Genomic DNA, 112,469 nt, shown 5'->3' on the forward strand with positions numbered 1-112,469 from the left:
GATGAGCTGGCATCAGCAGCCAAGGCTGCGGGTGGCAACGATGAGCCTGGGTCGCCTGCGCGACCGGCTCGCAGAGTTGCTACGCGGTGCACGGGTCGCAAGATGGCAAATACCATCGAGCGGATAAACCCTGTATTACGAGGCTGGGCGGGTTACTTCAAGCTCAGCCAGAGCAAACGGCCACTTGAGGAACTGGATGGCTGGGTCAGGCACAAACTCCGCTGTGCCATCTGGCGCCAATGGAAGCAGCCCTCTACGAGGGCGCGCAACCTGATGCGTCTGGGCTTAAGCGAAGAGCGTGCCTGTAAATCGGCCTATAACGGCCGAGGCCCGTGGTGGAACTCGGGGGGTTGGCGAAGCTTTGTTCTGCCAGCTTCTGTGCGATGTACTCTGGAAGGTGCATAGCCATGAAAGCGTTTCTCTCTTGAAGTGATGCATGGATCATGACTGTGTTTGTTTGGGTTGGAAATGTTCACCGTACTGCACTGAGTGTGAGGATTTTTCTAAAGGTTTGTAGGAAAATTCTTGCTCTAATTAGGGTGCCCCGCCGAAGCGGGGGTATATGGTTTAGTTATCCTTGAATCCGGGCTTTCCGTTAGCTGCACGCCAAGTTTTGATAATGTTCAGGACCGCTTCAGGCTCACCTTGCTCATCATTCTCGGGCCAGTAAATCAGGTCGGTTCCGCTAGGATGCTCGGTTATTGCAGAAAAGTGCTCCAGCAAAGGATCTAATACGTCATCCGGCTCCTCGGTATTGGCCCGGTATATTTCCTTTAGGAATTCAATGAATTCCAGCTCTGTATAGTCGTGGTAGTTGGTCTTAAGGCTCATGGTTTGTCTCCATAATGAATCCTATGATGAGCTGCTGGTGTCACAACCCTTAAGTTGTCAATGTCGTAGACCGCACCCCCTTCGCTGATGGGTACTACATGGTGTAGTTCAAAACTCTTCTTTTTCCCGTAAGCATCAGAGTAACGTGACCTAGGTGCGTTCCCTCTTTCCCGCATGCGGCTAAGGTTCTGTTTGGAAAATTGCTTTGAAAGCTCGGGATCATTTGCAACGATTTTCCAGAGTTTTTCTCGAAAAGCATCGTAGCTCGGAAATTCAATACCTCTAAGCTGATCGGCAATATGTGCCGGTATCGGCGCGCCTCCTTCACGGGCGGCCTCACCAAGCCAGATCCCTGTTACTTGTGCACCGACGCCTGTGACGGTACCTGGCTCATACCTTGGACTCTTGAAAACCACCAGAATAGGCGGCAATCCCGAGTCGATCGGGAAGGTGATGATCAGCCGTTCCTGATCGAGCAGATCCAGTGCCGGATAACCTTCCGTTTCATTACTTACAGGATTCAGGCTACTGCCAGTGTAAACAATCGTGCCCGGTGGAGCGGGTGGCAGGCTGGTGGAGCTACCTTCACCACCTCCGGGCGGGCTGGCGGGGGTCCAGGTCAGGATGCGCTGCGGGTTTTCAAGTACAAGGCTGTAAACCTGCCGTTCTGTATCAAACGTGGCCGCTCTTACGGCCACTGCTTTCCCACCGGGCACCACGTATAGGCCGATGTCATTCCCTTCTTCACTGCCAGCCAGTAAGTAAGGAACGTCTACGCTGGCTGACGAAAGTGCAAGGGCTGCCAGGTCAGGCCCGCCCGGCGGAGAAAGGCTGGAAAGAGGAGTGCTGATCAGGTAGCGCCTTTCAGCGTTACCGAGCGTCGAAGGCCATGCTGCCGAAAGAATGGCTACAGCCAAGGTGGCCGAAGGGGCAGCCAATCGACTTACTGCAGCGACGATCGTAGCGCGAAGGGCAACTGACGCGACCTCGACAGCGAAGCTCGCTGCCCCAATCGGAATGACGGTAGTCGCAGATGCAACAGAATGGGTGTCGTTGATATAGCTGATGCTTCTGCGTGCTACTTCCTGCCTGTGGCGTTCAGCCTCGGCAGCCAGTCGCTTCGCCTCGGCCGCTTGTCGTGCAGCTTCCTCTGCCGCCAGGCGTTCAGCTTCCGCCTTCTGACGTTCCACCTCTAGCTGACTGGCATGCTGGGCGCGTAATTGTTCAACTTCATTGGCGCGACGAACCAGATTCTGCGTACTGCTGGAGTACGCGCCGAGAAACCTGATCGACTCGCTCAGTGCCAGGGCTTGGTGATACTCCTTCCAGCGTGGACCGGCTCGTCTTAAACGTTGTTCGTCGACAAGATGCAAAAGTGCTTCAAGCTGAGGCTTTGACAGGGGGGCGTTGATCTGCGGGTTTTTTTGTTTAAATGTCGGGATCTGAGATTGCTTGGCTTGCACCATGCGTGTGGCGGTTGCCAAATAAGCATTGAGTGTTTGGGCTAGCGTCCATGAGCTGTCGATAGTGGTCTGCTGGCTCAATTCATGCTGCAGAACATTGGGTAAGCAATTGAAGTAAATCTGCCGTTCGGCAATGATTTGCGTTGTTCTACGCTCGGCAGCCTTGATGAGGTCAACCGGAGGGTGGCTCAGTTCCGCTCCATCCACTTGCGCTGCCACGGCACTGAGGTCGTCAGCCAACGCTTGGTGCTTGTGGGCTTCGATGTGTAATTTATAGGCACCCTCCCAGGATCGCTGTAATCGCGAAGAAAACGCCCTTGCGAACGCTTCATCCCTTTCAGTGAATACTCCAGGCTCCAGCAGCCTGCTCATCATCGAGTCGGCGCGCTTATAAAACGCTAGGGCGCCGTAATATGCGTTGGCATTTGGCACAATTTGCAGGTAGCCATCGCGGATTTGAGTGATGCGCGAGGTTAAAATTTTCTGTTGTGCTATCGCTTGGGAAAGTGGGTCAGGGGAGTTGGAAGCTTCAGTTGAAATTTGGAGCTTTAAGGCTCCCACTGTTTCTGGAAGTTTACTTAATTGCGGGGCATATTGCTCTTCGTAGTCTTTTTCAATAATTTGATATTCTTCGCTTAAGACCCTGCGCGCGGATATGATCCTTGAAATGTCTGACCGACTGGGGCTGGTTCCTCTTGGGGTTCCTTGGTTGAGCCCCCAGCCGCCGTAGCCTGGTCCCCCGCCGCCGGACAAAGGAGGGAGCGGTGCTCGGTCTGGGGCCTCCTCGTTCATCCAGAGCCCCTCATTCAGATTCAGCGCATTGCGGGAATCACGGAAGGGTTCACCAAATTTGATAGTGTCATCTTGAGCCATGTAGTCATCCTCCTGATCGCTACATGGCAAGCGTGCTACGGCTGGTTTTTCGTGTATGTCAGGCGCGGCTTGTCAATCGGTAGGAGACTTCCCACCGACTTGAAAGATCTGATTCAAATGTGTACTTCAGATACAGGAATTACCCGTTTTTCCTTAACGGCCTTGTAGGAAAAGCTCGAATAGATCTCTTTCACCCCCGGCAACCGCTGCAGCACTTCCCGGGTAAATTCCCCAAACGATTCCAGGTCCCGCGCCAGTATCTCCAGCAGAAAGTCATACCGCCCAGAGATGTTGTGGCAAGCCACAATCTCGGGAATCTCCATCAGCCTTTGCTCGAACGCCAGAGCCATCTCCTTGGTATGCGAATCCATCATGATGCTGACAAACGCCGTCACCCCAAACCCCAGCGACTTGGGCGACAAGATGGCCTGGTAACCGGTGATATAACCGTTGTCTTCCAGCAACTTGACCCGTCGCCAGCAAGGCGAGGTCGTCAGCGCGACCTGGTCGGCGAGTTCGGAGATGGTAAGGCGGGCATTGTCCTGCAAGGCCGCGAGCAGAGCGCGGTCGGTACGGTCGAGGCTTGAAGGCATGATTTGCCCTCCTGGTGTTGTATTTGTTGTTTTCTTTCCAAAACAGGCGCGAATGTGTGGGCAATTTTGGAAAATTTCAGGCAGCTCGGTGGCATAAGCTTATAACAAACCACCAGAGGCTGTTGCCATGCGCGACTCCCATAACAACACCGGTTTTTCCACCCGCGCCATCCACCATGGCTACGACCCGCTTTCCCACAACGGTGCCTTGGTGCCACCGGTTTACCAGACTTCAACCTATGCCTTCCCCAGCGTTGAATACGGCGCGGCGTGCTTTGCCGGGGAGGAGGGTGGGCATTTCTACAGCCGTATTTCCAACCCGACCCTGGCCTTGCTGGAGCAGCGCATGGCTTCACTGGAGGGGGGCGAGGCGGGCCTGGCGCTGGCGTCGGGCATGGGGGCCATCACCTCGACGCTATGGACCCTGTTGCGCCCCGGTGACGAGCTGCTTGTCGGGCGCACGGTGTATGGCTGCACCTTTGCCTATATGCACCATGGCATCGGCGAGTTCGGGGTAAAGGTCCGCCATGTCGACCTCAATGACGCCAAGGCGCTGAAGGCCGCGATCACCCCTAAAACCCGGGTGATCTATTTCGAAACGCCGGCCAACCCGAACATGCAACTGGTCGATATTGCGGCAGTGGCTGAAGCGGCGCGGGGGCATGACTTGCATATCGTGGTCGACAACACCTATTGCACGCCGTACCTGCAGCGGCCATTGGAGTTGGGCGCCGATCTGGTGGTGCATTCGGCGACCAAGTACCTCAGTGGCCACGGTGATATCACGGCCGGGCTGGTGATAGGGCGCAAGGCACTGGTGGATCGGATTCGCCTTGAAGGCCTCAAGGACATGACCGGTGCGGTGTTGTCGCCGCACGATGCCTCATTGCTGATGCGCGGCATCAAGACCCTGGCGCTGCGCATGGATCGTCACTGCGCCAATGCCCAGCAAGTAGCCGAATTTCTCGCGCGCCAGCCCCAGGTGGAGCTGATCCAGTATCCAGGGCTGCCATCGTTTGCCCAATACGAGCTGGCGCAGCGGCAGATGCGCTTGCCGGGCGGGATGATTGCTTTCGAACTCAAGGGCGGGATCGAGGCTGGGCGGCGCTTCATGAATGCGCTGCAACTCTTTGCCAGGGCGGTGAGCCTGGGCGATGCCGAGTCGCTGGCGCAGCATCCGGCGAGCATGACCCATTCCAGCTATACGCCCGAAGAGCGGGCGCATCATGGCATCTCAGAGGGGCTGGTGCGGTTGTCGGTGGGGTTGGAAGATGTGGAGGACTTGCTGGCAGATATCGAGCATGCGCTTAAGGCCAGCCACCAGGCTGGCTGAACTGGCCTTTCGCGGATAAAACCGTATACCTGCACTGCGCAGTCGCTATAACGTGCGTGGCCTCAGATTTCGTCTGGGTCATTGAGATAAGCGGCGTTTCTTTCAAGGATGTTCAGGCGTAACTCAAGAGGTTGCTGACCCTGCTTGCAGATGTAGGTAAACGGCACCCCATTGAAAGTACGCAGCATAAGAGGGGTTCGTCTTCCAGCAGGTGCCAGGCGCACGATTGCTTGGTCGGCGAGGTCTTCGAAGGGAATTGGCGTATCGTCGCAGTCGAGTAAGTCGAACAGCGTTGGGTAGGCACCCTTCAGTGGCGAGCGGAAAGCACCCACGCAGTCCTCGTCATGTATGTACAGCGCATGCCCGTGACGCACTTCTGAACGGACAAACAGCCGGTAGCCGTTATCTACCCGGCGGAAGTAAAGTTTCAAAGGCGGACAACTGACTGTGTCCGATACGTGGCCGAGGTAATGTGACTCGTCTCGTTTGACTGGTTGTTCAATTTTCTTTGGCTCATCTTTTCGGCGCGCTTCATTTTGTCCGGCTCGGCGAAGGGCTCTGCGAAATGTTCGACTGGCAAATCCGGCCGTCGCCAGGCCGCCCGCAGTCAGGCTGCCAGGGGGGCTCGTTGAAGTTTTTTCCAGTTCGGCGGGCCCACTGTGCAGTACGTCGAGGAAGTGCGACGTGCCATCCACGACTTCGACGGTGGCAATGAAAGAGCGTTGTCGATTAGTCAGCATAGGTCTACTCCGGTTGAGGGACTTATGCAGGATCCTGAAGTGCTTGATTGGCCGGCAGTAGGAAATGCGGCCTGAGGCGGGGTGAAGAAGGCTGAACCTTTGCGGCAGGTTTGTCTGGAGGGGTGAAGCAGGAGGAGCGGCTAGCCACTCCTCCCTGGCAATCGATCAGCGCTTGAGCCCGTAGCTCTCGTCGAGCATGCCCGGCGAGTTCGGCGACTTCGGTGCATAGTCGCGTGGCACTTCAGCAGTGTCCTTCGGCGGGGTCAGGCGGTCACGTGGACCTTGGGTGCCTTCAGAGTGCAGGGCAGCCAGCAGGCGCTGACGGGTGACATCGTCAAGGGCCAGGTTGTTGGCGCCTTCGGCAAGGTGATCCTGCACGTCCTGGTAGCTCTGGGTCAGTTTCTTGACCAGCATGGCGGTGCTGTTGAAGTGGGTGACCACTTCGTTCTGGTAACTGTCGAAACGCTTCTGGATGTCATCCAGTTGGCGCTGGGTATTGCTGGGCGCCGCATTGGGCAACAGGCGGGCCACGATGAAACCGACCGCCACACCGATGACCAGGGCCAGGGTTGGCAACAACCAAACAAGGAGCGAGAGTTCCACGAGTCCTTCCTCTATAAACGGCTTTGCTTTACGTTAACGGCTCAGACCTGCGCTGTATACCGCGAGCGATCGCAAATCAGAACAGAATTCCTCACCTAGACGAATCGACCCTCTTCGAGGTCACGGAGTAGTGCCTTGCTTGTCCGCGAAACCCCCTTGTTCATCGATGGCCCGATCGGCCAGCTGGAAGCCTTGTACCTGGACGTGGCCGATGCCCGCGGCGCGGTGTTGATCTGCCACCCCAACCCGGTCCAGGGCGGCACCATGCTCAACAAGGTGGTCTCGACCCTGCAGCGCACCGCCCGCGACGCCGGCTACGTGACCCTGCGCTTCAACTATCGCGGCGTCGGCCAGAGTGCCGGCAGCCATGACATGGGCGCCGGTGAGGTGGCCGATGCCGAGGCGGCGGCGGCCTGGTTGCGTGCCAAGCACCCCGAGCTGCCGTTGGTATTGATGGGCTTCTCGTTCGGCGGCTTTGTCGCCACCAGCCTGGCCGGTCGCCTGGAAGCCCAGGGTGTGACGCTGCAGCAGCTGTTCATGATCGCCCCGGCGGTGATGCGCCTGACCGCAGAGTTCCCGCTGCCGCAGCGCTGCCCGATTGCCGTGGTGCAGCCTGACGCCGACGAAGTCGTCGATCCGCAACTGGTTTACGAATGGTCCGACGCACTGGGGCGCCCCCATGAGCTGCTGAAAGTGGCAGAATGCGGACACTTCTTCCATGGCAAGCTGACCGATCTGAAGGATCTGCTGCTGCCGCGCCTTTCGAACTGAGCCAAGCCTGAATAAGCGAACACCCATGACCACGCGCATCCTCACCGGTATCACCACCACCGGCACCCCGCACCTGGGCAACTACGCCGGCGCCATCCGCCCGGCGATCGTCGCCAGCCAGCAGCCGGGTGTCGACTCGTTCTATTTCCTAGCCGACTACCACGCCCTGATCAAGTGCGACGACCCGTTGCGCATCCAGCGCTCGCGCCTGGAAATCGCCGCCACCTGGCTGGCCGGTGGCCTGGACCCGGCCAAGGTGACTTTCTACCGTCAGTCCGATATCCCCGAGATCCCCGAGCTGACCTGGCTGCTGACCTGCGTCGCCGCCAAGGGCCTGCTCAACCGTGCCCACGCCTACAAAGCCTCGGTGGACAAGAATCTGGAAACCGGCGAAGACCCGGATGCTGGCGTGACCATGGGCCTGTACAGCTACCCGGTGCTGATGGCTGCAGACATTCTGATGTTCAACGCCAACAAGGTGCCGGTCGGCCGTGACCAGATCCAGCACGTGGAAATGGCCCGCGACATCGGCCAGCGCTTCAACCACCTGTTCGGCCAGGGCAACGACTTCTTCGCCCTGCCCGAAGCGGTGATCGAGGAGAGCGTGGCGACCCTGCCGGGCCTGGACGGTCGCAAGATGTCCAAGAGCTACGACAACACCATCCCGCTGTTCACCAGCGCCAAGGACATGAAAGACGCCATCTCGCGCATCGTCACCGATTCGCGCGCACCTGGCGAAGCCAAGGATCCGGACAATTCGCACCTGTTCACCCTGTTCCAGGCCTTCTCGACGCCGTCGCAGTGCGCCGAGTTCCGCGAAGAGCTGCTGCAGGGTCTGGGCTGGGGCGAAGCGAAGCAACGCCTGTTCCAGCTGCTCGACGGCCAGCTGGCCGAGAAGCGCGAGCACTACCACCAGCTGATCTCGCGCCCGGCAGACCTGGAGGACATCCTCCTCGCCGGTGCCGCCAAGGCCCGCAAGATCGCCACCCCGTTCCTCGAGCAACTGCGTGAGGCCGTAGGCCTGCGTTCGTTCCGCAGCAGCGTGCAGGCCAGCACCGAAGTGAAGAAGAAAGCCGCCAAGAGCGCGCGCTTCGTCAGCTTCCGTGACGAAGACGGTAGCTTCCGTTTCCGCCTGCTGGCAGCCGATGGCGAGCAACTGCTGCTGTCGCGCAGCTTCGCCGACGGCAAGAGCGCCGGTGCCGTGAGCAAGCAGCTGCAGCAGGGCGGTGAAGCCGACGTGCGTGTTGACGGCCTCGGCTTCAGCCTGTGGCTGAACGACGAGCAGGTTGCCGACGGGCCGCAGTTCGACACAGCTGAAGCCCGTGATTCGGCCATCGAAAGTCTGCGTGTAGCGCTTCAGCCGCAACAAGACTGAGGCATATTGCCTGTAGGAGCGGGCTTGCCCGCGATCACCGGCGAAGCCGGTGCCATACAGCGTAAAAGTGCCTTGAATGAGGCATATTGACGCAAGTCGCATTGCCATTAAGCGGGCCTGTCGCTACAGTGACGGCCCGTTTTTTGTTGCCTCGCTAACGAAATCATGACGCCCCTAGAACGATATCAAGCAGATCTGAAACGTCCCGACTTCTTCCATGACGCGGCGCAGGAAACTGCGGTACGTCACCTGCAGCGTCTGTACGACGATCTCGTGCACGCGCAGAACAACAAGCCGGGCATGTTCGGCAAGCTGTTCGGCAAGAAGGAGCAGACGCCAGTCAAAGGCCTGTACTTCTGGGGTGGAGTAGGGCGCGGCAAGACCTATCTGGTCGACACCTTCTACGAAGCGCTGCCGTTCAAGCAGAAGATGCGCACGCACTTCCACCGCTTCATGAAGCGCGTCCACGAGGAAATGAAGACCCTCAAGGGCGAGAAGAATCCGTTGACCCTCATCGCCAAGCGCTTCAGCGAAGAAGCCAAGGTGATCTGCTTCGACGAATTCTTCGTCTCCGACATCACCGATGCCATGATCCTCGGCACCCTGATGGAAGAGCTGTTCAAGAACGGCGTCTCGCTGGTGGCGACCTCCAACATCGTCCCTGACGGCCTGTACAAGGACGGCCTGCAGCGCGCACGCTTCTTGCCGGCCATCGCCATGATCAAGCAGTACACCGATGTGGTGAACGTCGACAGCGGCGTCGACTACCGCCTGCGCCACCTGGAGCAGGCCGAACTCTTCCACTTCCCGCTCAATGATGCGGCGCACCAGAGCATGCGCGCCAGCTTCAAGGCGCTGACGCCCGAGTGCACCCAGGCCGTCGAAAACGACGTGCTGATGATCGAAAATCGCCCGATCAATGCCCTGCGCACCTGCGACGACGTCGCCTGGTTCGACTTCCGCGCACTGTGCGACGGGCCGCGTAGCCAGAACGACTACATCGAATTGGGCAAGATCTTCCATGCCGTGTTGCTGAGCAACGTGGAGCAGATGGGGGTCACCACCGACGACATCGCCCGCCGCTTCATCAACATGGTGGACGAGTTCTACGACCGTAACGTCAAGCTGATCATCTCGGCCGAGGTGGAGCTGAAGGACCTGTACACCGGCGGGCGCCTGAGCTTCGAGTTCCAGCGGACCCTGAGCCGTTTGCTGGAAATGCAGTCGCACGAATTCCTGTCTCGCGCTCACAAGCCATAAGATCTTGGGGCCGCTTTGCGGCCCTTTCGCGACACAAGGCCGCTCCTACAGGAGATCGCATAACCCTTGTAGGAGCGGCCTTGTGTCGCGATGGGCTGCAAAGCAGCCCCATGGGCCTCAAGCCTCTTGCATGAACTGCTGCCGATATTGATTCGGCGACAACTCCGTGTGCTGGCGGAACAACCGCGCAAAGAAACTCGCATCGTCATAGCCGACCTCATAACTGATGGTCTTGATGCTCTTGCGCGTGCTCGACAGCAGCCCCTTGGCTGTCTCGATGCGTAACCGCTGCAGGTAGTGCAGCGGCTTGTCACCGGTCGCCCCCTGGAAGCGGCGCATGAAGTTGCGGATGCTCATGCCATGGTTGCGGGCCACGTCCTCGAAGCGGAACTTGTCGGCGAAGTGCTCCTCCAGCCAGTGCTGGATCTGCAGGATGATCAGGTCCTGGTGCAGCTTCTGGCCACCGAAGCCCATGCGCCCTGGCGTGTAGTTGCGCTGCACTTCGTAGAGAATGTCGCGGGCCACGGCGCGCGCCACATTGGCCCCGCAGAAGCGCTCGATCAGGTAGATGTAAAGGTCACAGGCTGAAGTAGTGCCGCCGGCGCAGTACAGGTTGTCGGCGTCGGTCAGGTGCTTGTCCTGATTCAGGCGGATCTTCGGGTAGCGCTCGGCAAAGCTGTTGAAGAAGCGCCAGTAGGTGGTCGCCTCCTTGCCATCGAGCAGGCCGGATTCGGCCAGCCAGAACACACCGCTGGCTTCGGCACACAACACGGCGCCACGGGCGTGCTGCTCGCGCAGCCATGGCAGCACCTGTGGGTAACGTTGCTGGAGGTTGTCGAAATCTTCCCAGAAGGCCGGGAGGATGATCACGTCGGCATCATCGAGGCCGCCATCGACCGGCAACTGCACATTGCTGAAGCTGTCCACCGGCTTGCCATCGGGGCTCACCAGGTGAATCTCGAACATGGGCTGCAAGCCCAGGCCCAGTTGCTTGCTGTAGCGCAGGCTGGCGAGATGGAAGAAATCCTTGGCTTGCATCAGGGTCGAAGCGAACACCTTGTCAATGGCCAGGATGCTGACGCGCCGCAGCGACGCGGAGGGTTGGGTAAACATCATTGTCATTGTTCTTATAGGGTAGAGTGGTCAATCACCGGCTGGATCGTCTTATGTTTTTTGTCGAGCTGCAAGCTTCGAGCTGCAAGCGGCAAGAAAAAAGCAGCGAGTGCAACACTCACTCTGACTTGCAGCTTGCAGCTTCGCTCAAGGCGCGGGGTTCGGCTGCTCCTGATGAATCGCTTCGATCGCCGCCAGTAGCTCATCGCTCAGGTTCAGCTCCAGGCTGTTGAGGTTGCTCTGAAGTTGCACCAGGTCAGTGGCACCGATGATGTTGCTGGTCACGAAGGGCTGGCGGGTGACGAATGCCAGGGCCATCTGCGCCGGGTCCAGCCCGTGTGCCTGGGCCAGTTGCACATAACGGCTGCAGGCCGCCACTGTCTGTGGGTTGGAGTAACGGGCGAAGCGGCTGAACAGGGTCAGGCGACCATTTTCTGGTCGGGCGCCGTTTTCGTATTTGCCCGACAGCATGCCGAAGGCCAGCGGCGAGTAGGCCAGCAGGCCGCACTGCTCGCGGATGGCCACTTCCGCCAGGCCCACCTCGAAGCTGCGGTTGAGCAGGTTGTACGGGTTCTGTATCGACACCGCCCGAGGCCAGCCGCGGGTTTCGGCCAGGTGCAGGAACTTCATGGTGCCCCACGGCGTTTCGTTGGATAGGCCAATGTGGCGGATCTTGCCTGCCCGCACCTGCTCGTCGAGCACCTCGAGGGTTTCTTCCAGCGGGGTGAACAGGTCATGCGCCAGGTGCTGGTAACCCAGCTTGCCGAAGAAATTGGTGCTGCGCTCCGGCCAGTGCAGCTGATACAGGTCGATACGGTCGGTCTGCAGCCGCTCAAGGCTTGCATCCAGCGCCGCGACGATATGCTGGCGGTTGTGCTTGAGCTGGCCGTCGCGGATATGGCTGATACCGTTGCCGGGGCCTGCGACCTTGCTGGCGAGAATCCAGTCATCGCGGTCGCCGTGCTGGCGGAACCAGTTGCCGATGATGCGCTCGGTGGCGGCATAGGTCTCCGGGCGCGGCGGCACGGGGTACATTTCTGCGGTGTCGATGAAGTTGACCCCGCTGGTTTTGGCCAGCTTGATCTGGGCGAAGGCCTCGGCCTCGTCGTTCTGCTCGCCCCAGGTCATGGTGCCCAGGCACAGGGCGCTGACATCGAGATCGGTACGGCCAAGCTTGCGGTATTCCATCGGGAAAACACTCCTAGGCAAAGACACCCATAAAAGCAGGTTGAAATTTTTCGCGCAATCTGGATAATTCGGCGCCTCTCCGTGTGGCGGAAGTGATGCACCACCACGCAGGAAGAACCCCGTCGAACATTGGCGTGCCCGACCCGAGCCCCCAAAAGCGTCTGTGTTCGGCTGCGCGTTTGCCCTTGGCAAGCTGTGCACTATCCAGTAAGATTCGCCGTCTATTTTTCGCTGGGCGGCCTCTGAGGCTTTAGAGAATGAAAACTTTTACTGCTAAACCGGAAACAGTAAAGCGCGAGTGGTTCGTAGTCGACGCCGCTGGCCAGACCCTGGGTCGTCTGGCTACCGAAATCGCTAGCCGTCTGCGTGGCAAGCACAAACCAGAATACACCCCTCACGTTGACACCGGCGACTACATCGTCGTTATCAACGCCGAGCAAATCCGTGTAACTGGCGCCAAGTCTTCCGACAAGATGTACTACTCCCACTCCGGCTTCCCGGGCGGTATCAAGGAAATCAACTTCGAGAAGTTGATCGCCAAGGCCCCTGAGCGTGTTATCGAAACCGCGGTCAAAGGCATGCTGCCGAAGAACCCGCTGGGTCGCGACATGTACCGTAAGCTGAAAGTGTACGCGGGTGCTGCTCACCCACACACTGCTCAGCAGCCTCAAGAACTGAAGATCTAACGGGATAGTTCATTATGTCGGCGACTCAAAATTACGGCACTGGCCGTCGCAAGACCGCAACCGCTCGCGTTTTCCTGCGTCCGGGTACTGGTAACATCTCCATCAACAACCGTCCTCTGGACACCTTCTTCGGCCGCGAAACCGCTCGTATGGTTGTTCGCCAGCCGCTGGAGCTGACCGAGAGCACCGAGAAGTTCGACATCTACGTCACCGTTGCCGGTGGTGGTGTCAGCGGTCAAGCCGGTGCGATCCGTCACGGTATCACCCGCGCTCTGATGGAATACGACGAAACCCTGCGTGGCGCTCTGCGTCGTGCTGGCTACGTCACCCGCGACGCTCGTGAAGTCGAGCGTAAGAAAGTGGGTCTGCGTAAAGCGCGTAAGCGTCCTCAGTACTCCAAGCGTTAATACCGCTTCGGCAGTCGAAAAAAGCCCGGTTCCTTGGAACCGGGCTTTTTTTATGTCTTGAACTAACCTGTCAGCATGCCCGTGGTGTCCTGCCGCATAGACGCAGATCAAGCAAAGCGAGGGTTGTAGCCCATACCGGGGTTAATCACCTTGTCACTGTGTGGATTTGTTTCTTACCATGGCGGCCAATTTTGGGTGCCACAGACATTACCTAAGTACAGGCCTGATTCAACAGGCCAAGCAAGCTGATGGGAGAGGACTGAATGAGCAATGACGGCGTCAACGCAGGCCGGCGCCGCTTCCTCGTAGCCGCGACATCCGTGGTCGGGGCAGCGGGGGCAGTGGGGGCTGCGGTACCGTTCGTAGGGTCATGGTTTCCCAGTGCCAAGGCGAAGGCGGCTGGTGCACCGGTGAAGGTCAACATCGCCAAGGTTGAACCTGGGCAGCAGATGGTGGCGGAGTGGCGCGGTCAGCCAGTGTTCATCGTGCGGCGAACGGACGAGATCCTGGGGAACCTCAAGAAGGTCACGGCCGAGCTCGCCGACCCTGAATCGAAGGCCTCGGTGCAGCCGGAGTACGTGGATCCCCAGGTGCGCTCGATCAAGCCGGAAATCCTCATTCTCGTAGGCCTGTGCACCCACCTTGGCTGCTCGCCGACCTTCCGCCCGGAAGTCGCGCCCGCCGACCTTGGGCCGAAATGGGTGGGGGGCTACTTCTGCCCCTGCCACGGTTCCCACTACGACTTGGCCGGGCGTGTCTACAAATCGCAGCCAGCACCTCTCAACCTGCCAGTGCCACCGCACTCTTACGAGTCGGATGACATCGTCGTCATCGGCGTCGACCAGGAGAAAGCATGATGAGCAAGTTCATGGACTGGATTGATGCTCGCTTCCCCGCCACCAAGATGTGGGAAGATCACCTGAGCAAGTATTACGCGCCCAAGAACTTCAATTTCCTGTATTTCTTCGGCTCGCTGGCCCTGTTGGTGCTGGTCAACCAGATCGTCACCGGTGTATGGCTGACCATGAGTTTCACGCCCTCGGCGGAAGAGGCCTTCGCGTCCGTCGAGTACATCATGCGGGACGTGGAATACGGCTGGATCTTGCGCTATTTGCACTCCACCGGCGCTTCGGCGTTCTTCGTGGTGGTCTACCTGCACATGTTCCGTGGCCTGCTCTATGGCTCCTACCAAAAGCCACGGGAGCTGGTCTGGCTGTTCGGTATGCTGATCTACCTGGCGCTGATGGCCGAGGCCTTCATGGGCTATCTGCTGCCTTGGGGGCAGATGTCGTACTGGGGAGCCCAGGTGATCATCTCGCTGTTCGGTGCAATCCCGGTGATCGGCGACGACCTCACCCAGTGGATCCGCGGTGACTACCTGATTTCTGGCATCACCCTCAACCGCTTCTTTGCGCTGCACGTAGTAGCCCTGCCGATCGTCATTCTCGGGCTGGTCGTGTTGCACATCCTCGCCTTGCACGAGGTGGGCTCGAACAACCCGGACGGGGTCGATATCAAGAAGAAAAAGGACGAAAACGGTATCCCGCTGGATGGTATTCCGTTCCACCCGTACTACACCGTCAAAGACATCGTCGGCGTGGTGGTGTTCCTGTTCGTCTTCTGTGCGGTAGTGTTCTTCTTCCCAGAAATGGGCGGCTACTTCCTGGAAAAACCCAACTTCGAACAGGCCAATGCGTTCAAGACGCCCGAGCATATCGCGCCGGTCTGGTACTTCACGCCGTTCTACGCGATTTTGCGTGCGGTGCCCGACAAGCTCATGGGCGTAATCGCCATGGGGGCCGCGATCGCCGTGCTGTTCGTGTTGCCTTGGCTCGACCGGAGCCCGGTACGCTCAATGCGCTACAAGGGCTGGATCAGCAAGGTCTTCCTGCTGGTGTTCTGCATTTCCTTCGTCATCCTCGGCATTTTGGGGGTGCTGGCACCTACCCCAGGCCGCACGCTGCTGTCGCAGGTGTGCACCGTGCTGTACTTCGCCTACTTCCTGTTGATGCCGTTCTACACAAGGCTTGAGAAGACCAAACCGGTTCCGGAAAGGGTGACTGGCTGATGAAAAAGTTGATTGCAGTATTTTTGCTGGCAGTGATGCCTGCCTTTACCTTTGCTGCCGGACCGGGGCTGGAGCTGGACAAAGTCGATATCGACCTGACGGACAAGGCTGCGATGCAGGATGGTGCGCGCACTTTCGCCAACTATTGCATGGGTTGCCACAGCGCCAAGTTCCAGCGTTACGAGCGCGTAGCCGATGACTTGGGAATACCCCATGAGCTGATGCTCGAGAAACTGGTGTTCACCGGGGCCAAGATCGGCGACCACATGAACATCGGCATGAAGCCCGATGATGCCAAGACCTGGTTCGGTGCTGCGCCGCCTGACCTGACCCTGGTTGCCCGGGTGCGGGGTACCGATTGGCTGTACACCTACCTGCGCAGCTTCTATGAGGACAAATCGCGGCCTTATGGGGTCAACAACAAGGTATTCCCGAATGTCGGCATGCCCAATGTGCTGGTCGGGCTGCAGGGTAACCAGGTGATCGGGTGCAAGCAGGTGCAGAGGGTGGTCGATGGCAAGAAGCAATTCGACCCCTTGACCGGCAGCCCTTTGACCCATGAAGCGTGTGACCAGCTGACCATCACGCCGAATTCCGGTACCCTGACGCCTGAGCAGTTCGACGAGAAGGTCAAGAACCTGGTGACCTTCCTGGCCTATTCGGCCAACCCGGTCAAACTGGAAAGCCAGCGCATCGGCACCTATGTGTTGCTGTACCTGGCCTTCTTCTTCGTGTTCGCCTACTTGCTCAAGCGCGAATACTGGAAGGACGTGCACTGATCACGCAGTAGTTTCTGGTAGTTGAACGCGCCCTGGGCGCCCCCTCGTCTAAGCGAAGGGGCCTCCAGGGCGCGTTTGCATTTGCAGTTTCACAAGCATCCCCATGCGAGGAGGCGCTACATGGGCGCGACCATCAGGTTAGCCTGCTATTCCGACCCCGCTGATCATTATTCTCATCGGGTACGCCTGGTTCTCGCCGAGAAAGGTGTCAGCGTGCAGATCATCGACGTCGATCCCGGTCGTCTGCCACCCAAGCTGGGTGAAGTGAACCCTTACGGCAGCGTGCCGACCCTGGTCGATCGCGACCTGGCGTTGTATGAATCGACCGTGGTGATGGAGTACCTCGAGGAGCGTTATCCGCATCCGCCGCTGATGCCGGTGTATCCGGTGGCGCGTGGTAACAGCCGCTTGTTGATGCATCGCATTCAGCGTGATTGGTGCGTGCTGGCCGATACCGTGCTCGACTCGCGCAGCAGTGATGCCGCCCGTGCCGAGGCGCGCAAGGCGCTGCGTGAGAGCCTGACGGGCGTCTCGCCCTTGTTCAATGAGTTCGCTTGCTTCATGAGCGATGAGCAAAGCCTGGTCGATTGTTGTCTATTGCCCATACTCTGGCGTTTGCCGGTACTGGGTATCGAATTGCCGCGGCAAGCAAAGCCGCTGCTGGATTACATGGAGCGACAGTTCGCCCGCGAGCCTTTCCTGGCGAGCCTGTCTTCCGTTGAACGTGAAATGCGCAAGCTTTAAGGAGCCGTTGATGAACTCCAGTCGCCCCTATCTGGTTCGAGCACTGTACGAGTGGATCGTCGACAACGATTGCACGCCCCATATGCTGGTCAATGCCGAATACCCGGCAGTCCAGGTGCCGCAAGGTTTCGCCAGTGACGGCCAGATCGTCCTGAACATCTCCCCAAGTGCCGTGCGCAGCCTGCACATGGACAACGATGCGGTGAGCTTCGAAGGGCGCTTCGGTGGTGTTGCCCACTCGTTGTTCGTGCCGGTCGGCGCAATTTTGGGCATATATGCCCGCGAGAACGGCCAAGGCATGGTCTTCGAGCTGGAGCCTCCGTTGATGGACGGTGAAGAGCCGGAAGATGAGGGTGTCGAGCCGGACGACGACGGCCCGCCGGAAGGGGGTGGCCAGCCGCCGCGTCCGACTGGTCGGCCGAGCCTGAAGGTGGTCAAGTAACGAAAAAAGGCGATCCGTCAGGGTCGCCTTTTTCTTTGCTGCGCGGTGACGGTTACAGGTCGCTGATGGTGCGGATCTGGTCACGGTTAACGCGGGTCTGTTTACCGTCGAGCTGCTGGAATTCGTAGAAGCCGGACTCCTGATCGAACGTCGGCTCGTCAACGGTCTGGAACTCGCGACCGTCGTTCAGGGTAATCAGGCTAGGGGTGGAGCAGCCGGCCAGGGTGGCGAAGGCGCCGATCAGTAGGGCGGGCAGCAGAAGCTTTTTCATACGGTGTTTCCTGAAGTTGCGAAGGTAGAGCGATCAGGTTGCCTGTACCAGTGCCCAAGGGCCGGTGCAGGCAAGGGTGTCAGTCGATGTACTCGAACAGCTTGACGATCTTTTGCACGCCCGACACGCCCTGTACCACAGCGGTGGCTGCGTTTGCTTCCTGTTGAGTAACCAGGCCGAGCAGGTAGACGATACCGTTCTCGGTGATCACTTTGATGCGCGAGCTGGGCACGGCATTGTCGGTGAGCATCTGGGTCTTGATCTTGGTGGTCAGCCAGGCGTCGTTATTGCGTGCAAGGATCGAGGAGGGTTGCATTACCTGCAGCTCGTTATGCACCCGCTTGACCCGCTGCACCTGGCTGGCGGTCTGCTCGGCCAGGCTCTTGAGGTCGGCGCGCGGGGTTTGGCCGGCGAGCAGGACAATGCCGTTGTAGCTGCTGACGACGATGTGTGAGCCTTCGTCCAGATCAGGGCTGGCTTTCGCGATGTTTACCGAGGCCTTGGTTTCGATCAGCGAGTCATCGATCTTGCTGCCGATGGTGCGAGTGCCGCGATCATCCTCGATAGGCGAATTGCGGGTCGAGGTCAGTACCGAGCTGCAGCCGGTGAGGCTCAGGCACAGGGTCAGGGCCATCAGGCCGAGGCGCTTGGGGATCATTCTTCACTCCCGAACAGTTGGCTGTCGATCAGATCACACAGGCAGTGGATCGCCAGCAGGTGGACTTCCTGGATGCGTGCAGTGACCGTCGAGGGTACGCGGATCTCCACGTCCTCGGGCAACAGCAGCGAAGCCATGCCGCCACCGTCACGCCCGGTCAATGCTACGACAATCATTTCGCGATCATGTGCCGCCTGGATCGCTTGAATCACGTTTGCCGAGTTGCCGCTGGTCGAAATCGCCAGCAGCACGTCGCCGGGCTGGCCGAGGGCGCGAATCTGCTTGGAGAAGATTTCGTTGTAGCTGTAGTCGTTGGCAATCGAGGTCAGTGTCGAGCTGTCGGTGGTCAGGGCGATCGCCGGCAGGCTCGGACGCTCACGCTCAAAGCGGTTGAGGAGTTCCGACGAAAAATGCTGGGCGTCGCCGGCCGAGCCGCCGTTGCCGCAGGCGAGCATCTTGCCCTCGTTGAGCAGCGCATTGACCATGACCAGGCTGGCCTGCTCGATGTGCGGTGCCAGGATGTCCATTGCCTGTTGCTTGGTATCGATGCTGGCCTGGAACAGCCGGCGAATTCGGGATTGCATGTCCATCTGGTGACCTTAAGTGGGGCGGTGGCCTTTGCTACACGCAACAGGGACCAGCCCGCGAAACATAGAGCAATAAAAGGGGAGTGGGTTCAGCATTCGAAGGCGTTTTTCAGCCATTGAAGCGGCCTGCCTGCGTGGTGGCTACCCTGCAAGGCGACAACATCGAAGCGGCACGGGTGGTTGGCCCAGCAAGACTCCTTCAGCAGAAAAAGGCTGGCGGCATGCACCAGTCGCTTCTGCTTGCGCCCGTCGATACTGCCGAGGGCGCCACCGAAGCCCGCGTGCAACCGATAGCGGACTTCGACGAATACTACTGTATCGGTGTCGAGCATGACCAGATCAAGCTCGCCACCTTTGCATCGCCAATTACGCGTCAGCAGTTGCAGGCCTTGCCCTTGAAGAAATTCAAGGGCTTGGTTTTCTGCGGCATGGCCGGCGCTGGTTGGCGATGCTTGGGGCATCAGCGGAGGGTATCGGGCAGGCGCTTGACCTGGCCGCCCGAGAATTCAGCCCACGGCAGCTGGCGCTCGATACGCTGGCTGGCGTTCATGCTCAGGCTGCCCGACAGGCCCTGTACACGGTTATCCGGCAGCGCTTTGAGCTGGCCCAGGCGGGGCGCCAGGCTATAGGCGTCTACACCCATGGCATACAGACGGCCCAGGCTGCCAGCGGCTTGTGGCCACTGCTGGATCACCTGCTGACGCAGGCTGTTGGTGGTGTCGAGCAGCCACGGGGTTTCGCAGAAACGGATGCCGTTCATGTCCTTGTACTGGTTGACGTCACCGCTGGCGCTGTACAGGTTCGAGGTGGCATAGACCGGAACGTCGCCAGCGTACTGGAAGTTCAGGGTTGGCTTGATCTGCTGCGCCTGTTGCGGGGTCGAGGCGAGGAAGATGAAGTCGATGTCCTGGCGGCGCGAGGGTTGCGCAGCAATGGTGCCGCCCACCGTGCTCTGCAGGCTCTGTGCGCGGCCTTCGCTCTGGCGCAGTTGGAACAGATTGGCGATCTGTTGGGCCAGGGCAACTGGCTGGGCGATGCGTTCGGCGGCGAGGATGGTGCCGCCATTGCCTTCCCAATCCTGGCGGAACGCGGCAAGCACGCGGTCGCCCCATTCACCGCTCGGCACCAGGGCCACCGCGCGAACCATGCCATCGGCGCGGGCGCGGCGCGACACTTCGCGGGCTTCGTCCTCAGCAGCCAGGCCGAACTGGAAAAGTTGTGGCGGGGCGGTCTGGCCGGCGTCAGCGTAATTCAGGGCGAGGGTGGTGATGGGCAGCTGGGCGTTGGCGGCCAGTTTCTTGACCAGTGCTTTTTCCAGCGGGCCGACTACCAGTTGCACGCCATCGGCCTGGGCCTGGCGATAGAAGTCATCCAGCGAGCCGATGCGTGAGCTGTCATACACCTGTACGGCCGGCGCTTGCTGGCCCGCCTGCTGGGCCTGGAAGTGCGCGGCCATGAAGCCGTCACGCAGGGCGCGGGCGACACCGGCAAGCGGGCCTTCCTGGGGTAGCAGCAGGCCGATCTTGGTCAGCGGCTGGCTTGCCAGCTCCTTGAGCTTGACCAAGGCCGATGGCAGCTGCAGTGCCGCGGGATGGTCTGGGTGTTGCTGGCGCCAGGTCTCGATCGCGGCCTGCTGCTGCTCCAGCGTGCCTGCGCTTTTCACGGCCAGGGCCAGGCGGGTCCAACCGGCCAGGGTCTGGTCGCCAGCGGGCTGCTGCAGTTGCTCTGCCGGCAGCGAGGCGACCAAGGACCAGATCGCGTCATTGTTGGCGGCGGCAGCCTGGCCGCTGAGCAGTGGGGCCAGCATCACGCGCTGTTGCGCAGCGGCCAGGGCTTGACCGTCGGCTTCCAGGGCGGCGGCGTGGACGCTATACGTGCGCACCTGCTGCTCTGCCGGCAATTGGCCGAGGTGCTGCAGGCTGGGGTGCGACAAGGCGCTGAGGGCGGCTTTGGGCTGGTTGCGGCTCATGGCCAGTTCGGCGCCCAGTGTGGCGGCGAAGATCTGCTGGGCAGGCTTGAGCGTATCCATGGGGACCTGCTCGAGAATGCGTGCCGCGCGCGGGTAGTCCTTCTGCTTGTATGCCAGGTCGGCAGCGCTCAGGCGCAGCAGGGCGGCATCTTCGGCAGACGTGCTGGCCGCCGCTTTTTCGAGCAGTTGCTCGATGCTGGCGTCCGGCGTGCGTGGCAGCTCTCCGAGGCTGGATGAGGGCGAGCTGGCGCAGGCTGCCAGCAAGGCAGCGAGGCAGAGGGCTGTGAGCAGCCGCAGGCAAGCGATCATGTAAAGGTCCTGTTACTCGATCAAGTTGGCCGGCAATTGTACCCAAGCGTTGGCCGGGGCGCGATGTTGCTGAACGCGAACCTTCACTATAGGTGTGCCTGAGGTGGCTGCTGGTGAAGTTCTTTGCGCCCTGTTACCGGCGCTCGGGCTACAATGGCGCCTTTGATCCGAAAGGCAGGTGTGCGCAGTGACTGATGTGGCAGGGGCTTCGAAATCCACCGTGGGGACGCTGTACGTGGTCGCGACCCCCATTGGCAACCTCGACGACATGAGCGCCAGGGCGTTGAAGGTGTTGGCTAACGTCGCCCTGATCGCCGCCGAGGACACCCGGCACTCGATCCGCCTGCTGCAGCATTTCGGCATCGATACGCCGCTGGCAGCCTGTCACGAGCACAATGAACGGGACGAAGGCGGGCGTTTCATCACCAAGCTTCTGGCCGGTGAAGATGTGGCGCTGGTTTCCGATGCCGGTACGCCATTGATTTCCGACCCTGGTTACCACCTGGTGCGCCAGGCGCGAGCCGCCGGCGTCGATGTGGTGCCTGTGCCTGGCGCCTGTGCGCTGATTGCCGCGCTTTCGGCGGCCGGGCTGCCCTCTGATCGGTTCATTTTCGAAGGCTTCCTCCCCGCCAAAAGCGCAGGCCGCCGTGCCCGGCTCGAACAGGTGAAGGAAGAGCCGCGTACCTTGATTTTCTACGAGGCGCCCCATCGCATTCTCGAGTGTCTGGAGGACATGGCGCTGGTGTTCGGTGCCGAGCGCCCGGCGTTGCTCGCGCGTGAGCTGACCAAAACCTTCGAGACCCTCAAAGGCTTGCCGCTCGGGGAACTGCGCGAGTTCGTGGCGGGTGACAGTAACCAGCAGCGCGGCGAGTGCGTGGTGTTGGTCGGTGGCTGGAGTGCGCCGGAGGGTGAGGCGGCGATCAGCGTCCAGGCGCAGCGTGTACTGGACCTGCTTTTGGCCGAATTGCCGCTCAAGCGTGCGGCGGCCCTGGCGGCGGAGATAACCGGCGTGCGCAAGAACCTGTTGTATCAGGCGGCACTGGAAAAGCAGAAAGCGCAGTAGTGGCGCTTTGATATAATTGCGGTATTGCTTGTTCTTGAGCGCAGCTGCCGTTAACCTTGGCGCCGGAGAGTCGATCGGACAGTCGCTGCCCGCTTTGGTTCCGCAACTTTTGTTGCGTAACGGCGGGGGGAGGAAAGTCCGGGCTCCATAGGGCAGAGTGCCAGGTAACGCCTGGGAGGCGCGAGCCTACGGAAAGTGCCACAGAAAATAACCGCCTAAGCACTTCGGTGCCGGTAAGGGTGAAAAGGTGCGGTAAGAGCGCACCGCACGTCTGGCAACAGTTCGTGGCTAGGTAAACCCCACTCGGAGCAAGACCAAATAGGGTTCCATCAGGCGTGGCCCGCGTCGGAACCGGGTAGGTTGCTAGAGGCGTCCAGTGATGGCCGTCGTAGAGGAATGACTGTCCTCGACAAAACCCGGCTTACAGATCGACTCTCCACCTCTCCTCCCTTCTGCTTGATCGATGGCAGAGCGTGTTTGTAATACCGAAAAGATCTTACTCTTCATAAATCACTTTAAGTTCAAACGGTATCCGTTTGAGTGGGTTTGATTTTTCACGCTTTTTTTTACCCTCTGTAGTCCTTCCTCCTTCCTTTATTGAGCTAAATCTCGGTCCTGTAAGGGTTTTCCGTATGAACGCGCCTTGACGGTGCAGCGGACGGATTCCTATAGTGTGCGCAAGTGGCAGAAAGTGGGATGAAGTGGGTTTTCTGGCACAAAAAAGCTACCATTGTGGGGAATCGCAGCCGTGTTCCGCGGAGCCAACGCCGTCAGCCTCGATGCCAAGGGCCGTCTCGCCATGCCGAGCCGGTACCGTGACGAGCTCGATTCGCGTTGCAATGGTCAGCTGATCGTGACCATCGACGCCGTCGACCCCTGCTTGTGCGTTTACCCCCTCGATGAGTGGGAACAGATTGAAGCCAAGTTGCGTGCCTTGCCGTCGTTGCGTGAGGAAAACCGCCGCCTGCAGCGTTTGCTGATCGGTAATGCGGTTGACCTGGAGCTCGACGGCAGTGGCCGTTTCCTGGTGCCGCCCCGCCTGCGGGAGTACGCCAAGCTGGACAAGAAGGCGATGCTGGTGGGGCAGCTGAACAAATTCCAGCTGTGGGATGAGGATGCCTGGAACGCAGTTTCGGCAGCCGACCTTGCAGCTATCCAACAACCGGGCGCCATGCCCGACGATTTACGTGACCTGATCCTGTGACCATAGATAGCGGCTTCAACCACATCACCGTCCTGCTCGACGAAGCTGTCGAGGCATTGGCCCTGCGCGCCGACGGTTGCTATCTCGACGGCACCTTCGGCCGCGGCGGGCACAGCCGTCTGATCCTCAGCAAGCTCGGGCCGGATGGTCGGCTGCTGGGCTTCGACAAAGATCCTCAAGCGATTGCCACGGGGCAAGCGCTGGCGGCCGAAGACGGCCGCTTTGTCATTGTGCAGCGCAGTTTTGCCGAACTGGGCGCTGAAGTGGCCGAGCGAGGCCTGGCTGGCAAGGTCAGCGGTATCCTGCTCGATCTGGGCGTGTCCTCGCCCCAGCTGGACGACCCCGAGCGGGGCTTCAGTTTCCTCAATGACGGCCCGCTGGATATGCGCATGAACCCCGACCAGGGCATCAGCGCTGCCGAGTTCATCGCCACCGCGCCGGTCGAGGAAATTGCCCGCGTTTTCAAAGAGTATGGCGAGGAGCGTTTTGCCGGCCGCATGGCGCGCGCCGTGGTAGAGCGCCGCGAAAAGCAGCCGTTCACCCGGACTGCGGACCTGGCCGAAGTGCTCAAGGTCGCCAACCCTGCCTGGGAAAAGGGCAAGAACCCGGCAACCCGTGCCTTCCAGGGCCTGCGCATTCACGTCAACAACGAACTGGGCGATCTTGAGGCCGGCCTTGAGGCTGCACTCGATGCGCTGGAAGTCGGCGGCCGTCTGGCGGTGATCAGCTTCCATTCGCTGGAAGACCGTATCGTCAAGCTGTTCATGCGCAAACTGGTCAAGGGTGAAGCGGACAACCTGCCGCGCAACCTGCCGGTTCAGCACAAGGCCTTCGAGCCGAAAATCCGTCTGATCGGCAAGGCTCAGTTTGCTTCCGAAGCCGAGCTCAAGGCCAACCCGCGGTCGCGCAGCGCCGTGATGCGGGTGGCGGAGAAGCTTCGGTGAGCCGGCTATTTGCCAAGCCTTTGCCAGGCGGAAGCTTCCTGATGCTTCTGTTGTTCGTTGGCGTGCTTGTTTCGGCCATTGCCGTGTCGTACAGCGCCCATTGGAATCGCCAGTTGCTCAACACCCTGTACGGCGAGTTGAATGAGCGCGACAAGGCCCAGGCCGAGTGGGGCCGGTTGATCCTCGAACAAAGCACCTGGACCGCTGCCAGCCGCATCGAGAACCTGGCTTCCGAGCAACTGAAGATGCACGTGCCTGCCGCCGACGAAGTACGGATGGTGGCGCCATGATGAAGCTCGAAGGTGCACTCTACCCCTGGCGCTTCCGCGTGGTGATCGGCCTGCTGGCGTTGATGGTCGGCGCCATCTGCTGGCGCATCATCGACTTGCAGGTGGTCGACCGTGACTTCCTCAAGGGCCAGGGCGATGCCCGCAGCCTGCGTCATATTCCTATTCCGGCACACCGAGGTCTGATTACCGACCGTAATGGTGAGCCCTTGGCCGTCAGTACGCCTGTCACCACCTTGTGGGCCAACCCCAAGGAAATGCAAGCGTCCAAGGACCGCTGGCCGCAACTGGCCGCCGCATTGGGGCAGAACGCCCAGCAGCTGAGCGAGCGCCTGACCCAGCAGGCCAGCAAAGAATTCATCTACCTGGTCCGCGGCCTGACCCCGGAGCAGGGGCAGCATGTGCTCGACCTGAAAGTGCCGGGTGTATACGGCCTCGAAGAATTCCGCCGCTTCTATCCCGCCGGTGATGTCACCGCTCACATGGTCGGTTTCACTGACCTGGATGACCATGGCCGCGAAGGGGTAGAGCTGGCCTACGATGAGTGGCTGGCCGGGGTGCCCGGCAAGCGGCAAGTGATCAAGGACCGGCGTGGCCGCTTGATCAAGGACATTCAGGTAACCAAGAACGCCAAGGCCGGCAAGACCTTGGCGTTGTCCATCGACCTGCGCCTGCAATACCTGGCCACGCGCGAGCTGCGTAACGCAATCGCCGAGCAGGATGCCAAGGCCGGCAGCCTGGTGATCATGGACGTCAAGACCGGTGAGGTCCTGGCGATGGTCAATCAGCCGACCTACAACCCCAACAACCGCCGCACCATGTTCCCGTCGGCGATGCGTAACCGGGCGATCATTGACGTGTTCGAGCCAGGCTCCACGGTCAAGCCGATCTCCATGAGCGCCGCATTGGAGAGTGGGCGCTGGAAGCCCACCGACAAGGTCGAAGTCTACCCGGGCAGCCTGCAGATCGGCCGCTACACCATCAGGGACGTGTCCAGGAGCGAGGGTCCGATCCTCGACCTGACCGGCATCCTGATCAACTCCAGTAACGTGGGCATGAGCAAGATCGCCTTCGATATCGGCGGCGAAGCCATCTACCGGGTCATGTCCCAGGTCGGCCTTGGCCAGTACACCGGCCTTGGGTTCCCGGGCGAGCGGGTTGGCAACCTGCCCAACCATCGTGAGTGGCGCAAGGCCGAAACCGCGACCTTGTCCTATGGCTACGGCGTCTCGGTTACCGCCTTGCAGCTGGTGCATGCCTATGCGGCGCTGGCCAACGACGGGAAGATGGTGCCGCTGTCGATCCTCAAGGTCGACAAGGTCCCGGAGGCAGTCCAGGCCATTCCAAAGGACACCGCCAAAACCGTGCAAGGCATGTTGCAGCAAGTGATCGAGGCGCCGCGTGGGGTGTTCCGCGCCCAGGTGCCGTTCTATCACGTGGGCGGCAAGTCTGGTACCGCGCGGAAAGCCACAGTGGGCTCCAAGGGCTACACCGAAAACGCCTACCGCTCGCTGTTCGCCGGCTTCGGTCCGATGAGCGACCCGCGTTACGCCATTGTCGTGGTCATCGACGAGCCGAGGAAAGGCGGTTATTTCGGTGGCCTGGTATCGGCGCCGGTATTCAGCAATGTCATGTCGGGCACCCTGCGGCTGATGAACGTGCCGCCAGACAACCTGCCACCGCCTGCCGACCCGCAACAAGTCAATGCAGCACCCGCCAAGGGAGGGCGTGGATGATGACAATGCCACTGAGCAAGCTTTTCGCCCACGCCAGTCGCGACCCGCTGATCCGTGAGCTGACCCTGGACAGCCGTGCTGTGCGCGCAGGTGACCTGTTCCTGGCCGTGCCGGGCGCCAAGGTCGATGGCCGTGACCATATCAGCGACGCGCTGGCCCGCGGTGCCGCTGCGGTCGCCTACGAACAGCAGGGCACCCATGTGCTGCCGATCACCGATGTGCCGCTGATCCCGGTCAAAGGCCTGATCGCCCAGCTGTCGGATATTGCCGGCCGCTTCTACGGCGAGCCGAGCCGTCAGCTGAACCTGGTCGGGGTTACCGGTACCAACGGCAAGACCAGCGTCACTCAACTGGTGGCCCAGGCGCTAGATGCGCTTGGCCAACGGTGCGGCCTGATCGGTACCCTGGGTACCGGATTTTATGGTGAGTTGCAGAGCGGCCGGCTGACCACGCCAGATCCGATTGCGGTGCAGTCGACGCTGTACGACCTGAAAAAGGCCGGGGCCAAGGCCGTGGCGATGGAAGTATCCTCGCATGCCCTGGAACAGGGGCGTGTCGCCGCGCTGGAATTCGATATCGCGGTGATGACCAACCTGTCCCGTGATCATCTGGACTATCACGGCAGCATGGAGGCCTACGAGGCCGCGAAGGCCAAGCTTTTCGCCTGGCCTAGCCTGCGTTGCCAGGTGGTCAACCTGGATGACGGTTTCGGCCGTCGTCTGGCGGCTGATTTTGCCCGTCGTCCGAGTGTCGACCATATCGAGACCCGTCTGCTCAGCTACAGCCTGGAAAACCCCGACGCTTCTTTGTATTGCCGTGAAGCCAGGTTCGATGACGATGGCGTACGGGCCATCATCGTCACCGCCCAGGGTGAGCGTACCTTGCGCAGCCAGCTGCTGGGCCGTTTCAACCTGAGCAACATGCTCGGGGCCGTGGCGACCTTGCTCGCTCTGGATTATTCGCTGGACGAAATCCTCAAGGTCACCGCGCAGTTGAAAGGCCCGGTGGGGCGCATGCAGCGTCTTGGCGGCGGTCAGAAGCCGTTGGTGGTGGTCGATTACGCGCACACCCCTGACGCCCTGGAGCAGGTACTCCAAGCCCTGCGCCCGCACGCCCACGGCCAGTTGCTGTGCCTGTTCGGTTGTGGTGGCGATCGCGATCGTGGCAAGCGTCCGCTGATGGCCGAAGTGGCCGAGCGCCTGGCTGATCGTGTACTGGTCACTGACGATAACCCTCGTACCGAAGACCCACAGGCGATCTTCAACGACATTCGCCCCGGTTTTGTCCGCCCCGCCGACGTCGAGTTCGTCGCGGGCCGCAGCGAGGCCATCGCACACCTGATCGCTTCTGCTGCCGCTTCGGACGTCATCGTCCTGGCAGGCAAGGGGCATGAGGATTACCAGGAGATCAATGGCCAACGCCATGATTTCTCTGACTTGGTCGAAGCCGAAAAGGCACTTGCAGCCTGGGAGGCTCCACATGCTTAAGCCCATGACACTCAGCCAGCTGACCGCAGCGCTGAGCGCTCGCCTGGTCGGCGCCGACGCCAGCTTCAGCGGTGTCAGCATCGACAGCCGCAGCGTCGGCGCCGGGCAGTTGTTCGTCGCCCTGGTGGGGCCGCGTTTCGACGGCCACGACTACTTGGCCGATGTGCAGGCCAAGGGCGCCGTGGCAGCGCTGGTGGAGCGTGAAGTGACCGATGTCGACTTGCCGCAGCTGGTGGTCGCCGACTGCCGTCTGGCCCTTGGCCAGCTCGGTGCGCTGAACCGTGCCAGCTACGACAAGCCGGTGGTCGCCATCACCGGCTCCAGTGGCAAGACCACGGTCAAAGAGATGCTTGCCTGCATCCTGCGTACCCGTGGCCCTGTTCATGCCACCCGTGGCAACCTGAACAACGACCTGGGTGCACCGCTGACCCTGCTGGAAATTGCTCCCCAACACAGCGCCGCCGTCATCGAGCTGGGCGCTTCGCGCATTGGCGAGATCCGCTACACCGTGGGCCTCACCCAGCCACAGGTAGTCATCATCAACAATGCCGGTACAGCCCACGTCGGCGAGTTCGGCGGGCCAGAGAAGATCGTTGAAGCCAAGGGCGAGATTCTCGAAGGGCTGGGCGAGGGCGGCACTGCCATCCTCAATCTGGACGACAAGGCCTTTGCCATCTGGAAGGCGCGCGCGGGTGCCCACAAGGTTATCAGTTTTGCCCGCAGCGACGCCCGCGCCGACTTCCATGCCACCGACATCGGTCGCGACGCGCGGGGTTGCCCGTCGTTCACACTGCACGGCGCCGGTGCATCGGTGGCCGTGCAGCTCAATGTGCTCGGTGAGCATAACGTCAGCAACGCCCTGGCCGCTGCCGCCGCCGCGCATGCCGTTGGTCTGACCCTGAGCGGCATTGCCGCGGGCCTTAACGCCATGCAGCCGGTCAAGGGCCGTACCGTGGCGCAAATCGCCCCCAGTGGCGTGCGCGTGATCGATGACAGTTACAACGCAAATCCCACCTCGATGTGCGCGGCCATTGATATACTCGCCGGCTTTTCCGGGCGCACCGTTCTGGTGCTGGGGGATATCGGCGAGCTGGGGCAGTGGGCGCAAGAAGGTCACCATCAGGTGGGCGATTACGCTCGCGGCAAGGTCGATGCCCTGTATGCAGTGGGTACCAACATGACACATGCGGTCAAGGCGTTCGGCGCCAATGGCCGTCATTTCGCAACGCAAGCTGAGCTGATCGAGGCCGTTCGCGCCGAAACTGCCAGCAATACCACTATCTTGATCAAGGGCTCGCGCAGCGCTGCGATGGAAAACGTCGTGGCTGCACTGTGCGGTGCCAGCGGGGAGAAACATTAATGCTGCTGCTGTTGGCTGAGTATCTGCAACAGTTCCACAAAGGCTTCGCGGTCTTCCAGTACCTGTCCCTGCGCGGGATCCTTGGCGTACTGACCGCGCTGTCGCTGGCGCTGTGGCTGGGCCCGTGGATGATCCGTACCCTGCAGATCCGCCAGATCGGTCAGGCCGTCCGTAATGACGGCCCGCAATCGCACTTGTCCAAATCCGGCACGCCAACCATGGGTGGTGCCTTGATCCTGTCTGCCATTGGCATCAGCACCCTGCTGTGGGCCGACCTGTCCAATCGCTATGTGTGGACGGTACTGATCGTCACACTGCTGTTCGGCGCCATCGGCTGGGTCGACGACTACCGCAAGGTGATCGAAAAGAACTCGCGCGGCCTGCCTAGCCGCTGGAAGTACTTCTGGCAGTCGGTGTTCGGCCTGACGGCGGCGATCTTCCTGTACCAGACGGCTCCCACCACTGTCGAAACCACCCTGATCGTGCCATTCCTCAAGGATGTCACCATCCCGCTGGGCATCGGCTTCGTCATCCTGACCTACTTCGTCATCGTCGGCTCCAGCAATGCGGTCAACCTGACCGATGGCCTCGATGGCCTGGCGATCATGCCGACGGTAATGGTCGGCGGTGCGCTGGGCATCTTCTGCTACCTGTCGGGTAACGTGAAGTTCGCTGAGTACTTGCTCATTCCTTATGTACCGGGCTCGGGTGAACTCATCGTGTTCTGCGGCGCGCTGATCGGCGCCGGCCTGGGCTTCCTGTGGTTCAACACCTATCCGGCCCAGGTGTTCATGGGCGACGTCGGTGCGCTGGCGCTGGGCGCCGCACTGGGCACCATCGCCGTGATCGTGCGCCAGGAAATCGTGCTGTTCATCATGGGCGGCATCTTCGTGATGGAAACCCTGTCGGTGGTGATCCAGGTCGCCTCCTTCAAGCTGACCGGCAAGCGCGTGTTCCGTATGGCACCGATCCACCACCATTTTGAACTCAAGGGCTGGCCTGAGCCGCGGGTGATTGTCCGTTTCTGGATCATCACCGTGATTCTGGTGCTGATCGGCCTTGCAACCCTGAAACTGAGGTAGACGAGCGTGTCACTGATCGCTTCCGACCAATTCCGCATCGTTGTCGGCCTCGGCAAGAGCGGCATGTCCCTGGTTCGCTTCCTGGCGAACCAGGGCATTGCCTTTGCGGTCGCCGACACCCGCGAGCAACCGCCGGAACTGGACACCCTGCGCCGTGATTACCCGCAGGTGGAAGTACGCTGTGGTGAACTGGACGTGGATTTCCTGTGCCGCGCCAACGAACTGTACGTGAGCCCCGGCCTGGCACTGGCCACGCCGGCCCTGCAGCAGGCGGCGACGCGTGGCGTGAAGCTGTCCGGTGACATCGAACTGTTCGCCCGCCATGCCAAGGCGCCGATCGTGGCGATCAGTGGCTCCAATGCGAAAAGCACGGTGACCACCCTGGTCGGCGAGATGGCCGTCAAGGCCGGCAAGCGCGTGGCCGTCGGCGGCAACCTGGGGACTCCTGCCCTGGACCTGCTCAGCGATGACATCGAGCTGTATGTCATGGAACTGTCCAGCTTCCAGCTGGAAACCACCGACCAGCTCAATGCCGAAGTGGCCACCGTGCTGAACATCAGCGAAGACCACATGGACCGCTACAGCGGCCTGCCTGCCTATCACCTGGCCAAGCACCGGATATTCCGTGGCGCGCGCCAGGTGGTGGTCAACCGCCAGGATGCCCTGAGCCGGCCGTTGCCGGTCGAAGGGCGCCCGTGCTGGAGCTTTGGCCTGAATCAGCCGGACTTCAAGGGTTTCGGCCTGCGTGAAGTCGAGGGTGAGAAGTACCTGGCTTTCGAGTTCCAGGCATTGCTGCCGGCCCGTGAGCTGAAAGTGCGTGGTGCCCACAACCAGAGCAACGCATTGGCGGCCCTGGCTCTGGGGCATGCTGCCGGTCTGCCGTTCGAGCCGATGCTCGAGGCCCTGCGCGAATTCGGCGGCCTGCCTCATCGTTGCCAGTGGGTGCGTGCGCGCAACGGTGTGAACTGGTACGACGATTCCAAGGCGACCAACGTCGGCGCGGCCCTGGCCGCCATCGAAGGCCTGGGCGCGGATATCGACGGCAAGCTTGTGCTGATCGCCGGTGGCGACGGCAAGGGTGCCGATTTTGCCGCCTTGCGTGAACCGGTAGCCCGCATGTGCCGCGCCGTTGTGCTGCTCGGTCGCGATGCGCAGCGCTTGGCCGAAGCGCTGGGTGATGCCGTGCCGCAGGTGCGGGTCAAGACGCTGGACGAAGCCGTGCAGCAATGCGCCGAGCTGGCCCTGCCGGGGGACGCCGTGTTGCTGTCGCCGGCGTGTGCCAGCCTGGACATGTTCAAGAACTTTGAAGAACGCGGGCGGCTGTTCGCCCAGGCGGCGGGAGGGCTGGCATGATCTTCGGCATCCTCAAGCCGTACCCGTCGCCGCTGGTCAGTGGCCGTGGCATCGACCTCGACTTCGCCTTCCTGGCTGGCTGCCTGGCGCTGCTGGGCCTGGGCCTGGTGATGATCACTTCGGCGTCGTCGGAAGTGGCCGCAGCACAGTCAGGTAACCCGCTGTACCACATGTACCGCCATCTGGTTTATGTGGCCATTGGCCTTGTCGCCTGTGGTGCGACGCTGCTGGTACCGATCGCCACATGGCAGCGCATGGGCTTCATGATGCTGGTGGGCGCCTTTGGCCTGCTGGTACTGGTGCTGGTGCCTGGCATCGGTCGTGAGGTGAACGGCTCGATGCGCTGGATAGGCTTCAGCTTCTTCAACGTCCAGCCTTCGGAGATCGCCAAGGTCTTCGTGGTCATTTATCTCGCCGGCTACCTGGTACGTCGGCAGACCGAAGTACGCGAAAGCTGGATGGGCTTTTTCAAACCGTTCATCGTGCTGCTGCCAATGGCCGGCCTGCTGCTGATGGAACCGGACTTCGGTGCCACCGTGGTCATGATGGGCGCTGCTGCGGCCATGCTGTTCCTCGGCGGCGTAGGGTTGTTCCGCTTCAGCCTGATGGTGGCGCTGGCGGTGGTCGCCGTATTCGTACTGGTGCAGGCGCAGCCGTACCGGATGGCGCGCCTGATCACCTTTACCGACCCCTGGTCCGACCAGTTCGGCTCTGGCTACCAGTTGACCCAGGCACTGATCGCTTTCGGCCGCGGCGAGTGGCTGGGCGTAGGGCTGGGCAACAGTGTGCAAAAGCAGTTCTACCTGCCTGAGGCGCACACTGACTTCGTGTTCTCGGTACTGGCCGAGGAGTTGGGCGTGGTCGGTTCGCTGGTGACCATCGCGCTGTTCGTATTCGTGACCGTTCGCGCGCTCTATATCGGCCTATGGGCTGAAAAGGCCAAGCAGTACTTTGCCGCCTACATGGCATTTGGCCTGGCATTCCTGTGGATTGGCCAGTTCCTGATCAACATTGGCGTGAACGTCGGCTTGCTGCCGACCAAGGGCCTGACCTTGCCTTTCCTCAGTTACGGGGGCAGTTCCCTGGTGATCTGCTGTGCCTGCGTCGGTCTGTTGCTGCGTATCGAATGGGAAAGCCGCACGCACCTGGGCAGCGAGGAGCACGAATTCAGCGAAAGCGATTTTGCCGAGGAGACCAGTCATGGCCGCTGACGGCAAAAACGTACTGATCATGGCGGGCGGCACTGGGGGCCATGTGTTCCCGGCCCTGGCCTGCGCACGTGAGTTCCAGGCGCGCGGCTATACCGTGCACTGGCTGGGCACCCCCCGTGGCATCGAGAATGAACTGGTCCCTCAGGCCGGCTTGTCGCTGCACCAGATCCAGGTCAGCGGTTTGCGTGGCAAGGGCAAGCTGTCGCTGCTCAAGGCGCCGTTCACCCTGGTCAAGGCCGTGCTTCAAGCGCGGCGGATCATTGGCCAGCTCAAGCCGGTCTGCGTGATCGGCTTCGGTGGCTATGTGACCGGCCCTGGCGGCGTCGCCGCGCGCCTGTGCGGTGTGCCGCTGGTGATTCACGAACAGAACGCCCGCGCCGGTACCGCCAATCGCTTGCTGGTGCCGTTGTCGGCACGCGTTTGCGAGGCTTTCCCAGGCACCTTCGAAGCGGGCGACAAGCTGCGTACCACCGGCAACCCGGTGCGCCCCGAGCTGTTCATGGACGCGCAGCGTGCGCCCTTGGGCGAGCGCCGTGCCCGCCTGCTGGTCATGGGTGGCAGCCTGGGTGCGGAACCATTGAACAAATTGTTGCCTAAGGCCCTGTCCGAGGTGCCCGCTGACCTGCGGCCCGAGGTGTTCCATCAGGCCGGCAAGCACCACGCGCCGATCACCGCCGAGCGCTATCAAGAAGCGGGTGTCGAGGCTCAGGTAGAGCCGTTCATCAAGGACATGGCCCACGCCTACGGCTGGGCTGACCTGGTGGTGTGCCGGGCCGGTGCCCTGACCGTCAGCGAACTCGCGGCGGCCGGCCTGCCTTCGATGCTGGTGCCTTTGCCCCATGCCATCGACGACCACCAGACCCATAACGCCCAATATCTGGCTCGGGAAGGCGCTGCCTTCCTCATGCCACAAGCGACAACTGGCGCAGCGCAACTCGCTGAACGCCTGAACGAGGTGCTGATGCAACCCGAGAAACTCAACACCATGGCACGCACCGCAAGGAGCCTTGCCAAACCATCCGCAACCAGCACCGTGGTCGATATCTGCCTGGAGGTGGCCCATGGTTGAAAGCCAGAAAGCCATGCCCCAGCCAAAGATGGGCCGCATTCATCGCATCCACTTCGTCGGTATCGGCGGCGTGGGTATGTGCGGTATTGCTGAAGTGCTGCTGAACCTGGGCTACGAAGTGTCCGGCTCGGACCTCAAGGTGTCGCCGGTTACCCAGCGCCTGGAGTCGTTCGGTGCCGAGATCTTCGTTGGCCACCGCGCTGAAAACGCCGCCAATGCCGATGTGCTGGTGGTGTCCAGCGCCATCAACCCGGCCAACCCGGAAGTCGCCACTGCGCTCGAGCGGCGTATCCCGGTGGTGCCGCGTGCCGAAATGCTCGCAGAGCTGATGCGCTATCGCCATGGCGTGGCGGTTGCCGGCACCCATGGCAAAACCACCACCACCAGCCTGCTGGCCTCGGTGTTTGCCGCAGGTGGGCTGGACCCGACTTTCGTGATCGGTGGCCGTCTGACCGCTGCCGGCACCAATGCGCAGTTGGGTACCAGCCGCTACCTGATCGCCGAAGCCGACGAAAGCGACGCCAGCTTCCTGCACCTGCAGCCGATGGTTGCCGTGGTCACCAATATCGACGCCGACCACATGGCCACCTACGAGGGTGACTTCAACAAACTGAAGAAAACCTTCGTCGAGTTCCTGCACAACCTGCCGTTCTATGGCCTGGCCGTGATGTGCCTGGACGACCCTGTGGTGCGCGAGATCCTGCCGCAGGTCAAGCGCCCGACCGTGACCTACGGTTTCAGCGAAGAGGCCGACATCCGGGCGATCAACGTCAGCCAGAAGGGCATGCAGACCCACTTCACCGTGCTGCGCCGTGATCGTGAGCCGCTTGAAGTGTCGGTCAACATGCCGGGCAACCACAACGTGCTCAATGCCCTGGCCACCATTGCCATCGCCACCGACGAAGGTATCAGCGACGAAGCCATCGTGCAGGGGCTTTCCGGCTTCCAGGGCGTTGGCCGACGGTTCCAGGTATACGGCGAACTGCCGGTTGAAGGCGGCAGCGTGATGCTGGTCGACGACTACGGCCACCACCCGACCGAAGTGGCGGCGGTGATCAAGGCCGTGCGCGGTGGCTGGCCAAGCCGTCGCCTGGTCATCGTCTACCAGCCACACCGATACAGCCGCACCCGTGACCTGTATGACGACTTCGTGCAGGTACTGGGCGATGCCAACGTGCTGCTGCTGATGGAGGTGTACCCGGCCGGTGAAGAGCCGATACCCGGTGCCGACAGCCGTCAGCTGTGCCATAGCATTCGCCAGCGCGGCAAGCTGGACCCGATCTACATCGAACGTGGCGCCGAGCTGGCGCCGCTGGTCAAGCCGCTGCTGCGTGCCGGTGACATCCTGCTGTGCCAGGGTGCCGGCGATGTCGGTGGCCTGGCCCCGCAATTGATGAAAAGCCCGCTGTTCGCTGGCGCCAAGCAGGAGAAGTCTAAATGACCAGCGCCTACGAAAAACTGCATTCGACCCTGGACGTCAAGGCGTTCGGCCGCGTCGCTGTCCTCTACGGTGGCAAGAGCGCCGAGCGTGAAGTCTCGCTCAAGTCGGGCGCTGCCGTGATCGAGGCGCTGCGCAGCGCCGGTGTCGACGTGGTCGCCATCGACGTGGGCGACGACCTGCTGGCCCGCCTGCAAAGCGAGAAGATCGACCGCGCCTTCATCATCCTGCACGGTCGGGGTGGCGAGGATGGCAGCATGCAAGGGCTGCTGGAGTGCCTGGGTATCCCTTACACCGGCAGTGGCATCCTCGCCTCGGCCCTGGCCATGGACAAGCTGCGGACCAAACAGGTGTGGCAAAGCCTGGGCATTCCGACCCCGCGTCATGCCGTGCTGGCCAGCGTAGAAGATTGTGTTGCAGCCGGTACGGAACTGGGCTTCCCGCTTATCGTCAAACCTGCCCATGAAGGCTCTAGCATCGGCATGGCCAAGGTGAACAGCGAGCAGGAACTGGTTGCTGCCTGGCAAGACGCCGCCAAATACGATTCTCAGGTGCTGGTCGAGCAATGGATTCACGGCCCGGAGTTCACCATCGCCGTTCTGCGTGGCCAGGTGCTGCCGCCGATCGCTTTGGGCACCCCGCACGTGTTCTACGACTACGACGCCAAATACATCGCCAATGACACCCAGTACCGCATCCCGTGCGGGCTGGACAGTGCCAAGGAACAGGAGCTCATCGACCTGACCGCGCGCGCCTGCAATGCCATCGGCATTGAAGGCTGGGGCCGTCTGGACGTGATGCAGGACGAGCAGGGCCGGTTCTGGCTGCTCGAAGTAAACACCGCACCGGGCATGACTGATCATAGCCTGGTACCCATGGCGGCCCGCGCGGCCGGCCTGGACTTCCAGCAGCTGGTGCTGGCGATCCTGGCCGAAAGCGTAGCGACGCGAGGTTAACAAACCATGCAAGGCGCAATGATACGTCAGCAGCAACCCGTTACCGGCCGTAGCAAGCCGGTGCCGCGTGGTGCCAGCCGACTGGTGGCCGACGAGCCCGTATCGGCGCGCCTGCCGCGGCCCAGCCTGGGCGGCCTCAAGCGCCTGCTGTGGCCGGTGTTGCTGGTGGCCGCAGGCTTTGGCGCCTACGAGGGCGCCATTCGCCTGATGCCGTACGCCGACCGGCCGATCACCAAGATCGACGTGCAGGGCGACCTCAGCTACATCAGCCAACAGTCGGTGCAGCAGCGGATCGCGCCATACGTGGCAGCGAGCTTCTTCAGCGTCGACCTGCCAGCGATGCGAGCCGAGCTCGAGCAGATGCCATGGATCGCCCACGCCGAAGTACGCCGGGTTTGGCCGGACGAGGTGGTGATTCGCCTGGAAGAACAGTTGCCGGTCGCCCGCTGGGGGGAGGAAGCCTTGCTCAACAACCAGGGCCAGGCCTTCACCCCGCGCGAGCTGGCCAACTATGAGCATCTGCCGCAGTTGGCCGGGCCGCAGCGTGCCCAGCAGCAAGTCATGCAGCAGTATCAGGTATTGAGCCAGATGCTGCGCCCCCTGGGCTTTTCCATCGCTCGCCTGGAGCTGCGCGAGCGTGGCAGCTGGTTCCTGACCACCGGTGCGGGCAGCACCGGGCAGGGCGTCGAGCTGCTGCTGGGGCGCGATCATCTGGTGGAGAAAATGCGCCGTTTCATTGCCATTTACGACAAGACACTCAAAGAGCAGATCACCAACATTGCCCGCATTGATCTGCGTTATGCCAACGGACTTGCCGTTGGTTGGCGGGAACCGAACGCACCGACGACGGCCCAACCCGCCGTTGCGAAGAATTAGAGAGAGGCAGGACCATGGCAAACGCGCATAGCGGCAAAATGATCGTCGGGCTGGACATTGGCACCTCCAAGGTGGTGGCGCTGGTGGGTGAAGTTGGCGAAGACGGTACCCTGGAGATCGTCGGGATCGGTACTCACCCTTCCCGCGGCCTGAAGAAGGGCGTGGTGGTGAACATCGAATCCACCGTGCAGTCGATCCAGCGCGCAGTGGAAGAAGCACAGCTGATGGCTGGTTGCCGCATCCACTCGGCGTTCGTCGGTGTGGCCGGTAACCATATCCGCAGCCTGAACTCCCACGGCATCGTCGCCATCCGCGACCGTGAGGTCAGCCTTGCCGACCTCGAGCGTGTGCTGGACGCTGCACAGGCCGTGGCCATTCCGGCTGACCAGCGCGTGCTGCACACCCTGCCGCAAGACTACGTGATCGACAACCAGGAAGGCGTGCGAGAGCCGCTGGGCATGTCGGGTGTGCGCCTGGAAGCCAAGGTTCACGTGGTCACCTGCGCGGTCAACGCGGCGCAGAACATCGAGAAATGCGTGCGCCGTTGTGGCCTGGAAATCGACGACATCATCCTCGAGCAACTGGCCTCGGCCTACTCGGTGCTGACCGACGATGAGAAAGAGCTCGGCGTGTGCCTGGTGGACATCGGTGGCGGCACCACCGACATCGCCATCTTCACCGAAGGTGCGATCCGCCATACGGCGGTCATCCCGATTGCCGGCGACCAGGTCACCAACGACATCGCCATGGCCCTGCGTACACCCACCCAGTACGCCGAAGAAATCAAGATCCGTTACGCCTGCGCCCTGGCCAAACTGGCCGGCGCCGGCGAGACCATCAAGGTGCCGAGCGTGGGCGACCGCCCACCGCGCGAACTGTCGCGCCAGGCCTTGGCTGAAGTCGTGGAGCCTCGTTACGACGAGCTTTTCACGCTGATCCAGGCCGAGCTGCGCCGCAGCGGCTACGAGGACCTGGTGCCGGCCGGCATCGTCCTCACCGGCGGCACCGCCAAGATGGAAGGCGCCGTAGAGCTGGCAGAAGAAATTTTCCACATGCCGGTACGCCTGGGCGTACCGCACAGCGTTCGGGGGCTGAGCGACGTGGTGCGCAACCCGATCTATTCCACCGGCGTGGGCTTGCTCGCGTACGGCCTGCAGAAGCAGTCCGAAGACCTGCCCCTGACCGGTAACAGCAGCAGCAACAGCTATGGCGATGAACCGAAGGCCCCAGTGCTTGAGCGCTTCAAGCGGTGGGTTCAGGGCAACTTCTAAGTTTCAAAGCAGTAGTGGTAGGCGCGACAACTAGAGAACTGAAAGGAGAGGGAAAATGTTCGAGCTCGTAGACAACGTCCCGCAAAGCCCGGTCATCAAAGTGATCGGTGTCGGCGGTGGCGGCGGCAACGCCGTCAACCACATGGTCAAGAGCAGCATCGAAGGTGTGGAGTTCATCTGCGCCAACACCGATGCTCAGGCGCTGAAAAACATCGGCGCGCGCACCATCCTGCAATTGGGTACCGGGGTCACCAAGGGCCTTGGTGCCGGTGCCAATCCGGAAGTCGGCCGTCAGGCTGCGCTGGAAGACCGTGAGCGCATCGCCGAGGTGCTGCAGGGCACCAACATGGTGTTCATCACCACCGGCATGGGCGGCGGTACCGGTACCGGTGCGGCGCCGATCATCGCCGAAGTGGCGAAGGAAATGGGCATTCTCACGGTTGCCGTGGTGACCCGTCCGTTCCCGTTCGAAGGTCGCAAACGTATGCAGATCGCCGATGAAGGCATCCGCATGCTGGCCGAGAGCGTCGACTCGCTGATCACCATTCCCAACGAGAAGCTGCTGACCATCCTGGGCAAGGATGCCAGCCTGCTGTCCGCCTTTGCCAAGGCTGACGATGTACTGGCCGGTGCCGTTCGCGGTATTTCCGACATCATCAAGCGCCCTGGCATGATCAACGTCGACTTCGCCGACGTGCGCACCGTGATGGGTGAGATGGGCATGGCGATGATGGGCACCGGTTGCGCCAGCGGCCCGAACCGCGCTCGCGAAGCCACCGAGGCGGCAATCCGCAACCCGCTGCTCGAAGACGTCAACCTGCAGGGCGCTCGCGGCATCCTGGTGAACATCACCGCAGGCCCTGACCTGTCGCTGGGCGAGTACTCCGATGTGGGTAGCATCATCGAAGCCTTCGCCTCCGACCACGCGATGGTCAAGGTCGGCACCGTGATCGACCCGGACATGCGCGATGAGCTGCACGTGACCGTGGTGGCCACTGGCCTGGGCGCGCGCATCGAGAAGCCGGTCAAGGTGGTCGACAACACCCTGCAGACCGCTCAGCAGGCGTACGAGGCCTCTAACCCGGCCCCTGTTCGTCAGGAGCAGCCAGCGGTCAATTACCGTGACCTGGAGCGTCCGACCGTGATGCGCAACCAGGCCCACGCAGGCGCTGCCGCAGCAGCTAAACTCAACCCTCAGGATGACCTGGATTACCTGGATATCCCGGCCTTCCTGCGTCGTCAGGCCGATTAATGGAATTTATCAGGGGTATAAGGGTGATTGGTGTTCAGCAAAGGCCGGGTCTGTTATCATCCTCAGCCTTTGTTGATACCTGTTCGCAATTTGCGCTGAAGCGGCCAATGCCATGATTAGACAACGCACCCTGAAGAATACCATCCGTGCCACAGGCGTCGGCCTGCACTCCGGGGAGAAGGTCTATCTGACCCTCAAGCCTGCGCCTGTCGATACCGGCATCGTCTTCCGTCGCGCCGACCTCGACCCTGTGGTCGAGATCCCGGCACGTGCGGCCAACGTCGGTGAGACCACCATGTCCACCACGTTGGTCAACGGTGACGTCAAGGTCGATACCGTCGAGCACCTGCTTTCCGCCATGGCGGGGTTGGGCATCGATAACGCCTACGTCGAGCTCTCCGCCTCGGAAGTTCCGATCATGGATGGCAGCGCCGGTCCCTTCGTATTCCTGATTCAGTCTGCCGGCCTGGAAGAACAGGACGCAGCCAAGAAGTTCATCCGCATCCTGCGTGAAGTGACAGTGGAGGAGGGCGACAAGCGCGCTACCTTCCTGCCTTTCGAGGGGTTCAAGGTGAGCTTCGAGATCGACTTCGATCACCCGGTCCTCAAGGGCCAGACCCAGAGCGCCGTCGTCGACTTCTCCAGCACCTCGTTCGTCAAGGAAGTCAGCCGCGCCCGCACCTTCGGTTTCATGCGTGACATCGAGTATCTGCGCAAGCACAACCTTGCGCTCGGTGGCAGTGTCGAGAACGCCATCGTCGTCGATGAGACCGGCGTACTTAACGAAGACGGCCTTCGCTCCGAAGACGAATTCGTCAAGCACAAGATCCTCGACGCCATCGGCGACCTGTACCTGCTGGGCAACAGCCTGATTGGCGAGTTCAAGGGCTACAAGTCCGGGCACGCGCTGAACAACCAGCTGCTGCGTAAGCTGATCAAGGAAACCGACGCCTGGGAAGTTGTCACTTTCGAAGATGCCAGTACGGCACCGATCTCTTATATGCGCCCTGTTGCGGCCGTGTAAGTTCGAACACTCTCTCTAGTGATTGAGGCCACCTTCGGGTGGCCTTTTTTATGGGTTGTTCTCAGCCCCGCAGGGTCAATCCTTGCCCTTGGCATGGCTGGCCAGACGTTCCAGTGCTGCGCGCAGCTTGGGGTCGGTGATGCCCTCGGCGGACCCCCGGATGCCTGCGGCGGCATTGTTCGACAGCTCTGTCGTGTTGCCACCCTGCTTGGCCGGAACCAGCGGTGGCTGCACTTTGAACAGGATGCGCCTGAGGTTGCCGAACGCCTCCATGGCCTGCAATGCCGCCAGCAGGCGCTTCTGCTGATAGCGCAGGCGTGTGGCCCAGTGCCCGTCCGTCACCACCAGCAACAGTGTGCCATCGCGCCACGAAGCCACATGGCAGTGCTCGCGGGCAGCCGGTTGCAACTGGCTTTCCAGCAGGCGCTGCAGGTGCGCCAGGCGTTCGGCCTGGTTCAGCAACAGGCGCAGCGGGCGCACCTGGCGCAGCAGTGCTGAAGGGGGCTGGGCGGGGGAGGGTTTGTAGGCCATTGGGCGTCGCATCGGGTTACAAGACCGGCAGTCTAACACCTCCACCGGCCTCCCTGCCGGCGCCCGGGCCATCGCACGCCGGCCGGACAAGAGTCATTCTCGATACGTTTCATGATGCTCCGGGTTGAACTCAGCGAAAATGCCCTTATCTTAGAAAACGCCCCGCCTAAGCGCTGTGCCAGCATCGTGGAAATCCACCACTTTCCTCACCATCGTTTCCGGGTAGAATGCTCGTTCGCATGCGGCCCAAGGGCTGCACGGGCGACTCATGGGGCCGCCCTCCATCCCTACGTGTGGAAGATCCTGCCGATATGTTTGCGCCTTTGTTAAAGAAACTTTTTGGAAGCAAGAACGAGCGTGAAGTGAAACGCATGCTCAAGACGGTGAACATCGTCAATGCCTTCGAAGAGAAAATGGTCGCCCTCTCCGATGAGCAACTGCGCGCCAAAACCGCAGAGTTCAAGGAGCGTCTGGCCAAGGGCGAGACACTGGACCAACTGCTGCCTGAAGCCTTCGCCGTGGCCCGTGAAGCCGGCAAGCGCGTGATGGGCATGCGCCACTTCGATGTTCAGCTGATCGGCGGCATGACCCTGCACGAGGGCATGATCGCAGAAATGCGCACCGGTGAAGGCAAGACCTTGGTCGGTACCCTGGCCGTTTACCTCAACGCCCTTTCCGGCAAAGGGGTGCACGTGGTCACGGTCAACGACTACCTGGCCCGCCGCGACGCCAACTGGATGCGCCCGTTGTATGAGTTCCTCGGCCTGTCGGTCGGCATCGTCTCGGCCTTCCAGCCGCCAGAGGAAAAACGCGCTGCCTATGCGTCCGATATCACCTACGGCACCAACAACGAATTCGGTTTCGACTACCTGCGCGACAACATGGCTTTCAGCCTGGACGAGAAATTCCAGCGTGAACTGAATTTCGCCGTGATCGACGAAGTCGACTCGATCCTCATCGATGAAGCCCGTACGCCGCTGATCATCTCCGGCCAGGCCGAAGACAGTTCCAAGCTGTACATCGAGATCAACCGCCTGATCCCGCGCCTGACCCAGCACATCGAAGAAGTCGAAGGCCAGGTCACCCAGGAAGGCCACTTCACCATCGACGAGAAAAGCCGCCAGGTCGAACTCAACGAAGCCGGTCACCAGTTCATCGAAGATATGCTCACCCAGTCCGGCCTGCTGGCCGAAGGCGAGAGCCTCTATTCGTCGCACAACCTGGGCCTGCTGACTCATGTCTATGCCGGCCTGCGTGCGCACAAGCTGTTCCACCGCAACGTCGAGTACATCGTTCAGGACGGTCAGGTCCTGCTTATCGACGAGCACACCGGCCGGACCATGCCTGGCCGTCGCCTGTCCGAAGGCCTGCACCAGGCCATCGAGGCGAAAGAAAACCTGAACATCCAGGCCGAGAGCCAGACCCTGGCGTCGACCACCTTCCAGAACTATTTCCGCTTGTACACCAAGCTGTCCGGCATGACCGGTACCGCTGACACCGAAGCGTTCGAGTTCCAGTCGATCTACGGCCTGAACGTGATGGTGATCCCGCCGAACAAACCGCTGGCGCGTAAGGATTTCAACGACCTGGTGTACCTGACCGCGGACGAGAAGTACGCCGCGATCATCGCCGACATCAAGGAAAGCATGACCCAGGGCCGTCCGGTGCTGGTGGGTACTGCGACCATTGAAACCTCCGAGCACATGTCGAACCTGCTGAAGCAGGAAGGCATCGAGCACAAGGTCCTGAACGCCAAGTACCACGAAAAGGAAGCCGAGATCATCGCGCAAGCGGGGGCTCCGGGTGCACTGACCATCGCCACCAACATGGCCGGTCGTGGTACCGACATTCTGCTGGGGGGTAACTGGGAATCCGAAGTGGCTGCCCTGGAGAACCCAAGCCCCGAGCAGATCGCCCAGATCAAGGCCGACTGGCAGAAGCGGCACCAGCAGGTGATCGAGTCCGGTGGCCTGCACGTGATCGCCTCCGAACGCCACGAGTCGCGCCGTATCGACAACCAGCTGCGTGGCCGTTCCGGCCGTCAGGGCGACCCGGGTTCCAGCCGCTTCTACCTGTCGCTGGAAGACAGCCTGATGCGTATCTTCGCCTCCGATCGGGTGAAGAATTTCATGAAAGCACTGGGCATGCAGTCCGGTGAGGCCATCGAACACCGCATGGTCACCAACGCCATTGAAAAGGCGCAGCGCAAGGTCGAAGGCCGCAACTTCGATATTCGTAAGCAACTGCTCGAATACGATGACGTGGCCAACGAACAGCGCAAGGTGATCTACCACATGCGCAACAGCCTGCTGGCTGCCGAGAACATCGGTGACACCATCGCCGAGTTCCGCCAGGAAGTGCTCGATGCCACCATCAACCAGCACATCCCGCCGCAGTCGCTGCCCGAGCAGTGGGACGTGGCCGGCCTGGAGGCTTCGCTGGCCAGCGACTTCGCCATCAAGCTGCCGATCCAGCAGTGGCTCGACGAGGACGATCACCTCTACGAGGAGACCCTGCGCGAGAAGCTGTTGAAGGAAATCACCGACGCCTACAACGAGAAGGAAGATCAGGCCGGCATCGACGCCCTGCGTACCTTCGAGAAGCAGATCCTGTTGCGCGTGCTGGACGACCTGTGGAAAGACCACCTGTCGACCATGGACCACCTGCGCCACGGCATTCACCTGCGTGGTTACGCGCAGAAAAACCCGAAGCAGGAGTACAAGCGCGAATCCTTCACCCTGTTCCAGGAATTGCTCGAGTCGATCAAGCGCGACACTATCCGTGTGCTGTCCCACGTTCAGGTACGCCGCGAAGACCCGGTCGAAGAAGAAGCCCGACTGCGCCGCGAAGCCGAAGAACTGGCCAGCCGCATGCAGTTCCAGCACGCCCCTGCGCCCGGCCTTGAGAGCGAGCAACTGAGCGAAGAAGGTGCCGAAGTGGCGGTCGCCGTGGCGCCGGTACGCAACGATCAGAAGCTGGGCCGCAACGAGCCGTGCTGGTGTGGCTCGGGCAAGAAGTTCAAGCATTGCCATGGTCAGATCGAGTGATCTGAACGGGCGTTTGTAAAAGCCGGGGGCCGCAGTGCGGCCCTTTCGCGACACAAGGCCGCTCTCACACATCGCGCTCGCCCACGGGTTGGCGCGGTCCCTGTAGGAGCGGCCTTGTGCCGCACATGGGGCGCGAAGCGGCCCTGCTCTTCCCTTATCACTTCACCGTTTTTCTAGGAGCGCTCTAATGGCTGTTGGTCTTGGTCCTTTGCCCACCCTGCATCCGGTTCCGGGTTTTGAACTCGGCATCGCTTCTGCCGGCATCAAGCGCCCAGGGCGCAAGGATGTGGTGGTCATGCGCTGCGCCGAGGGCTCCAGCGTGGCAGGCGTATTCACCCTCAACGCCTTCTGCGCAGCACCGGTGATCCTCGCCAAGCAACGTGTTCAGGGCACTGTGCGTTACCTGCTGACCAACACTGGCAACGCCAACGCAGGTACCGGTGCGCCGGGGCTGGCCGCCGCTGAGCGTACCTGCGCCAAGCTGGCGGAACTGGCCGGCGTGCCTGCCGAGTCGGTGTTGCCATTCTCCACCGGTGTGATCGGAGAGCCGCTCCCGGTCGAAAAGATCGAAGGTGCCCTGCAGGCCGCTTTGGACAACCTGTCGGAAAATAACTGGGCTGAAGCCGCCACGGGCATCATGACCACCGACACCCTGCCCAAGGGTGCCAGCCGTCAGTTCCAGCACGAAGGCGTCACCGTGACGGTCACCGGTATCAGCAAAGGCGCCGGCATGATCCGCCCGAACATGGCCACCATGCTCGGCTATATCGCCACCGACGCCAAAGTCGCCCCGGCCGTGCTCAAGGACCTGATGCTCGACGGCGCCAACAAGTCGTTCAACCGCATCACCATCGATGGCGACACCTCGACCAATGACTGCTGCATGCTGATCGCCACGGGCAAAGCGGGCCTGCCGGAAGTCACCGAGGCCAGCGGCGCGTTGTTCGACGCACTGAAGAAGGCGGTGTTCGAAGTGTGCATGGAAGTGGCCCAGGCCATCGTCCGTGACGGCGAAGGCGCTACCAAGTTCGTGACCGTGCAGGTCAATGGCGGTGGCAACCATCAGGAATGCCTGGATGTCGGTTACGCTGTGGCTCACTCGCCGCTGATCAAGACCGCGCTGTTCGCCTCCGACCCGAACTGGGGCCGCATCCTCGCTGCCGTAGGGCGCGCCGGTGTGCCTGCGCTGGATGTAAGCCTGATCGACGTGTACCTCGACACTGTGTGTATCGCCAGCAAAGGTGGCCGCAGCCCGAGTTATACCGAAGAGCAGGGCTCGGCGGTGATGGCCCAGGAAGAGATCACCATCCGTATCGAGCTGGGCCGTGGCCAGTGCAGCGAAACCATCTGGACCACCGACCTGTCCCACGAATACGTGAAGATCAACGCCGAATACCGTACCTGATCCAACGGCCTCATCGCCGGCGCGCCGCCTCCCACAGTCATTGCACTGAGCAGCAGGGAGCCGGCTAGCCGGCGACAGGCTGCACTGCAGCCTCAGGCCCACCGACATTGCCACATCATCGGAGCCGACCCATGAGCTATCACCTGATCATCGGCGACAAGCTGTATTCTTCCTGGTCGCTACGCGGCGCCCTGGCGCTTGAGCTGGCCGGCGTTCCCTATGAAGAGACCCTGATCAAACTCGACCAGCCCGACACCCGTCAGCGCCTTCTCGCATTTTCCTCAACCGGCAAGGTGCCGCTGCTCAAGACCGAGCACGGGGTGATCGCCGACTCCCTGGCCATCGCCGAATACCTCAACGAGCGCCACCCCGAGGCGCAGCTGTGGCCTGTCGATATTGCCGCCCGTGCCCAGGCCCGTTCGGCCTGCGCGCAGATGCACAGCGGTTTCTTCGCCCTGCGTGGCGCCATGCCGTTCGATCTTTCCCGGGACGAGGCGCTGGAAAACATCCCGCTGGATGTGCAGGTGGATATCGACCGTGTCGTCGCGCTGTGGTCCGAATGCCGTCTGGTGGCCAAGGACAGTGGCCCGTTCCTGTTCGGCAAGCCGACCCTGGCCGATGCCTTCTTCGCTCCGGTTGCCGTGCGTCTGCGCGCTTACCGTGTAGAGGTGCCAGCGCAGGCTGCGAGCTATGTCGAAACCATTTACCAATGGCCAGCCTTCAAGGCCTGGCAGCAAGCAGGCCTGGCGGAGCGTGAAGGGTGAAACGGATTCATGTAGCAGCAGGGGTCATTCGCGGTACAGACGGCCGCATCCTCATTGCCCGACGCGCCGGCAGCCAGCATCAGGGCGGCCTGTGGGAATTCCCCGGCGGTAAGGTGGAGGAGGGCGAAAGCGTCGAAGCGGCGCTGGCTCGGGAGCTTCGCGAAGAGCTGGGAATCCAGGTGACCCGTTCTCGGGCGCTGATCAAGGTCAGCCACGACTACCCGGACAAGCAGGTATTGCTCGATGTCCGTGAGGTCGAAGCGTTCACCGGCGAACCCCATGGCGCTGAAGGCCAGCCGCTGGCCTGGGTGTCGCCAAGGGACTTGCCACAGTATGAGTTCCCCGAGGCCAACAAGCCGATCGTGGCCGCCGCGCGCCTGCCCGATCAGTACTTGATCACCCCGGACGGCCTGGACGTGCCCGAGCTGCTCAAGGGGATACAGAAGGCAGTCGCCGCCGGTATCCGCCTGATCCAGTTGCGTGCGCCGGACATGTACGACCCCAAGTACCGCGATGTGGCGGTGGATGCAGTGGGGCTATGTGCGGGCAAGGCCCAGTTGATGCTCAAGGGGCCGCTGGAGTGGTTGGGCGACTTCCCCTCGGCTGGCTGGCACCTGACGGCTGCGCAACTGCGTAAATATGCCGCCAAGGGTCGGCCTTTCCCTAAAGAGCGTTGGCTGGCAGCGTCCTGCCACAGTGCTGAAGAGCTGGCGCTGGCTGAGCAGATGGGCGTGGATTTCGTCACGCTGTCGCCAGTGCAGGCGACGCAGACCCATCCTGACGCCGCGCCGCTGGGGTGGGATGAGGCTCAGCGCTTGATTGCCGGCTTCGGCAAGCCGGTGTTCCTGCTCGGTGGTGTAGGGCCACAGGCGCGTGAGCAGGCCTGGGAAGCCGGGGCGCAAGGTGTTGCCGGGATTCGGGCCTTTTGGCCTGAGACCTGAACCGGCTATCGCAGGGGCTGCCACGCAGCCCCTTGCGGTTTCAGCCTGCTGGCTTTCGCGCAGCCTGCCACAACACTTCGGCAATGCCCTGCCGCCGCCCGATGATCCGCGCCGCCACGAACAGCAGATCGGAAAGGCGATTGATATACGCCAGCCCCACACCTTCCAGAGGCTCAACCGCATTCAATTGCTGGCAGCGTCGCTCCGCACTGCGCGCCAGGCTTCGGCAGACGTGCGCCTGGGCGACCAGCGCCGAGCCACTGGGCAGGATAAAGTTCGTCAGCGGTCCCAGCTCCTCGTTCCACTCATCGATGGCGGCCTCAAGCCGTTGTACCTCGGCCTCGTTCAATGCCTTGTAACTGGGCATCGCCAACTCGCCGCCGAGGTCGAACAGGCGATGCTGGCAAGGCGCCAGAACCTCGCTGACCTCATCCAGGCCTTGTTCTGCCAAACCGGCCAGCAACAGCCCAAGCTGGCTGTTGAGGCTGTCCACCTCGCCGATGGCCTCGATCCGCGGATGGTCCTTGGGCACTCTGCGCCCATCGCCCAGGCCGGTTTCACCTGTGTCGCCGGTGCGGGTGTAGATTTTCGACAGGCGATAGCCCATGTCATGTCTCCGTCTGGTTCGGGGCCGCCGCAGAGGGCTGACCGAGGGGCAGGCGCAGGGTGAAGCAAGTGCCCTGGCCGGGCGTGGAATGCACTTCCATCTGCCCCTTGTGGTTATTGGTGATGATGAAGTAGGAAACCGACAACCCGAGCCCGGTGCCCTGGCCGATTTCCTTGGTGGTGAAGAACGGCTCGAAGGTGCGCTTGCGGACTGCTTCGGGCATGCCGACGCCGTTGTCCTCGACCTGGATCTCGGCCCACGGGGGGCTGAGCCGGGTGCGCAAGGTGATCCTTCCTGGCTCGCAGGGTTGAGGCCGTTGGTGAATGGCTTGGGCGGCATTCTTCAGCAGGTTGAGCAGCACTTGCTCCAGCTCGTTGGCGGTGCACGGCACCGGCCCCAGGTTGGGGTCGAACTGACGGACAATGGCCTGGCCTTTGAAATCGAAACCGATGGCCAGGTCGAAGTCGTTACCGGCGATTTCCACGGCCTGGTCGATCAAAGCCGGCAGGTCACAGGGTGCCAGTTGGCGGTTGCTGCGGCGGCTGAAACTGAGCATATGGGTTACGATCTTGGCCGCCCGGGCGCCGGCCTGCTGAATGCCATCCAGCAGTTGCGGTACTTCGCGGCTCTCCAGGTAGCGATTGACGCTGGGCAGGTCGATGCCCAGCTCGTCGGCTTGCTCCTGGTTGCGTGGCAGCTCCGGTGACAATCGCCTGCGGATGTTCTGCACGTTATGCAGGATCGCCCCCAGGGGGTTGTTGATTTCGTGCGCCATGCCGGCCGCCAGGCCGCCGACCGAAAGCATCTTTTCAGATTGCACCATCATCTCCTCCAGCGACAGGCGCTGGGTGATGTCGTCGATGCGGATGACCACGCCGCGACCGCCGCCACCCATCAGTGGATAGAAGGTCAGGGCGTAGTGGCGCAAGTCATCGCCTTTGGCCCAGGTCACCCGCTCGATCTTGGCGACACGGTGTTTTTCCACGGTTTCCTTGAGCTGCGGCAGGAACGGCTTGAGCGGCTCGAAAGCGATGAAGATCGGCTGATTCAGCGCTTCGTCCAGCGGTGTGCCGGAGAGCACCGTGGCCTCGTGATTCCACTGGGTGACATAGAGCTGCTCGTCGAGGGCGATCAGCGCCGAAGGCATGGAGTCGATGATGCTATTGAGATAATTCTGAAAGCCGGTGAGTTTTTTCTCGATCTTGCTGCGCACCTGGACTTCCAGTTCCAGCTTGCGGTTGGTATGGCGGGTTTCCTCGGCCAGGCCCTGGGCCTGATCGTAAGCGTCCTGGAATTCGTCGCGGGTGCGCTTGAGTTGCTGCTCGCGCGCCTCGATGCGCGATAGCATCGTGTTGAAGGCATCGGCGAGGCTGCCGATCTCATCGTCGTTGCCCCGTTTGGCGCGCAGCGCGTAGCTTTCTTCGCGGGTGACCTGGCGGCTGAGCTCTTCGAGCTGATTGATCGGCTGCGTGATCAGGCGCTTGATCTGCCGGGCGATGACCAGCCATAACAGAATGCTGAATACCAGGATCGCCAGGCTGGCACTCAGGGTGCCGGTATAGAACGCGGTGGGCAGTTCGCTGCTGGCCACCAGCAGCAGGTGTGCGGGCGGGCGGGCATCACGGGGGATACGGATCAGTTCGGTGCTGCGAAATTCCATCAAGCGCCAGCTGTCGATGTTTCGATAGCGCTTGGGTAGGGCAAGCGGGTCGCCATGTTGCAATTGGGCCAGCATGCGACCATCGCCACCATAGACCGCCGCAGCGCGCAGCGGCGTATAGCTGTCCAGCTCTTTGAGCAGTGCCGTGGCAGCGTCTGGGGATTCGCCGGCGCGTGCGGCCAGCTGAGGGTTGGCGACCAGGCGGCCAATGGTCTGCAACGCTTGCGGCGCCATGCTCTCCTGGGTGATCCAGTAGGCGGCGCTGATGAAGGTCAGGTTGGCCACCAGCAGGATGGTCACCAGCAGCACCAGCAGGGCGGCCAGCAGCTTCTGCCCGACCGGGAGGTTTTCCAGGCGTTGGCGCAAGGTCATGGGCTAGGCAATGTCCGTATCCGGTTGATGGGGCGCGTCAGGCGCTTGGCAAGCCACGAGCACGCAGGTTATCGACCAGTCTCTGGTGCAGGTGTTCCAGCCGAGGCAGCTCCATGCCATGGCGCGTGGCTGCGCGGCAGGCGTGGCCAAGAAGGTAGTGCACCTCGGTACGCCGGCCAGCACGCACATCCTGATACATGGAAGAGTAGTTGGCTGACGTGGCGAGAATCACCCGATGGACTTCTTCGCCCAGATCATCGGCAGCTTGGGGCTGGCCACAGCGGCCCAGCAGCTCGCCCAGTTCTGCTATCAGCCCATCGATTTCGCCAAGATGCCCCAGCAGCCCGCCGTTCTGGCAGTCATGCAGTACGGTCAGCGGGTTTATCGCGCAATTGAGCGCAAGTTTGCGCCACAGGCGGGTCAGTATGTCCACGGTCCATTGAGCCGGGATGCCGGCGTCGTGGAGCTCGTCGAACCACTCCGGCGCGGCGGGGTTGGCCGGGTCGCCCAGCCAGTTGAAACCGTGGCCGGCGAAGCGTACCCGCCAGTCGTCCTCGCGGAACGCACCCTCGGTGCTGGAGGCGAAGATGCAGCGGGCCAGCGGTACCTGATCGGCGACTTCGTCCTGGCTGCCCAGGCCGTTCTGCAGCAGCACGATTTCAGCGCCAGCGGCCAGGCGCGGGGCCAGTTGTGCGATGGCAGGTGCTGCGTCGTAGGCCTTGCACGCCACCAGCAGGCGGTGCACCGGCCCGTTGGCATCGGCGGTTTCGGCAGGGATCGCGTAATGATTGGCGTGGTCCTGTTCGACCAGGGTCAAGCCGCCAGCCTGTTCATAGGCCTGCAATCGCTGACGATCGCGCAGAATCAGGCGCACCGCCTTGCCGGCGCGTGCCAGCCGGCAAGCCCAGAGGGTGCCGAGGCTACCGGCGCCGAGAATATGCCAGGTGCTGCTCATCTGCGTTTCGCAACCCGTTATAATAAGCCCGCATTTTAACCTTCAAACCCCGACGCGCTCCATCTTCAGACTGAGCGCGCTTTTATTTTATGGAGAACAACCATGCCTTCGTTCGACGTGGTATCGGAACTGGACAAGCACGAAGTGCAGAACGCTGTGGAAAACGCCATCAAGGAGCTCGACCGTCGTTACGACCTCAAAGGCAAGGGCAGCTTCGAGTTCAAGGACAAGGAACAGACCGTAATGCTGACTGCCGAGGCTCAGTTCCAGCTCGAAGCGATGATCGAAATCCTGCGGCTGGCGCTGGTCAAGCGCAAGATCGACGTCAAATGCCTGGAAGTCAAAGACGCCTACGCCTCGGGCAAGGAAATGAAGCAGGAAGCCACGTTCCGCGAAGGCATCGACAAAGAGCTGGCCAAGAAAATCGTTGCCCACATCAAGGATGCCAAGCTCAAGGTCCAGGCTGCCATCCAGGGTGAGCAGGTGCGTGTGACCGGCAAGAAGCGGGATGACCTGCAGGAAGCCATCGCTGCCTTGCGTGCCAAAGAGTTCGACATGCCGCTGCAGTTCAACAACTTCCGCGACTGATCCTGGTGTCACCAGGAACCCCGATGGCGCAATGATGTCCATGGGGGTCATGGCCGCTGATAGTGTGGTGGCCGGTTTTACGTGTACGTGCCGTTCGGTACCAGGAGATGAACATGGATTTGAACGCTGAAGTCGATCAGCTGGTCCGCCAGTCGCAGACCTGGATCCCTTTGATCATGGAATACGGCAGCCGTGTGCTGCTGGCACTGCTGACCCTGGCGGTCGGCTGGTGGATCGTCAACAAGGTCAGCGCCCGCCTGGGCAAACTGGTGGGGCTGCGTAACGCCGACCTGGCGCTGCAGGGCTTCATCAGCACCTTGGCCAACATCGTGCTGAAAGTGCTGCTGGTGGTCAGCGTGGCGTCGATGATCGGCATCGAAACCACCTCCTTCGTCGCTGCCATCGGTGCCGCCGGCCTGGCCATCGGCCTGGCCTTGCAGGGCAGCCTGGCGAACTTCGCTGGCGGCGTGCTGATCCTGATGTTCCGCCCGTTCCGCATCGGCGACTGGATCGAGGCGCAGGGCGTGGCGGGAACGGTAGACAGCATTCAGATTTTCCACACCGTGTTGCGCACCGGTGACAACAAGACAGTGATCATGCCTAACGGCAGCCTGTCCAACGGCATCATCACCAACACCAACCGTCAGCCGACCCGCAAGGTGGTGTTCGACGTGGGTGTGGATTACGAGGCCGACCTGCAGGTGGCGCGCAACGTCCTGCTCGAGCTTGCGCAGGACCCTCGCGTGTTGGCTGACCCTGCGCCGCAGGCCGTGGTGTCGACCCTGGGTGACAGCTCGATCACCGTTTCGCTGCGCCTGTGGACCAAGACCAGCGATTACTGGGATGTGATGTTCATGCTCAATGAACATGCGCGTGATCGCCTGAAGGCTGAAGGCATCGACATTCCGTTCCCGCAGCGGGTGATTCGAGTGGTCCAGGAGCCAGCCGTGCAGTAACGCTCCGGGTTCTGACAGGGGGGCCGCCGTGCGGCCCAATCGCCGGCGAGCCGGCTCTCACAGGTAATGCACTGCGCCGGATGTTTGCAGTGAGCCTGTGGGGGCCGGCTAGCCGGCGATTGGGGCGCGCAGCGGCCCCTTGTCGTTACACTTGTTCACAGCCAAGCCGCGTCATTTCTGGCATATAGCCTAGCCCCACCTGCCTTTGCACCGATACTCACCATGAAACCATTGCTGTACATCACCCCTCTCAGAGCCCTGTTGTTCGGCCTGACCCTGGCCCTGTTCGAACTGCTGACCTACCTTGCCAGCGACGCTGTCATGCCGGCCATGCCGGTGGTGGTCGATCACCTGAACGCCAGCCCCGACTACATCCCGCACGCATTGAACCTTTACCTGCTTGGTGGTGTGGTACTGCAGTGGCTGATCGGCCCGCTGGCCGACCGTTATGGTCGTCGTCCACTGCTGCTGGCCGGTTGCGCGCTGTTTGGTGCCGCTTGCCTGGCCACCTATTGGGTGCAGGACATTGGCCTTTTCAACCTGCTGCGGCTACTGCAGGGCATCGGCCTGGGCTTTGTGGTGACGGTCAGCTACCCGGCCCTGAACGAAGCGTTCAGCGAGGCCGATGCGGTGCGGATGATGGCGTTGCTGGCCAATATTGCCTTGCTGTCGCCACTGCTCGGCCCGCTGGTGGGTACCTTGATGTTGCAATGGCTGGACTGGCGCTGGCTGTTCGTGGCGTTCGCCGCTGGTGCGGTGCTGGTGTGGGGGCTGCTGTACCGCTTGATGCCCGAGACCTTGGGTGTGGAGCGGCGCGACGGCTCCCGCCTGCCGTTCACCCCGATCCACCTGCTGCCGCTACTGGCGGGCTATGGCCAGTTGCTGGCCAACCGGCGTTTCGTCGCCGGCAGCGCGGCGTTGGGCCTGGTGGGCCTGCCGCTGATCGGCTGGATCGGCCTCTCTCCCGTGTTGCTTATCCACGACGAGGGGCTAAGCACGATGGAATACGCCCTGTGGCAGTTGCCGGTATTCGGTGGGCTGATCCTGGGTAACCTGATCATCAACCGCATCGCTGACCGCTATCCGCTGCCGGCGCTGGTGCGCGGCGCGCTGTGGCCGTACCTGGCAGGTTTGGGCCTGATGGTGCTGGCCACCTGGTACTGGCCCAGCGTGACCAGCGTGGTGGCGGGCATGTCGCTGTATGCGCTGGGCCTGGGCGTGGCCAATGCGGTGCTGTACCGCATGACGCTGTTCTCCAGCGATCAGAGCAAAGGGTTGGTGTCTGCGATGCTGGGGATGATCACCATTGCCTTGTTGGGCCTGGGCGGGGCGCTCATGGCCATGATCGGGGCGGGGGCGAGCTTGATGCACTTCGCACTGGCGGCAGGGGTAGCGGGGGCGCTGGCGCTCTGGCCGTTGTGGTCTGTGGTAGGTGGCCGGCCTGATGAGGGTGCTGTCGCTCAGTAGCGATAGCAGTGGCCCCATTGCCGGCAAGCCGGCGACGGGGCTGGTAACGTCCGCGAGTGTCCCTCAGGGCTGTTCGGTTGCCGAGTTATCCACCGGTGCCTGTTTCCCGCGGCCCGCTTCCTGTCGCCATTGCAAGGCGATCAGGATCAGGGTCGGTACACCCAGCAGGGCGGTGATCAGGAAGAAGTCGTGATAACCGAACTTCTCGACGATCACCCCCGAATAGCCGCCGATCAGGCGTGGCAACAACAGCATGATAGAGCTCAGCAGGGCATATTGCGTGGCCGAGAACTTCAGGTTGGTCAGGCTCGACAGGTAGGCGACGAACGCCGATGTCGCCAGGCCCGAGCTGAAGTTGTCCAGGGAAATGGTCACCACCAGCATTTGCAGGTTCGGCCCCATGTCGGCCAGCATCAGGAACAGGATGTTGGTCGCCGCCGAAGCCGCACCGCCGATGAACAGGATCGGCAGGATGCCGAAGCGCACGATCAGCAGCCCACCTGCGCCTGCGCCCACCAGGGTCATGATCAGGCCGAAGATCTTGCTGACGCTGGCAATCTGGTCCTTGGTGAAGCCCATGTCGATGTAAAACACGTTGGCCATGACGCCCATCACCGTGTCCGACATCCGGTAGGTGGCTATCAGCCCCAGCAGCAGCAGGGCCTGCCAGCGGTAACGGGTGATGAAATCATTGACTGGCGTCAGCACTGGCGCCAGGCCGCGACGGCCCATGCCCGACAAGCACGCCCAGCTCAGCAGTACATAGAGAATCAGGCGCAGGAAGGCGCGGTCTTCGAGCAGCAGGTCCAGTGGTGTGGCATCGCCAAAGATGACGCTGGCCCAATCGGTGTTGAACAGCTGGGTGAAGCTTGCCGGCACCGATACCAACAGGATGATCAGCACGAACACCGAAGCCAGTTGGTGGATAAGCCCGTAGCGCGCTGCCGACAACTGGGTGCGCAGGGGCACGGGAGGTTCGCGCATCACCAGCGTGGTGAACAGCGCCGGCAGCATCATCACACCGAACAGGACGTAAGTGCCGGCCCAGGCCTTGTGCAGGTAGCTGAAGCCGGTGGAACCGAACCATTCGGCAAAGAACAGGGCGCCAGCGGTGGCGAGCAGCGCAGCGATCCGGTAACCGGCCATGTAGCTTGCGGCCAGGGCGGCCTGACGTTGATCGTCGGCAATCTCCAGGCGGTAGGCGTCGACCGCGATGTCCTGGGTGGCAGACGCGAACGCGACCAGCACGGCCAGAGCGATCAGCCACGACAGGTGCTGTTGCGGGTCACACAAGCTCATGCCCACCAGGCCGATCACCACCAGTGCCTGTGACAGCAACAGCCACGAGCGCCGGCGACCCAACCCACCGAGCAGCGGCAGCCGCCACTGATCGAGCAGCGGGGACCATACCCATTTGAAGGCATAGGCCAGGCCGATCAGGCTGGCATAGCCAATGGTTTCGCGCGCCACGCCAGCTTCGCGCAGCCACACCGACAGGGTCGAAAACACCAGCATGTAGGGCAGACCGGCAGCAAAGCCGAGCAGCAGAAGCACCAGGGTTGACGGGCTGGCATAGGCAGCGAGCGCAGCGCGCCAGGTTTTACGGGGCATGGGCCAACATCTGCCTCAAGTTTGCGAAAACAAAACGCGCACTCTAACCGCTGTGCTCCATCGGGCGCCAGCCATGGCGCATCATATCCACACGATTATTGGCTACATTCACGCCCTCCGCACGCAGCCGCGCCCTTTGTTCGTCACCCGATGGCGTGCCCAGCGCCAGGCTGAGACGGCCGCCGGCACCCAGCACACGGTGCCACGGCAGGCGCGTGTCCGCAGGAAGCTGGCCAAGGGTCCTGCCAACCCAACGCGCCGCTCGGCCAAGCCCTGCCAATTCGGCGAGCTGACCGTAGCTGACCACCTTGCCGGCAGGCACCTGGCCAAGTACCGAATAAAGCGCCGTTCGTCGGGCCTCGGGTGTTTCCAGCGCGTGCTCATATCCCTCAGACATCCCGGCAGCCCTGGCCTGAAGTGAAACCGGACCAATGGCCACGGTAAATGCGTATTGAACTCAACGCCATGGTGGTGGGTCTTTCCTTGCTCTGGTCGTCCGCATCCGGATAATGCCCGGCTCATTCGTCTAATCGAACCTGTATTTCGCTTATGCATTCTAGATCCTTGCTGTGCCTGCTGACCGTTTCCTTGTGCGCTTCTTCTGCGTTCGCCGACACCGTGTGGATGAAGAACGGTGACCGCTTGAGCGGCAAGATTCGCGTTTTTGACGGTGGCAAGTTGTTGCTGGAGACCCCGTACGGTGGCTCTATCTCGCTGGACTGGAAACAGGTTCAGACCTTGGAGAGCGACCAGGAGTTGCTGGTCAAGCAGGATGCCTACAACGGGGAACGGGCCAAGTCGTTGAAGGCCGCTGAACCGGGCAAGGTGACCCTGGCCAATGGTGACGCGCCCAAGACTGTCGAGCTTGCCAGCATCGAGCAGATCATGAAGCCCAAGCCTGTGGTCGAGGACTTGGTCTGGAAAGGTAATGTCGATGCCGCGCTGGACTATAAACGCGCGGAGAACGATACCGATGACTATGACATCGGCTTCAAGACCACGGCCCGCCATGGCCGTTGGCGGCACAACGCTGAAGGCGAGTACAACCGCGAGACCAAGGATGAGGTCACCACGACCAACAACTGGAGCGCGGAGTACGCGCTCGATCGCTTCATCACCGAGAAGTGGTTCTGGCAGGGGCGTTTAGAATACAAGCGTGATCACATCGAGGATCTGGCGCGCCAGCGCACCGTGGGTACCGGCCCCGGTTACCAGTTCTGGGATGACGAACTGGGCGCGTTCTCGCTCGGCTCTTTGATCAACCGCACCGACTTCGAATACCAGGATGGCAGCAAGGACAACTTCTATGCGGCAGCGGTGAAGTGGGACTACACCCGTTATCTGATCGGCAAGAATGTCCAGCTGTTCACCAACGGTGAGTTCGCCAAGCCTCTGGGTGGCGTAGCCGACTATTCGCTCGATGCGGAGGTGGGGCTGCGCTACAAAGTGACCGAATGGGCCTCGCTCAACCTCAAGGCTGAAAAGGACATCATCACTGGCACGCGTGAGAGTGACCTGGACAAGACGCGCTACACCGCAGGTTTTGGCGTGACCTGGTAAGGGCAGCCGCAAGCTCCAAGCTGCAAGCTGCAAGCTGCAAGCTGCAAGCTGCAAGCTGCAAGCGAAAGCAGATGGCATGGCGCCCCGCTCCCGCTTTTTCTTGCAGCTTGAAGCTTGAAGCTTGAAGCTTGAAGCTTAAGGGCCCCCTAGCCCCCTGCCGAGGAGTAAGACGTGAGTCAAAAGGCCATCCGCCCCGCCCGGGAACTGCTGCTCAAGGAGTACCGCGGTGTACTCTCGACCCATTCCAAGTCCATGCCTGGCTTCCCTTTCGGCTCTGTGGTGCCCTACTGCCTGGATGCCGAGGGCAACCCGCTGATCCTCATCAGCCGCATCGCCCAGCACACCCACAACCTGCAGAAAGACCCAAAGTGCTCCTTGCTGGTGGGGGAACGAGAGGCTGAGGACGTGCAGGCCGTGGGCCGCCTGACCATCATGGCCGAGGCGCACAAACTGCTGGACGAAGCGGCCGTCGACGCCGCTGCCGAACGCTACTACCGTTACTTCCCCGATGCCGCCAACTACCACAAGGCGCACGACTTCGACTTCTGGGTGCTGCAGCCGGTGCGTCATCGGTACATAGGTGGCTTCGGGGCGATCCACTGGCTCGACCAGGTGACGCTGGCCAATCCCTTCGCCGGCAAGGCCGAGGCCAGCATGATCGAGCACATGAACAGCGACCATGCCAACGCCATCGCCCACTACGTAGCATTGAGCGATTTGCCGCGCAGTGCGCCAGCGCAGTTGGTCGGCATCGACAGTGAAGGCATGCACCTGCGTATCGGCCAAGGTATCCACTGGCTGGCTTTTCCAAGCAATTGCAATACGCCGACACAAGTTCGCGAGGCCTTGGTTTTACTGGCGCGCGCCGACCAATGGCCGGCCCCGGCAGAAATCGAAGCTTGAAAAAGCGAGCGCACGCATCCATCTGATGGTCTTAAAGGAAGATAGTCTTCCGTCGAGGAATCCTTGATGCGTGCTTTTCTACTGCTGTTTCTGCTTTTCCCTGTGCTGGAGTTGTTCGTCTTCGTCAAGGTCAGCGCAGCCATCGGTTTCTTCCCGGCGCTGCTGCTGATCATCGCAGGCTCCGCCCTGGGTGTGCTGGTCATGCGTGTGGCCGGCCTGGCCACTGCCTTGCGTGCCCGTGAAAGCCTGCAACGTGGCGAACTGCCTGCCGAGGACATGTTCCAGGGCCTGATGCTGGCGGTGGGCGGTGGCCTGCTGCTGCTCCCGGGCTTCATCAGTGACGTGCTGGGCCTGCTCTGCCTGTTGCCCTTCACCCGCCACTTTGCCGCGCGCAAGATGCGTCAGCGTGCCGAGGCCCAGGCCATGCGTCAGCGGGCGTTTCAGGATGACCCCTTTCAGGCACAGCCGCGCGACAGCGGCCACCGGCCCAATGTGATCGAAGGCGAGTACGAACGTCGCGACAAATAGACATCCCTGGGGCCGCTTTGCGGCCCCAGGCATTTCTGCTCGTTGAAAAAATTTCTGCAGCAAGCCTTGTAATTGATCCTGCCGGCCTCATGTATGTGGTCACCGCAAGGTTTCTGGTGGCAACACCGGACAATACACAGGTGGTTCGCCCGTCGCGGGCCACCCCGGCAACGCCGGACCGCATCAACCCGCCGGTGTCGACACCGGCCGATGAAAACCACAAATTGGGAGAGATCGACAATGAAGCTTCGTCCTCTGCATGACCGCGTAGTCATCCGTCGCAGCGAAGAAGAATCGAAAACCGCTGGCGGTATCGTCCTGCCGGGTTCGGCCGCTGAAAAACCAAACCGTGGCGAAGTTGTCGCCGTCGGCACCGGTCGCATCCTGGACAACGGCGAAGTACGTGCGCTGGCCGTCAAAGTGGGTGACAAAGTGGTTTTCGGCCCTTACTCGGGCAGCAACACCGTGAAAGTCGATGGCGAAGACCTGCTGGTAATGAGCGAGAACGAAATCCTCGCCGTTGTCGAAGGCTGATTTACCCGACTTCCCGTTACTCCAAAGAATTTCAAGGATTAAACGATCATGGCTGCTAAAGACGTAAAATTCGGCGATTCCGCCCGTAAAAAAATGCTCGTTGGTGTCAACGTTCTGGCTGACGCGGTAAAAGCGACCCTGGGCCCGAAAGGCCGCAACGTCGTCCTGGCCAAGAGCTTCGGCGCGCCGACCATCACCAAGGACGGCGTTTCCGTCGCCAAAGAGATCGAGCTCAAAGACGCTTTCGAGAACATGGGCGCCCAGCTGGTCAAGGAAGTCGCTTCCAAGGCCAACGATGCTGCCGGTGACGGCACCACCACTGCGACCGTTCTGGCTCAGGCCATCGTCAACGAAGGCCTGAAGGCCGTCGCTGCCGGCATGAACCCGATGGACCTCAAGCGCGGTATCGACAAGGCTACCGCTGCAGTCGTCGCCGAGCTGAAAAACCTGTCCAAGCCATGCGCCGACTCCAAGGCCATCGCTCAGGTAGGCACCATCTCCGCCAACTCCGACAACTCCATCGGTGAAATCATCGCCGAAGCCATGGAAAAAGTCGGCAAAGAAGGCGTGATCACCGTTGAAGAAGGCTCGGGCCTGGAAAACGAACTGTCCGTCGTAGAAGGCATGCAGTTCGACCGTGGCTACCTGTCGCCATACTTCGTCAACAAGCCAGACACCATGGTTGCCGAGCTGGAAAGCCCGCTGCTGCTGCTGGTCGACAAGAAAATCTCCAACATCCGTGAGCTGCTGCCAGTGCTGGAAGCCGTTGCCAAGGCCGGCCGCCCACTGCTGATCGTTGCTGAAGACGTCGAAGGCGAAGCCCTGGCTACCCTGGTCGTCAACAACATGCGCGGTATCGTCAAGGTTGCCGCAGTCAAGGCACCTGGCTTCGGCGACCGCCGCAAGGCCATGCTGCAGGACATCGCCGTCCTGACCGGCGGCCAGGTCATTTCCGAAGAAATCGGCCTGACCCTGGAAACCACCACCCTGGAGCACCTGGGTAACGCCAAGCGCGTCATCCTGTCCAAGGAAAACACCACCATCATCGACGGTGCTGGCGTTGACGGCGACATCGAAGCACGCGTCAAGCAGATCCGTGCCCAGATCGAGGAAACGTCTTCGGACTACGACCGTGAGAAGCTGCAAGAGCGTCTGGCCAAGCTGGCTGGCGGTGTTGCCGTGATCAAGGTCGGTGCTGGCACCGAAGTTGAAATGAAAGAGAAGAAAGCCCGCGTTGAAGACGCCCTGCACGCTACCCGTGCAGCCGTCGAAGAAGGCGTGGTGCCTGGCGGTGGTGTTGCCCTGGTTCGCGCCCTGGCTGCCATTGTCGACCTCAAAGGCGACAACGAAGACCAGAACGTCGGTATCGCTCTGCTGCGTCGCGCTGTTGAAGCGCCGCTGCGCCAGATCACTGCCAACGCCGGCGACGAGCCAAGCGTTGTGGCCGACAAGGTCAAGCAAGGTTCGGGTAACTACGGCTACAACGCTGCTACCGGCGAATACGGCGACATGATCGAGATGGGTATCCTTGACCCAGCCAAGGTCACCCGTTCGGCCCTGCAAGCAGCTGCTTCGATCGGCGGTCTGATGATCACCACCGAAGCCATGGTTGCCGACCTGCCGGAAGACAAGCCAGCTGGCGGCATGCCAGACATGGGCGGCATGGGCGGTATGGGCGGCATGATGTAAGCCAGCCTTACCCCTGTAACAGGAAAAGCCCCGGTTCGTGAGAATCGGGGCTTTTTCGTTTGCGGCAACTTCGCTGAATATGCACCAGCACTGGCACTGCCCGGTCGATGGCCTTAAGCTGCGCCTGCCGCGCACCACAGCGAAGCGCCGCACAGGAGAACCCGATGCGAATTCTTTTGGTTGAAGACAACCGCGATATCCTTGCCAACCTGGCTGATTATCTGGGCATGAAGGGCTACACCGTCGACTGCGCCCAGGACGGCCTGTCAGGTCTGCACCTTGCAGCCACCGAGCACTACGACCTGATCGTGCTCGATATCATGCTACCTGGTATCGACGGTTACACCCTGTGCAAGCGCCTGCGCGAGGATGCCCGTCGCGATACGCCGGTGATCATGCTGACCGCCCGCGACCAGCTCGATGACCGCCTGCAGGGCTTCCGCTCCGGCGCCGACGATTACCTGCTCAAACCGTTCGCCCTGTCCGAGCTCGCCGCGCGCATCGAAGCCGTGCTGCGCCGCGCCCAGGGCGGCGGGCGACGCACCTTGCAGGTTGCCGACCTGAGCTACGACCTTGATACCCTCGAAGTCACGCGCCAAGGGCGCTTGCTCAAGCTCAACCCTGTCGGCCTCAAGCTGCTCGCGGTGCTGATGCAGAAAAGCCCCCACGTGTTGCGCCGTGAGGTACTGGAAGAGGCGTTGTGGGGTGATGATTGCCCCGACAGCGACAGCTTGCGCAGCCACGTACACCAACTGCGGCAAGTGATCGACAAACCCTTCGAAAAGCCGTTGCTGCATACCGTCCATGGCGTCGGCTATCGCCTGGCCGAGGGTCGCGATGGAGTTTAAGCAAAGCCTGGCGCAGCGCATCATCATCGCGTTCGCGCTGATGAGCGCGCTGGTGGCGGGGGCGTTCGCCTTCGGTATCGTCGCCACGGTGCATCTGGTTGAAGAACGCTTGATCTCCTCGGTGCTGGGCGGCGACTTGCAGCGCCTGCTGCGCATGGACAGCATCAGTGACTGGAGCCATCGGCCGCGCCCCGACCAGCTGTTCTACTTCAGCGGTGGGCGAGATGACTTCGAGCTGCCGAAAGACTTGCGCCACCTTGATGCAGGCTTTCATGAGGTATTCCGCGACCAGCTTTCCTACCACGCAATGGTGGAAATCGTAGACGGCCGACGTTATGTACTGCTGCAGGATCAGAGCGATTTCGAAGAGCGCGAACGGGTGCTGTTCGCTGTCGTCGTGGTGGGCTTCGTGCTCAGCCTGGTCCTGGCAGTGTTCCTCGGCTGGCTGCTGGCGCGGCGTGTAATGGCACCGGTGATCCGCCTGGCGCGGCAAGTGCGCCATCGTGATCAACTGCTTGGCCTGGCACCGCCCCTGGCGCCTGACTACGCCGCCGATGAAGTCGGCCAGCTGGCCGCGGCCTTCGACGATACGCTTGGTCGTTTACGCGATGCACTGACACGCGAACGTCTGTTCACTAGCGACGTTAGCCATGAATTGCGCACGCCACTGATGGTTCTGGCCACTTCCTGTGAGCTGCTGATCGAAAACCCCAATCTGGACAGCCGTTCACGCAGCCAGGTCGAGCGCATCGCCCGTGCCACCGAAGAAATGCGTGAGTTGGTCAAAACTTTCCTGATGCTCGCCCGTGCCCAGCGCGACCAGGGTGCCGTGGCCTCCCAAGCGACGCTGCGCGAAGTGGCCGACGATTTGATCGGCGTGTGGCGCGACACCATCGAGCAGAAGGGGCTGACGCTGTACTTCGATGGCCGCGTCAGTGCCGGCCCGCTGCTGTACAACGCGACGTTCCTGCAGTCGGTGATGGGCAACCTCTTGCGCAACGCGGCGCACTACACCGACAGTGGCTACATTCGCCTGAGCCTTGAAGCCAACGGGTTCAGCGTCGAAGACAGCGGTGTCGGCATTCCGGAGGAGCAGCGTGAAGCGATGTTCAAACCCTTCGTGCGGGGTGATGAACGGCGCGGTGAGGGTCTGGGCCTTGGCTTATCGCTGGTCCAGCGGATCTGCGACGATCAGGGATGGCACGTTACGCTGACCTCAACCGCACCCCATGGCTGCCGCTTTCAGGTGGACTTGAGCCAGAGCGCTGAGAAGTCCGATCCGCTGAAGCCTTGCGAGTGAATCGCTGGGCTATATTCCTTTAGGGATAACACTTTTTTCACATTGGAATGACCTGTTTCCTACGCAGTGTTACTTAAGGTGCGTGCAATGGAGCCAGGAGATGCCCAATGCGTAGCCCTATCAAACTCGAGTTTTCCAAGAAGTACGACCAGCAACATGCCCGGGAGTACTTTTTAAAGCACCAAGATGGTCTGGCACGTCGCCTTTCCCATAAGCGCGACGAGCAATTGGCCCGTCGCGCCTTGGCGCTGGCCGGAGAGCCGGGGTTGGTGCTGGACTTGCCTTGCGGCGCGGGCCGTTTCTGGCCGCTGCTGGCCGAAAAACCCAACAGGGTGATCATCGGTGCCGACAATTCCGAAGCAATGATCGAGACAGCCTGTGCGGCACAACCGCCAGAGGTGGTGGCGCGGGTACGGCCTTTGCAAACATCAGCGTTCGCCACCGACTTGCCGGACAACTCGGTCGATAGCATTTTCTGCATGCGCTTGTTTCACCACATCGGCGAGGCGGCCCACAGGAAAGCGATTTTGTCGGAGTTTCAAAGGGTTAGCCGCGACAGCGTAATCCTGTCATTGTGGGTGGATGGAAACTTCAAGGCCTGGCGGCGGCAGAAGCTCGAGCACAAGCGCAGTGCCAACGCCGAGCCGGGCAGCTACCAGAACCGTTTCGTGTTACCGGCAGAGACAGTCGAAGAAGAATTCAAAGCCGCCGGTTTCAGAATCCAGGAACGCCTGGATTTCCTGCCGTTCTATGCCATGTGGCGGGTCTATGTATTGCGTAAGGGGTAGTGTTTGATGGCTGTAGCCCAAAGCGGGGAATCCCGCTTCGATTATTACTGGCGTCAGCAAGGCGAATGGGTCGAGGAACCGAACCAGCGCCGTGGTGGTGAAAGTGGCGTGCAACGCCTTAACGATGCCGATGGCAACTTGCTGTATGCCAAGCGCCAGGTCGGGCACATCTACCGCAGCCTGCTGCACCCGTTCGGCAGGCCGACGGTGCTGCGTGAGCTTGACGCGCTGAACAGCTTCGAACAGCTGGGCGTGCGTGTGCCGCGTATCGTGTTTTGCGGAGCCGAGCGCGATGCTGACCATCAATGGCGTGCGCTGCTGGTGAGCGAGGCGCTCGATGGTTTCATCGAGCTCGATGCCTGGCATGCCCAAGGTGCCCGCGAGCGTTACCCGCACGTGGTGCATGAGCGCATGCTCAAAGAGTTGGCCGACAACCTGGCCCGCATGCACCTGGGCCATTGGCAACATGGTTGCCTGTACGGCAAGCACGTGTTCGTCAAGGTGATCGGCGAGGGTGAACAAAGCCGCGTTGAAGTGGCGCTGCTCGATCTGGAGAAGTGCCGCCGCCGCATCAGCTGCCAGCGCGCAGCGGCCAATGATCTGCGCCAGCTGCGCCGCCATTCGTCGCTCAATGACGCGGAATGGCAATCCTTGCTCTACTTTTACGAGATGGCGTTTGGCAGCGCTGTCAAAGGGTTAGGGTAATGAAACTAGAAATCGCTCGAGCTTTGTTTCTGATAGCCGGCCTGGCTGTTACCACGGTGGCGGTTGCTGCCTGGGAAGAGCCGCGGCCCAAGGTGTTCAGCAAGGCTGAACTGGCAGAACAATGCCCGTTGCCGCAGGCAGTGAAACAGCAGGTCCATGCCCAGCCGGACCAGGATCTGCTGTTGTTTCTGTTCGGGCTTCGGCAGGGCTTGCGGCCGGCAGGCTGAGCCAGGTTCGAGCATCGCAGGCCTCGCTAGTGCGGGGCCTTTGCTTTTCTGCGTTGCCCCGGTCAGGCGACCACAGGTTGTTTGACCGCAGACTTGTGCGCCAGCAGGGTGTAGATAGCCGGCAGCACGAACAAGGTAAACAACGTCCCGATCGACATCCCCGTCGCAATCACAGTACCAATGTCGAAGCGGCTCACGGCCCCGGCGCCCGTCGCCAGAATCAGCGGCACCATGCCAAATACCATCGCCGCGGTGGTCATCAGCACCGGGCGTAGGCGAATGGCCGCAGCTTCCTCGATCGCCTCCCTTGCGCTCAGGCCCTTTTCCTCGCGCAACTGGTTGGCGAATTCGACGATCAGGATACCGTGCTTGCTGATCAGGCCGATCAGTGTCACCAGCCCGACCTGGGTGTAGATGTTCATGCTGGAGATACCCAGGAACAGCGGCAACAGCGCCCCGCAGATCGACAGCGGTACCGTCACCAGAATCACCAGTGGGTCGCGGAAGCTTTCAAACTGCGCCGCCAGCACCAGGAAGATGATCGCCAGGGCCAGGCCGAAGGTCACCCACAGCGCGCTGCCTTCCTGTATGTACTGGCGTGCTGCACCTGCATAGTCGAAGGAGAACCCTTCCGGCGCCTGCTCGGCAGCAATGTCCCGTACCGTCTGCAAGGCTTCGCCGATGCTGACCAACGGCACACCCTGGATGATCGCCGAATTCAATTGCTGGAACTGGTTGAGCTGGCGCGGACGCGCCCGGTCACTCAGGGTGATCAAGGTCGACAGTGGCAGCAGTTGGCCCTGGTCGTTCTTGACGTAGTAGTTGTTAAGCCAGCCGGGATTGTCGCGGTAGGGGCGTTCGACCTGGGCGATGACTTTATAGCTGCGGCCTTCGAGGGTGAACCGGTTGATTTCCCCCTCGCCCAGCAAGGTCGCCAACGTGCCACCAAGGACGTCCATGGATACCCCCATCTGCGCAGCCTTGGCACGGTCGATGTCGACTACCACCTCGGGCTTGTCGAACGCCAGGTCGATGTCGAGGAAGGCAAATTTGCCCGATGCCTGGGCGCGTTCCTTGATCCGTTGAGCGACCTCCAGCAGCGTCTGGTAATCGCCAGCGGTATTGATGACGAACTGGAACGGCAGGCCCTCGCCGGTCCCAGGCAGTGACGGCAGATTGAAACCGAAGATCTGCAGGCCGCTGATGTTGTCGAGTTTGGCCTGTACCAGGGGCAGCAACTCCATCTGCGTGCGGTCGCGCTCGTTCCAGGGTTTGAGCAGAAAACCACCGATGCCGCTCTGCACACCGTTGAAGCCGTTGATCTGGAACGACGAGTAGTATTCGGGGAAGGCTTTGAACAGTGGGGTGAACTGGTCAGTGTAGGCATTGAGGTAGTCGAGGTTGGCCGGTTGTGGTGAGCTACTGATCATGAAGATCACCCCCTGATCCTCGTTCGGTGCCAGTTCGTTCTGGGTGAACTTGAGCAGCACCGGGATCAGGCACAGGATGATCACCGCGAACACCAGCACCACCGGGCGGCTGTCCAGCGTGGTGTGCAGCAGGCGCTGATAACGGCCCTTGATTCGCTCGAACAGCACGTCAAGGCGATTGGCCAGGCCGCTGGCATTCTGTTCCCGACGCAGCAGCAAGGCACACATCATCGGCGACAGGGTCAGGGCGACGACACCGGAGATGATCACCGCCCCAGCCAGGGTCAGGGCGAACTCCTTGAACAAGGCACCGGTGAGCCCGGTCAGGAAGCCGATCGGTGCATACACTGCGGCCAGGGTGATGGTCATCGACACCACTGGCATGGCGATTTCCCGCGCACCCTCCAGCGCCGCGTCCAGCGGTGACTTGCCTTCCTCCATGTGCCGGTGGATGTTTTCCACCACGACGATGGCATCGTCCACCACCAGGCCGATGGCCAATACCATTGCCAGCAGGGTCAGCAGGTTGAGCGAATAGCCCATCATCTGCATGAAAAACAACACCCCGATCATCGACAGTGGGATGGTCACCACCGGGATCAGTACCGAGCGCAGTGCGCCGAGGAACAAAAACACCACCACGATGACGATCAGCACCGCTTCGCCAAGGGTCTTGACCACTTCGTCGATCGAGGCCTGGATGAACAGCGTGGCGTCATAGGCAATCGACCCCTTGAGCGTGGACGGCAACTGGCTTTCCAGCTCCGGCATGATGCGGCGTACTTCCTTGATCACCTCCAGCGGGTTGGCGGCCGGGGTGGCCTTGATGCCGATGTACACCGAAGGCGTGCCATCGAACGAGCTGACCGTGTCGTAATTTTCCGCTCCCATCTCCACCCGTGCCACATCACCGAGCAAGACCCGGCTGTCGCCTGAGGTCTTGAGCGGCAATGCGGCGAAAGCCTCGGCCGACTTCAGTTCGGTGTTGGCGTTGATGCTGGTGACCACGTATTCGCCCTTCACCTCACCCGCGGCGGCGAGAAAGTTGTAGCGGCGTACGGCGCTGGTCACGTCAGTGGCGGCAAGGCCGAAGGCTGCCAGCTTGACCGGGTCGATCCAGATGCGCATGGCGAACACCTGGTTGCCGAGGATTTCGGCCTCGGCCATGCCCGGCAAGGTTGCAAGTTTCGGCTGGATGACCCGTGACAGGTAGTCGGTGATCTGCGGGTTGCTCATTTCCTTGCTGTAGAAGCTGATGTACATCAGGGCCGAGGCATCTGCGGCTTCTTTGCTCAGTACCGGGTCTTCTGCGTCTTGCGGCAACTGGTTGCGCACTTCGTTGGCCTTGGCCAGCAACTCGGTGAACAGGCGGTCGCTGTCGGCACCGATACGCGCATAGATGGAGATGATCGAGAAGTTTTGCCGGCTCACCGAGGTCATGTAGTCGATGCCCTCGGCGCTGGCCAGGCTCTGCTGCAGCGGTTGGGTGATGTAGCCCTGAATGGTCTCTGCGTTGGCGCCGGGGTAGGCCGTGGTCACCGTGATCAGGGCATTTTCCATTTGCGGGTACTGGCGGATCTGCAGCGTGTTCCAAGCCTGAAAACCCAACAGCAGGATCAGCAGGCTGACCACGCTGGCCAGCACCGGGCGGCGGATGAACGGGTCGGTGAACGCCATGCCTGCCTCCTGGTCAGTCCGCGCGCGGGGCGCCTTGTTGGGGATCGAGGGCTGCGTCCTGGCCGATACGGATGGCCGCGCCAGGGCTCAGTTTGAGCTGCCCGGCGGTGACCACCTGTTCGCCCGCGGCGAGCCCTTTGCTGATCACCACCACGCCGTCGCGCCGCTCGCCGGTCTGCACACTGCGTTGTTCGGCGCTGAGCCGCGGCTGGCCGCTATCGTCGCGCTCGGGGTTACCGTCCTTGTCTTTCTTGGGCGCGACGACATACACGGAATTGCCATACAGCGTGTAGGTAATGGCGCTTTCCGGTACCACGATCTGTGGGCGCGGGTCAGGCAGGAGCACCAGCAGGTTGGCGAACATGCCCGGCAGCAGCTTGCCATCCGGGTTGGCCATGGTCGCGCGCACCAGCAGGTTGCGCGTGCTCTCATCGACCTTGGGGTTGATGGCGCTGAGGCTGGCAGAGAAGGTCTGGCCAGGGTAGGCGGCCACCTGCACCTGTACTTGCTGGCCCAGGCTCAGTTGGGGCAGTGCCTGCTCCGGTACGTTGAAGTCGACGTACAGGCTGGAAAGGTCCTGCAGGGTAGCGATCACAGAACCCGCCGCCAGGTAGTCACCGACATCCACTTGGCGGATGCCGATCGTGCCGCTGAACGGGGCGCTGATGCTTTTCTTGGTTTTCGAGGCCTTGAGCTGGTCGACCACCGCCTGGTTGCGCCGGTATTGGGCGGTGAGGCGATCATATTCGCCCCGAGAGATGGCTGAATCGCCCACCAGCTGGCTGCCGCGGCCGAAGTCCACTTTGGCCAGGCCCAGGTCCGCCTGGGCAGTGCCCAGCAGTGCGGTCTCCTGATCGTCATTGAGCTTGAGCAGCAGTTGCCCAGCCTTGACCTTCTGGCCGGAGTCGAAATGCAGGGATTGGACGATGCCTTCCACCTCAAGGCTCAGCTCGACTCCCTGCAGGGCCTTGAGGCTGCCCACGGCGGGCAGGCGCTGCTGCCACTGGCGCTGCTCGGCCATGGCCGCCGCCACGGTGATGGGGGGCTTGGGGGCAGTGAACATCTGGATCTGCTGGTAGATCGAGAAGGCCTTGTAGCCCCCCAGGGCCAGCACGATCAGCAGAACGACGGCCAACATGATGAGCATGCGGCGGCGCAGCATAAGTCCGTTTCCTTGGATGCGAGGTTGTTATTGGTTTTGACACGACAACGGGCAGTCCTGCCCACGTGCGGATGGGAGAAGTATTGACTGTTTTTTGAGTGACGGGGAAATGGTTTGCGACCCCGCGCCTGACGGGGCCGCGCGAACCTGGGTGAATCAGGCCAGGTGCAGGTGGTTGTCCCAGAACCCGGAGGGCAAATCCATCGGCTGGCCGATCGGTTCCTGCTTGCGGCAATCATAGTACCGGCAACGTCCCTGCCCGGAAGTGACGACGAAACCATCCTTCACCGCCCCGACCCCGGCACAGTCCGGCATCGGCGCATCCAGCCTGACCGCGCCACTGTCCAGGTCCCAGACGAACAGGCGGTTGGCCCGCGGCGCCGTCAGCGCCACCAGGCGCAGGTCGCTGTGGATCGCTACGCTGGCCGTGTACTGAGCCATGGCTTGCAGCTGGTGCTCGGGTACCGGGAACGCCTTGAACGGCTCGCCCGGGCGCTTGATGGCCAGCAGCTCGGCGGTTTCATCGGCATCGCCCATGAACTGCTGGCAGGCGGCGATGGTGCCATCACTGCCCACTGCCAGATGGCGCACGCTGTTCATTTGCTGGGCCAGCGTTTCCTTGCTCAGCAAGGTGCCGTCGCGCTGCATCAATACCAGGCTTGGCTCCATTGCGTTGAGGTTCATCTCGACCCGGCTTTCGGCCTCGGTACGAATCCCGCCATTGGCCACGATCAGCGTCTCGCCATCTGGCAGCCATGCCACTTCATGCGGGCCGATGCCGTGGGTGGGGATCTCGCCGCTATGGACCAGGCGTTCACCTTCGAAACGGTACACGCCCAGCAGGCCACGCCCGGGGTCGGTCGTGTCATTCTCGGTGGCGTACAGCCATTCGCCGCTTTCATGAATCACGGCGTGGCCGTAAAAGTGCCGGTCAGGGCGCGACGAGACGGTCTGCAACAAGCGCCCGTCGCGCAGGTCGATCAGGTAGCTTTCGGTGCCGGGGCGGCGCGCGACGAACAGGGCGATCGGCAGTTGCGGATGGTTGATGATGGCATGGCAGCGCTGGGCCACCTGGGTGCTGAACACCTGGGTACCGTCCAGGCGGAACCCGACGGCATAGTGCTTGCCGTCGCCATCGTCACGCGCCGACAGCAGCAAAGGATCGCTGCCTTTGTTGCGCATCAGACTCCAGCCCCCCAAGGTCAGGGCGCTGAGTAGAACGCTACCGATTTTGAGTGCCTGGCGTCGCAGCATGATCAGTCACCGTCGTTGGCATTGAAGCCCAGCTGGATGTTCAACGCCTTGGCCAGTTCGCCTTCGTGCAGGCGGTGAACGACGTTGAGGCTGTCGTAGATCTGGTTGAGGCGTTGCATGCCATCGTCGTCTGCCAGCAACTCGCCCAGGGGTTTCTGGTTGTCGGCCAGCAGTTTGAGCGAAGTAGCGTAAGCGTCGTCGATCTTTTGCGCCAGGGCTTTCTGGTCGCTGCCCAGCAAGCTGCGCAGGCCCTGGTTGTCGACCCCGACCCAGACTGCCTGAGCGGCCTTGAGGCTGGCTTCCAGGCTTTTGAGCGAGGCGTGGCTGCGCCAGGCTTCGGCCTGCAGGGGCTGCGCAATGCCTTTGCTCTGGCGACCCATCGGTGCACCGAGCTTCTTCTTCAGGGTATCCAGCGCAGTCACCTGTGCACGCAGCAGGTCGGCGATCGCCTCGTGCGAGTCGGCATAGCGCTGGTTGGGGAACTTGGTCATTTGCGAGAGCATGCCGTCGGTGCTGTTCCAGCCTTTGAGGATCTCTTCGGCCAAGGCCTTCTGGTGCTCACCGATGGCGACCAGCAGCGGGCAGTAGCGGGCTTTCTGTTCGGCGGTGGCGACATCCGGCTTGCTGTCGAACAGGATGTATTCGTAGGCCGACAGGCCGCGGACCACGACGCTGGACTTGCCCAGGGTCTGGGCGTCGATCGGCTTGTCGCCATTGACCAACTGCTCGACCTGGCGACCGACCAGGTTCTTCTTGTCGGGCCAGAACTGCACCTGCCAGGCGCGGTTGCCCTCGGCCAGCGGGCCGACCAGCAGTGGCTGCAACTCGGCCCAGGCTTTTTGCGCGTTGAGGAAGTCGGCGCGAGCGCTGTCCAGGCTTTCTTTGCCTTCGCAGTAGGCCAAGGCACTGGCGGCCAGTTGGCGGTCGGCTTCGACCCAGCGGCTGTAGGTCGGCAGGATCACCTGCTTGGCGATAGCGGCCGAAGCCACGGCCTGCGGGTCCTGCGGCGAGCAGGCGCCCAGAGCGAGTGCGGCGAGGCTGGTGAACAACAGTTTGGGTCGGAACATGCCCGGCTCCTTGCGCTTTTAAAGTGAGTTCAGGAAAGCCAGCAACGCAGCGCGCTGCTCGGCATTGAAGGTCAACACATGATCGCGTGCGGCCTGCGCTTCGCCGCCGTGCCAGAGCACGGCCTCGAGCAGGTTGCGGGCGCGGCCGTCATGCAGGTACTGGGTGTGGCCACTGACCACTGGGTTGAGGCCGATGCCCCACAGGGGTGGGGTCCGCCAGTCTTGGCCGTTGGCGGTAAATTCGGTGCGGTCGTCGGCAAGGCCCGGGCCCATGTCGTGCAGCAGCAGGTCGCTGTAGGGGCGAATCACTTGCCCGGCCAGCTCTGGTTCGCTGGCGTCGGCGGCCGTGGTGAACTGCGGGGTGTGGCAACCCTGGCAGCCGGCCTGGTAGAACAGGTTCTTGCCGGCCAGCACTTGCGGGGCGCCGACGTCGCGCCGGGCTGGCACGCCCAGGTTGCGGGTGTAAAAGGTGACCAGGCGCAGGATGTTGTCGCTGACTTCTTTTTCACCGTTGGCGCCATCGCCATTGGGCGCTGCAAGGCAATCGCGCTGCGCCGGGGTACAGTCGTCCCGGGGCTGCAGGGTGCTGGTCAAACCCATGTCACCCGCAAAGGCGTGCACGTTCTGCTGGTTGACGTTCGGCTGCCCGGCCTTCCAGCCAAAGCGGCCGACCACCGTCTTGCCCAGGGCGTCGTCCCACACCCGGTTGGCCCGGCCGCGAATACCGTCGCGGTTGCGATCGTCGGGGTCTTCGTTGGCCAGAATCTGAGCTTGCGGGATGGCTTCGAGCAGCCCCAGGCCGATCATGGGCGGTGCCACGCGTGCCGAGAACCGGGTGTCAGGGTGCATCGGCCCATAGCCGAGCTGGGTGATGTGCAGGGTAGGACGACGCAGTTCGACCTGGTGGCCGTCCCTGAAGGTGACCGTCTGATGGTCGTAAGTCACGCGCACCTTGCCTTCCGGGGCCACGCCTGGGTTGGCCATGTCCTGCAACTGGGTGCCATAGACCGGCTCTGGAACCACGCCCAGGCGCTCGATTTCTTTTGCCAGGTAAGGCTGGTCGGGGATCGACAGGCGCACGAGCATCGACACTGCGTTGCTGTCGCCAGGCTCTGGCGGATGGCCACGGCCATCGCGTACGTGGCAGTTCTGGCAGGCGTTGGTGTTGAACAGTGGCCCCAGGCCGTCGCGTGCAGTGGTGGTGGACGGGGCGATCACCCAGGGGTTGCGGAAGAAACTGTTGCCTACGGCAAAGTCCAGGCGCCGCTCGGGCGACAGGTTGGCCGAGGGCAGGGAAAAGGCATTGCGGTCGTTGCGCTGGACAGTCGCCTGGCCACCTGACAGCGCTTCGCCTGGCTCTGCCTGGGTGAAACGCGGGGCGTCATCACAGGCGGCGAGGGCGAGGGCCAGCAGCAAAGGGGAGAGTCGGGACAGCGACAAGGACATGCAAAATCCTGGGCGTGGGCGAAAAAGCGGCGTGCAAGCTTAGCAGGCTGAGGTTTTTTGAATAAGAGGAATTTGCAATTGCTGGATGAAACAGCTGTCATTTTTGTCGGCCCCATCGCCGGCAAGCCAGGTCCTCAGGTACCACGCAGCATTCAAGCACTGCGTGGTCGCCGTTGGAGCTGGCTTGCCGGTGAAGGGGGCTGCCTGGCAGCCCTGATAGCGCTCAATGACTGGCATTAGCCAGATGGCCGCGCCAAGTTGCCTGGCAATGCCGAATCAGAATTCGTGATCGGCAGTGTCCGGGTTCAGGTTGGCAATGCCCAGCTTGCCCGCAGCCTGCTCGATCGCACCGGTCTGCTTGACCAGCGAGGCAATGGCGTCACGCACGACCTGGTTGCCGGCAGCGTTGTCGGCAGCGATCAGTTGGTCGTAGTGCTCGCCTTTGAGCGCGTGGTCGACGATGACCTGAAGCTTGGCCTCGGTCGCTTCCAGGTCGGCCTTGAGGGTAGCGTCGGCGGCCGGGTCGGCCTTGGCCACGAGCGACGACAGGCTTGGGCCGGTCAGCTTGGTGCCGTCGGTGCGGCTGTACTCGCCCAGGTAGACATTGCGGATGCCCTTGGCGTCGTAGAAGTGCGAGTAGTGGGTGTTGTCACTGAAACAGTCCTGCTCGTCTTCCGGCGAGTTGGCTTCCAGCGAGACCTTCATGCGCTCGCCAGCCAGTTCGCCCAGCGACAGGCTGCCCATGCCGAACAGCATCTTGCGCAGGCCGTCTGTGGCAGGCTCGGCTTCCAGCGTGGCGCGGTAGTTGTCGGCGACGTTCGGCGCCCAGTTGCCGACCATTTCTTCGAGGTCCTTGACCAGCAGCTCGGTGACCGCCTTCAGGTAGGCGCGGCGACGCTCGTTGTGGCCACCGGTGGCGCCTTCACCTTCGAGGTAGTCGGAAGCAGGGCGGTTGCCTGCGCCCGGGCCGGTGCCGTTGAGGTCCTGGCCCCAGAGCAGGAATTCGATGGCGTGGTAGCCCGTGGCGACGTTGGCTTCGGAGCCGCCCAGTTCGTTCAGGCTGGCCAGCTTCTCAGGGGTGATGTCCTTGACATCGACCTTCTCCTCGCCGACCTGGATCTCGGTATTGGCGATGATGTTGGCGCTTGCAGCCGGGTTGCCCAGCGCATGTTCGTAGCTCGTGTCGACGTAGTCGATCAGGCCTTCGTCAAGCGGCCAGGCGTTCACCTGGCCTTCCCAGTCGTCGATGATGGTGTTGCCGAAGCGGAAGGCTTCGCTCTGCAGGTACGGTACGCGTGCTGCAGCCCAGGCTTCTTTGGCCGCTTTGAGGGTGTCGTCGTTGGGCTTGGCGAGGAAGGCATCGATGGCGGTCTGCAGGGACTTGGCGGTGCTCAGCGAGTCGCTGTAAACGGCGTAGACCATCTCGGTGTAATGCTTGACCACGGCCTTGCCGGCCGCTTCGTCGACAGCAGCCGGAGCCGCGGCGGCGGTGCTTGCAGCAGGTGCCGCAGCTTGCGGGGCGGCGGCCTTCTCGTCCTTGCTTTCACCGCAACCGGCGAGAGCGATGGCGATGGCCAGCAGACTGGCGGTGGCCAGAGGCTTACGAATCATTGTTGGTTTCCCTGCGTCGTGTGGTTGGACAGTGCGCCGTGGCACGTAAAACGACAACATCATGCGAAAGATTTGCATTTGCTGTAAAGGGGTGGTGGCGCAATTAGGCAAATGCCGGCAACGCGCTGGAGCCAGCAGGGGCAGGGGTTATAACGCAGAAACCTGATTGCGCTGGGCCTGGCGCAGGAAACTGGTCAGCTCGCGTGCCGACAGTGGCTTGCTGTAGTGATAGCCCTGACCTTCATGGCAGCCTTGGGCGATGATGTAGGCTTCCTGCTCGGACGTCTCCACGCCCTCGGCGATCACCTGCATGCCCAGGCTTTTGCCCAACTGGATGATTGCCCGAACGATGGTGGCATCGTCATCGTCGTCGAGCAGGTCCTGGACGAAGCTCTTGTCGATCTTGATCTTGTCCAGGGGCAGCGACTTGAGATAGCTGAGCGACGAGTAACCGGTGCCGAAGTCGTCAATGGCGATCATCGCACCGGAGCGACGCAGGCTGAGCAGATGCTGGGCGGCGGTGCTGATGTCTTCCATCAGGCCGGTTTCGGTCACTTCCAGCTCCAGGCTGCGCGGTGGCAGGCGGTAAGCCTGCAGCAGATTGTTGACCACGCGTGGAAGTTCGCTGTGATGCAGTTGCACGGTGGACAGGTTGACTGCCATGCGCAGTTCGCTGAAGCCCAGGTCGTGCCATTCACGCAGTTGCCTGCAGGCCTGGTCGAGTACCCACTCGCCGATGGCGATGATGTTGCCGTTCTGTTCGGCCAGCGGGATGAACTGGTCCGGCGGGACCATGCCCAGTTCAGGGTGCTGCCAGCGCAGCAAGGCTTCGACGCCGACCACGCGGTGGTCGCGGTAGCTGATCTGCGGTTGGTAAACAAGGAACAACTGGTTGCGCGACAACGCCTCGCGCAGGTCCTTTTCCAATTCACGGCGCCGGCGCATCTCGCTGTCGACGCTGGCGATGTAGAACTGGTAGCGGTTGCGCGAGCGGGCCTTGGCCAACGTCATGGTCTGCTCGGCCTTTTGCAGCAGCTTCTCGGTGCTGTCGCCGTCTTCAGGGAACAGGGTGATGCCGATGGTGGCGCGCAGGCGAATCTGCTGGTGGTCCAGGTCGAATGGCGCTTCCAGGTCGTCGAGGATGCTCTGCGCCAGTTCTGCGGCCTCGTAGGGCTGTTCGATATTGGCCTGCACCAGGGCGAACTGGTCGCCACCCAGGCGCGCCAGCGCCCCCAGGCGGCCACTGTGGGCGCGCAGGCGGTCAGCCAGGGCGAGCAGCAATTGGTCGCCGACCTGATAGCTGAACTGCTCGTTTATGCCTTTGAAGTCGTCCAGGCCTACGCACAGTACGGCAACGCGATGCTGCAGGCGGGAGCCGTCTGTAAGGATCTTGTCGAGCTGTGCCTGGAGTTGCTGGCGGTTCGGCAGCCCGGTCAGGAAGTCGTATTGGGCCATGCGTTGCAGGCTGTTTTCGGCTTCGTGGCGCAGATGGGTATTGCGCTCGATCGAGGCCAGCAGCTGGTTGGCTGTATTGACCCAGATGCCCAGTTCGTTTTTTTCATGGCCTTTGAGCAGCGGAATCTGATGCTGGCTGGGGCGGTCAGGGTTGATCTGGGTGAGGTGCTCGATGATTTCCGACAGCGGCTTGGTCAGCAGCCAGTGGTAGACCAGGTACAGCACCAGGCCCATGGCGAGGGCGCGCAGCACGCCGGAAATGAAGATGATGATGGCGTTGAGCAGGAAACCTTCACCGTAGGCGGCAGTGTCCAGGGTGATGCTCAGGTCACCGTAGTACTCGCTGTAGGGGCCGCGGCCGACCAATTGCGTGGTGTAGGTGCGTTCCTGGCCAAGCAACAGGTCGGTCAACCAGCGTACTGGCGAGTCCTGCAGCGGGCGGGACTTTTCGGCGAGCATGGTTTCATTGGGGTGGCCGATGGAAGCCTGGCGCACGGAATTGTCTTGGAAGAGGCCTTCCATGACCTGCATGCCCATTTCCCGGTCGAGGCTGTAGACCGCCTGGGTCGACGGGTCACGGAACATGTCGAGGATGCGATGGGCGTCGTTGTCGACGGTCTGGCGGGTCTTGTAGGTGTCATACACGATCTGCGCGCAGCTGAGAACGACACCGACCGCCAGCGCCGAAAGGAGCACGACCCTGAGCAACTTGACCGATAAGCTGTTCCGCAATTCCAGCTTCAATGGGGTTTCCTTAATCCATGCAATGGCATCATTTTGCCATTAACCTTGGCAATACACTATCGGCCGGTGGGCTGCCCTTAGCAGTGTATCGGTTGCCTGACCCTGCAACTTGAGTGCGCTGTTGCGAACTTCCAGACGTTTGATGTTAGCGCGCTATGCGGGGTGAGCAAGAGCCGCTGGGAAAACTGTTGATGGGCAGGCTGGGATGCCGGCGCCGGCCATAAAAAAACCCGGCGCATGGCCGGGTTTCTTGGTCAAGGCGCTGGCAATCAGGCCTTGAAGGTCTTGCCTTCGAACTGTTCGGCAACGAAGGCCCAGTTGACCAGGTTCCAGAATGCCTCGACGTACTTCGGACGCAGGTTGCGGTAGTCGATGTAGTAGGCGTGTTCCCAGACGTCGCAGGTCAGCAGCGGGGTGTCGCCGCTGGTCAGCGGGCAGCCGGCACCGATGGTGCTGGCCAGGGCCAGGGAGCCGTCGGCTTTCTTGACCAGCCAGCCCCAGCCGGAGCCGAAGGTGCCAACCGAGGTCTTGGTGAACTCTTCCTTGAACTTGTCGAAGGAGCCGAATGCGGCGTTGATGGCGTCAGCCAGTGCACCGGTAGGCTGGCCACCGCCGTTTGGCGACAGGCAGTTCCAGTAGAAGGTGTGGTTCCAGACTTGAGCGGCGTTGTTGAAGATGCCGCCCGAAGAGCTCTTGACGATCTCTTCCAGGGTCTTGCCTTCGAATTCGGTGCCTGGGACCAGGTTGTTCAGGTTCACGACGTAGGTGTTGTGGTGCTTGTCGTGGTGATACTCCAGGGTTTCCTTGGAGATGTGCGGCTGCAGGGCATCGTGGGCGTACGGCAGCGGCGGCAATTCAAAAGCCATGGTGGATCTCCTGATTCAGGTCTAGTTCGCGGTTTGCGCAAGGCCGATCACGGGCGGCCCTATGTGCGTCGGCGAGTTTGTACTCTTTGCGACGCAAGGGCTGGATCATAGCACCAGCCCCGGCGCATAACCACGCAACAAAGATAGGGAATAGAGGTTCCAGAGCGGTTGCCCGCCGCCGACGGGTGGCGCCCCGGGGCAGGAGAGCTGCAAGCTTCAAGCTTCAAGCTGCAAGTAGAAGCGGACCGCGTACAGTCTTGCCGCTTGCCGCTTGCCGCTTGCCGCTTGCCGCTTGAAGCTTGCAGCTTGCAGCTTGCAGCTTGCAGCTCAAGAAAAGACCAGTTGCGCCGCCACGGCGAACATCATTACCGCCACCATCAGGTCGAGCATACGCCAGGTCGCCGGGCGGGCCAGCCAGGGCGCCAGCCATGCAGCACCGATCGCCAGGGTCGAGAACCACAGCAGCGAAGCGCTGGCGGCGCCTGCCACATACGCGCCGGGTACGGTCTGCTGGGCGCCCAGCGAGCCGATCAGCAACACCGTGTCCAGGTACACATGTGGGTTCAGCAGGGTCACGGCCAATGCGCTGAGCAGCACCGCACGCCGCGAACGCATGCCTTGGCCTTGCTGATGCTGCAGGCTCTGCTTGGAACAGGCGCTACGCAGCGCTTTGGCGCCGTACCAGAGCAGGAACACCGCGCCACCCCAACGTGCGACCGCCAACAGCGTCGGATTGTGTGCCAGCACCGTCGCCAGTCCGAATACCCCGGCGGCGACCAGCAGAGCGTCGCAGACGATGCACAGTGCTGCCACCGGCAGGTGATGCTCACGGCGCAGGCTCTGCGCCAGGACGAAGGCGTTCTGGGCGCCGATGGCCATGATCAGGCCGAGGGCCACCAGCATGCCGTTCAGATAGCTTTGCCACATGGCAGATACTCCAAAGAAGATGCTGGCTATTGTGGCGATCGACCCTGTATAAGAAAAACAAATCATGCTGATCCGTCATTAGGGAAATCGATGTTCGACTACAAGCTGCTGGCCGCCCTCGCGGCCGTGATCGAGCAAGGTGGTTTCGAACGTGCAGCGCAGGTACTGGGGCTGTCGCAATCGGCTATCTCACAGCGCATCAAACTGCTCGAGGCGCGGGTTGGCCAGCCGGTGCTGGTGCGCGCCGCGCCACCGAGCCCGACGGAGGTCGGGCGCCAGTTGCTCAACCATGTGCAGCAGGTGCGGCTGCTCGAACGTGACCTGCAGCGCCAGGTACCGGCACTGGATGAGGAAGGCATGCCAGAGCGTCTGCGCATTGCGCTCAACGCGGATAGCCTGGCGACCTGGTGGGCAGGCGCGGTGGGTTCGTTCTGCGCCGAGCAGCAGGTACTTACCGACCTTGTGGTGGAAGACCAGGAAGTCGGCCTCAAGCGCATGCGTGCCGGGGAAGTGGCAGCCTGCCTGTGCGGCAGCGAGCGGCCGGTGGCGGGCGCGCGCAGCATGCCGCTGGGCGCCATGCGCTACCGGGCGCTGGCCAGCCCGGCATTCATGGCGCGCTATTTCCCTGGGGGCTTCGAGGCCCGGCGGCTGGCCCGCACGCCGGCGATCGTGTACGGCCCGGACGATTTTCTGCAGCACCGATACCTCGCTTCTCTAGGTATCGAGGATGGCTTCCTGCACCACCTTTGCCCCTCGTCCGAAGGCTTCCTGCGCATGACCGAAGCCGGCCTGGGTTGGGGCCTGGTGCCAGAGTTGCAGGCCCGCGAACAGTTGAAAAGCGGGCAACTGGTGGAAATATCTACCGATACCCCCATCGATGTGCCGCTGTACTGGCATCATTGGCGCAATGGCGGGCAACTGCTCGCGCAACTGACCGAACACCTGCGCCACACAGCACAGCATTGGCTGGTGCCGTTGTAGTGGCGGCCGGCGTCTGTTGCATCTGAAATCTGAGGCGGAGTGTTACATGCGAATTCTGGTCACTGGCGCGAGCGGCTTCATCGGCGGGCGCTTTGCGCGCTTTGCCTTGGAGCAAGGCCTGGATGTGCGGGTCAGCGGCCGCCGCGCCGAAGGCGTCGAGCACCTGGTCAAGCGTGGTGCGCAGTTCATCCCTGGCGACCTCGGTGACGCCGAACTGGCCCGGCGCCTGTGCCAGGGCGTCGAGGCGGTGGTGCATTGCGCCGGGGCGGTGGGCACCTGGGGGCGCTATCAGGATTTTTACCAGGGCAATGTGGTGGTCACCGAGAATGTGGTCGAAGGCTGCCTGAAGGAGCACGTCCGTCGCCTCGTGCACCTGTCGTCGCCGTCGATCTACTTCAATGGCCGCTCGCGCCTGGATATCCGCGAAGACCAGGTGCCGCGTCGTTTTCACCACCCCTACGCGCAGACCAAATACCTTGGCGAGCAAAAGGTCTTCGGCGCCCAGGAGTTCGGGCTCGAAGTGCTGGCGCTGCGCCCGCGTTTCGTGACCGGCGCCGGTGACGCCAGTATTTTCCCGCGGCTGATGCAGATGCAGCGCAAGGGCCGCGTGGCGATCATCGGCAACGGCCTGAACAAAGTCGATTTCACCAGCGTGCACAACCTCAACGAGGCATTGCTGGGCGCGCTGTTCGCCGATGATCGCGCCTTAGGGCAGGCCTACAACATCAGTAATGGCCAACCGTTACCCTTGTGGGATGTGATCAATTACGTCATGCGCCAGATGCAGTTGCCCCAGGTGACCCGTTATCGCGCCTATGGCCTGGCCTACAGTATGGCGGCGCTCAACGAAGCCGCTTGCATGCTCTGGCCCGGGCGACCCGAGCCCACCCTCACGCGCCTGGGGATGCAGGTGATGAACCGCGATTTCACGCTGGATATCAGCCGCGCCCGGCAGTACCTGGATTATCAACCCAAGGTCAGCCTGTGGACGGCGCTGGATGAATTCTGCGCGTGGTGGAAGCACCAGCCTTTTGCTCAGTGAACCAGGCGCCTGGATGATGGTCATCAGTGCGCCGCTTGAGCGGTTTATACTCATGTCTCTTTGCTACTACCGCGGTTGAATCTATCCATGCGCAACGATGCCCACGACGATTTTGATGATGTGCCAACCCTGCGTGCCGGCACCCCGGATGACGACGAACTCTTGCCGGCGCGGGTCTCGCGCAACCGTCAGAAGGCCGTCAGGCCCGCCAGCACGGGCCCTTTGTGGGCGTTGCTGGGGGCCTCGTTCATCGCCTTGGCCGGGCTCGGCTGGTGGAGCTTTCAGCAAATCTCGCTGATGGAGCAGCAACTGGTGGCTACCCAGGAAAGCTTTGCGCGCATCAGCGAGGAAGCAGCGGGGCGTTTGCAGGCGATCAGTGGCAAGGTCGCTGCCACTGAGACCTCTACCACCACCGGCAGTGAAGCGCTCAAGCTGCAGATCCGCCAATTGCAGGCCAGCCTGGCCGAGCAGGGCAAGCAACAGCAGGGCGTGGCAGGGCAAACGGGTGACTTGGGCAAGCGCCTGGAGCAGGTGCTGGCCGATACCCGCGAACAGCAAAAGGCGGTAACTGAACTGCAAACTCAGTTACAGGCGCAGTTGAAATCGGTGAATGCCGAGCTGGCGGCGTTGAAGTCGGGCCAGGTGGATGGCGGCAAGCTCGATGGGCAGCTCAAGAGCCTTAGCGAGGAGGTGGCCGCGCTGAAGAAGCAGGGCAACCCGAAAGCGGCGATCGAGAGCCTGGAGCAGGACGTGCTGGTATTGAAAAGCCAGGTGGACAATCGCCCAGCTGCGGCGGCTGCCGGTAGTGCTTCGGTTCAGGAGTTCGATGCGTTTCGTGGCCAGACGACCCGCAACTTCAACACCCTGCAAAGCCAGATTCGGAACCTGCAGCAGCAGATCAACGCCCGTCCTTGAGGCCTTGCGGGAGGGCTTTGCCCTCCTTACGTCAGGCCAGGGCGCTTCTACAGGATCATCCATAGGTCAGCCATGCGTCGCGCAGGGCCGCAAAGCGGCCCTGGCGTTCGGGCTTACAGCCGCGGGTAATCGATGTACCCCACCGGCCCCTTGGCATAGAAGGTTTCCGGGTGCGCCTGGTTCAACGGCGCATCGGCTGCCAGGCGTGCCGGCAGGTCCGGGTTGGCAATGAATGGCACGCCAAATGCCACCGCATCTGCCTTGCCACTGGCCAATGCAGCATTGGCACTCGCCTTGTCGAACCGCTCGTTGACGATGTAAGGGCCACCGAACGCTGCTTTGATCAGCGGGCCGATACTGTCATCGGCTTCCTTCTCCCGCGAGCAGATGAAGGCGATACCCCGCTTGCCCAGTTCCCGCGCGACATAGGTGAACGTTTCGGCGCGGTCGGCATCACCCATGTCATGGGCGTCTGCGCGCGGTGCAAGGTGCACGCCGACCCGGCCTGCGCCCCACACGCCGATGGCGGCGTCTGTCACCTCCAGCAGCAGGCGGGCACGGTTTTCCAGTGAACCACCGTAGCGGTCGGTGCGCTGGTTGGTACTGCTCTGCAGGAACTGGTCGAGCAGATAGCCGTTGGCGCCGTGGATCTCCACGCCATCGAAACCGGCCGCCTTGGCGTTCTCTGCGCCACTGCGGTAAGCCTCGACGATGTCGGCGATTTCTTCGCTTTCCAAGGCACGCGGGGTCGGGTATTCGGTGATCGGTCGCACCAGGCTGACATGGCCCTTGGGCTGGATGGCGCTGGGCGCCACCGGCAACTCACCGTTCAGGTAGCTGGGGTGGGAAATGCGGCCAACATGCCACAACTGCAAGAATATGCGACCGCCCGCGCCGTGCACGGCCTTGGTCACGTTGTTCCAGCCGCGTACCTGTTGGTCGTTCCAGATGCCTGGCGTATCAGGGTAGCCGACGCCCATGGGCGTGACCGAAGTCGCTTCACTGAGGATCAGCCCGGCGCTGGCGCGCTGCACGTAGTACTCGGCCATCAGCGCATTGGGCACCCGGCCTTCGTCGGCGCGGCAGCGGGTGAGTGGCGCCATGATGATGCGGTTGGGCAGTTGCACATCGCCCAGTGTGATCGGATCGAAAAGCGTGGTCATAAGTGTTTACCTGCTGGGTCAAAGCGCTTGGCGCAGTTGTTCGAGAAACGCCTGGATGGTGGCTTCGTTGCGTTTGAAAAAATGCCACTGGCCGATCTTCTGGCTGCTGACCAGGCCAGCGCGCTGCAAGGTCGCCAGGTGGGCCGAAACGGTCGACTGCGACAGGCCGCAGCGTTGATCGATCTGCCCGGCACAGACACCGTGCTCGGTGCTGTGGTGTTGGGCAGGAAAGTGCGCTGCCGGGTCTTTGAGCCAGTTGAGGATTTCTCGCCGGACCGGGTGGGCCAGGGCTTTTATTATTTCGTCGAGATCGAGAGGCATGGTGTGGGGCTCATGGTGTAGCCATATATCGTGATGTGACGAAATATAAATCGGTATTTCGCGATATAGAAATATGAAGTCGTTCTGAGCTGAGCGCGAATCGTTATATCGCGTTATAACGATATATGAGTGCACGGTGCTAAACTGCGCCCATGAACTACCTCGCACACCTGCACCTGGGCGGCCCGGCGCCGCAACAATTGCTTGGCAGCCTGTATGGCGATTTTGTCAAAGGCTCGCTGGAGGGGCGCTTTGCGCCGACGCTGGAAGCTGCCATCCGTCTGCATCGGCATATCGACAGCTATACCGATCAACACCCGCTGGTGTTGGCGGCGCTGGCGCGGTTCCCCCGGGAGCGGCGCCGCTATGCCGGCATCATCGTGGATGTGTTTTTCGACCATTGCCTGGCACACCATTGGGGCGACTACGCCGAGCAGCCGCTGGCGCAGTTTACCGGTGCGTTCTATCGCGTGTTGCTGGCCGAGCCCGAGTTGCCAGAACGCTTGGCACGCATTGCGCCCTCGATGGCCGCAGATGACTGGCTGGGGGCCTATGGCGATTTTGCCACCCTGGAGCAGGTCTTCAACGGCATTGGGCGACGCTTGTCCAGGCCTGAGGGCATGATGGGCGTGATGACGGAGCTTGAGCGGCTATACGAGCCGTTGCTGGCGGATTTCCGTGAGTTCTATCCGCAGTTGCAGGCGTTTGCCGCAGCGCAGAGGGCTGGCACCTAGCGCTGAACTGCCAATCGAGCATCAAGCCACCTGAGCCTGTCGGCCCAGGGCCACCTCCACTTCGCCAACGCCGAACAACGCCCGCTCGATGGCCTGCTGCGCCTGCAATGCCAATGCCGCGCGCTCTTTGTTCACGCTGCTGATCGGCTGCAACAGGTGAATGCACACCTTACCCCGCGGCTCGGCGAACAGGCGCAACAGGTGGGCCACCAGGTCATCGTTACCAATGAACGGCGCAACCAGGTCAGCCTCGCCATTGCGCAAGTACGCAAGGGCAACGGGCTGCACTGCCACACCCTGATCGATGGCCCCTGCCAGCAAACGCCCGTGGAAGGTCCGCACCTGGCGCCCGTCGGTCGTGGTGCCTTCGGGGAAGATCAACAGCGGCCTGGCGTCGCCCAGTTGTGCGCTGATCTGTTCACGCAGGCGCTGGCTGTCGCCGCCGCCGCGGCGGATGAACAACGTGCCGGCTTTCTCCGCCAGCCAGCCCGCCACTGGCCAGTGGCGGACTTCGGCCTTGGACAGGAACGATAGCGGCAGCAGCATGCCGAGCAGTGGGATATCGGTCCAGGACACGTGGTTGCTGACCCACAACATCGGCCGTTGGGGCAGTTCACCGATTACCTGCACGTCGAAGGGCAGGGCCGCGACCAGGCGCTTCATGAACAGGCAGGTCCAGCGCTGGCGGCGCTCGATGGAGGCTTTGCTGCCCAGGCGTTCGCCGACGGCGATCACGCTGGCCATGAGCATGCCCAAGAGCAGCACCAATAACAGCCTTGCGAGGCGGGCGAACACCCGCAGCTTGGGCATCAGACCGCTGCCTTGAAGTGGCGGGCGTAACGCGGGCACAGGTCATCACGCTTGAGCAGGATGAACACGTCGGCAACCTGGAAGTCCTCATCCCAGCAGGGTTCACCGCAGATCTTCGCACCCAGGCGCATGTAGGCCTTCAGCAGCGGCGGCATTTCAGCGATGACATTGTGCGGCAGGGCCAGGGTGGGCAGCGGGTTCTTCGGTTCTGCACGCAGATGTTCGGTGCACAGGTAGCGCTCGCGCAGCCGTTGCATGACAGCATGGGCCTGAACACCGCCATCCTGCATGGGGATGCTCGCGCAGCCCATCAGGTAGCTGTAACGGCCTTCATTGAGCACTTCGGCCAGCTCGCCCCAGAGCACGGCGATGGTGCCGCCGTTGCGGTAGCCGGGGTCCACGCAGGTGCGGCCCAGTTCGAGGATTGGCCCCTGCAGTTGCAGCAGGCCGTGCAGGCTGAATTCTTCTTCACTGTAGAAACGCCCCAGGCTGCTGGCGGCCTGATGGTCGAGCAGGCGGGTGGTGGCGACCAGTTCGCCGGTGCTCAGGTCGCGTACGCCGATGTGCTGGCAGTGTACGTCGTAGTCATCCATGTCCAGGCCCAGTTCAGCGCCCTTGAGCCTGGCCTTGAATTCTGCGCTGAACACTTTGTAGCGCAGGGCCTGTGCTTCCTGCAGGGCCGCGGCGCCGACCAGGCGTTCGGCTTGCAGACGGCGTTCAGTGCTGTTGTCGCCAGAGCGAGCGGTCCGAGTCATTGCGAGTCTCCCTAAGCCAGCCATGAAGGGTTGCGGCCGGTCGGCTTTGTTGTGCAAAGTCAGCCTAGGTAGGCGCGGTGTCACCCCTGTGAACCTTTGGTGATGCTTGCGTGACACCCCTGACAAGCGCTTATGAGAGGAGCGTCCGATGGCCTGGTTGCAACGACTCAACGATCCCTTTCGCCAGCCTCTGGCCGATACCTTGGGCGAGCTCTATGCCGCGCAACTCGAGCGCCTCGGCGGGTGCGCCCCGTTCGAGCTGGCGGTGCTCGGTGGGCGCGCCATGGCCACACCTGGCCTGGCGTTTCTGCTTGGCTACCAGGCCGCCTTGCGTGCGCTGTGGCCCAGCGCCCCCGCCACCCTCGGCGCGCTGTGCGCCACCGAGGGGCGTAGCGTGCGCCCGGCGCACATGCAGACGCGCCTGGAGGGTTTGCGCCTGACCGGCAGCAAGGACTTCGTGACCGCCGGGCTTGACGCCGAATGGCTGCTGGTGGCGGCGCGCAGCGAGGGGCAGGGTGAAGCACCGCGCCTTAGCCTGGGGGTGGTTTACCCGGGTGAGCCAGGGGTGACCCTGGAGGCGTTGCCGACCCTGCCATTGATGCCTGATGTCGGCCACGGGCGCCTGCAACTGCGCCAGGCTGCCTGCGAATTGCTCGCCGGTGATGGTTGGGATGCATACGTCAAACCGTTTCGTTCACTGGAAGATCTGTACGTGCTGGCGGCGATGGTTGCCTGGTTGTATGGCGTAGCGCAGGAAAGCGGCTGGCAACAGGCGCTGCGGTTGCGCCTGATCGGCTTGTTGGCGGGTTGTGCCGAGGCCAGCCGCCAGTGCGCCGACAGTGTCGGCTGCCATTTATTGCTGGCGGGCTTGTTTGCGCAGTTTCAGGCACTGAAGCCGTCCCTCGACGAAGCACTGTCGGCCGGGCCGGCGCTATGGGCGCAGCTGTGGCAGCGCGATCAGGGCGTCATGGCGCTGGCGACGGCTGCTCGGGAAAAGCGCCTGGCCAAGGCTTGGGAGGCTGCCGGATTGTCATGAACGCCTGGCAGGATCGCCTGATCCGTTGACACCCGGGTCGCCCTGCGGCCCCTAGAGGCGTTCATGTTCAAGACAGGGTTGATCATCCTGGCGGTGGCGGTCGGTTCGGCCAGGGCAGAGGACTGGCCCCTGCCAGAGTGGCAAGCCGACACCACGGCCATCGACTGGCAGGCTGTCGATAGCTATGCCTTCCCGGAGCGCGATACCACCCGGCGCAGCGGCATTCGCAGCGACGCCCTGCTGATCATCCGCGACGGCCGCATCCTGCACGAGCGGTACGCCGCGCCTACCACCGCGAAAACCGCCCACCTGACCTGGTCGGTGAGCAAGAGCGTACTGGCGACAGTGCTGGGCGTGGCCCAGGGCGAGGGGCGTTTTCAGTTGCAGGACCCCGCAGCACGCTATTACCCGCCCATGCAGGCCCACCCCGATGTGCGTATGGCCGACCTGTTGCATTGGGCCAGTGGCCTGGCCTGGCAGGAAGACTACGAATACGCACCGCTGAAATCCTCGGTGGTGGCAATGCTCTATACCCGAGGGCGCCATGACATGGCCGCGTATACCGCTGCAAGGCCCGTTGCCGAAGCGCCTGGGCAGCGATTCCTGTATTCGAGTGGCGACAGCAATGTCCTGGCCGCCGCATTGCGCGGCATGCTCAAGGGCGGTGCTTACCCTGACTACCCCTGGCAAGCGCTGTTCACCCCGCTGGGCATTCACAGCGCCGTGTGGGAGCGCGATGGCAGTGGCACCTTCGTTGGCTCTTCCTACCTCTACCTCAGTGCCCGCGACCTGGCACGCATCGGCCTGTTGATGCAGCGTGAAGGGCGCTGGGGTGGCCGCCAGTTGCTGCCGGCAAGCTGGGTTGCCTTCAATCGTACCCTGTTCAGCCAAGCCACACCGCTGCCCGGGGAAGCCAACCCCGGTGGCCACTGGTGGCTCAACCAGCCACTGCCGGGCAGTACCTTGCCCTGGCCTGACGCGCCGGCGGACACCTATGCCGCCCTCGGCCACTGGGGCCAGGCCCTTTACATACTGCCGAGCCACAAGCTGGTCATCGTCCGCTACGCCGATGACCGTGATGGCAGTTACAGCCATAACGAACTGCTAAGGCGCGTGCTGACAGCGCTGGCCAAGGAGGGGGCATGAAGCGGCTGCTGGGGCTGGTGCTGGTCGCCTTGCTGGGCTGGGCCTGGCTGGAGCGCCAGGCATTGGCGGACTTCCCGGGTATTCTTTCGGCTTATTCGGCCAAGGAGTATTGCTCGTGCCGTTTCGTCATGGGCCTGGACCCTGACTATTGTCGGGGTTATGTAGCGCAGTGGTTGCCGTTGAGCATGCTGGAGGAAGACAGCCAGCGGCGTCTGGTCAGTGCCGCAGGGCTGGGCCAGCGCAATCAGGCGGCATGGCAGGGCGCGCAGGTTGGCTGCCGCTTGCTGCCATGAAAAGGGCCGGGTAAGGTTGGCGGTCTGGTTTCACGAGATCTGTCATGTTCAAGCTGCCCCGTCTTTTACCCGCCCTGTTGCTGGCTCTGTGCCTGCCCGCTCACGCCAATTGGCACCTCGATGGTGAGTCCTCACGCCTTTCATTCGTCACCGGCAAGGACGGCGACACGGCCGAAGTCCATCGTTTTCTGGTGCTGCATGGTACCGTCGACCGCAAAGGCGCCGCCGGGCTGCGTATCGAGATGGATTCGGTCAGCAGTGGTATCCCGCTGCGGGACGAGCGTATGCGTGACGATCTGTTCGAGGTCGGCCGCTTTGCCGAAGCGACGGTCAAGGCCCAGCTCGACCTGCGGCCGATAAACGACCTGGCCGATGGCGCGCAGATCGAACTGCGCCTGCCGTTGACCGTTACGCTGCATGGCCAGTCGCACAGCTACAACGCCTTGTTGCTGGCAACCCGCCTCGATGCGCGGCGCTTTCAGGTGGTGACCCTTGAGCCACTGATTTTGCAGGCCCACGATTTCGGCTTGCTGCCCGGGCTGGAAACCTTGCGCAAGTTCGCCAAGCTCAAATCCATCAACCCGACGGTACCGGTCAATGCGGTGCTGATTTTCAACGCCCGCTGACATGCCGGGGCCGGTCTTTCCCTGGCGTGATGGCAACCAGTTCGAACTGCTGATCGACGGCCCCGAATTCTTTCCACGCATGCTTCAGGCGATCGTGGATGCGCAAGCCCAGGTCGATCTTGAGTTGTATCTGGTCGAGGCCGGGGCGTGCGCCGAAGCGGTGGTCGATGCACTGGAGCAGGCCGCCCGGCGTGGGGTACGCGTGCGGTGCCTGTTCGATGACTACGGCTCGCTGGCGTTCAATTCGGCTTTGCGCCAACGCCTGCTCGATGCCGGTGTGTACCTGCGCTGGTACAACCGCCTGCGCTGGCGCCGCGGCCTGCGCAACCTGTATCGCGACCATCGCAAGCTGCTGCTGGTCGACGAGCGCCTGGCGGTGGTAGGGGGTACCGGTGTCACCGATGAGTTCTGGACGCCGGGCGAAGCGACCAGCGAGTGGCATGAGGTGATGGTGCAGATGCACGGCCCGGTGGTCAGCGATTGGCAGCTACTGTTCGACCGCCAGTGGCAGGCCAACCACCGCCGTACTGCCTGGCGCCCCGCTGAGGGCTTCGGCCTGCCGCGCCTGCCCAAGGTGCCGGTGCATGGCCCGGGCATGGGCCGCGTGGCCTATGCCGACGCCCGCCAGCACCGTGACATCCTGCATTCGCTGGTGCGTGCGCTCAACAGCGGCAAGCAGCGCGTCTGGCTGGCCACACCTTATTTTCTGCCAACCTGGAGCGTGCGCCGTTCGCTGCGCCGGGCGGCAGGCAAGGGCGTCGATGTGCGCCTGCTGCTCACCGGCCCGCGGACCGATCACCCCTCGGTCCGCTACGCCGGCCATCGTTACTACCCTCGTTTATTGCGCGCGGGGGTACGTATCTATGAATACCAGCCGTGCTTCCTGCACCTGAAGATGGCGCTGGTGGATGATTGGGTCAGCGTCGGCTCGTGCAACTTCGATCACTGGAACCTGCGCTTCAACCTGGAGGCCAACGTCGAGGCCTTGGACCCGCCGCTGACGGCCGCCGTGGTCGCCAGCTTCGAACGCGATTTCGCCCTCAGCCACGAAGTCGACCTTGACCACTGGCACGCCCGGCCACTGTGGCGTCGTCTGAAGCAGCGGATATGGGGCTGGATGGACCGGCTGGTGGTCAACCTGCTCGACCGCCGTAACTGAAGCAGACTATCGTGCAGGGTGCTTCCCCAATTACCGAAGGAGTGGATGGCGATGACTGCGAAGAAGATTCTCATGCTGGTGGGCGACTACGTCGAGGACTACGAGGCGATGGTGCCTTTTCAGGCCTTGAGCATGGTGGGCCACACGGTGCATGCGGTGTGCCCGGAGAAAATCGCGGGGCAGACGGTGCGCACGGCGATCCACGATTTCGAAGGCGAGCAGACCTACAGCGAGAAGCCTGGCCACAACTTTGCCCTCAATCATGATTTCGTCCAGGTCCGTGCCGAAAGCTACGATGCCTTGCTGATCCCCGGTGGGCGTGCCCCTGAGTATCTGCGCCTGGATGAGCGCGTGCTGGCGCTGGTCAAGGCATTCGACCAGGCCAGCAAGCCGATTGCGGCGGTTTGCCATGGGGCGCAGTTGCTGGCGGCGGCTGGCGTGCTCGAAGGGCGTGAGTGCAGTGCGTATCCGGCCTGTGCGCCGGAGGTGCGCCTGGCAGGGGGCACGTTCATCGATATCGCCGTGGACCAGGCGCACGTGGATGGCAACCTGGTCACAGCGCCAGCGTGGCCGGCGCACCCGGCATGGCTTGCGGCCTTCCTCAAGGTGCTGGGAACGCGCATCAGCTGAGCCGGCCTGGTCGCCGGCTTGCCGGCGCTGCTGGGTTCAACCCACCTGCTCGACCCAGTCATTGAGGTTGTAGTAGTTGCTTACCCGGGCAATCTTCCCGCAGTGAATGTAGAAGAAGGCGCCTGCCGGTAGCACGTAGGTCTGCCCCTTGGCCGCAGGCAATCCCTCATCATCGGCCAGGTACTCGCCATGTACGGTGAACTCGGCTGCCGCGCGGCTGCCGTCGGCATTTTGCATCACCACGATATCGGCCAGGCGCTCGCGGTAGCAGCGGTTCATCTTGTCCATGAACGCGGCAAACCTGGCCTTGCCCATTTGCCGCTCGCCCTGGTTGATGTCGTGAATCACGTCTTCGCTGAGCAAGGCAAGGAAGGCAGGCATGTCGCCGGCATTGAACGCCGCGTAGTAGGCATTTACCAGTTCGGTAGCGGTCATGGAACAGTTCCTGTCGTGTAGGGGAAAGGTGCAGTCTTGGTTCGGATGATAGGGTTTCCCCTCAAGCCCGGCTTAGCCGAGCGCGTCATCCACATCGACAAAACGACCGCCAAGCATGGAAATACGCCTGTTGCACGGCGCCGCTATCGCGCCTTACATCGATGACCTCGCTCGTCTGCGCCTGACCGTTTTCCGCGAGTTCCCCTATCTCTATGACGGCACGCTGGAGTATGAAGCCGAGTACCTGGCAGCTTATGCGCGTTCCGGCCGCAGCCTGGTAGTGCTGGCCCTGGACAATGGCCAGGTGGTGGGCGCCTCGACCGGGGTGCCGCTGGTGGACGTTGCGCCCCAGTTTCAGCAGCCATTTCTGGCGCAGGGTCGCGACCCGGCCAGCGTGTACTACTTCGGCGAATCGGTGGTACTGCCCCAATACCGTGGCCAAGGCCTGGGTGTGCGCTTCTTCATCGAGCGCGAGTCTTACGCGCACAAGCTGGCCGAGTTCGATTGCTGCGCCTTCTGCACCGTCGAGCGCCCTGGCGTGCACCCAAGGCGGCCTGCCAACTACAAGCCATTGCACGGTTTCTGGCGAAACCGGGGCTTCCTGCATGACCCGTCCCTGCGCACGCATTACGCCTGGCGCGACCTGGACGAGCAGGAAAGCAGCGACAAGATCATGTCGTTCTGGCTCAAGGAATTACCGATATGATCCGTGTGGCGGCCTGCCAGTACGCCATCGAGTTGCATGAATCCTGGAGTGCTTACGCCGAGCACCTGCAACGCGTATGCGCCGAGGCGGTGGCGGCGGGCGCTCAATTGCTGCTGTTGCCTGAATACGCCGGCATGGTGCTCAGCGGCCAGTTGCCTGCCGACCAGCGCGGCGACCTGAAAGCCTCCATCGCCGGTGTTCAGCCGTTGGTCGAACCCTGGTTGGCGCTGTGCGAAGGCATCGCCCGGCGCTTGGGGGTGTACCTGCAGCCGGGCAGCCTGCCGGTGCTGGACAACGATGGGCACTATCGCAACCGGGCCTGGCTGTTCGGGCCGGAAGGTATGCTTGGGCATCAGGACAAACTCATGATGACCCGTTTCGAGCGAGAACACTGGGGCATCAGCGCGGGCCAGGGGCTGCGGGTATTCGATACGCGCCTCGGCCGCCTGGGCATCCTGATCTGCTATGACAATGAGTTCCCGCTGCTGGCGCGGCACCTGGCCGAAGCGGGGGCCGACCTGATTCTGGCGCCCAGTTGTACCGACACCGAAGCGGGCTACCACCGCGTGCGCATCGGTATTCAGGCGCGGGCGCTGGAAAACCAGATAGCGCTGTTGCAGAGCCCGACTGTGGGCTCGGCACCGTGGTCACCGGCGCTGGATGAGAACGTTGGGCGTGCGGGGTTGTTCGTGCCGCCGGATCATGGCATGCCGAGCAATGGCGTGGTGGGTGAAAGCGAAACGCTGAGCCCCGCGGGCAGCCAATGGCTGCTATGCGATGTGGACCTGGGAGCGGTCCGGCGGGTGAGGGAGCAGGGGCAGGTCTTTACCCGGCGCGATTGGCCAGAGCAGTTCGAGCGTATTGCGTGAATCGGGGCCGCGACGCGGCCCCGATACCGATTACTTGACTTCCACCGCCAGGCTTTCGGCGATCTTGCTCTGCCACAGCGCAGGGCCGGTGATGTGCACCGACTCACCGTTGCTGTCCACCGCGACGGTGACCGGCATGTCTTTGACTTCGAACTCGTAGATCGCTTCCATGCCCAGTTCGGCGAAGGCCAGCACCTTGGACTTGCGAATCGCCTGGGCCACCAGGTAGGCGGCGCCGCCGACGGCCATCAGGTAAACGGCCTTGTTGTCCTTGATCGCTTCAATGGCGGTCGGGCCACGCTCGGACTTGCCGATCATGCCCAGCAGGCCGGTTTGCTCAAGGATCTGGCGGGTGAACTTGTCCATCCGGGTGGCGGTGGTCGGGCCAGCCGGGCCTACCACTTCGTCACCGACCGGGTCGACCGGGCCGACGTAGTAGATGAAGCGGCCTTTGAGGTCAACCGGCAGCGCTTCGCCACGGTTGAGCATCTCGACCATGCGCTTGTGCGCGGCATCGCGGCCGGTGAGCATCTTGCCGTTGAGCAGGATGGTCTCGCCCGGTTTCCAGCTGGCGACTTCTTCCGGGGTGATGTCGTCGAGGTTGACGCGGCGGGCGCTCGGGCCTGCTTCCCAGACGATTTCCGGGTAGGCGTCCAGCGACGGGGCTTCCAGTTCGGCCGGGCCGGAGCCGTCGAGCACGAAGTGCGCGTGACGGGTGGCGGCGCAGTTGGGGATCATGCACACCGGCAGCGAGGCGGCGTGGGTCGGGTAGTCCATGATCTTGACGTCGAGCACGGTGGTCAGGCCGCCCAGGCCTTGGGCGCCGATACCCAGCTGGTTGACCTTCTCGAACAGCTCCAGGCGGATTTCTTCGAGGCGGTTCTGCGGACCACGGGCTTTGAGTTCATGGATGTCGATGGACTCCATCAACACTTCCTTGGCCATGACCGCAGCTTTTTCGGCGGTACCGCCGATGCCGATGCCGAGCATGCCGGGCGGGCACCAGCCGGCACCCATGGTCGGAACGGTCTTCAGAACCCAGTCGACGATCGAGTCGGACGGGTTGAGCATGGCCATCTTCGACTTGTTTTCCGAGCCGCCGCCTTTGGCTGCCACATCGACTTCGACCTTGTCGCCTGGGACGATCGAGTAGTGGATGACGGCTGGCGTGTTGTCCTTGGTGTTCTTGCGGGCACCGGCCGGGTCGGCCAGGATCGAAGCGCGCAGGACGTTTTCAGGCAGGTTGTAGGCGCGACGCACACCTTCGTTGATCATGTCGTCGACGCTCAGGGTGGCGCCGTCCCAGCGCACGTCCATGCCGACGCGCACGAATACGGTGACGATACCGGTATCCTGACAGATCGGGCGGTGGCCGGTGGCGCACATGCGCGAGTTGATCAGGATCTGGGCGATGGAGTCGCGCGCGGCAGGCGACTCTTCACGCAGGTAGGCCTCGTGCATCGCCTGGATGAAATCGACGGGGTGGTAGTACGAAATGAATTGCAGGGCGTCGGCGACGCTCTGAATCAGGTCGTCTTGCTTGATCACGGTCATGCAGCGCGCTCCTCTTAAAGACGGGAACATTCGTAAAGGCCTTCCGACACTGCACACCTGCGTGTCGAAACGCCTGGCAAGGCGTCGACAGGTCAGGCCGACGCAAAAAGGCGCGGCAGTATAGCGCGCCTGTGCCTGCGAAACACCTGCGCGTGGTCTGGACCATGGTCGGCAGGCGGCGGGCATCCTTTTTGCTGCCGATGCCGGCTTGCCTTAGAGTGGCGATGTATAGCCGGAGAAGTGATGACCATGCCTGAACTCTGTGTGGGCGAGCGCCGCTGGACGGTGCCCACCGGCAGCAATCTGCTCGATGCCCTGAACGATGCGGGGCTGAACGTGCCCTACAGCTGCCGTGCCGGTAGCTGTCATGCCTGCCTGGTGCATTGCCTGGAAGGGCAACCCGCTGATGCACTGCCAGAGGCCCTGGCGCTGGAAAAACACGCTCAGGGCTGGCGACTGGCATGCCAGTGCCGGGTGACTGATGACCTGCGCGTGGCGGTGTTCGACCCCCTGCTGGACGGCATCCCTGCACAGGTCTGTGCGCTGGACTGGTTGGGTGATGTGCTGCGCTTGCGCCTGAGGCCGGAGCGGGCATTGCGTTATCAGGCGGGGCAACATGTGGTGCTGTGGAACGGCCCGGTGGCCCGGCCCTATTCCCTGGCAAGCCTGCCGGGCGAAGACGCGTACCTGGAGTTTCATATCGATTGCCGGCACCCGGGCGCGTTTTGCGACAAGGCCCGTGGTTTGCAGGTCGGCGATACGTTGCGCTTGGGAGAGCTGCGCGGTGGGGCGCTGCATTACGATCTGGACTGGCAGGGGCAGGCGCTATGGCTGCTGGCGGCAGGTACCGGGCTTGCGCCCTTGTGGGGCATCCTGCGCGAGGCGGTGCGCCAGGGGCATCGGGGGGAGATCAGGGTGATGCATGTGGCCCATGATGAGGCAGGGCATTACCTGGCTGAGCCGTTGATGCAGATCGAGGGCGTGACTGTCGAGCGGGTGCTGGCAGGGCAGCTGGATGCAGCGCTGGCGACACTGCGGCCATCATCGCGCCAGACCATTGCGTTGGTGTGTGGCTCGCCGGCCAGTGTGGAGCGGTTCGCGAGGCGACTTTTCATTGCGGGGGTGCCGAGGAATCAGGTATTTGCCGACGTGTTCGTCGAGCATGCCTGACGGGGCTGTGCAGTGATCGAACCGGCCTGATCGCTGCGGCGCGTCGTGGCGACGAACCGCAGCGATGGGCCGCAGCGCGGCCCCGGTCAAGACCGATCAGCCGACCAGCGGATCACCGACATGCAGGATCTTCATGCCGTTGGTACCACCGATGGTGTGGTAGCTGTCGCCCTTGGTCAGGATCACCCAATCACCTTGCGCCACCAGGCCACGCTTGAGCAGCTCGTCGACCGCCGCCTGGCTGACCTTGTCGGCCGGCAGCGAAGCCGGGTCGAACGCGATCGGGTAGACGCCGCGGAACATCGACGCGCGCGCTTGGGTCGCGCGGTGCGGCGACAGTGCGTAGATCGGCACATGCGAGCGCAGGCGCGACATGATCAGCGGGGTATAGCCACTTTCGGTGAGGGCGATGATCGCCTTGACACCCGGGAAGTGGTTGGCGGTGTACATGGCCGCCAGGGCGATGCTCTCGTCGCAGCGCTCGAAGGTGGTGTGCAAACGGTGGCTGGACTTCTGGCTGGTGGGATGCTTTTCAGCGCCCAGACAGATGCGTGCCATGGCCTGGACCGCTTCGATCGGGTAGGAACCGGCGGCGCTTTCGGCCGACAGCATCACCGCATCGGTGTTGTCCAGCACGGCGTTGGCCACGTCGGAAACTTCGGCGCGGGTCGGCATCGGGTTCTGGATCATCGACTCCATCATCTGGGTCGCCACGATCACTGCCTTGTTGTTGCGGCGAGCGTGCTGGATGATCTTCTTCTGGATGGCGATCAGCTCGGCGTCGCCGATTTCCACGCCCAGGTCGCCACGGGCAACCATCACGGCATCGGAGGCAGCGATCAGCTTGTCGAGGGTTTCGTCGTCGGCAACGGCTTCGGCACGCTCGATCTTCGCCACCAGCCAGGCGCTGCCGCCGGACTCGTCGCGCAGCTTGCGGGCATATTCCATGTCGCTGGCGTCACGCGGGAAGGATACGGCGAGGTAGTCCAGGTCCATTTCCGCGGCCAGCTTGATGTCGGCCTTGTCTTTTTCGGTCAGGGCTGGTGCGGTCAGGCCGCCACCTTTGCGGTTGATGCCTTTGTGGTCCGACAGCGGGCCACCGATGATCACCACGCAGTGCAGTGCATCAGCGGTAGCGGTCTCGACGCGCATGACCACACGGCCGTCGTCGAGCAACAGTTCGTCACCAACGCCGCAGTCCTTGACCAGGTCGGGGTAGTCGATACCGACGATGTCCTGGTTGCCTTCGGTCAGCGGGTGGGCGGTGGAGAAGGTGAACTTGTCACCGATCTTCAGTTCGATGCGCTTGTTGCTGAACTTGGCGATGCGGATCTTCGGACCCTGCAGATCGCCCAGCAATGCGACATGGCGGCCGTTCTTGGCAGCGATCTCACGGATCAGGCGGGCGCGCGCCTTGTGCTCGTCCGGGGTGCCGTGGGAAAAGTTCAGACGTGCCACGTCCAGGCCGGCGAGGATCAGCTGTTCGATCACTTGCGGCGAGTTGCTGGCGGGGCCGAGGGTGGCGACGATTTTGGTACGGCGGATGGTCATGCACAGACTCCTATAGTGAAGCGCAGCGAAAGGCTACTCCTGAATCGCCCTGTAGTCATTGTTCCGTTGCACTACCTGAAGGCGGGTACGATAGGGCAGCTGCAAGCCGCACGTGGCAAGCTGAAGAAATATACCGGCACGCCGATATACTCTTTATTAAAGGAGATCCCCATGCGAGCCCTGATCGTTTTCGCCCTGGCCGCCAGCGCCGTCGGCTGTACCCGCTGGTCCATGGACCACCACCTGAACAACGCCTATCGTGCGTACGACCGTGGCGATTGCCAACGGGTGATGCTCGAGCTGTCACAGGTCGACCGCACCAGCCGTGCGCGGCCGTTCATCCATCCGGAAGTGTCGTTGCTGCGTGGCCAGTGCCTGGAGCGCCAGAAGCTTTACGTGGACGCTGCACAAACCTACGAGTACCTGATTCAGCAGTATCCACGCAACGAGTATGCCTACCGGGCCAAGGCGCGGCTGCAAACCCTGGAGAAACTGGGCCACTACCGCGCTGGCGAGGCTGCGATGGCCAACCCGGTGAGTACCTCTCCTTGGCGTTAACACCAAGGTGTCGTTTATTTCACGGGATTTGCCACGCGCGCTGCGCTAACCTGTAACTCAGTTGTTACAACAACCGCCAGTACCTCGTATTCCTGGCATCGGGTACGGACTGCAATTGTGACCATGTTCAACCAGCGTCATATCGAGCGCCATCAGTTGCCTTGCGTACTGATGGTCTTCAATCGCGTGACCGATCAGCCGATCGGGCAGTTGGGCAATGCCTCGGAAGATGGCTTGATGTTGATCAGCCAGTTACCGGTGCTGGTGGGCCCGGATTTCGAATTGCAATTGCGCTTGCCGCTGCCCGGTGGCGGCTTTCAGTTCATCAACCTGACCGCCAGTTGCCTGTGGTGCCGTGAGGACCAGACGCCTGGCCATTACGATTCGGGCTTCATGCTGTTGCAGGCACCACGCGAGTACGACGAGTTCGTGCGCTCGTTGCGCGACTATTTCAGTTTCCATCCGGCCAACGCTTCCGTCTGAGGCCATGTCCGCTAGAATCGGGGCGACCTTCGATCAGGACGACCCCGTGACCTCCAGCATTTTCTGGCACGACTATGAAACCACCGGTATCAATCCGCGCTGCGACCGGCCGTTGCAGGTGGCCGGTGTGCGCACCGACTTCGAGCTCAATGAAATCGACGAGCCCATCAGTCTTTACTGCCGCCCCAGCGACGATATCCTGCCGCACCCGGCGGCTTGCCTGGTGACAGGCATCACCCCGCAGCAGCTGGCCAACCAGGGCCTGAGCGAAGCCGAGTTCATGACGCGGGTGCACGCGCAACTGGCCCAACCGGGTACCTGCGGCGCGGGTTACAACACGCTGCGCTTCGACGACGAGGTTACCCGCTACAGCCTGTACCGCAATTTCTTCGACCCGTATGCCCGGGAGTGGCAGGGCGGCAATAGCCGCTGGGACTTGATCGATGTGGTCCGCACTGCTTACGCCCTGCGCCCTGAGGGCATCGTCTGGCCGCAACAGGACGGGCGCGTCAGCTTGCGCCTTGAATTGCTCAGCAAGGCCAACGGCATCGATCATGGGCATGCCCACGAGGCACTTTCCGACGTGCGGGCTACCATCGCGCTGGCGCGCTTGATCCGCGACAAGCAGCCTAAGTTGTATGAGTGGCTGTTCCAATTGCGCAGCAAGCACAAAGTGATGGAGCAAATCCGTCTGCTGCAGCCCTTGGTGCATATATCGGGGCGCTTCTCGGCGGCGCGCAATTATCTTGGGGTGGTCTTGCCGTTGGCCTGGCACCCACGTAATCGCAACGCGCTGATTGTGTGCGACCTGCAAAGTGAAACCCTACCCTTATTAAGGGAAAGTGCCGAGGTAATTCGTGAGCGCTTGTACACGCGTCGTGAGGAATTGTCTGATGGGCAATTACCCATACCGCTGAAGTTGGTGCAGATCAATCGCTGCCCGGTAGTGGCGCCGCTTTCGGTATTGCGCGCGGCCGATCAGCAACGGCTCGGGATCGATCTGGCGCTCGTACACGCTCGCGCTGAAGAGTTGGCCAATCAGCAGAACGCCTGGCAACACAAGCTGGAACACATTTACGGCAAGGACGACTTTGTTCCGAGTGAAGATCCGGAGCAGCAATTGTATGAAGGGTTTCTCGGCGACCGCGATCGCCGGCTGTGTGAACAAGTAAGAACGCTGGACCCTTCTCAGTTGGGGCTAGGCCACTGGATGTTCGATGACCCGCGCCTGCCTGAGTTGTTGTTCCGGTACCGGGCGCGTAACTTCCCGGACACCTTGAATAGCGAAGAGCGGCAGCGCTGGTATGGTTTCTGTCAGCAGCGATTGAGCGACCCACACTGGGGAGCACCGAACACGCTGGGCGACTTCGAGCAGGCGCGGCAAAGCGTCTGGGCCAAGGCGGACGAGCCGGGGCGCCAGGTGCTGGACGCCTGGCAGGCGCATGCCCGGCAACTGGCAGAGCAATTTGCCATTCCTTTTTGAGTGGTTTTGTACACGCAAACAAAAACGCCGGCATCGTGCCGGCGTTTTTATTTTAAGCAGTACAGCGATCGAGCGGACAATCAGTCCAGCAGGGTCGCCCAGCTTTCAACCACATCGCCACCCCATTTGGCTTTCCACTCTTTCAGGGTTTTGTGGTTGCCGCCTTTGGTTTCGATCACTTCACCGTTGTGCGGGTTTTTGTATTGCTTGACCTTGCGCGCACGTTTGGTGGCGGTGGTCTTGACTGCGCCACGTGGGCCTTTGCTCAGCTTCGATTCTGGGTCGAGCAGGGCAATGACGTCGCGCAGCGATTTGGAGTATTCGCCCATCAGCGTGCGCAGTTTGCCTTCGAACTCCAGTTCTTTCTTCAGCTTGTCATCCTGCGACAGGTTGGCCAGGCGGGCTTGAAGTTCTTTGATGGCTTCTTCGGTGGCGCGGTATTCGTTGATCAGGGACATGGAGTGTTCCTTAATGCGTGTTCGGGAAATGTGTGGAGCAATAATAGACAGGCGATACTCTCAAGTAAACCTATTAATCAGTTCATCAACTGTTTATGTGGGCTGTGACAAAATATCTCAAGGTTAAAAAAATATTTACATTAGCCCGCGTAACTCGTCATGTTTCGCCTGGCTGTTGCTGCGTGCCACGGCCCGCGTCTAAGCGCGCAAGGGGCGGTGGCGGGGTGCAATGATTACTGCGTTTTTCCGGGCGGGCCGCTAGAATGAGCGCCTTTGCGAAGTTCTGGAGTCTTATTCATGCGCACCTATCGTCTGGTGATCGCTTGCCCCGACCGTGTTGGTATCGTGGCGAAAGTCAGTAATTTCCTGGCTTTGTACAACGGCTGGATCAACGAAGCGAGCCACCACTCCGATGAGCAGAGTGGCTGGTTCTTCATGCGCCATGAAATCCGCGCCGAATCGCTGCCATTCGGTATCGAGGCCTTCCGCGAAGCCTTTTCGCCGATAGCCGAAGAGTTTTCCATGACCTGGCGCATTACGGATTCGGCTCAGAAAAAGCGTGTGGTGTTGATGGCGAGCCGTGAATCCCACTGCCTGGCTGATCTGTTGCATCGCTGGCACACCGATGAACTCGATTGCGAGATCCCTTGCGTGATCTCCAACCACAACGACCTGCGCAGCATGGTCGAGTGGCACGGCATCCCGTTCTTCCATGTACCCGTCGACCCGAAAGACAAGGCGCCTGCGTTCGCTGAAGTGTCGCGCCTGGTCCAGGAACATGCGGCCGATGTGGTTGTGCTGGCGCGGTACATGCAAATCCTGCCACCGCAGTTGTGCCAGGATTACGCCGAAAAAGTCATCAACATCCACCACAGCTTCCTGCCGTCGTTCGTCGGTGCCAAACCTTACCACCAGGCCGCCCTGCGTGGGGTGAAGCTGATCGGTGCTACTTGCCACTACGTGACCGAAGAACTGGACGCAGGCCCGATCATCGAGCAGGACGTGGTGCGTGTGAGCCATGCCGACAGCATCGAGGACATGGTCCGCTTCGGCCGCGATGTGGAGAAGATGGTGCTTGCCCGTGGCCTGCGCTATCACTTGGAAGACCGCGTGCTGGTGCACGGCAACAAGACTGTCGTGTTCGACTGATACGGGCTTTGGGGCTGCACTGCAGCCCCAGCCATGCACGGGGTGAAACATGACAGGCTCACGCAACAAACCCACCGCATCAGCACCGCCTACCCTCGGGGAAGGCTGCCTTTCTCGCTACGACCCCGACGCCCTGAGCGAACAGGACGGCACTGATTTCCCCGGTGCCGCTGAGCTCTGGCGCCAGCTCAACCCGTCTGACGCCGCCAGCGCTCCAGCAGGGGACGCGCCAGCAGGCAAACAAACACCGGCCCCCCGGCCAGCAGATAAAAGTAGTAAGTGACCGCACGCCAGATCAGGATCGCCGCAGCCGCGGTGGAACTGCCCACCAAAGGCGTCAACAGGCTCGCCGAGGTCAGCTCGGCCGCCCCGGCGCCGCCCGGCAGCAGGCTGAACTGCCCGGCACTGAGCGAGAGCATCTGTACCAGGAAGCTCGGAATCCACGACAACTCCACGCCCAAGCCTTGCAAGACCAGGTACAGCACGCTGTAGCGCAGGCTCCAATGCGCGCAGGTGAGGGTGAACACCAGTGCCAGTGTGCTTTTTGGCAGCTGCCAGGTCTGCGCCAAGGCATCGATGAAGTGCAACAGCTTGCGCGCCCAGCGCCGTTTGCGCGCAGGGGCCACCCCCATGCGCTGCAGCAGCCGCCCATTCAGGCGCATCACCGTTCGTCGGTACCGTAGCAGCGCCACGATTGCCGCCAGTGCCGAGCACAGCAGTAGGGCACTGCCCAGCAACATGCTCTGCTGGCTGCGGCCAAGGCTGTGGAACAGTGCGTAACCGGCTATTGCCAACATGGCGCAGAAGAAGAACAACAGATCATTCAACTGGTCCATGGCAAACACCGCGCCGCTGCGTGCCGGGCCGATACGGTCACGGGCCAGCAGGGCCATGAGTGTCAACGGCCCGCCGCTGCCGCCTGGGGTGGTGCAAATGGCGAATTCGGTGGCCATCACCACGCCGAGGCTGCGCACGTGGCCGAGCTTTGCTCCCTGCTGGCCAAGCAGCAGGCGCAAGCGCACGGCATTGATTATCCAGCACATCAGGATCATGCCCAGCAGGGTCAGCATCAGTGCGGGGTCGAAGGCCTTGAGCCTGGGCAGCAGGTCGCTGCCCCCCAGCAGGGCCGGTATCACCATGGCCATCACCAGCGCCATGGCCAGCCAGCCCAGACGGTTCATCCTACTGCCTGGCGCTGTAGCCAGGCCGACTTGGTCAGGGGGGCGCGCCCTTGCATCAGCAGCTTGTCCAGCGTGCGCAGCCAGTAATCTCGTGAGGAGCGGTGGCGCATGTCCACGGGGTGCAGCCCAAGGCGCAGGGTCTCAGCGTTGCGCCAGCGCCTGCACTGCCAGTCACAGACCACCTGCGACATACCACGACGCCAGGCGCTGCGGGCACTCCAGACCAGGCCTGGGGCATTGAACGCGGTGAAGTCGGGTAAACGATAAAGGTGCTGCGGGGTGCTGGTGTAGCGCAACGGCAATTGGCTCAAGGCCTGGCGGGTGCCTTGGCTCATCAGCCAGGCCGGGGCGACGAAGCCTGCCACGGGCCAGCCTTGCCGGTCGAAGACTTCAAGGCCGGCCTCCAGGCGTTGCATGGCCTGCGCCTGGTTCAAGGCATAGAACTCCCCTTCATGGGTGTACAGGCGGCGCATGAAGTAGTCACGCAGGCTGCGTGGCGCTGGCCCGTCGTCGGCGTGATACAAGCCATGCAGCGCCAGTTCGTCGCCACGCGCCAGGCGTCGTTCGAGCAGGCGGCAGAATGCGGGTGAGCCCGCCAGCGGGTTGCGGTGATGGAAGTTCGGCACTACCAGCCAGGTCATGGGCACATGGCCCATTTCGTCGACGGCCTCGACGAAGGGCTGGTAATCCGGCCAGGTCTCAGGCGCGATGTCATGCAGCACAAGCATCAGGCTGCCCGGCGCGGCGCTGGTCTCAAGCATGGGCGCGTACCTGCGGTTGATGGCCAAGCACCGCCTGATAGTGCTGCAGCAGGCCGGCGACGACATTGTCCCATGAATAATGCTGCTCCACATGGCTGCGGGCCTGGGCGCCGAGCTTGCGCACGCCGGCTTCGAACACCTCACGCACCGCGGTGGCCATGGCCAGGCCGTCGTTGGCCCGGCACAGGCGACCGCACTGCTCATTGACGATCTCGCCGAAGGCCCCGGCGTGCACGGCCACCACGGGAGTGGCGCTGGCCATGGCTTCAAGGATGACCAGGCCGAAGGTTTCCTGGTCGCCGGCATGCACCAGCAGGTCGGCGCTGGCCACGAGCCGGGCGACGTCCTGCGGCGCGCAGAATCGATTGATGACGCTGACGTTGTCAGGGACGTTGCTTGGCATGTTCGAGCCTACCAATAGCAGGTGGTAAGGGCGGCCAAGACGCTGTATGCAATCGAGCAGTACGGGCAGGTTTTTTTCCCGCGAGCCACGGCCAGCGAAGACCAGCAGGCGGCTGGTATCGGGGATACCCAGTTCGGCGCGCAGTTGTGGGTCACGGTGTTGCGGGTTGAACGTGGCCAAGTCCACGCCCAGGCGCTGCACATGCACATCGCGCACGCCCAGGCGGCGAAGTTTGTCGGCCATCACCTGGCTGGGCGCCAGCACTCGGTCGAAATTGCCGTACAGCTTGCTGACATAGGCTTCTACATTCGGCGTGAACCAGTTGCCCATGCGGTTGCTGACCAGCAGTGGCAAGTCGGAGTGATAGAAGCCGATCACGGGGACATCGAGCTGGCGGCGCGCCTCGAGGGCGGCCCAGGCGGTAAGGTACGGGTCACCCACTTCGATGAGGTCGGGCTTGAGGCCGCGCAGCACATTGCACCAGGGGGCAAGGCGCACGGGGAAGCGGTAGCCTTTGCCAAAGGGCAGGGGCGGCGCCGGAACTTGATAGATGCCGTCTTCCTGGCGAGCACTGGCCCCGGGAATCAACAGGCTGTGGCGTACGCCCTCAATGGCGTCGAGACGGTGGTGTTTGGCATCAAGATAGGTACGTACGCCCCCGCTGGCCGGGGCGTAGAACATGGTGATGTCAGCGATGTGCACGATCAGCATCCCTCCGGGATCGACTTTTGGTCCGTCATCGGGCTGTAACAGGCCGACGATGACGCGCCTAAAGATTGACCTACCTGAAGGATAGTTTGTTCGGTTGGGTTGGGAGCAGCAGCTGCAGCTGCAAGCTGCAAGCTTCAAGCTTCAAGCTTCAAGCTTCAAGCTTCAAGCGGCAAGCTACAAGCGGCAAGCTACAAGCGAGAGGGCGCATGGCCCGCTTTTACTTGCAGCTTGCAGCTTGCCACTTGCAGCTTAGATGCGGAAGCTGCCTACCAGGTGCTTGAGGCGGGTGGCCTGTTGCTCGAGGTCCGAGCACGCTCGCAGGGTGGCCTGGAGGTTCTCCACGCCTTCCTGGTTGAGCATGTTGATCTCATTGATGTCCATGTTGATCGAGTCGACCACCGCTGTCTGCTCTTCGGTTGCAGTTGCAACCGACTGGTTCATGCCGTCGATTTCACCGATGCGCACAGTCACGCTGTCCAAGCGCTCACCCGCCTGGTTGGCGATCGCCATGCTGTCCTGGCTGTGGCGCTGGCTCTGGCCCATGGTGTCCACCGACTCACGGGCACCGACCTGCAACTCCTCGATCATCGCCTGGACCTGTTGCGCCGACTCTTGGGTACGGTGCGCCAGATTGCGGACTTCGTCGGCGACCACGGCAAAACCACGCCCGGCTTCACCCGCCCGTGCGGCCTCGATGGCAGCGTTCAGCGCCAGCAGGTTGGTCTGCTGGGAGATGCTGGTGATCACTTCGAGGATCTGGCCGATGTTCACCGTCTTGCTGTTGAGCGTTTCGATGTGCGCGCTGGACGTGACGATCAGGTCCGACAGGCGATTCATCGCCTCGATATTGCGCGTCACTACCTGCTGACCTTCTTCTGCCAGCAGCCGTGCAGAACTTGCATGCTGCGAAGCCTGGGCGGCATTGCCGGCGATTTCCTGGGCGGCGGCACCCAGTTCATTGATGGCCGCGGCAACGCTGTTGGTGCGGTTGGACTGCTCGTCGGAGTTGGTCATCGACGAGTTGGAGGCGCTGATCACGCGCAGCGCCACCTCGTTGACCTGCTCGGTGGCCGAGGACACCTCGCGGATCGAGCCGTGGATGCGCTCGACGAAGCGGTTGAAGGCAGTGCCGAGGATGCCGAACTCATCCTGCTGGTGAATTTTCAGGCGTTTGGTCAGGTCGCCTTCACCTTCGGCGATGTCCTCCATGGCGCGGGTCATGGTGAGCAACGGCTGCATCAGCACGCGGATCAGCAGGCCCAGCAAACCGATGATGATCACGACCGCCACCACCGTGGCGATCACTGCCGAAGTACGGAAGTTGCTGAGCATGGCAAAGGCTTTGTCCTTGTCCACGGACAGGCCGATGTACCAGTTGGCCGATGGCAGGCCCTTGATCGGGGTGAAGGTCAGTAGGCGGGTCTGGCCATCGGCTTCGATCTCAGTGAGCTCGCCCGTCAGTTTTGGCGTGTGCTGCGGGAACAGGTCCGACAACGACTTCATGACCAGTGCCTTGTCAGGGTGCACCAGAATCTTGCCTTGGTCGTTGACCAGGAAGGCGTAGCCCATGCCGCCAAAATTCAGCGAGTTGATGATCTGCACCAGGCCGTCCAGCGCCAGGTCGCCGCCGACCACGCCGACCCCCGCGGACACTTTGCTGAGGATGCCGATGACCATCTGGTTGGTGGTCATGTCGATGTAGGGCTCGGTGAGGATGGCGCCCGTGGCGCTCATGCCATCCTTGTACCAGGGGCGGGTGCGGGGGTCGTAGCCATCTGGCATCTTCGAGTCGGGGCGCACGCTGAAGCCACCATCGACCTTGCCCAGGTAGACGGTCAAAAAGCTTGAAGTCAGGGCACTCTGGCCCATCAGCGTTTCTGCGCTGGCAGGTTGCTGGGCGATGTTCTGCGCCAGGTTTTCAACCAGCTTTATCCGGCCTTCGAACAGGTTGCGAATGTTGTTCGAAGTGGAGGCGCCCATTTCAGCCAGATAATTCTCCAGGTCTTCACGGATGGCATTACGCTGGAGATAGTCGTTGTAGAGGGTGAACAGGCTAAAGGCGAGTATCACGATCAGTGATGCGGCCAAAAGAATCTTGTGGCTGAAACGAAGGCTTTTGTTCATGGCGTGATCGGTTCCGCTAAGGTTTTTATCGGGCGTTCGCACGAGTACCGCTTAAAACAGTGCAACATCCCGTAAGTCCTTTCAGGGGTGTTCTGTCTTCAAAGGCGAATATCATCCAGAGCTATCGGCTGATGGGTGGTCGAGCTTGAGCAGGGGATTAAAAAGATGTCGGAAAACTCGACGATAGTTGTAGGTGCTGGCCCGGATGGCCAGCCTGTGACGCAAGCCATGCGCCTGGCTAACCGCCATGGCCTGGTCGCCGGTGCCACCGGTACCGGCAAGACCGTGACCTTGCAACACCTGGCGGAAGGGTTCAGTGATGCCGGTGTGGCGGTGTTCGCGGCCGATGTCAAAGGTGACCTGTGCGGTGTCGGTGCGGCGGCAGCGCCCCAGGGCAAGGTGGCCGAGCGCATTGCCGGCATGCCTTGGCTGGGGTACCGGGCGCAAGCCTACCCGTTGAGCCTTTGGGATATCGCCGGGCAGTCCGGCCACCCGCTGCGCACCACCCTGAGCGAGATGGGGCCGCTGTTGCTTGGCAACCTGCTTGAACTGACCGACAGCCAGCAGGCAGCGTTGTATGCCGCATTCAAGGTGGCCGACCGTGACGGGTTGCTGCTGCTCGATCTCAAGGACCTCAAGGCGCTGCTGGCACACCTTAAAGACAATCCCCAGTTGCTGGGCGAAGACAGTGCACTGATGACCACCGGTTCGACCCAGGCATTGTTGCGTCGTTTGGCAACGTTGGAGCAGCAGGGCGCCGAGGCGCTGTTCGGTGAGCCGGCATTGCAACTGGAGGACCTGCTGCGCACGGACGCTGATGGTCGTGGGCGAATTCACCTGCTCGATGCCAGCCGCTTGGTGCATGAGGCGCCGAAGGTCTACGCCACCTTCCTGCTGTGGCTGTTGGCCGAACTGTTCGAGCAGTTGCCGGAGCGAGGCGATGCCGACAAGCCGGTGCTTGCGCTGTTTTTCGACGAAGCCCATCTACTGTTCAACGGCACCCCGAAAGCGCTGCAGGATCGCTTGGAACAGGTGGTTCGGCTCATCCGCTCCAAGGGCGTGGGGGTGTTCTTTGTCACCCAGTCGCCGGGCGATCTGCCCGACAGCGTGCTGGCCCAATTGGGGTTGCGCATACAGCATGGGTTACGGGCGTTTACCGCCAAGGAGCAGAAGTCGCTGCGGGCCGTGGCAGACGGCTTTCGCCCGAACCCGGCATTCGACACTCTGGCAGTGCTGACCGAGCTTGGGATTGGCGAGGCGCTGGTGGGGACGCTTGAAGACCGGGGGACGCCGGCGATGGTGCAGCGAGTACTGATCGCACCGCCGCAATCGCGAATCGGGCCGTTGAGTGCGGGCGAGCGTAGTGCGCTGATAGCCGGGTCGCCGTTGGTGGGGCGCTATGACAAGCCGATCGACCGTGAGTCGGCGTATGAAATGCTGGCCCGGCGCAAAGGCGAGCCGGCGGAGCCGGTACCGGCGCCCCAGGCGGATGAAGACAGCTTGGTGGTCAAGGCTGGGGACTTCTTGCAGAGCGCAGCGGGGCAGGCGATCAAGTCGGCTGTGCGTCAGGCGGCCAATCAGTTAGGGCGCCAACTGGTGCGGGGGTTGATGGGGTCGTTGCTTGGGGGTAAGAAGCGTTAGCGGTGGTGATGCTGGCTTCTGTGCATTAAAAGCCGCTTGAGGGTTGGTGTTGGTCAGCCCGGGTAAAAGGGGCCGCAGAGCGGCCCTTTTCACTGCGCTGCCAAGGTTCAGCCGATTGCCTTGGATGCCAGCCAGAACAAGCCAGCCGCCAGGCCCATCGTTGCAGGCAGGGTCAATACCCAGGCCAGCAGGATGGTCTTCACCGTGCCGCCTTGCAGGCCACTCTTGTTGGCAACCATGGTGCCGGCCACACCGGACGACAACACATGGGTCGTCGAAACCGGCAGGGCGAACACGTTGGCCATGCCAATGGCGCATGCTGCGGTGATCTGCGCCGACATGCCCTGGGCATAGGTCATGCCCTGTTTGCCGATCTTCTCGCCTACGGTCAGTACAACGCGTTTCCAGCCGACCATGGTGCCCAGGCCCAGCGCCAGGGCGACGGCAACGATTACCCAGAACGGGGCATATTCGGTGGTGGCGGTGAGGTCTTTGCGCAACTTGTCGAGGTCGGACTTTTCACGCGCCTCCAGCCCTGGCAGCTTGCCAACCTTCTTCGCCGTATCATCCAGGCACAGCAGGTAGCGGCGCACTTCCACGCGCTTGTCGGCGTCAAGGGCACGGTAATCGGTAACGCCCTGAAGCGACGATTGCAATGCCGCGATGGTAGGTTCGGTCTGCTGCGGGTTGCAGCTGAACTGCTCCGGAAGGTCGCTGGCCTGCGCCTTGCCCAGTGCCAGGAACTCGCCAAGTGTGGCGGCGTTGCGCTGGTAGAACTGGCTAAGGTGCATCGTTGCGTCGCGGGTGCGTTCGATCTGGTAAGTGGTGCTGTTCAGGTCGAGTACGAACTTGGCCGGAACAATGCCGATCAGCACCAGCATGATCAGGCCGATGCCCTTCTGGCCGTCGTTGGAGCCGTGTACGAAGCTCACGCCCATGGCCGAAATCACCAGCACCAGGCGGTTCCAGAAGGGTGGGTGCTTCTTGTCGTCGAGCTTGCGGCGTTGCTCCGGTGTCTTGTGCATCTTCGACAGCGGGCGCCACCATTTCAGGCCGAGCAGCAACAGCGCAGCGACAGCGAAGCCGGCCATGGGCGAAATGACCAACGACATGGCGATGTCGATCGCCTTCTGCCAGTTGACGCCGTCACCCAAGGGAATGTCGCTGATCAGGGCATTGGCCAGGCCCACGCCCAGGATCGAACCGATCAAGGTGTGCGAGCTCGAGGCCGGGATGCCGAAATACCAGGTGCCCAGGTTCCAGGTGATGGCCGCAGCCAGCAACGAGAAGACCATGGCCAGGCCATGCCCGGTGTTCACATTGATCAGCAGCTCGACCGGCAGCAGGTGAACGATGGCGTAAGCCACCCCGACACCGCCCAGCAGAACGCCAAGGAAGTTGAACACCCCGGAGAAGAACACGGCCAGGTGTGGTGGCATGGCTTTGGTATAGATGACGGTGGCTACCGCGTTGGCGGTGTCATGAAAGCCATTGATGAACTCGAATGCGAGCACGAAGGTCAGGGCGAGCAGCAGGCTCACCAATACCCAGGCATCCAGTCCGCTGAATAAATCGATCATGAAGGTTGTCTGGCGGTCATTTGGGGGGCGGGATTATGCCAGAAAACCTTTGCAATCGATGCACCCGCAGCTGACCGATGGCAGCCTTTTGCGCGCCCCCCTAGCGTCATTACCCACGGCGTAAAGCGCAGAAAGCTCTGCTAAAAATCACAAAAAGCGCCGAAATCCAGGGTATTCCTACAAAATGGACTCGCCATTCAGGATTCAAACGGCTGTATGAAATTTGTGTAATTCCATTTCATGAGTGGCTGTTGGGTAACGATCTATGTCCCGAGCGCCGCCCCCTGACCGCGAATGCGATTGCCTGCGGCAAACGGCTCAGGTGTCTTCGTTGCGCAACTCTTTCTCCATCTTTTCCAGTTCCTGGTTGAAGGCCTGGTCCTGGACCGTGGCCCGCTTGCGCCAAGGTTTGCGCTCCGGTTCCGGTTGAGCGGCGTAAGTGGTGACTTCACCACCGTAAACTTCCTTGTAACGTTCAGCCTGGCGCTCCAGTTCCGCGCGCAGTTCATCTTTCGTCACAGTAGTACCTGAATGTAAAAAGTGGCCGGTAATGCGTGCACATGCACGTTGCCCATGCACTGGGCGTGCTGGTCGTCGGATAAAGGTAGGCGGTAAGTGCCTTGCCCGAATATCGAACCGGGCCAGCCGGTTGGATTATAGCAATCGATAAAATGCCAGCCAGCGTAATTTACCCAGCGCCTACAACCCTTTGTTCAAGTTGCGGGTAGTGGCTGCTTGTGCAAAGTTTGAACGGCCGGTGCATGGAAAGTTCGCTGCTGTTCGGGTGCCAGCAGGGAAATAAAAACGGCCTCGCACAAAGGCGAGGCCGCTGCCTGGGGACTTCTACGGTGGGTACCTGACCAGTCTCTCCAAAGAAGCCACAAGTGGCAGTAGAAAGGTATAAGCAAACGTGTCAGCGGTCAATTGCGATTATCGGCCGTTTGTTCGATAATCGCACGAAGCAGCGAATTTTTTGAGGTGAGCGATGAGTGACGAAATCCCGGCCAACGAATCTGCCAGTCCTGAGTCGGCACGCCAGAGCACCCCTGCCTTGGCGCCGCCAATCGTGGCCTCGCCAGCCAAGCGTATTCAGGCATTTACCGGGGATCCGGACTTCATGACCTCGCTGGCGCGGGGGCTTGCCGTGATCCAGGCATTCCAGGAGCGCAAGCGCCACCTGACCATCGCTCAGATCAGCCACCGCACCGAGATCCCGCGAGCGGCGGTGCGTCGTTGTCTGCATACCTTGATCAAGCTCGGCTACGCCACGACCGACGGGCGGACCTATTCGCTGCTGCCCAAGGTGCTGACGCTTGGCCATGCCTACCTTTCGTCAACGCCCCTGGCGGTGTCCGCCCAGCCCTACCTGGACCGCATCAGCGATCAGTTGCACGAAGCGGCCAACATGGCCACCCTCGAAGGCGACGACATCCTTTATATAGCCCGTTCGGCCACTGTCGAGCGGCTGATATCGGTCGATCTGTCGGTCGGTGGGCGGCTGCCGGCCTACTGCACGTCGATGGGGCGCATTCTATTGGCCGCCATGGATGACACCAGCTTGCGCGAGTATCTCGACCGCGCCGACCTCAAGGCCCGAACCAGCCGTACCTTGCATGATCCGGAGTCGCTGTTCGCGTGCATCCAGCAGGTGCGTGAGCAGGGCTGGTGCGTGGTCGACCAGGAACTGGAGCAGGGCCTGCGTTCGATCGCCGTACCGATTTACGATGCTTCCGGGCAGGTGCTTGCGGCGTTGAATGTCAGCACCCATGTGGGGCGTGTGAGCCGAAGCGAACTGGAGCAGCGCTTCTTGCCGATCCTGTTGGCGTCCAGTCGCGATCTTTGCCACCAGTTGTTTGGTTGAAACAACCCCCGCCCATCGCGCCGCTGTGCACCGTCATCGAACATGCCAACCGTTTCCTGTTCGATAAACGCACAGTGTCGCTCTGGACGAATTGCGCGCCCTGCACTGGCTGATTAATGTCTCCGGCAGCGGTCGGCTGTGCCGACCGAACAAGAAAAACACAAGAGGCGCACATCATGACCACTGTCACTTCGCTGCTGCGGCCGCACCCGCACGCAGTTGCGTTGTATCCAGGCTGACTCAGGCCGAACTCCATCGACTTTGAACCCTGTACCTGTCGCCCTCGTGCAGTGGCTCGACTGTGCTCAATTTCTGGATAACAACAATGAACAAGCCACAACCTGTCGGGAACTGCCTCGACGTTCAGTCTTTCATCAATGAACAACCGCTGTCGCGCTATCAGTGGCGTGTAGTGATCCTTTGCTTCCTGATTGTATTCCTCGATGGCCTGGACACGGCGGCCATGGGCTTCATCGCTCCGGCATTGTCCCAGGAGTGGGGCATCGACCGCGCCAGCCTTGGCCCGGTGATGAGCGCCGCCTTGATCGGGATGGTGTTCGGCGCCTTGGGTTCAGGGCCGCTGGCTGACCGCTTTGGCCGCAAGGTCGTGCTGGTGGGTGCGGTATTGGTATTCGGTGGTTTCAGCCTGGCCTCGGCCTACGCCAGCAACGTCGACCAGTTGCTGATGCTGCGCTTTCTGACCGGCCTCGGCCTGGGCGCCGGCATGCCCAATGCCACCACGCTGCTTTCCGAATATACCCCGGAGCGCCTCAAGTCACTGTTGGTGACCAGCATGTTCTGCGGTTTCAACCTGGGCATGGCCGGTGGTGGGTTCATCTCCGCGAAGATGATCCCGGCCTACGGCTGGCATAGCCTGCTGGTAGTGGGTGGTGTGCTGCCACTGCTGCTGGTTGTGGTGCTGATGGTCTGGCTACCTGAGTCGGCACGCTTCCTGGTGGTGCGCAACCGCGGTACCGACAAGGTGCGCAAGACCCTGGCGCCGATCGCACCGGCCGTTGTCGCGCAGGCCGGCAGCTTCAGTGTGCCGGAACAGAAGGTTGTGGCGGCGCGCAACGTGTTCGCAGTGATCTTCTCCGGCACCTATGGCCTGGGCACGATGCTGCTGTGGCTGACCTACTTCATGGGCCTGGTCATCGTCTACCTGCTCACCAGCTGGCTGCCGACGCTGATGCGTGACAGCGGCGCAAGCATGGAGCAGGCTGCGTTCATCGGCGCGCTGTTCCAGTTCGGTGGTGTACTCAGCGCCGTGGCAGTAGGCTGGGCCATGGACCGTTTCAACCCGCACAAGGTCATCGGTATCTTCTACTTGCTGGCAGGCGTGTTCGCTTATGCAGTGGGGCAGAGCCTGGGCAACATTGCCGTGCTTGCCACGCTGGTGCTGGTAGCCGGGATGTGTGTGAACGGCGCGCAATCGGCCATGCCTTCGCTGGCGGCGCGGTTCTATCCGACCCAGGCGCGTGCCACCGGTGTTTCCTGGATGCTCGGTATCGGCCGCTTTGGCGCGATTCTCGGCGCCTGGAGTGGCGCGACCCTGCTTGGCCTGGGCTGGAACTTCGAGCAGGTGCTGACGGCGCTGCTGGTGCCAGCTGCACTTGCGACGGTAGGCGTGATCGTGAAAGGCCTGGTAAGCCACGCCGACGCGACCTGAGCCTGCGCTTGCGGGCCGCGTTGCGGCCCCACAAGAGAGGGTGGGTTGGATGACAAAATGTTCGATAACCGCACTGATAGTCGATTATCGGATTGTCAGCGACCCACCACTCTCCTTAATCTGGGCTCAACGTAGCACCCTGAACCGAGGTCCAGCTGGGTGCGCTGCGTGACTTTGAACCCCGCACCGCCGAGGCCCGTGGCCCACTGG

The 112,469-nt window shown here is 61.9% G+C and carries 105 protein-coding genes, 1 other RNA gene and 3 pseudogenes; 67 read left to right on the top strand and 42 right to left on the bottom strand.

Annotation, left to right across the window (positions count from 1 at the left end):
- A pseudogene (locus ACIPZC_RS14230) lies at positions 1-348 on the top strand (group II intron maturase-specific domain-containing protein); the annotation flags it as partial.
- Between the two features lie 219 nt (positions 349-567).
- Here the strand turns inward: ACIPZC_RS14230 and ACIPZC_RS14235 are convergent.
- The 3 genes from ACIPZC_RS14235 to ACIPZC_RS14245 all read right to left on the bottom strand — a co-directional run bounded on the left by ACIPZC_RS14235 (position 568) and on the right by ACIPZC_RS14245 (position 3,760).
- Entirely contained in the window at positions 568-831 is a 264-nt protein-coding gene (locus tag ACIPZC_RS14235) for a bacteriocin immunity protein (protein ID WP_241804697.1), read from the bottom strand.
- Positions 828-3,167: an S-type pyocin domain-containing protein gene (locus ACIPZC_RS14240; protein WP_400627599.1), complete on the bottom strand. Its 2,340-nt coding sequence runs from the start codon at positions 3,165-3,167 to the stop codon at positions 828-830. Before ACIPZC_RS14240 ends, ACIPZC_RS14235 begins: the two co-directional genes overlap by 4 nt.
- A gap of 113 nt (positions 3,168-3,280) precedes the next feature.
- Positions 3,281-3,760, bottom strand: coding sequence for an Lrp/AsnC family transcriptional regulator (locus tag ACIPZC_RS14245; RefSeq protein WP_241804699.1), 480 nt, complete (start codon positions 3,758-3,760; stop codon positions 3,281-3,283).
- Between the two features lie 127 nt (positions 3,761-3,887).
- Between ACIPZC_RS14245 and ACIPZC_RS14250 the strand changes: the two genes are divergently transcribed.
- The gene (locus ACIPZC_RS14250; protein ID WP_241804700.1) at positions 3,888-5,093 is read left to right on the top strand and encodes a methionine gamma-lyase; all 1,206 of its coding nucleotides are present in this window, start codon (positions 3,888-3,890) and stop codon (positions 5,091-5,093) included.
- Between the two features lie 62 nt (positions 5,094-5,155).
- Here the strand turns inward: ACIPZC_RS14250 and ACIPZC_RS14255 are convergent, their stop codons facing one another.
- Positions 5,156-5,833 carry a hypothetical protein gene (locus tag ACIPZC_RS14255; RefSeq protein WP_349976494.1) on the bottom strand — a complete coding sequence of 226 codons (678 nt, stop codon included), beginning with the start codon at positions 5,831-5,833 and terminating at the stop codon, positions 5,156-5,158.
- A gap of 165 nt (positions 5,834-5,998) precedes the next feature.
- A complete protein-coding gene (locus ACIPZC_RS14260; protein WP_241804702.1) occupies positions 5,999-6,436 on the bottom strand; it encodes a YhcB family protein in 438 nt (145 codons plus the stop codon).
- 135 nt (positions 6,437-6,571) lie between these two features.
- On the opposite strand from ACIPZC_RS14260, the gene ACIPZC_RS14265 reads away from it, so the two are divergent.
- The 3 genes from ACIPZC_RS14265 (at position 6,572) to zapE (ending at position 9,842) form a co-directional block, all read left to right on the top strand.
- Positions 6,572-7,207, top strand: a complete 636-nt coding sequence (locus tag ACIPZC_RS14265) for an alpha/beta hydrolase (protein ID WP_241804703.1) — start codon at positions 6,572-6,574, stop codon at positions 7,205-7,207.
- Between the two features lie 25 nt (positions 7,208-7,232).
- Complete coding sequence (locus ACIPZC_RS14270; RefSeq protein WP_241804704.1) at positions 7,233-8,582, top strand: tryptophan--tRNA ligase; 1,350 nt, start codon at positions 7,233-7,235, stop codon at positions 8,580-8,582.
- A gap of 165 nt (positions 8,583-8,747) precedes the next feature.
- Positions 8,748-9,842 (top strand): cell division protein ZapE, encoded by a 1,095-nt coding sequence (gene zapE, locus ACIPZC_RS14275; RefSeq protein ID WP_110635764.1) that lies wholly within the window; start codon positions 8,748-8,750, stop codon positions 9,840-9,842.
- A gap of 117 nt (positions 9,843-9,959) precedes the next feature.
- Here zapE and ACIPZC_RS14280 read toward each other — a convergent pair whose 3' ends face one another.
- Together ACIPZC_RS14280 and ACIPZC_RS14285 are read right to left on the bottom strand one after the other, a co-directional pair.
- Complete coding sequence (locus ACIPZC_RS14280) at positions 9,960-10,880, bottom strand: GlxA family transcriptional regulator (RefSeq protein ID WP_400627879.1); 921 nt, start codon at positions 10,878-10,880, stop codon at positions 9,960-9,962.
- A gap of 222 nt (positions 10,881-11,102) precedes the next feature.
- Entirely contained in the window at positions 11,103-12,143 is a 1,041-nt protein-coding gene (locus ACIPZC_RS14285) for an NADP(H)-dependent aldo-keto reductase (RefSeq protein WP_400627603.1), read from the bottom strand.
- 257 nt (positions 12,144-12,400) lie between these two features.
- Between ACIPZC_RS14285 and rplM the strand changes: the two genes are divergently transcribed.
- The 7 genes from rplM to ACIPZC_RS14320 all read left to right on the top strand — a co-directional run bounded on the left by rplM (position 12,401) and on the right by ACIPZC_RS14320 (position 17,269).
- The gene (gene rplM, locus ACIPZC_RS14290; protein WP_008097538.1) at positions 12,401-12,829 is read left to right on the top strand and encodes a 50S ribosomal protein L13; all 429 of its coding nucleotides are present in this window, start codon (positions 12,401-12,403) and stop codon (positions 12,827-12,829) included.
- Positions 12,830-12,843: 14 nt separating this feature from the next.
- Complete coding sequence (gene rpsI, locus ACIPZC_RS14295; protein ID WP_012312849.1) at positions 12,844-13,236, top strand: 30S ribosomal protein S9; 393 nt, start codon at positions 12,844-12,846, stop codon at positions 13,234-13,236.
- 263 nt (positions 13,237-13,499) lie between these two features.
- Positions 13,500-14,093 (top strand): ubiquinol-cytochrome c reductase iron-sulfur subunit, encoded by a 594-nt coding sequence (gene petA, locus ACIPZC_RS14300; protein WP_039604011.1) that lies wholly within the window; start codon positions 13,500-13,502, stop codon positions 14,091-14,093.
- A complete protein-coding gene (locus tag ACIPZC_RS14305) occupies positions 14,093-15,304 on the top strand; it encodes a cytochrome bc complex cytochrome b subunit (RefSeq protein WP_241804923.1) in 1,212 nt (403 codons plus the stop codon). The genes petA and ACIPZC_RS14305 overlap by 1 nt, the downstream gene beginning before the upstream one ends.
- Positions 15,304-16,083, top strand: a complete 780-nt coding sequence (locus ACIPZC_RS14310; protein WP_267821134.1) for a cytochrome c1 — start codon at positions 15,304-15,306, stop codon at positions 16,081-16,083. Before ACIPZC_RS14305 ends, ACIPZC_RS14310 begins: the two co-directional genes overlap by 1 nt.
- 120 nt (positions 16,084-16,203) lie before the next feature.
- Positions 16,204-16,827: a glutathione S-transferase N-terminal domain-containing protein gene (locus ACIPZC_RS14315; protein WP_241804707.1), complete on the top strand. Its 624-nt coding sequence runs from the start codon at positions 16,204-16,206 to the stop codon at positions 16,825-16,827.
- 10 nt (positions 16,828-16,837) lie between these two features.
- Positions 16,838-17,269, top strand: coding sequence for a ClpXP protease specificity-enhancing factor (locus ACIPZC_RS14320; protein ID WP_267821138.1), 432 nt, complete (start codon positions 16,838-16,840; stop codon positions 17,267-17,269).
- Between the two features lie 52 nt (positions 17,270-17,321).
- Here ACIPZC_RS14320 and ACIPZC_RS14325 read toward each other — a convergent pair whose 3' ends face one another.
- The 5 genes from ACIPZC_RS14325 to ACIPZC_RS14345 form a co-directional block, all read right to left on the bottom strand.
- Positions 17,322-17,540, bottom strand: a complete 219-nt coding sequence (locus ACIPZC_RS14325) for a YgdI/YgdR family lipoprotein (protein WP_241804709.1) — start codon at positions 17,538-17,540, stop codon at positions 17,322-17,324.
- Positions 17,541-17,619: 79 nt separating this feature from the next.
- Positions 17,620-18,198, bottom strand: coding sequence for a BON domain-containing protein (locus ACIPZC_RS14330; protein WP_400627608.1), 579 nt, complete (start codon positions 18,196-18,198; stop codon positions 17,620-17,622).
- The gene (locus tag ACIPZC_RS14335; RefSeq protein ID WP_008097558.1) at positions 18,195-18,788 is read right to left on the bottom strand and encodes a phosphoheptose isomerase; all 594 of its coding nucleotides are present in this window, start codon (positions 18,786-18,788) and stop codon (positions 18,195-18,197) included. The genes ACIPZC_RS14330 and ACIPZC_RS14335 overlap by 4 nt, the downstream gene beginning before the upstream one ends.
- Before the next feature lie 86 nt (positions 18,789-18,874).
- Entirely contained in the window at positions 18,875-19,246 is a 372-nt protein-coding gene (locus tag ACIPZC_RS14340; protein ID WP_039605078.1) for a YraN family protein, read from the bottom strand.
- Positions 19,246-21,063, bottom strand: coding sequence for a penicillin-binding protein activator (locus ACIPZC_RS14345; protein WP_400627609.1), 1,818 nt, complete (start codon positions 21,061-21,063; stop codon positions 19,246-19,248). Before ACIPZC_RS14345 ends, ACIPZC_RS14340 begins: the two co-directional genes overlap by 1 nt.
- Positions 21,064-21,250: 187 nt before the next feature.
- On the opposite strand from ACIPZC_RS14345, the gene rsmI reads away from it, so the two are divergent.
- The 18 genes from rsmI (at position 21,251) to lpxC (ending at position 40,676) form a co-directional block, all read left to right on the top strand.
- The gene (gene rsmI / locus ACIPZC_RS14350) at positions 21,251-22,126 is read left to right on the top strand and encodes a 16S rRNA (cytidine(1402)-2'-O)-methyltransferase (protein WP_347269619.1); all 876 of its coding nucleotides are present in this window, start codon (positions 21,251-21,253) and stop codon (positions 22,124-22,126) included.
- Between the two features lie 66 nt (positions 22,127-22,192).
- Positions 22,193-22,566: RNase P RNA component class A (gene rnpB / locus ACIPZC_RS14355), an RNA gene on the top strand.
- A 308-nt stretch (positions 22,567-22,874) separates the two neighbouring features.
- Positions 22,875-23,330, top strand: a complete 456-nt coding sequence (gene mraZ, locus ACIPZC_RS14360) for a division/cell wall cluster transcriptional repressor MraZ (protein ID WP_011535546.1) — start codon at positions 22,875-22,877, stop codon at positions 23,328-23,330.
- A complete protein-coding gene (gene rsmH / locus ACIPZC_RS14365) occupies positions 23,327-24,274 on the top strand; it encodes a 16S rRNA (cytosine(1402)-N(4))-methyltransferase RsmH (protein WP_372490406.1) in 948 nt (315 codons plus the stop codon). Before mraZ ends, rsmH begins: the two co-directional genes overlap by 4 nt.
- Positions 24,271-24,564, top strand: coding sequence for a cell division protein FtsL (gene ftsL, locus ACIPZC_RS14370; protein ID WP_012312861.1), 294 nt, complete (start codon positions 24,271-24,273; stop codon positions 24,562-24,564). Before rsmH ends, ftsL begins: the two co-directional genes overlap by 4 nt.
- Positions 24,564-26,297, top strand: a complete 1,734-nt coding sequence (locus ACIPZC_RS14375) for a penicillin-binding protein 2 (RefSeq protein WP_241804926.1) — start codon at positions 24,564-24,566, stop codon at positions 26,295-26,297. The genes ftsL and ACIPZC_RS14375 overlap by 1 nt, the downstream gene beginning before the upstream one ends.
- Positions 26,294-27,784, top strand: coding sequence for a UDP-N-acetylmuramoyl-L-alanyl-D-glutamate--2,6-diaminopimelate ligase (locus tag ACIPZC_RS14380; RefSeq protein WP_400627613.1), 1,491 nt, complete (start codon positions 26,294-26,296; stop codon positions 27,782-27,784). The genes ACIPZC_RS14375 and ACIPZC_RS14380 overlap by 4 nt, the downstream gene beginning before the upstream one ends.
- A complete protein-coding gene (gene murF / locus ACIPZC_RS14385) occupies positions 27,777-29,144 on the top strand; it encodes a UDP-N-acetylmuramoyl-tripeptide--D-alanyl-D-alanine ligase (RefSeq protein WP_400627615.1) in 1,368 nt (455 codons plus the stop codon). Before ACIPZC_RS14380 ends, murF begins: the two co-directional genes overlap by 8 nt.
- Positions 29,144-30,226 carry a phospho-N-acetylmuramoyl-pentapeptide-transferase gene (gene mraY, locus ACIPZC_RS14390; RefSeq protein ID WP_241804716.1) on the top strand — a complete coding sequence of 361 codons (1,083 nt, stop codon included), beginning with the start codon at positions 29,144-29,146 and terminating at the stop codon, positions 30,224-30,226. Before murF ends, mraY begins: the two co-directional genes overlap by 1 nt.
- Before the next feature lie 6 nt (positions 30,227-30,232).
- Positions 30,233-31,579 carry a UDP-N-acetylmuramoyl-L-alanine--D-glutamate ligase gene (gene murD / locus ACIPZC_RS14395; protein WP_400627617.1) on the top strand — a complete coding sequence of 449 codons (1,347 nt, stop codon included), beginning with the start codon at positions 30,233-30,235 and terminating at the stop codon, positions 31,577-31,579.
- Positions 31,576-32,790 (top strand): putative lipid II flippase FtsW, encoded by a 1,215-nt coding sequence (ftsW, locus tag ACIPZC_RS14400; RefSeq protein ID WP_277818126.1) that lies wholly within the window; start codon positions 31,576-31,578, stop codon positions 32,788-32,790. The genes murD and ftsW overlap by 4 nt, the downstream gene beginning before the upstream one ends.
- Positions 32,780-33,859: an undecaprenyldiphospho-muramoylpentapeptide beta-N-acetylglucosaminyltransferase gene (murG, locus tag ACIPZC_RS14405; RefSeq protein ID WP_349976489.1), complete on the top strand. Its 1,080-nt coding sequence runs from the start codon at positions 32,780-32,782 to the stop codon at positions 33,857-33,859. The genes ftsW and murG overlap by 11 nt, the downstream gene beginning before the upstream one ends.
- Positions 33,852-35,300: a UDP-N-acetylmuramate--L-alanine ligase gene (gene murC / locus ACIPZC_RS14410; protein WP_046784854.1), complete on the top strand. Its 1,449-nt coding sequence runs from the start codon at positions 33,852-33,854 to the stop codon at positions 35,298-35,300. The genes murG and murC overlap by 8 nt, the downstream gene beginning before the upstream one ends.
- Positions 35,297-36,253: a D-alanine--D-alanine ligase gene (locus ACIPZC_RS14415; RefSeq protein WP_400627621.1), complete on the top strand. Its 957-nt coding sequence runs from the start codon at positions 35,297-35,299 to the stop codon at positions 36,251-36,253. Before murC ends, ACIPZC_RS14415 begins: the two co-directional genes overlap by 4 nt.
- Before the next feature lie 6 nt (positions 36,254-36,259).
- A complete protein-coding gene (locus ACIPZC_RS14420) occupies positions 36,260-37,129 on the top strand; it encodes a cell division protein FtsQ/DivIB (RefSeq protein ID WP_241804720.1) in 870 nt (289 codons plus the stop codon).
- 14 nt (positions 37,130-37,143) lie between these two features.
- Complete coding sequence (ftsA, locus tag ACIPZC_RS14425; RefSeq protein WP_012312872.1) at positions 37,144-38,400, top strand: cell division protein FtsA; 1,257 nt, start codon at positions 37,144-37,146, stop codon at positions 38,398-38,400.
- 55 nt (positions 38,401-38,455) lie between these two features.
- Positions 38,456-39,652, top strand: a complete 1,197-nt coding sequence (gene ftsZ, locus ACIPZC_RS14430) for a cell division protein FtsZ (protein ID WP_003251871.1) — start codon at positions 38,456-38,458, stop codon at positions 39,650-39,652.
- A gap of 112 nt (positions 39,653-39,764) precedes the next feature.
- A complete protein-coding gene (lpxC, locus tag ACIPZC_RS14435; RefSeq protein ID WP_400627624.1) occupies positions 39,765-40,676 on the top strand; it encodes a UDP-3-O-acyl-N-acetylglucosamine deacetylase in 912 nt (303 codons plus the stop codon).
- Between the two features lie 75 nt (positions 40,677-40,751).
- Here lpxC and ACIPZC_RS14440 read toward each other — a convergent pair whose 3' ends face one another.
- Positions 40,752-41,207, bottom strand: coding sequence for a DUF721 domain-containing protein (locus ACIPZC_RS14440; RefSeq protein ID WP_400627626.1), 456 nt, complete (start codon positions 41,205-41,207; stop codon positions 40,752-40,754).
- Positions 41,208-41,518: 311 nt separating this feature from the next.
- On the opposite strand from ACIPZC_RS14440, the gene secA reads away from it, so the two are divergent.
- The 4 genes from secA to ACIPZC_RS14460 all read left to right on the top strand — a co-directional run bounded on the left by secA (position 41,519) and on the right by ACIPZC_RS14460 (position 47,364).
- On the top strand, positions 41,519-44,254 hold the full coding sequence (secA, locus tag ACIPZC_RS14445; protein ID WP_400627628.1) for a preprotein translocase subunit SecA: 2,736 nt from the start codon (positions 41,519-41,521) through the stop codon (positions 44,252-44,254).
- Between the two features lie 187 nt (positions 44,255-44,441).
- Entirely contained in the window at positions 44,442-45,659 is a 1,218-nt protein-coding gene (gene argJ, locus ACIPZC_RS14450; RefSeq protein WP_400627630.1) for a bifunctional glutamate N-acetyltransferase/amino-acid acetyltransferase ArgJ, read from the top strand.
- 131 nt (positions 45,660-45,790) lie between these two features.
- Positions 45,791-46,423, top strand: a complete 633-nt coding sequence (locus ACIPZC_RS14455) for a glutathione S-transferase family protein (protein WP_400627632.1) — start codon at positions 45,791-45,793, stop codon at positions 46,421-46,423.
- On the top strand, positions 46,420-47,364 hold the full coding sequence (locus tag ACIPZC_RS14460; RefSeq protein WP_400627634.1) for a Nudix family hydrolase: 945 nt from the start codon (positions 46,420-46,422) through the stop codon (positions 47,362-47,364). The genes ACIPZC_RS14455 and ACIPZC_RS14460 overlap by 4 nt, the downstream gene beginning before the upstream one ends.
- 40 nt (positions 47,365-47,404) lie before the next feature.
- On the opposite strand, the gene ACIPZC_RS14465 is transcribed toward ACIPZC_RS14460, so the two are convergent.
- Genes ACIPZC_RS14465 through ACIPZC_RS14475 form a run of 3 tightly spaced genes read right to left on the bottom strand, consistent with a single transcriptional unit; the run spans position 47,405 to position 50,958 of the window.
- The gene (locus ACIPZC_RS14465) at positions 47,405-47,971 is read right to left on the bottom strand and encodes a cob(I)yrinic acid a,c-diamide adenosyltransferase (protein WP_400627636.1); all 567 of its coding nucleotides are present in this window, start codon (positions 47,969-47,971) and stop codon (positions 47,405-47,407) included.
- Position 47,972: 1 nt separating this feature from the next.
- Positions 47,973-50,003 (bottom strand): ATP-binding protein, encoded by a 2,031-nt coding sequence (locus tag ACIPZC_RS14470; RefSeq protein ID WP_400627638.1) that lies wholly within the window; start codon positions 50,001-50,003, stop codon positions 47,973-47,975.
- A gap of 37 nt (positions 50,004-50,040) precedes the next feature.
- Positions 50,041-50,958 (bottom strand): putative 2-dehydropantoate 2-reductase, encoded by a 918-nt coding sequence (locus tag ACIPZC_RS14475; RefSeq protein WP_400627640.1) that lies wholly within the window; start codon positions 50,956-50,958, stop codon positions 50,041-50,043.
- A gap of 102 nt (positions 50,959-51,060) precedes the next feature.
- On the opposite strand from ACIPZC_RS14475, the gene ACIPZC_RS14480 reads away from it, so the two are divergent.
- The 3 genes from ACIPZC_RS14480 to ACIPZC_RS14490 all read left to right on the top strand — a co-directional run bounded on the left by ACIPZC_RS14480 (position 51,061) and on the right by ACIPZC_RS14490 (position 53,969).
- The gene (locus tag ACIPZC_RS14480; protein WP_267821180.1) at positions 51,061-51,546 is read left to right on the top strand and encodes a YajQ family cyclic di-GMP-binding protein; all 486 of its coding nucleotides are present in this window, start codon (positions 51,061-51,063) and stop codon (positions 51,544-51,546) included.
- Positions 51,547-51,659: 113 nt separating this feature from the next.
- Positions 51,660-52,502 carry a mechanosensitive ion channel family protein gene (locus ACIPZC_RS14485; RefSeq protein WP_400627642.1) on the top strand — a complete coding sequence of 281 codons (843 nt, stop codon included), beginning with the start codon at positions 51,660-51,662 and terminating at the stop codon, positions 52,500-52,502.
- Positions 52,503-52,724: 222 nt separating this feature from the next.
- Complete coding sequence (locus ACIPZC_RS14490; protein WP_400627644.1) at positions 52,725-53,969, top strand: MFS transporter; 1,245 nt, start codon at positions 52,725-52,727, stop codon at positions 53,967-53,969.
- 63 nt (positions 53,970-54,032) lie between these two features.
- On the opposite strand, the gene ACIPZC_RS14495 is transcribed toward ACIPZC_RS14490, so the two are convergent.
- The gene (locus tag ACIPZC_RS14495; RefSeq protein ID WP_400627646.1) at positions 54,033-55,580 is read right to left on the bottom strand and encodes an AmpG family muropeptide MFS transporter; all 1,548 of its coding nucleotides are present in this window, start codon (positions 55,578-55,580) and stop codon (positions 54,033-54,035) included.
- Between the two features lie 43 nt (positions 55,581-55,623).
- Positions 55,624-55,977 carry an MGMT family protein gene (locus tag ACIPZC_RS14500; RefSeq protein ID WP_241804735.1) on the bottom strand — a complete coding sequence of 118 codons (354 nt, stop codon included), beginning with the start codon at positions 55,975-55,977 and terminating at the stop codon, positions 55,624-55,626.
- Positions 55,978-56,129: 152 nt separating this feature from the next.
- Here ACIPZC_RS14500 and ACIPZC_RS14505 point away from each other — a divergent pair, with 152 nt between their 5' ends.
- From ACIPZC_RS14505 to ACIPZC_RS14550, 10 genes are all read left to right on the top strand, one after another.
- Entirely contained in the window at positions 56,130-57,140 is a 1,011-nt protein-coding gene (locus ACIPZC_RS14505) for a DUF481 domain-containing protein (RefSeq protein ID WP_267821185.1), read from the top strand.
- Between the two features lie 171 nt (positions 57,141-57,311).
- Complete coding sequence (locus tag ACIPZC_RS14510; RefSeq protein WP_349976478.1) at positions 57,312-58,043, top strand: DUF2470 domain-containing protein; 732 nt, start codon at positions 57,312-57,314, stop codon at positions 58,041-58,043.
- 66 nt (positions 58,044-58,109) lie between these two features.
- Complete coding sequence (locus ACIPZC_RS14515; protein WP_241804738.1) at positions 58,110-58,571, top strand: FxsA family protein; 462 nt, start codon at positions 58,110-58,112, stop codon at positions 58,569-58,571.
- A gap of 240 nt (positions 58,572-58,811) precedes the next feature.
- Positions 58,812-59,105, top strand: a complete 294-nt coding sequence (locus ACIPZC_RS14520) for a co-chaperone GroES (RefSeq protein ID WP_009395550.1) — start codon at positions 58,812-58,814, stop codon at positions 59,103-59,105.
- Between the two features lie 48 nt (positions 59,106-59,153).
- A complete protein-coding gene (groL, locus tag ACIPZC_RS14525) occupies positions 59,154-60,794 on the top strand; it encodes a chaperonin GroEL (protein ID WP_241804739.1) in 1,641 nt (546 codons plus the stop codon).
- Positions 60,795-60,958: 164 nt separating this feature from the next.
- On the top strand, positions 60,959-61,642 hold the full coding sequence (colR, locus tag ACIPZC_RS14530) for a two-component system response regulator ColR (protein WP_003255215.1): 684 nt from the start codon (positions 60,959-60,961) through the stop codon (positions 61,640-61,642).
- On the top strand, positions 61,632-62,942 hold the full coding sequence (locus tag ACIPZC_RS14535) for a HAMP domain-containing sensor histidine kinase (RefSeq protein WP_241804740.1): 1,311 nt from the start codon (positions 61,632-61,634) through the stop codon (positions 62,940-62,942). Before colR ends, ACIPZC_RS14535 begins: the two co-directional genes overlap by 11 nt.
- A gap of 107 nt (positions 62,943-63,049) precedes the next feature.
- A complete protein-coding gene (locus ACIPZC_RS14540; protein WP_400627651.1) occupies positions 63,050-63,730 on the top strand; it encodes a class I SAM-dependent methyltransferase in 681 nt (226 codons plus the stop codon).
- Positions 63,731-63,736: 6 nt separating this feature from the next.
- Positions 63,737-64,435 carry a lipopolysaccharide kinase InaA family protein gene (locus ACIPZC_RS14545; RefSeq protein WP_241804742.1) on the top strand — a complete coding sequence of 233 codons (699 nt, stop codon included), beginning with the start codon at positions 63,737-63,739 and terminating at the stop codon, positions 64,433-64,435.
- Positions 64,435-64,662 carry a hypothetical protein gene (locus tag ACIPZC_RS14550; protein WP_400627653.1) on the top strand — a complete coding sequence of 76 codons (228 nt, stop codon included), beginning with the start codon at positions 64,435-64,437 and terminating at the stop codon, positions 64,660-64,662. The genes ACIPZC_RS14545 and ACIPZC_RS14550 overlap by 1 nt, the downstream gene beginning before the upstream one ends.
- A gap of 62 nt (positions 64,663-64,724) precedes the next feature.
- Here the strand turns inward: ACIPZC_RS14550 and ACIPZC_RS14555 are convergent, their stop codons facing one another.
- The 9 genes from ACIPZC_RS14555 to ACIPZC_RS14595 form a co-directional block, all read right to left on the bottom strand.
- A complete protein-coding gene (locus tag ACIPZC_RS14555) occupies positions 64,725-67,769 on the bottom strand; it encodes a multidrug efflux RND transporter permease subunit (RefSeq protein WP_400627655.1) in 3,045 nt (1,014 codons plus the stop codon).
- A 13-nt stretch (positions 67,770-67,782) separates the two neighbouring features.
- The gene (locus ACIPZC_RS14560; RefSeq protein ID WP_400627657.1) at positions 67,783-68,931 is read right to left on the bottom strand and encodes an efflux RND transporter periplasmic adaptor subunit; all 1,149 of its coding nucleotides are present in this window, start codon (positions 68,929-68,931) and stop codon (positions 67,783-67,785) included.
- A gap of 156 nt (positions 68,932-69,087) precedes the next feature.
- Positions 69,088-70,185 (bottom strand): DUF1513 domain-containing protein, encoded by a 1,098-nt coding sequence (locus tag ACIPZC_RS14565; RefSeq protein ID WP_400627659.1) that lies wholly within the window; start codon positions 70,183-70,185, stop codon positions 69,088-69,090.
- 2 nt (positions 70,186-70,187) lie between these two features.
- Positions 70,188-71,252 (bottom strand): imelysin family protein, encoded by a 1,065-nt coding sequence (locus ACIPZC_RS14570; protein ID WP_241804747.1) that lies wholly within the window; start codon positions 71,250-71,252, stop codon positions 70,188-70,190.
- Positions 71,253-71,270: 18 nt separating this feature from the next.
- The gene (locus tag ACIPZC_RS14575) at positions 71,271-72,698 is read right to left on the bottom strand and encodes a di-heme oxidoredictase family protein (RefSeq protein WP_400627661.1); all 1,428 of its coding nucleotides are present in this window, start codon (positions 72,696-72,698) and stop codon (positions 71,271-71,273) included.
- A 276-nt stretch (positions 72,699-72,974) separates the two neighbouring features.
- Positions 72,975-74,309 carry an imelysin family protein gene (locus tag ACIPZC_RS14580; protein WP_400627663.1) on the bottom strand — a complete coding sequence of 445 codons (1,335 nt, stop codon included), beginning with the start codon at positions 74,307-74,309 and terminating at the stop codon, positions 72,975-72,977.
- Positions 74,310-74,456: 147 nt separating this feature from the next.
- The gene (locus ACIPZC_RS14585; RefSeq protein ID WP_400627665.1) at positions 74,457-76,508 is read right to left on the bottom strand and encodes a putative bifunctional diguanylate cyclase/phosphodiesterase; all 2,052 of its coding nucleotides are present in this window, start codon (positions 76,506-76,508) and stop codon (positions 74,457-74,459) included.
- Positions 76,509-76,777: 269 nt separating this feature from the next.
- The gene (locus ACIPZC_RS14590) at positions 76,778-77,374 is read right to left on the bottom strand and encodes a superoxide dismutase (protein ID WP_003255187.1); all 597 of its coding nucleotides are present in this window, start codon (positions 77,372-77,374) and stop codon (positions 76,778-76,780) included.
- Positions 77,375-77,701: 327 nt separating this feature from the next.
- Positions 77,702-78,301, bottom strand: a complete 600-nt coding sequence (locus tag ACIPZC_RS14595; RefSeq protein ID WP_241804751.1) for a LysE/ArgO family amino acid transporter — start codon at positions 78,299-78,301, stop codon at positions 77,702-77,704.
- 90 nt (positions 78,302-78,391) lie between these two features.
- Here ACIPZC_RS14595 and ACIPZC_RS14600 point away from each other — a divergent pair, with 90 nt between their 5' ends.
- The 3 genes from ACIPZC_RS14600 (at position 78,392) to ACIPZC_RS14610 (ending at position 81,239) form a co-directional block, all read left to right on the top strand.
- Positions 78,392-79,282: a LysR family transcriptional regulator ArgP gene (locus ACIPZC_RS14600; protein WP_241804752.1), complete on the top strand. Its 891-nt coding sequence runs from the start codon at positions 78,392-78,394 to the stop codon at positions 79,280-79,282.
- A 46-nt stretch (positions 79,283-79,328) separates the two neighbouring features.
- Positions 79,329-80,324 carry an NAD-dependent epimerase/dehydratase family protein gene (locus tag ACIPZC_RS14605; RefSeq protein WP_400627668.1) on the top strand — a complete coding sequence of 332 codons (996 nt, stop codon included), beginning with the start codon at positions 79,329-79,331 and terminating at the stop codon, positions 80,322-80,324.
- 87 nt (positions 80,325-80,411) lie between these two features.
- Complete coding sequence (locus ACIPZC_RS14610; protein WP_241804754.1) at positions 80,412-81,239, top strand: ATPase; 828 nt, start codon at positions 80,412-80,414, stop codon at positions 81,237-81,239.
- A gap of 113 nt (positions 81,240-81,352) precedes the next feature.
- Here the strand turns inward: ACIPZC_RS14610 and ACIPZC_RS14615 are convergent, their stop codons facing one another.
- Entirely contained in the window at positions 81,353-82,402 is a 1,050-nt protein-coding gene (locus ACIPZC_RS14615; protein WP_241804755.1) for an alkene reductase, read from the bottom strand.
- Between the two features lie 18 nt (positions 82,403-82,420).
- A complete protein-coding gene (locus tag ACIPZC_RS14620) occupies positions 82,421-82,723 on the bottom strand; it encodes a helix-turn-helix transcriptional regulator (protein ID WP_241804756.1) in 303 nt (100 codons plus the stop codon).
- Positions 82,724-82,875: 152 nt separating this feature from the next.
- Between ACIPZC_RS14620 and ACIPZC_RS14625 the strand changes: the two genes are divergently transcribed.
- The gene (locus ACIPZC_RS14625; RefSeq protein WP_267821214.1) at positions 82,876-83,457 is read left to right on the top strand and encodes an ACP phosphodiesterase; all 582 of its coding nucleotides are present in this window, start codon (positions 82,876-82,878) and stop codon (positions 83,455-83,457) included.
- Positions 83,458-83,478: 21 nt separating this feature from the next.
- Here ACIPZC_RS14625 and ACIPZC_RS14630 read toward each other — a convergent pair whose 3' ends face one another.
- Both ACIPZC_RS14630 and olsB read right to left on the bottom strand, forming a co-directional pair.
- A complete protein-coding gene (locus ACIPZC_RS14630; protein ID WP_241804758.1) occupies positions 83,479-84,267 on the bottom strand; it encodes a lysophospholipid acyltransferase family protein in 789 nt (262 codons plus the stop codon).
- Positions 84,267-85,022 carry an L-ornithine N(alpha)-acyltransferase gene (gene olsB, locus ACIPZC_RS14635; protein ID WP_400627671.1) on the bottom strand — a complete coding sequence of 252 codons (756 nt, stop codon included), beginning with the start codon at positions 85,020-85,022 and terminating at the stop codon, positions 84,267-84,269. Before olsB ends, ACIPZC_RS14630 begins: the two co-directional genes overlap by 1 nt.
- A 148-nt stretch (positions 85,023-85,170) precedes the next feature.
- Between olsB and ACIPZC_RS14640 the strand changes: the two genes are divergently transcribed.
- From ACIPZC_RS14640 to ACIPZC_RS14665, 6 genes are all read left to right on the top strand, one after another.
- On the top strand, positions 85,171-86,058 hold the full coding sequence (locus ACIPZC_RS14640) for an acyl-CoA dehydrogenase (RefSeq protein ID WP_400627673.1): 888 nt from the start codon (positions 85,171-85,173) through the stop codon (positions 86,056-86,058).
- 63 nt (positions 86,059-86,121) lie between these two features.
- Positions 86,122-87,204 carry a serine hydrolase gene (locus ACIPZC_RS14645; protein ID WP_241804761.1) on the top strand — a complete coding sequence of 361 codons (1,083 nt, stop codon included), beginning with the start codon at positions 86,122-86,124 and terminating at the stop codon, positions 87,202-87,204.
- Positions 87,201-87,497: an amidase gene (locus ACIPZC_RS14650; protein ID WP_400627675.1), complete on the top strand. Its 297-nt coding sequence runs from the start codon at positions 87,201-87,203 to the stop codon at positions 87,495-87,497. Before ACIPZC_RS14645 ends, ACIPZC_RS14650 begins: the two co-directional genes overlap by 4 nt.
- A gap of 44 nt (positions 87,498-87,541) precedes the next feature.
- Complete coding sequence (locus ACIPZC_RS14655) at positions 87,542-88,123, top strand: YceI family protein (protein ID WP_241804763.1); 582 nt, start codon at positions 87,542-87,544, stop codon at positions 88,121-88,123.
- A gap of 1 nt (position 88,124) precedes the next feature.
- On the top strand, positions 88,125-89,282 hold the full coding sequence (locus ACIPZC_RS14660; RefSeq protein WP_349976180.1) for a phosphatidylserine/phosphatidylglycerophosphate/cardiolipin synthase family protein: 1,158 nt from the start codon (positions 88,125-88,127) through the stop codon (positions 89,280-89,282).
- Between the two features lie 51 nt (positions 89,283-89,333).
- Entirely contained in the window at positions 89,334-89,912 is a 579-nt protein-coding gene (locus ACIPZC_RS14665; protein ID WP_241804765.1) for a DJ-1/PfpI family protein, read from the top strand.
- A 36-nt stretch (positions 89,913-89,948) separates the two neighbouring features.
- Here ACIPZC_RS14665 and ACIPZC_RS14670 read toward each other — a convergent pair whose 3' ends face one another.
- Positions 89,949-90,347: a nuclear transport factor 2 family protein gene (locus tag ACIPZC_RS14670; protein WP_241804766.1), complete on the bottom strand. Its 399-nt coding sequence runs from the start codon at positions 90,345-90,347 to the stop codon at positions 89,949-89,951.
- 115 nt (positions 90,348-90,462) lie between these two features.
- Here ACIPZC_RS14670 and ACIPZC_RS14675 point away from each other — a divergent pair, with 115 nt between their 5' ends.
- Positions 90,463-91,053, top strand: coding sequence for a GNAT family N-acetyltransferase (locus ACIPZC_RS14675; RefSeq protein WP_349976182.1), 591 nt, complete (start codon positions 90,463-90,465; stop codon positions 91,051-91,053).
- Positions 91,050-91,922, top strand: a complete 873-nt coding sequence (locus tag ACIPZC_RS14680; protein ID WP_400627679.1) for a carbon-nitrogen hydrolase family protein — start codon at positions 91,050-91,052, stop codon at positions 91,920-91,922. The genes ACIPZC_RS14675 and ACIPZC_RS14680 overlap by 4 nt, the downstream gene beginning before the upstream one ends.
- Positions 91,923-91,952: 30 nt before the next feature.
- Here the strand turns inward: ACIPZC_RS14680 and ACIPZC_RS14685 are convergent, their stop codons facing one another.
- Positions 91,953-93,476, bottom strand: a complete 1,524-nt coding sequence (locus ACIPZC_RS14685) for a fumarate hydratase (protein WP_016488901.1) — start codon at positions 93,474-93,476, stop codon at positions 91,953-91,955.
- A 249-nt stretch (positions 93,477-93,725) separates the two neighbouring features.
- Between ACIPZC_RS14685 and ACIPZC_RS14690 the strand changes: the two genes are divergently transcribed.
- Complete coding sequence (locus tag ACIPZC_RS14690; RefSeq protein WP_400627881.1) at positions 93,726-94,646, top strand: iron-sulfur-binding ferredoxin reductase; 921 nt, start codon at positions 93,726-93,728, stop codon at positions 94,644-94,646.
- A 96-nt stretch (positions 94,647-94,742) separates the two neighbouring features.
- On the opposite strand, the gene pyk is transcribed toward ACIPZC_RS14690, so the two are convergent.
- Positions 94,743-96,197: a pyruvate kinase gene (gene pyk / locus ACIPZC_RS14695; RefSeq protein ID WP_039604343.1), complete on the bottom strand. Its 1,455-nt coding sequence runs from the start codon at positions 96,195-96,197 to the stop codon at positions 94,743-94,745.
- A gap of 171 nt (positions 96,198-96,368) precedes the next feature.
- Between pyk and ACIPZC_RS14700 the strand changes: the two genes are divergently transcribed.
- From ACIPZC_RS14700 to sbcB, 3 genes are all read left to right on the top strand, one after another.
- The gene (locus ACIPZC_RS14700; protein WP_241804769.1) at positions 96,369-96,755 is read left to right on the top strand and encodes a tetratricopeptide repeat protein; all 387 of its coding nucleotides are present in this window, start codon (positions 96,369-96,371) and stop codon (positions 96,753-96,755) included.
- Positions 96,756-96,878: 123 nt separating this feature from the next.
- The gene (locus ACIPZC_RS14705) at positions 96,879-97,238 is read left to right on the top strand and encodes a PilZ domain-containing protein (RefSeq protein WP_241804929.1); all 360 of its coding nucleotides are present in this window, start codon (positions 96,879-96,881) and stop codon (positions 97,236-97,238) included.
- A gap of 46 nt (positions 97,239-97,284) precedes the next feature.
- Entirely contained in the window at positions 97,285-98,721 is a 1,437-nt protein-coding gene (gene sbcB / locus ACIPZC_RS14710) for an exodeoxyribonuclease I (RefSeq protein ID WP_400627682.1), read from the top strand.
- Between the two features lie 80 nt (positions 98,722-98,801).
- Here the strand turns inward: sbcB and mvaT are convergent, their stop codons facing one another.
- The gene (gene mvaT / locus ACIPZC_RS14715) at positions 98,802-99,179 is read right to left on the bottom strand and encodes a histone-like nucleoid-structuring protein MvaT (protein WP_012312927.1); all 378 of its coding nucleotides are present in this window, start codon (positions 99,177-99,179) and stop codon (positions 98,802-98,804) included.
- A gap of 297 nt (positions 99,180-99,476) precedes the next feature.
- Here mvaT and purU point away from each other — a divergent pair, with 297 nt between their 5' ends.
- Positions 99,477-100,328, top strand: a complete 852-nt coding sequence (gene purU, locus ACIPZC_RS14720) for a formyltetrahydrofolate deformylase (protein ID WP_241804771.1) — start codon at positions 99,477-99,479, stop codon at positions 100,326-100,328.
- Between the two features lie 188 nt (positions 100,329-100,516).
- Here purU and ACIPZC_RS14725 read toward each other — a convergent pair whose 3' ends face one another.
- The 5 genes and pseudogenes from ACIPZC_RS14725 to ACIPZC_RS14745 form a co-directional block, all read right to left on the bottom strand.
- Positions 100,517-101,509, bottom strand: coding sequence for a lysylphosphatidylglycerol synthase transmembrane domain-containing protein (locus ACIPZC_RS14725; RefSeq protein WP_400627685.1), 993 nt, complete (start codon positions 101,507-101,509; stop codon positions 100,517-100,519).
- Positions 101,506-102,270, bottom strand: a complete 765-nt coding sequence (locus ACIPZC_RS14730; RefSeq protein ID WP_400627687.1) for a DUF2334 domain-containing protein — start codon at positions 102,268-102,270, stop codon at positions 101,506-101,508. The genes ACIPZC_RS14725 and ACIPZC_RS14730 overlap by 4 nt, the downstream gene beginning before the upstream one ends.
- Entirely contained in the window at positions 102,263-103,384 is a 1,122-nt protein-coding gene (locus tag ACIPZC_RS14735; protein WP_241804775.1) for a glycosyltransferase family 1 protein, read from the bottom strand. Before ACIPZC_RS14735 ends, ACIPZC_RS14730 begins: the two co-directional genes overlap by 8 nt.
- Positions 103,385-103,633: 249 nt before the next feature.
- Positions 103,634-104,398 (bottom strand): methyl-accepting chemotaxis protein, encoded by a 765-nt coding sequence (locus ACIPZC_RS14740; RefSeq protein WP_372490470.1) that lies wholly within the window; start codon positions 104,396-104,398, stop codon positions 103,634-103,636.
- 93 nt (positions 104,399-104,491) lie between these two features.
- Positions 104,492-105,508, bottom strand: a pseudogene (locus tag ACIPZC_RS14745) (cache domain-containing protein); the annotation flags it as partial.
- A gap of 165 nt (positions 105,509-105,673) precedes the next feature.
- Here ACIPZC_RS14745 and ACIPZC_RS14750 point away from each other — a divergent pair.
- Positions 105,674-107,149, top strand: a complete 1,476-nt coding sequence (locus tag ACIPZC_RS14750; RefSeq protein ID WP_400627689.1) for a helicase HerA-like domain-containing protein — start codon at positions 105,674-105,676, stop codon at positions 107,147-107,149.
- 107 nt (positions 107,150-107,256) lie between these two features.
- Here ACIPZC_RS14750 and ACIPZC_RS14755 read toward each other — a convergent pair whose 3' ends face one another.
- Positions 107,257-108,729: an inorganic phosphate transporter gene (locus tag ACIPZC_RS14755; RefSeq protein WP_400627691.1), complete on the bottom strand. Its 1,473-nt coding sequence runs from the start codon at positions 108,727-108,729 to the stop codon at positions 107,257-107,259.
- A 318-nt stretch (positions 108,730-109,047) separates the two neighbouring features.
- Positions 109,048-109,248 (bottom strand): hypothetical protein, encoded by a 201-nt coding sequence (locus ACIPZC_RS14760; protein WP_012312935.1) that lies wholly within the window; start codon positions 109,246-109,248, stop codon positions 109,048-109,050.
- A 516-nt stretch (positions 109,249-109,764) separates the two neighbouring features.
- On the opposite strand from ACIPZC_RS14760, the pseudogene pcaR reads away from it, so the two are divergent.
- Together pcaR and ACIPZC_RS14770 are read left to right on the top strand one after the other, a co-directional pair.
- Positions 109,765-110,590 (top strand): annotated as a pseudogene (pcaR, locus tag ACIPZC_RS14765) (pca regulon transcriptional regulator PcaR); the annotation flags it as partial.
- 325 nt (positions 110,591-110,915) lie between these two features.
- Positions 110,916-112,259, top strand: a complete 1,344-nt coding sequence (locus ACIPZC_RS14770) for an MFS transporter (RefSeq protein ID WP_241804780.1) — start codon at positions 110,916-110,918, stop codon at positions 112,257-112,259.
- The last annotated feature ends 210 nt before the right edge of the window (positions 112,260-112,469 follow it).

Source organism: Pseudomonas sp. NPDC089743, from assembly GCF_044748785.1.
Classification (GTDB): domain Bacteria; phylum Pseudomonadota; class Gammaproteobacteria; order Pseudomonadales; family Pseudomonadaceae; genus Aquipseudomonas; species Aquipseudomonas putida_X.

Bases quoted from the DNA above. Each gene is read 5' to 3' on its own strand.
- ACIPZC_RS14235 (WP_241804697.1), bottom strand. From the start codon at position 831: ATGAGCCTTAAGACCAACTACCACGACTATACAGAGCTGGAATTCATT.
- ACIPZC_RS14240 (WP_400627599.1), bottom strand. From the start codon at position 3,167: ATGGCTCAAGATGACACTATCAAATTTGGTGAACCCTTCCGTGATTCC.
- ACIPZC_RS14245 (WP_241804699.1), bottom strand. From the start codon at position 3,760: ATGCCTTCAAGCCTCGACCGTACCGACCGCGCTCTGCTCGCGGCCTTG.
- ACIPZC_RS14250 (WP_241804700.1), top strand. From the start codon at position 3,888: ATGCGCGACTCCCATAACAACACCGGTTTTTCCACCCGCGCCATCCAC.
- ACIPZC_RS14255 (WP_349976494.1), bottom strand. From the start codon at position 5,833: ATGCTGACTAATCGACAACGCTCTTTCATTGCCACCGTCGAAGTCGTG.
- ACIPZC_RS14270 (WP_241804704.1), top strand. From the start codon at position 7,233: ATGACCACGCGCATCCTCACCGGTATCACCACCACCGGCACCCCGCAC.
- zapE (WP_110635764.1), top strand. From the start codon at position 8,748: ATGACGCCCCTAGAACGATATCAAGCAGATCTGAAACGTCCCGACTTC.
- ACIPZC_RS14280 (WP_400627879.1), bottom strand. From the start codon at position 10,880: ATGCAAGCCAAGGATTTCTTCCATCTCGCCAGCCTGCGCTACAGCAAG.
- ACIPZC_RS14285 (WP_400627603.1), bottom strand. From the start codon at position 12,143: ATGGAATACCGCAAGCTTGGCCGTACCGATCTCGATGTCAGCGCCCTG.
- rplM (WP_008097538.1), top strand. From the start codon at position 12,401: ATGAAAACTTTTACTGCTAAACCGGAAACAGTAAAGCGCGAGTGGTTC.
- rpsI (WP_012312849.1), top strand. From the start codon at position 12,844: ATGTCGGCGACTCAAAATTACGGCACTGGCCGTCGCAAGACCGCAACC.
- petA (WP_039604011.1), top strand. From the start codon at position 13,500: ATGAGCAATGACGGCGTCAACGCAGGCCGGCGCCGCTTCCTCGTAGCC.
- ACIPZC_RS14305 (WP_241804923.1), top strand. From the start codon at position 14,093: ATGAGCAAGTTCATGGACTGGATTGATGCTCGCTTCCCCGCCACCAAG.
- ACIPZC_RS14310 (WP_267821134.1), top strand. From the start codon at position 15,304: ATGAAAAAGTTGATTGCAGTATTTTTGCTGGCAGTGATGCCTGCCTTT.
- ACIPZC_RS14315 (WP_241804707.1), top strand. From the start codon at position 16,204: ATGGGCGCGACCATCAGGTTAGCCTGCTATTCCGACCCCGCTGATCAT.
- ACIPZC_RS14320 (WP_267821138.1), top strand. From the start codon at position 16,838: ATGAACTCCAGTCGCCCCTATCTGGTTCGAGCACTGTACGAGTGGATC.
- ACIPZC_RS14325 (WP_241804709.1), bottom strand. From the start codon at position 17,540: ATGAAAAAGCTTCTGCTGCCCGCCCTACTGATCGGCGCCTTCGCCACC.
- ACIPZC_RS14330 (WP_400627608.1), bottom strand. From the start codon at position 18,198: ATGATCCCCAAGCGCCTCGGCCTGATGGCCCTGACCCTGTGCCTGAGC.
- ACIPZC_RS14335 (WP_008097558.1), bottom strand. From the start codon at position 18,788: ATGGACATGCAATCCCGAATTCGCCGGCTGTTCCAGGCCAGCATCGAT.
- ACIPZC_RS14340 (WP_039605078.1), bottom strand. From the start codon at position 19,246: ATGCCCCAAGCATCGCCAACCAGCGCCGGCCATGCCGCAGAAAACCAA.
- ACIPZC_RS14345 (WP_400627609.1), bottom strand. From the start codon at position 21,063: ATGATCGCTTGCCTGCGGCTGCTCACAGCCCTCTGCCTCGCTGCCTTG.
- ACIPZC_RS14375 (WP_241804926.1), top strand. From the start codon at position 24,564: ATGAAGCTCGAAGGTGCACTCTACCCCTGGCGCTTCCGCGTGGTGATC.
- ACIPZC_RS14380 (WP_400627613.1), top strand. From the start codon at position 26,294: ATGATGACAATGCCACTGAGCAAGCTTTTCGCCCACGCCAGTCGCGAC.
- murF (WP_400627615.1), top strand. From the start codon at position 27,777: ATGCTTAAGCCCATGACACTCAGCCAGCTGACCGCAGCGCTGAGCGCT.
- mraY (WP_241804716.1), top strand. From the start codon at position 29,144: ATGCTGCTGCTGTTGGCTGAGTATCTGCAACAGTTCCACAAAGGCTTC.
- ftsW (WP_277818126.1), top strand. From the start codon at position 31,576: ATGATCTTCGGCATCCTCAAGCCGTACCCGTCGCCGCTGGTCAGTGGC.
- murG (WP_349976489.1), top strand. From the start codon at position 32,780: ATGGCCGCTGACGGCAAAAACGTACTGATCATGGCGGGCGGCACTGGG.
- murC (WP_046784854.1), top strand. From the start codon at position 33,852: ATGGTTGAAAGCCAGAAAGCCATGCCCCAGCCAAAGATGGGCCGCATT.
- ACIPZC_RS14415 (WP_400627621.1), top strand. From the start codon at position 35,297: ATGACCAGCGCCTACGAAAAACTGCATTCGACCCTGGACGTCAAGGCG.
- ACIPZC_RS14420 (WP_241804720.1), top strand. From the start codon at position 36,260: ATGCAAGGCGCAATGATACGTCAGCAGCAACCCGTTACCGGCCGTAGC.
- ftsA (WP_012312872.1), top strand. From the start codon at position 37,144: ATGGCAAACGCGCATAGCGGCAAAATGATCGTCGGGCTGGACATTGGC.
- ftsZ (WP_003251871.1), top strand. From the start codon at position 38,456: ATGTTCGAGCTCGTAGACAACGTCCCGCAAAGCCCGGTCATCAAAGTG.
- lpxC (WP_400627624.1), top strand. From the start codon at position 39,765: ATGATTAGACAACGCACCCTGAAGAATACCATCCGTGCCACAGGCGTC.
- ACIPZC_RS14440 (WP_400627626.1), bottom strand. From the start codon at position 41,207: ATGGCCTACAAACCCTCCCCCGCCCAGCCCCCTTCAGCACTGCTGCGC.
- secA (WP_400627628.1), top strand. From the start codon at position 41,519: ATGTTTGCGCCTTTGTTAAAGAAACTTTTTGGAAGCAAGAACGAGCGT.
- argJ (WP_400627630.1), top strand. From the start codon at position 44,442: ATGGCTGTTGGTCTTGGTCCTTTGCCCACCCTGCATCCGGTTCCGGGT.
- ACIPZC_RS14455 (WP_400627632.1), top strand. From the start codon at position 45,791: ATGAGCTATCACCTGATCATCGGCGACAAGCTGTATTCTTCCTGGTCG.
- ACIPZC_RS14465 (WP_400627636.1), bottom strand. From the start codon at position 47,971: ATGGGCTATCGCCTGTCGAAAATCTACACCCGCACCGGCGACACAGGT.
- ACIPZC_RS14470 (WP_400627638.1), bottom strand. From the start codon at position 50,003: ATGACCTTGCGCCAACGCCTGGAAAACCTCCCGGTCGGGCAGAAGCTG.
- ACIPZC_RS14475 (WP_400627640.1), bottom strand. From the start codon at position 50,958: ATGAGCAGCACCTGGCATATTCTCGGCGCCGGTAGCCTCGGCACCCTC.
- ACIPZC_RS14480 (WP_267821180.1), top strand. From the start codon at position 51,061: ATGCCTTCGTTCGACGTGGTATCGGAACTGGACAAGCACGAAGTGCAG.
- ACIPZC_RS14485 (WP_400627642.1), top strand. From the start codon at position 51,660: ATGGATTTGAACGCTGAAGTCGATCAGCTGGTCCGCCAGTCGCAGACC.
- ACIPZC_RS14490 (WP_400627644.1), top strand. From the start codon at position 52,725: ATGAAACCATTGCTGTACATCACCCCTCTCAGAGCCCTGTTGTTCGGC.
- ACIPZC_RS14495 (WP_400627646.1), bottom strand. From the start codon at position 55,580: ATGCCCCGTAAAACCTGGCGCGCTGCGCTCGCTGCCTATGCCAGCCCG.
- ACIPZC_RS14500 (WP_241804735.1), bottom strand. From the start codon at position 55,977: ATGTCTGAGGGATATGAGCACGCGCTGGAAACACCCGAGGCCCGACGA.
- ACIPZC_RS14505 (WP_267821185.1), top strand. From the start codon at position 56,130: ATGCATTCTAGATCCTTGCTGTGCCTGCTGACCGTTTCCTTGTGCGCT.
- ACIPZC_RS14515 (WP_241804738.1), top strand. From the start codon at position 58,110: ATGCGTGCTTTTCTACTGCTGTTTCTGCTTTTCCCTGTGCTGGAGTTG.
- ACIPZC_RS14520 (WP_009395550.1), top strand. From the start codon at position 58,812: ATGAAGCTTCGTCCTCTGCATGACCGCGTAGTCATCCGTCGCAGCGAA.
- groL (WP_241804739.1), top strand. From the start codon at position 59,154: ATGGCTGCTAAAGACGTAAAATTCGGCGATTCCGCCCGTAAAAAAATG.
- colR (WP_003255215.1), top strand. From the start codon at position 60,959: ATGCGAATTCTTTTGGTTGAAGACAACCGCGATATCCTTGCCAACCTG.
- ACIPZC_RS14535 (WP_241804740.1), top strand. From the start codon at position 61,632: ATGGAGTTTAAGCAAAGCCTGGCGCAGCGCATCATCATCGCGTTCGCG.
- ACIPZC_RS14540 (WP_400627651.1), top strand. From the start codon at position 63,050: ATGCGTAGCCCTATCAAACTCGAGTTTTCCAAGAAGTACGACCAGCAA.
- ACIPZC_RS14545 (WP_241804742.1), top strand. From the start codon at position 63,737: ATGGCTGTAGCCCAAAGCGGGGAATCCCGCTTCGATTATTACTGGCGT.
- ACIPZC_RS14550 (WP_400627653.1), top strand. From the start codon at position 64,435: ATGAAACTAGAAATCGCTCGAGCTTTGTTTCTGATAGCCGGCCTGGCT.
- ACIPZC_RS14555 (WP_400627655.1), bottom strand. From the start codon at position 67,769: ATGGCGTTCACCGACCCGTTCATCCGCCGCCCGGTGCTGGCCAGCGTG.
- ACIPZC_RS14560 (WP_400627657.1), bottom strand. From the start codon at position 68,931: ATGCTGCGCCGCCGCATGCTCATCATGTTGGCCGTCGTTCTGCTGATC.
- ACIPZC_RS14565 (WP_400627659.1), bottom strand. From the start codon at position 70,185: ATGCTGCGACGCCAGGCACTCAAAATCGGTAGCGTTCTACTCAGCGCC.
- ACIPZC_RS14570 (WP_241804747.1), bottom strand. From the start codon at position 71,252: ATGTTCCGACCCAAACTGTTGTTCACCAGCCTCGCCGCACTCGCTCTG.
- ACIPZC_RS14575 (WP_400627661.1), bottom strand. From the start codon at position 72,698: ATGTCCTTGTCGCTGTCCCGACTCTCCCCTTTGCTGCTGGCCCTCGCC.
- ACIPZC_RS14580 (WP_400627663.1), bottom strand. From the start codon at position 74,309: ATGATTCGTAAGCCTCTGGCCACCGCCAGTCTGCTGGCCATCGCCATC.
- ACIPZC_RS14590 (WP_003255187.1), bottom strand. From the start codon at position 77,374: ATGGCTTTTGAATTGCCGCCGCTGCCGTACGCCCACGATGCCCTGCAG.
- ACIPZC_RS14595 (WP_241804751.1), bottom strand. From the start codon at position 78,301: ATGTGGCAAAGCTATCTGAACGGCATGCTGGTGGCCCTCGGCCTGATC.
- ACIPZC_RS14600 (WP_241804752.1), top strand. From the start codon at position 78,392: ATGTTCGACTACAAGCTGCTGGCCGCCCTCGCGGCCGTGATCGAGCAA.
- ACIPZC_RS14605 (WP_400627668.1), top strand. From the start codon at position 79,329: ATGCGAATTCTGGTCACTGGCGCGAGCGGCTTCATCGGCGGGCGCTTT.
- ACIPZC_RS14610 (WP_241804754.1), top strand. From the start codon at position 80,412: ATGCGCAACGATGCCCACGACGATTTTGATGATGTGCCAACCCTGCGT.
- ACIPZC_RS14615 (WP_241804755.1), bottom strand. From the start codon at position 82,402: ATGACCACGCTTTTCGATCCGATCACACTGGGCGATGTGCAACTGCCC.
- ACIPZC_RS14620 (WP_241804756.1), bottom strand. From the start codon at position 82,723: ATGCCTCTCGATCTCGACGAAATAATAAAAGCCCTGGCCCACCCGGTC.
- ACIPZC_RS14625 (WP_267821214.1), top strand. From the start codon at position 82,876: ATGAACTACCTCGCACACCTGCACCTGGGCGGCCCGGCGCCGCAACAA.
- ACIPZC_RS14630 (WP_241804758.1), bottom strand. From the start codon at position 84,267: ATGCCCAAGCTGCGGGTGTTCGCCCGCCTCGCAAGGCTGTTATTGGTG.
- olsB (WP_400627671.1), bottom strand. From the start codon at position 85,022: ATGACTCGGACCGCTCGCTCTGGCGACAACAGCACTGAACGCCGTCTG.
- ACIPZC_RS14640 (WP_400627673.1), top strand. From the start codon at position 85,171: ATGGCCTGGTTGCAACGACTCAACGATCCCTTTCGCCAGCCTCTGGCC.
- ACIPZC_RS14645 (WP_241804761.1), top strand. From the start codon at position 86,122: ATGTTCAAGACAGGGTTGATCATCCTGGCGGTGGCGGTCGGTTCGGCC.
- ACIPZC_RS14650 (WP_400627675.1), top strand. From the start codon at position 87,201: ATGAAGCGGCTGCTGGGGCTGGTGCTGGTCGCCTTGCTGGGCTGGGCC.
- ACIPZC_RS14655 (WP_241804763.1), top strand. From the start codon at position 87,542: ATGTTCAAGCTGCCCCGTCTTTTACCCGCCCTGTTGCTGGCTCTGTGC.
- ACIPZC_RS14660 (WP_349976180.1), top strand. From the start codon at position 88,125: ATGCCGGGGCCGGTCTTTCCCTGGCGTGATGGCAACCAGTTCGAACTG.
- ACIPZC_RS14665 (WP_241804765.1), top strand. From the start codon at position 89,334: ATGACTGCGAAGAAGATTCTCATGCTGGTGGGCGACTACGTCGAGGAC.
- ACIPZC_RS14670 (WP_241804766.1), bottom strand. From the start codon at position 90,347: ATGACCGCTACCGAACTGGTAAATGCCTACTACGCGGCGTTCAATGCC.
- ACIPZC_RS14675 (WP_349976182.1), top strand. From the start codon at position 90,463: ATGGAAATACGCCTGTTGCACGGCGCCGCTATCGCGCCTTACATCGAT.
- ACIPZC_RS14680 (WP_400627679.1), top strand. From the start codon at position 91,050: ATGATCCGTGTGGCGGCCTGCCAGTACGCCATCGAGTTGCATGAATCC.
- ACIPZC_RS14685 (WP_016488901.1), bottom strand. From the start codon at position 93,476: ATGACCGTGATCAAGCAAGACGACCTGATTCAGAGCGTCGCCGACGCC.
- ACIPZC_RS14690 (WP_400627881.1), top strand. From the start codon at position 93,726: ATGCCTGAACTCTGTGTGGGCGAGCGCCGCTGGACGGTGCCCACCGGC.
- pyk (WP_039604343.1), bottom strand. From the start codon at position 96,197: ATGACCATCCGCCGTACCAAAATCGTCGCCACCCTCGGCCCCGCCAGC.
- ACIPZC_RS14700 (WP_241804769.1), top strand. From the start codon at position 96,369: ATGCGAGCCCTGATCGTTTTCGCCCTGGCCGCCAGCGCCGTCGGCTGT.
- ACIPZC_RS14705 (WP_241804929.1), top strand. From the start codon at position 96,879: ATGTTCAACCAGCGTCATATCGAGCGCCATCAGTTGCCTTGCGTACTG.
- mvaT (WP_012312927.1), bottom strand. From the start codon at position 99,179: ATGTCCCTGATCAACGAATACCGCGCCACCGAAGAAGCCATCAAAGAA.
- purU (WP_241804771.1), top strand. From the start codon at position 99,477: ATGCGCACCTATCGTCTGGTGATCGCTTGCCCCGACCGTGTTGGTATC.
- ACIPZC_RS14725 (WP_400627685.1), bottom strand. From the start codon at position 101,509: ATGAACCGTCTGGGCTGGCTGGCCATGGCGCTGGTGATGGCCATGGTG.
- ACIPZC_RS14730 (WP_400627687.1), bottom strand. From the start codon at position 102,270: ATGCTTGAGACCAGCGCCGCGCCGGGCAGCCTGATGCTTGTGCTGCAT.
- ACIPZC_RS14735 (WP_241804775.1), bottom strand. From the start codon at position 103,384: ATGCTGATCGTGCACATCGCTGACATCACCATGTTCTACGCCCCGGCC.
- ACIPZC_RS14740 (WP_372490470.1), bottom strand. From the start codon at position 104,398: ATGACCAACTCCGACGAGCAGTCCAACCGCACCAACAGCGTTGCCGCG.
- ACIPZC_RS14750 (WP_400627689.1), top strand. From the start codon at position 105,674: ATGTCGGAAAACTCGACGATAGTTGTAGGTGCTGGCCCGGATGGCCAG.
- ACIPZC_RS14755 (WP_400627691.1), bottom strand. From the start codon at position 108,729: ATGATCGATTTATTCAGCGGACTGGATGCCTGGGTATTGGTGAGCCTG.
- ACIPZC_RS14770 (WP_241804780.1), top strand. From the start codon at position 110,916: ATGAACAAGCCACAACCTGTCGGGAACTGCCTCGACGTTCAGTCTTTC.